Origin of the sequence: Methylomonas sp. ZR1, from assembly GCF_013141865.1 — a bacterium.
Lineage (GTDB): Bacteria > Pseudomonadota > Gammaproteobacteria > Methylococcales > Methylomonadaceae > Methylomonas.
In genome coordinates this window covers 1,896,494-2,011,836 of record NZ_RCST01000001.1, presented here as the reverse complement: position 1 = coordinate 2,011,836, position 115,343 = coordinate 1,896,494, and the positions used below count along the sequence as shown (strand labels likewise).

At 51.9% G+C, this 115,343-nt stretch carries 86 protein-coding genes and 1 riboswitch (2 of these 87 running past the window's edge); of the genes, 43 read left to right on the top strand and 43 right to left on the bottom strand.

Annotated features, from left to right (window positions below):
• The 15 genes from DDY07_RS09105 to DDY07_RS09035 form a co-directional block, all read left to right on the top strand.
• Nucleotides 1–72, top strand: the 3' end of a protein-coding gene (locus tag DDY07_RS09105; RefSeq protein ID WP_171695669.1) for a peroxiredoxin. The gene continues 402 nt to the left of window position 1, outside the view; 72 of the gene's 474 nt are visible here — the last part of the coding sequence; its start codon lies off the left edge, out of view; the stop codon is at nt 70–72.
• 188 nt (nt 73–260) lie between these two features.
• Nucleotides 261–500: an OadG family protein gene (locus tag DDY07_RS09100; RefSeq protein ID WP_036274151.1), complete on the top strand. Its 240-nt coding sequence runs from the start codon at nt 261–263 to the stop codon at nt 498–500.
• A gap of 53 nt (nt 501–553) precedes the next feature.
• Nucleotides 554–2,359 (top strand): sodium-extruding oxaloacetate decarboxylase subunit alpha, encoded by a 1,806-nt coding sequence (gene oadA, locus DDY07_RS09095; protein ID WP_171695668.1) that lies wholly within the window; start codon nt 554–556, stop codon nt 2,357–2,359.
• 142 nt (nt 2,360–2,501) lie between these two features.
• On the top strand, nt 2,502–3,629 hold the full coding sequence (locus DDY07_RS09090) for a sodium ion-translocating decarboxylase subunit beta (RefSeq protein ID WP_064038326.1): 1,128 nt from the start codon (nt 2,502–2,504) through the stop codon (nt 3,627–3,629).
• A 14-nt stretch (nt 3,630–3,643) separates the two neighbouring features.
• Entirely contained in the window at nt 3,644–4,870 is a 1,227-nt protein-coding gene (locus DDY07_RS09085) for a glycosyltransferase (RefSeq protein WP_171695667.1), read from the top strand.
• Nucleotides 4,871–4,885: 15 nt separating this feature from the next.
• On the top strand, nt 4,886–5,956 hold the full coding sequence (locus tag DDY07_RS09080; protein ID WP_171695666.1) for a glycosyltransferase: 1,071 nt from the start codon (nt 4,886–4,888) through the stop codon (nt 5,954–5,956).
• Complete coding sequence (locus DDY07_RS09075) at nt 5,956–6,834, top strand: glycosyltransferase (protein ID WP_171695665.1); 879 nt, start codon at nt 5,956–5,958, stop codon at nt 6,832–6,834. Before DDY07_RS09080 ends, DDY07_RS09075 begins: the two co-directional genes overlap by 1 nt.
• An 87-nt stretch (nt 6,835–6,921) precedes the next feature.
• Nucleotides 6,922–8,211 carry a lipopolysaccharide biosynthesis protein gene (locus DDY07_RS09070; protein ID WP_171695664.1) on the top strand — a complete coding sequence of 430 codons (1,290 nt, stop codon included), beginning with the start codon at nt 6,922–6,924 and terminating at the stop codon, nt 8,209–8,211.
• Between the two features lie 175 nt (nt 8,212–8,386).
• Nucleotides 8,387–9,253 carry an FkbM family methyltransferase gene (locus tag DDY07_RS09065; RefSeq protein WP_171695663.1) on the top strand — a complete coding sequence of 289 codons (867 nt, stop codon included), beginning with the start codon at nt 8,387–8,389 and terminating at the stop codon, nt 9,251–9,253.
• Nucleotides 9,254–9,269: 16 nt separating this feature from the next.
• Nucleotides 9,270–10,469, top strand: a complete 1,200-nt coding sequence (locus tag DDY07_RS09060) for a glycosyltransferase family 4 protein (RefSeq protein WP_171695662.1) — start codon at nt 9,270–9,272, stop codon at nt 10,467–10,469.
• The gene (locus tag DDY07_RS09055) at nt 10,466–11,293 is read left to right on the top strand and encodes a methyltransferase, TIGR04325 family (RefSeq protein ID WP_171695661.1); all 828 of its coding nucleotides are present in this window, start codon (nt 10,466–10,468) and stop codon (nt 11,291–11,293) included. The genes DDY07_RS09060 and DDY07_RS09055 overlap by 4 nt, the downstream gene beginning before the upstream one ends.
• The gene (locus DDY07_RS09050) at nt 11,290–12,009 is read left to right on the top strand and encodes a class I SAM-dependent methyltransferase (RefSeq protein WP_216614730.1); all 720 of its coding nucleotides are present in this window, start codon (nt 11,290–11,292) and stop codon (nt 12,007–12,009) included. The genes DDY07_RS09055 and DDY07_RS09050 overlap by 4 nt, the downstream gene beginning before the upstream one ends.
• Nucleotides 12,006–13,001 (top strand): NAD-dependent epimerase/dehydratase family protein, encoded by a 996-nt coding sequence (locus DDY07_RS09045; RefSeq protein WP_171695660.1) that lies wholly within the window; start codon nt 12,006–12,008, stop codon nt 12,999–13,001. Before DDY07_RS09050 ends, DDY07_RS09045 begins: the two co-directional genes overlap by 4 nt.
• A complete protein-coding gene (locus DDY07_RS09040) occupies nt 12,998–14,101 on the top strand; it encodes a DegT/DnrJ/EryC1/StrS aminotransferase family protein (RefSeq protein WP_171695659.1) in 1,104 nt (367 codons plus the stop codon). The genes DDY07_RS09045 and DDY07_RS09040 overlap by 4 nt, the downstream gene beginning before the upstream one ends.
• Entirely contained in the window at nt 14,098–15,048 is a 951-nt protein-coding gene (locus DDY07_RS09035; protein WP_171695658.1) for a glycosyl transferase, read from the top strand. The genes DDY07_RS09040 and DDY07_RS09035 overlap by 4 nt, the downstream gene beginning before the upstream one ends.
• Nucleotides 15,049–15,064: 16 nt before the next feature.
• Here the strand turns inward: DDY07_RS09035 and DDY07_RS09030 are convergent, their stop codons facing one another.
• The 6 genes from DDY07_RS09030 to DDY07_RS09005 all read right to left on the bottom strand — a co-directional run bounded on the left by DDY07_RS09030 (nt 15,065) and on the right by DDY07_RS09005 (nt 21,393).
• The gene (locus DDY07_RS09030) at nt 15,065–17,236 is read right to left on the bottom strand and encodes a YgiQ family radical SAM protein (RefSeq protein ID WP_171695657.1); all 2,172 of its coding nucleotides are present in this window, start codon (nt 17,234–17,236) and stop codon (nt 15,065–15,067) included.
• Nucleotides 17,233–18,036: a spermine synthase gene (locus DDY07_RS09025; protein ID WP_171695656.1), complete on the bottom strand. Its 804-nt coding sequence runs from the start codon at nt 18,034–18,036 to the stop codon at nt 17,233–17,235. The genes DDY07_RS09030 and DDY07_RS09025 overlap by 4 nt, the downstream gene beginning before the upstream one ends.
• A 209-nt stretch (nt 18,037–18,245) precedes the next feature.
• Complete coding sequence (locus DDY07_RS09020; RefSeq protein WP_033156504.1) at nt 18,246–18,866, bottom strand: glutathione S-transferase family protein; 621 nt, start codon at nt 18,864–18,866, stop codon at nt 18,246–18,248.
• Nucleotides 18,867–18,892: 26 nt separating this feature from the next.
• Nucleotides 18,893–19,354 (bottom strand): amine oxidase, encoded by a 462-nt coding sequence (locus DDY07_RS09015; RefSeq protein WP_171695655.1) that lies wholly within the window; start codon nt 19,352–19,354, stop codon nt 18,893–18,895.
• A gap of 15 nt (nt 19,355–19,369) precedes the next feature.
• Nucleotides 19,370–20,458 carry an FAD-dependent oxidoreductase gene (locus tag DDY07_RS09010; RefSeq protein ID WP_253734670.1) on the bottom strand — a complete coding sequence of 363 codons (1,089 nt, stop codon included), beginning with the start codon at nt 20,456–20,458 and terminating at the stop codon, nt 19,370–19,372.
• Nucleotides 20,458–21,393 (bottom strand): hypothetical protein, encoded by a 936-nt coding sequence (locus DDY07_RS09005; protein WP_033156724.1) that lies wholly within the window; start codon nt 21,391–21,393, stop codon nt 20,458–20,460. The genes DDY07_RS09010 and DDY07_RS09005 overlap by 1 nt, the downstream gene beginning before the upstream one ends.
• A 255-nt stretch (nt 21,394–21,648) precedes the next feature.
• On the opposite strand from DDY07_RS09005, the gene DDY07_RS09000 reads away from it, so the two are divergent.
• A complete protein-coding gene (locus DDY07_RS09000; protein WP_171695653.1) occupies nt 21,649–22,047 on the top strand; it encodes a hypothetical protein in 399 nt (132 codons plus the stop codon).
• Between the two features lie 3 nt (nt 22,048–22,050).
• Here the strand turns inward: DDY07_RS09000 and DDY07_RS08995 are convergent, their stop codons facing one another.
• A complete protein-coding gene (locus DDY07_RS08995; RefSeq protein ID WP_171695652.1) occupies nt 22,051–22,362 on the bottom strand; it encodes a hypothetical protein in 312 nt (103 codons plus the stop codon).
• On the opposite strand from DDY07_RS08995, the gene DDY07_RS08990 reads away from it, so the two are divergent.
• From DDY07_RS08990 to DDY07_RS08980, 3 genes are all read left to right on the top strand, one after another.
• Nucleotides 22,356–22,742, top strand: a complete 387-nt coding sequence (locus DDY07_RS08990) for a hypothetical protein (protein WP_033156500.1) — start codon at nt 22,356–22,358, stop codon at nt 22,740–22,742. The two genes, DDY07_RS08995 and DDY07_RS08990, sit on opposite strands and share 7 nt — an antisense overlap.
• A 113-nt stretch (nt 22,743–22,855) precedes the next feature.
• Nucleotides 22,856–23,506, top strand: coding sequence for a DUF2760 domain-containing protein (locus DDY07_RS08985; protein WP_033156499.1), 651 nt, complete (start codon nt 22,856–22,858; stop codon nt 23,504–23,506).
• Entirely contained in the window at nt 23,503–25,338 is a 1,836-nt protein-coding gene (locus DDY07_RS08980) for an Hsp70 family protein (RefSeq protein ID WP_171695651.1), read from the top strand. The genes DDY07_RS08985 and DDY07_RS08980 overlap by 4 nt, the downstream gene beginning before the upstream one ends.
• 115 nt (nt 25,339–25,453) lie before the next feature.
• Here the strand turns inward: DDY07_RS08980 and DDY07_RS08975 are convergent, their stop codons facing one another.
• The 9 genes from DDY07_RS08975 to DDY07_RS08935 form a co-directional block, all read right to left on the bottom strand.
• On the bottom strand, nt 25,454–26,404 hold the full coding sequence (locus DDY07_RS08975) for an OmpA family protein (RefSeq protein WP_171695650.1): 951 nt from the start codon (nt 26,402–26,404) through the stop codon (nt 25,454–25,456).
• 266 nt (nt 26,405–26,670) lie between these two features.
• Nucleotides 26,671–27,984 carry a PepSY domain-containing protein gene (locus DDY07_RS08970; RefSeq protein ID WP_171695649.1) on the bottom strand — a complete coding sequence of 438 codons (1,314 nt, stop codon included), beginning with the start codon at nt 27,982–27,984 and terminating at the stop codon, nt 26,671–26,673.
• A gap of 264 nt (nt 27,985–28,248) precedes the next feature.
• Nucleotides 28,249–30,642 carry a TonB-dependent receptor gene (locus DDY07_RS08965; RefSeq protein ID WP_171695648.1) on the bottom strand — a complete coding sequence of 798 codons (2,394 nt, stop codon included), beginning with the start codon at nt 30,640–30,642 and terminating at the stop codon, nt 28,249–28,251.
• Between the two features lie 280 nt (nt 30,643–30,922).
• Nucleotides 30,923–31,900 (bottom strand): FecR family protein, encoded by a 978-nt coding sequence (locus DDY07_RS08960; RefSeq protein WP_171695647.1) that lies wholly within the window; start codon nt 31,898–31,900, stop codon nt 30,923–30,925.
• 58 nt (nt 31,901–31,958) lie between these two features.
• Nucleotides 31,959–32,471 (bottom strand): RNA polymerase sigma factor, encoded by a 513-nt coding sequence (locus tag DDY07_RS08955; RefSeq protein WP_171695646.1) that lies wholly within the window; start codon nt 32,469–32,471, stop codon nt 31,959–31,961.
• Between the two features lie 234 nt (nt 32,472–32,705).
• A complete protein-coding gene (locus tag DDY07_RS08950; protein ID WP_253734446.1) occupies nt 32,706–33,905 on the bottom strand; it encodes a PepSY domain-containing protein in 1,200 nt (399 codons plus the stop codon).
• Between the two features lie 73 nt (nt 33,906–33,978).
• Nucleotides 33,979–36,405 carry a TonB-dependent receptor gene (locus tag DDY07_RS08945; RefSeq protein WP_171695645.1) on the bottom strand — a complete coding sequence of 809 codons (2,427 nt, stop codon included), beginning with the start codon at nt 36,403–36,405 and terminating at the stop codon, nt 33,979–33,981.
• Nucleotides 36,406–36,594: 189 nt separating this feature from the next.
• Nucleotides 36,595–37,557: a FecR family protein gene (locus DDY07_RS08940; protein ID WP_171695644.1), complete on the bottom strand. Its 963-nt coding sequence runs from the start codon at nt 37,555–37,557 to the stop codon at nt 36,595–36,597.
• Nucleotides 37,558–37,641: 84 nt separating this feature from the next.
• Nucleotides 37,642–38,169 (bottom strand): RNA polymerase sigma factor, encoded by a 528-nt coding sequence (locus DDY07_RS08935; RefSeq protein ID WP_171695643.1) that lies wholly within the window; start codon nt 38,167–38,169, stop codon nt 37,642–37,644.
• Between the two features lie 255 nt (nt 38,170–38,424).
• On the opposite strand from DDY07_RS08935, the gene DDY07_RS08930 reads away from it, so the two are divergent.
• Entirely contained in the window at nt 38,425–39,558 is a 1,134-nt protein-coding gene (locus tag DDY07_RS08930) for a DUF484 family protein (RefSeq protein ID WP_367650865.1), read from the top strand.
• Here the strand turns inward: DDY07_RS08930 and galE are convergent.
• The 5 genes from galE to DDY07_RS08905 form a co-directional block, all read right to left on the bottom strand.
• Nucleotides 39,555–40,601 (bottom strand): UDP-glucose 4-epimerase GalE, encoded by a 1,047-nt coding sequence (gene galE / locus DDY07_RS08925; protein WP_171695642.1) that lies wholly within the window; start codon nt 40,599–40,601, stop codon nt 39,555–39,557. The genes DDY07_RS08930 and galE overlap by 4 nt on opposite strands.
• Nucleotides 40,602–40,615: 14 nt before the next feature.
• Nucleotides 40,616–41,473, bottom strand: coding sequence for a tRNA 2-thiocytidine(32) synthetase TtcA (gene ttcA / locus DDY07_RS08920; RefSeq protein ID WP_033156422.1), 858 nt, complete (start codon nt 41,471–41,473; stop codon nt 40,616–40,618).
• A 46-nt stretch (nt 41,474–41,519) separates the two neighbouring features.
• Complete coding sequence (gene fabB, locus DDY07_RS08915) at nt 41,520–42,740, bottom strand: beta-ketoacyl-ACP synthase I (RefSeq protein WP_171695641.1); 1,221 nt, start codon at nt 42,738–42,740, stop codon at nt 41,520–41,522.
• Nucleotides 42,741–42,750: 10 nt separating this feature from the next.
• Entirely contained in the window at nt 42,751–43,266 is a 516-nt protein-coding gene (fabA, locus tag DDY07_RS08910; protein ID WP_033156420.1) for a 3-hydroxyacyl-[acyl-carrier-protein] dehydratase FabA, read from the bottom strand.
• A gap of 76 nt (nt 43,267–43,342) precedes the next feature.
• Nucleotides 43,343–45,259 carry a transglycosylase SLT domain-containing protein gene (locus tag DDY07_RS08905; protein WP_171695640.1) on the bottom strand — a complete coding sequence of 639 codons (1,917 nt, stop codon included), beginning with the start codon at nt 45,257–45,259 and terminating at the stop codon, nt 43,343–43,345.
• 103 nt (nt 45,260–45,362) lie between these two features.
• Here DDY07_RS08905 and DDY07_RS08900 point away from each other — a divergent pair, with 103 nt between their 5' ends.
• Nucleotides 45,363–47,159 (top strand): ABC transporter ATP-binding protein, encoded by a 1,797-nt coding sequence (locus DDY07_RS08900; protein WP_216614729.1) that lies wholly within the window; start codon nt 45,363–45,365, stop codon nt 47,157–47,159.
• Nucleotides 47,159–47,989 carry a PHP domain-containing protein gene (locus DDY07_RS08895; RefSeq protein WP_171695639.1) on the top strand — a complete coding sequence of 277 codons (831 nt, stop codon included), beginning with the start codon at nt 47,159–47,161 and terminating at the stop codon, nt 47,987–47,989. Before DDY07_RS08900 ends, DDY07_RS08895 begins: the two co-directional genes overlap by 1 nt.
• On the opposite strand, the gene DDY07_RS08890 is transcribed toward DDY07_RS08895, so the two are convergent.
• The 8 genes from DDY07_RS08890 to leuA form a co-directional block, all read right to left on the bottom strand.
• Nucleotides 47,986–50,826: an EAL domain-containing protein gene (locus DDY07_RS08890; protein ID WP_171695638.1), complete on the bottom strand. Its 2,841-nt coding sequence runs from the start codon at nt 50,824–50,826 to the stop codon at nt 47,986–47,988. The two genes, DDY07_RS08895 and DDY07_RS08890, sit on opposite strands and share 4 nt — an antisense overlap.
• Before the next feature lies 1 nt (nt 50,827).
• Nucleotides 50,828–52,975 carry an EAL domain-containing protein gene (locus DDY07_RS08885; protein WP_253734445.1) on the bottom strand — a complete coding sequence of 716 codons (2,148 nt, stop codon included), beginning with the start codon at nt 52,973–52,975 and terminating at the stop codon, nt 50,828–50,830.
• Complete coding sequence (locus tag DDY07_RS08880; protein ID WP_171695637.1) at nt 52,972–55,716, bottom strand: response regulator; 2,745 nt, start codon at nt 55,714–55,716, stop codon at nt 52,972–52,974. The genes DDY07_RS08885 and DDY07_RS08880 overlap by 4 nt, the downstream gene beginning before the upstream one ends.
• Nucleotides 55,717–55,748: 32 nt before the next feature.
• Nucleotides 55,749–56,369, bottom strand: a complete 621-nt coding sequence (locus tag DDY07_RS08875; protein ID WP_253734444.1) for a YfiR family protein — start codon at nt 56,367–56,369, stop codon at nt 55,749–55,751.
• A 42-nt stretch (nt 56,370–56,411) separates the two neighbouring features.
• Complete coding sequence (locus DDY07_RS08870) at nt 56,412–58,481, bottom strand: TonB-dependent siderophore receptor (RefSeq protein ID WP_171695636.1); 2,070 nt, start codon at nt 58,479–58,481, stop codon at nt 56,412–56,414.
• Nucleotides 58,482–58,496: 15 nt separating this feature from the next.
• Nucleotides 58,497–60,464, bottom strand: coding sequence for a TonB-dependent siderophore receptor (locus DDY07_RS08865; RefSeq protein ID WP_171695635.1), 1,968 nt, complete (start codon nt 60,462–60,464; stop codon nt 58,497–58,499).
• A gap of 455 nt (nt 60,465–60,919) precedes the next feature.
• Nucleotides 60,920–61,180 (bottom strand): DUF2024 family protein, encoded by a 261-nt coding sequence (locus DDY07_RS08860; RefSeq protein WP_033156411.1) that lies wholly within the window; start codon nt 61,178–61,180, stop codon nt 60,920–60,922.
• A 728-nt stretch (nt 61,181–61,908) separates the two neighbouring features.
• Complete coding sequence (gene leuA / locus DDY07_RS08855) at nt 61,909–63,630, bottom strand: 2-isopropylmalate synthase (RefSeq protein WP_216614857.1); 1,722 nt, start codon at nt 63,628–63,630, stop codon at nt 61,909–61,911.
• Nucleotides 63,631–63,790: 160 nt separating this feature from the next.
• On the opposite strand from leuA, the gene DDY07_RS08850 reads away from it, so the two are divergent.
• The 4 genes from DDY07_RS08850 (at nt 63,791) to DDY07_RS08835 (ending at nt 67,391) form a co-directional block, all read left to right on the top strand.
• Nucleotides 63,791–64,264 carry an Lrp/AsnC family transcriptional regulator gene (locus DDY07_RS08850; protein ID WP_171697750.1) on the top strand — a complete coding sequence of 158 codons (474 nt, stop codon included), beginning with the start codon at nt 63,791–63,793 and terminating at the stop codon, nt 64,262–64,264.
• Nucleotides 64,265–64,587: 323 nt separating this feature from the next.
• Entirely contained in the window at nt 64,588–65,508 is a 921-nt protein-coding gene (locus DDY07_RS08845) for an EamA family transporter (protein ID WP_171695634.1), read from the top strand.
• Nucleotides 65,509–65,784: 276 nt separating this feature from the next.
• Nucleotides 65,785–66,894 (top strand): NAD(P)H-dependent oxidoreductase, encoded by a 1,110-nt coding sequence (locus DDY07_RS08840; RefSeq protein ID WP_171695633.1) that lies wholly within the window; start codon nt 65,785–65,787, stop codon nt 66,892–66,894.
• Nucleotides 66,891–67,391 carry a GNAT family N-acetyltransferase gene (locus DDY07_RS08835; RefSeq protein ID WP_171695632.1) on the top strand — a complete coding sequence of 167 codons (501 nt, stop codon included), beginning with the start codon at nt 66,891–66,893 and terminating at the stop codon, nt 67,389–67,391. Before DDY07_RS08840 ends, DDY07_RS08835 begins: the two co-directional genes overlap by 4 nt.
• Nucleotides 67,392–67,442: 51 nt before the next feature.
• Here the strand turns inward: DDY07_RS08835 and DDY07_RS08830 are convergent, their stop codons facing one another.
• From DDY07_RS08830 to tatA, 3 genes are all read right to left on the bottom strand, one after another.
• Nucleotides 67,443–68,660: an efflux RND transporter periplasmic adaptor subunit gene (locus tag DDY07_RS08830; protein ID WP_033156408.1), complete on the bottom strand. Its 1,218-nt coding sequence runs from the start codon at nt 68,658–68,660 to the stop codon at nt 67,443–67,445.
• Between the two features lie 6 nt (nt 68,661–68,666).
• Nucleotides 68,667–71,843 (bottom strand): efflux RND transporter permease subunit, encoded by a 3,177-nt coding sequence (locus DDY07_RS08825; RefSeq protein ID WP_171695631.1) that lies wholly within the window; start codon nt 71,841–71,843, stop codon nt 68,667–68,669.
• 298 nt (nt 71,844–72,141) lie between these two features.
• Complete coding sequence (gene tatA / locus DDY07_RS08820) at nt 72,142–72,369, bottom strand: twin-arginine translocase TatA/TatE family subunit (protein WP_033156406.1); 228 nt, start codon at nt 72,367–72,369, stop codon at nt 72,142–72,144.
• 820 nt (nt 72,370–73,189) lie between these two features.
• Here tatA and DDY07_RS08815 point away from each other — a divergent pair.
• On the top strand, nt 73,190–74,266 hold the full coding sequence (locus DDY07_RS08815; RefSeq protein ID WP_171695630.1) for a sigma-54-dependent Fis family transcriptional regulator: 1,077 nt from the start codon (nt 73,190–73,192) through the stop codon (nt 74,264–74,266).
• A gap of 32 nt (nt 74,267–74,298) precedes the next feature.
• Here DDY07_RS08815 and DDY07_RS08810 read toward each other — a convergent pair whose 3' ends face one another.
• The 3 genes from DDY07_RS08810 to DDY07_RS08800 form a co-directional block, all read right to left on the bottom strand.
• A complete protein-coding gene (locus tag DDY07_RS08810) occupies nt 74,299–74,766 on the bottom strand; it encodes a cupin domain-containing protein (RefSeq protein WP_171695629.1) in 468 nt (155 codons plus the stop codon).
• Between the two features lie 176 nt (nt 74,767–74,942).
• On the bottom strand, nt 74,943–76,382 hold the full coding sequence (locus DDY07_RS08805; protein WP_216614728.1) for an aryl-sulfate sulfotransferase: 1,440 nt from the start codon (nt 76,380–76,382) through the stop codon (nt 74,943–74,945).
• Nucleotides 76,383–76,393: 11 nt separating this feature from the next.
• Nucleotides 76,394–76,657: a hypothetical protein gene (locus DDY07_RS08800; protein WP_171695628.1), complete on the bottom strand. Its 264-nt coding sequence runs from the start codon at nt 76,655–76,657 to the stop codon at nt 76,394–76,396.
• Nucleotides 76,658–77,100: 443 nt separating this feature from the next.
• Between DDY07_RS08800 and DDY07_RS08795 the strand changes: the two genes are divergently transcribed.
• The 11 genes from DDY07_RS08795 (at nt 77,101) to DDY07_RS08745 (ending at nt 93,799) form a co-directional block, all read left to right on the top strand.
• Nucleotides 77,101–80,124, top strand: a complete 3,024-nt coding sequence (locus DDY07_RS08795; protein WP_171695627.1) for a TonB-dependent receptor — start codon at nt 77,101–77,103, stop codon at nt 80,122–80,124.
• 330 nt (nt 80,125–80,454) lie between these two features.
• On the top strand, nt 80,455–83,211 hold the full coding sequence (locus tag DDY07_RS08790; protein WP_367650864.1) for a TonB-dependent receptor: 2,757 nt from the start codon (nt 80,455–80,457) through the stop codon (nt 83,209–83,211).
• A 74-nt stretch (nt 83,212–83,285) separates the two neighbouring features.
• A complete protein-coding gene (locus DDY07_RS08785) occupies nt 83,286–84,245 on the top strand; it encodes an SMP-30/gluconolactonase/LRE family protein (RefSeq protein WP_171695626.1) in 960 nt (319 codons plus the stop codon).
• A 635-nt stretch (nt 84,246–84,880) separates the two neighbouring features.
• Nucleotides 84,881–85,387: a rhodanese-like domain-containing protein gene (locus DDY07_RS08780; protein ID WP_171695625.1), complete on the top strand. Its 507-nt coding sequence runs from the start codon at nt 84,881–84,883 to the stop codon at nt 85,385–85,387.
• A gap of 66 nt (nt 85,388–85,453) precedes the next feature.
• Nucleotides 85,454–87,790 (top strand): DUF1549 and DUF1553 domain-containing protein, encoded by a 2,337-nt coding sequence (locus DDY07_RS08775; protein WP_171695624.1) that lies wholly within the window; start codon nt 85,454–85,456, stop codon nt 87,788–87,790.
• Between the two features lie 104 nt (nt 87,791–87,894).
• Nucleotides 87,895–89,358 (top strand): DUF1501 domain-containing protein, encoded by a 1,464-nt coding sequence (locus DDY07_RS08770; RefSeq protein WP_033156402.1) that lies wholly within the window; start codon nt 87,895–87,897, stop codon nt 89,356–89,358.
• 353 nt (nt 89,359–89,711) lie between these two features.
• A complete protein-coding gene (locus DDY07_RS08765; RefSeq protein WP_033156401.1) occupies nt 89,712–90,098 on the top strand; it encodes a hypothetical protein in 387 nt (128 codons plus the stop codon).
• 7 nt (nt 90,099–90,105) lie between these two features.
• Entirely contained in the window at nt 90,106–90,699 is a 594-nt protein-coding gene (locus DDY07_RS08760; RefSeq protein ID WP_253734443.1) for a peroxiredoxin, read from the top strand.
• Between the two features lie 29 nt (nt 90,700–90,728).
• Nucleotides 90,729–91,424, top strand: coding sequence for a cytochrome c (locus DDY07_RS08755; RefSeq protein ID WP_367650863.1), 696 nt, complete (start codon nt 90,729–90,731; stop codon nt 91,422–91,424).
• 53 nt (nt 91,425–91,477) lie between these two features.
• Nucleotides 91,478–92,068 carry a peroxiredoxin gene (locus DDY07_RS08750; protein ID WP_171695622.1) on the top strand — a complete coding sequence of 197 codons (591 nt, stop codon included), beginning with the start codon at nt 91,478–91,480 and terminating at the stop codon, nt 92,066–92,068.
• 90 nt (nt 92,069–92,158) lie between these two features.
• Nucleotides 92,159–93,799, top strand: coding sequence for a PepSY domain-containing protein (locus DDY07_RS08745; RefSeq protein WP_171695621.1), 1,641 nt, complete (start codon nt 92,159–92,161; stop codon nt 93,797–93,799).
• Nucleotides 93,800–93,983: 184 nt separating this feature from the next.
• Here the strand turns inward: DDY07_RS08745 and DDY07_RS08740 are convergent, their stop codons facing one another.
• From DDY07_RS08740 to cysT, 8 genes are all read right to left on the bottom strand, one after another.
• A complete protein-coding gene (locus tag DDY07_RS08740) occupies nt 93,984–95,627 on the bottom strand; it encodes a family 2A encapsulin nanocompartment cargo protein cysteine desulfurase (protein WP_171695620.1) in 1,644 nt (547 codons plus the stop codon).
• Nucleotides 95,614–96,531 carry a family 2A encapsulin nanocompartment shell protein gene (locus tag DDY07_RS08735; protein WP_020481377.1) on the bottom strand — a complete coding sequence of 306 codons (918 nt, stop codon included), beginning with the start codon at nt 96,529–96,531 and terminating at the stop codon, nt 95,614–95,616. Before DDY07_RS08735 ends, DDY07_RS08740 begins: the two co-directional genes overlap by 14 nt.
• Nucleotides 96,532–96,629: 98 nt before the next feature.
• Nucleotides 96,630–97,559, bottom strand: a complete 930-nt coding sequence (gene epsC, locus DDY07_RS08730) for a serine O-acetyltransferase EpsC (protein ID WP_171695619.1) — start codon at nt 97,557–97,559, stop codon at nt 96,630–96,632.
• The gene (gene cysK / locus DDY07_RS08725; RefSeq protein ID WP_171695618.1) at nt 97,556–98,533 is read right to left on the bottom strand and encodes a cysteine synthase A; all 978 of its coding nucleotides are present in this window, start codon (nt 98,531–98,533) and stop codon (nt 97,556–97,558) included. Before cysK ends, epsC begins: the two co-directional genes overlap by 4 nt.
• A 341-nt stretch (nt 98,534–98,874) precedes the next feature.
• Complete coding sequence (locus DDY07_RS08720; protein WP_171695617.1) at nt 98,875–99,777, bottom strand: LysR substrate-binding domain-containing protein; 903 nt, start codon at nt 99,775–99,777, stop codon at nt 98,875–98,877.
• Between the two features lie 107 nt (nt 99,778–99,884).
• On the bottom strand, nt 99,885–100,928 hold the full coding sequence (locus DDY07_RS08715) for a sulfate/molybdate ABC transporter ATP-binding protein (RefSeq protein WP_033156394.1): 1,044 nt from the start codon (nt 100,926–100,928) through the stop codon (nt 99,885–99,887).
• A gap of 56 nt (nt 100,929–100,984) precedes the next feature.
• Nucleotides 100,985–101,848: a sulfate ABC transporter permease subunit CysW gene (gene cysW / locus DDY07_RS08710; RefSeq protein WP_033156393.1), complete on the bottom strand. Its 864-nt coding sequence runs from the start codon at nt 101,846–101,848 to the stop codon at nt 100,985–100,987.
• An 8-nt stretch (nt 101,849–101,856) separates the two neighbouring features.
• Nucleotides 101,857–102,684, bottom strand: coding sequence for a sulfate ABC transporter permease subunit CysT (gene cysT / locus DDY07_RS08705; RefSeq protein WP_171695616.1), 828 nt, complete (start codon nt 102,682–102,684; stop codon nt 101,857–101,859).
• Nucleotides 102,685–102,994: 310 nt separating this feature from the next.
• Here cysT and DDY07_RS08700 point away from each other — a divergent pair, with 310 nt between their 5' ends.
• From DDY07_RS08700 to DDY07_RS08680, 5 genes are all read left to right on the top strand, one after another.
• On the top strand, nt 102,995–103,195 hold the full coding sequence (locus DDY07_RS08700) for a YezD family protein (RefSeq protein ID WP_171695615.1): 201 nt from the start codon (nt 102,995–102,997) through the stop codon (nt 103,193–103,195).
• 119 nt (nt 103,196–103,314) lie between these two features.
• Entirely contained in the window at nt 103,315–104,823 is a 1,509-nt protein-coding gene (locus DDY07_RS08695) for an alginate export family protein (RefSeq protein ID WP_171695614.1), read from the top strand.
• 115 nt (nt 104,824–104,938) lie between these two features.
• Entirely contained in the window at nt 104,939–110,020 is a 5,082-nt protein-coding gene (locus DDY07_RS08690) for a PAS domain S-box protein (protein WP_171695613.1), read from the top strand.
• 7 nt (nt 110,021–110,027) lie between these two features.
• Nucleotides 110,028–114,299 carry an EAL domain-containing protein gene (locus DDY07_RS08685; protein WP_171695612.1) on the top strand — a complete coding sequence of 1,424 codons (4,272 nt, stop codon included), beginning with the start codon at nt 110,028–110,030 and terminating at the stop codon, nt 114,297–114,299.
• 306 nt (nt 114,300–114,605) lie between these two features.
• A riboswitch (guanidine-I (ykkC/yxkD leader) is annotated at nt 114,606–114,706 on the top strand.
• Nucleotides 114,707–114,768: 62 nt separating this feature from the next.
• Nucleotides 114,769–115,343, top strand: partial view of an ABC transporter substrate-binding protein gene (locus DDY07_RS08680; RefSeq protein ID WP_171695611.1) — the 5' portion only. It continues 421 nt past the right edge of the window; only the first 575 of its 996 coding nucleotides appear in the window; its start codon is at nt 114,769–114,771; the stop codon falls past the right edge of the window.

The window sequence follows — 115,343 nt, the reverse complement described above, 5'->3', positions numbered from 1 at the left end:
GAGTGGCGCAAGGCGCAGGTCAAAACCCACATTGCCGAAGTGTTGGATTATTTGCAATCGGCTGCCGAATAAATCGGCGCCAATCCACCCTTATTGATGAGGCTATTCAGTTAGCGTCAGACTACTTAAGACGACAGTCTAATAATCTTGTTTTGCCTTACACCGGCTAGGGCACTTAAACCCTGCGCCCCGCTCAGGATTGTTTAATCCGGCGGTTTTGGCGATAATGAACACAGTTTTTAATCATTTGGACGAAACACATGAACGAAATGCTGTCCTCAGGGATTGAGCTGATGTTGATAGGCATGGGTATGGTCTACGCATTTTTGGCTATGTTGATCGTGGCTATCAATGTGATGTCCCAACTGGTACGCCGCTATTTTCCGGAAATGCCTGCCAAGTTTTCGGACCAACCTGTCGTGGCAGGAAACGATAAGGCTGTTATCGCCGCTATTACCGCCGCTGTTCATCAGTACCGCAAAAAACATAAACACGGATAATCATACCCACAAGGTAACAGTGCTCGGCCCAAAAACGTCATTAGGAGAAAAGAGTGGAAAAGGTAAATAAGCCCCTGGGAATTACTGAGGTGGTATTACGTGACGCCCATCAGTCAATTCTGGCGACCCGGCTACGTATCGAAGACATGCTGCCGATTTGCGAGCAGCTTGATCAAATCGGTTACTGGTCTATCGAATCCTGGGGGGGCGCCACCTTTGATGCGTGTATTCGCTATTTGGGCGAAGATCCTTGGGAGCGTTTACGGCTGTTAAAAAAAGCCATGCCCAATACCCCGCAACAAATGCTGTTCCGCGGGCAAAATATTTTGGGCTACCGGCACTATGCCGACGATGTGGTCGATAAATTTGTCGAGCGTTGCGTGGTCAACGGTATAGACGTATTTCGGATTTTCGATGCGATGAACGATATGCGCAATATCGACCGCGCCATCAAAGCCGTGCTACATACCGATGCCCATGCCCAAGGCACTATTTCCTACACCACCAGTCCGGTACATACGATCAAGAAGTGGGTCGAGCAAGGCAAGCAAATTGAGGACATGGGTGCGCACTCTATCTGTATCAAGGACATGGCCGGTTTGTTAACGCCTTACGATGCTTACGAGCTGATCAGCAAACTAAAAAACGCCGTGGCGATTCCAATCCATATGCAATGCCACGCTACCACCGGTTTAAGTGTCGGTACATACATCAAGGCTGTTGAGGCCGGCGTCGACAATGTCGATACCGCCATCTCGTCGTTGAGCATGACCTACGGTCACAGCCCCACCGAAACCATAGTGGCGGCCATGGCCGGCCAAAAGCGCGAAACCGGTCTGGATCTAGCCAAGCTGGAAAAGATCGCCGCCTATTTTCGAGAAGTACGCAAAAAATATGCGCAATTCGAAGGCAGCCTGAAAGGCGTGGATGGCCGGATTTTAGTATCGCAAGTGCCGGGCGGTATGTTAACCAATATGGAAAGCCAATTGCGGGAGCAGGGCGCTGCGGATCGTTTTGACGCGGTGCTGCAGGAAATTCCGTTAGTGCGTAAAGACCTCGGTTACATCCCGCTGGTCACGCCCACTTCGCAAATTGTCGGTACTCAGGCCGTGTTGAATGTGCTAGCCGGCGAGCGCTACAAAACGATCAGCAAGGAAACCGCCGGTGTATTGAAAGGCGAATACGGCGCAACGCCAGCCCCAGTCGATAAAGAATTGCAGGCGCGCGTGCTGAACGGCGCCGAACCGATCACATGCCGACCGGCGGATTTGCTGGAAGCCGAGATGGACAAACTGGTCGCCGAAGTAAAAGCCAAAGCCGCGGCAGAAGGTGTGAAACTGGCCGATAGCGTTGAAGAAGATGCGCTTATTGATGGCTTGTTTGCGCAAGTCGGCTGGAAATTCATTCAAAACCGCGGTAACCCGGAGGCTTTTGAACCTAAACCGGGAGCAGAGAGCGCGACAGCGTCAGTGCCCGCCGTTACCCAGAAAGCCGTGGTCGCAGAGACCTACATTGTTAACGTCGACGGCAAAAACTATCACGTAGCGGTGGCTTCCGGCGGTGCCGACTTAGTCGTTAAACCGGTTACAGTACAGTCCGTTTTGGACAGCGGCCCCATGTTGGCAGCCACTGCGCCTATCGTTAGCGGCAGTGGTGTTGTGGAATCCCCGCTGGCTGGCGTGGTGCTTAAAGTCAATGTCAATGTAGGCTCTCATCTCTCCGAAGGTGATGTCGTTTTGATTATGGAAGCGATGAAAATGGAAACTGAGATCCGCGCCAAAGTAGCCGGTATCGTCAGCGCGGTAAACGTTCGTCAGGGGGATTCCGTGGCGGTTGGCGATGTATTGGTCACCTTGTAATATTTCTTATCGTTTAATGTGGTCTCGGGCCGTTAGCTTAGGCCCGGGATCTAAGTAATTCGCTGATCAGCGATTCGCGCCACGCTGCTGGCGGGTGCGATGGCGGCGATTCTGATCAAACAACCGATTGAATACATAATCCATGGAAAATCTTAGACTGTTGTGGGAAAGCACGGGTATCTATAACGTTACCGGGCCGCAAGTCATTATGATGGCGGTGGGGTTTTTGCTGTTGTATCTGGCTATCAAAAAAGGCTTTGAACCTTTGCTGCTGTTACCGATAGGATTTGGCGCAGTGCTGAGCAACATTCCGGTGGCCGGCATGATAGACGAAGGCGGCATCCTTTATTACCTATATGGTGGTATCAAGGCAGGCATCTTTCCGCTACTGATTTTTATGGGCGTCGGGGCGATGACCGATTTCGGCCCGATGTTGGCTAACCCTAAAACTTTGTTTTTAGGGGCTGCCGCCCAATTCGGGATATTCGCGACTCTATTCGGCGCGTTGGCGTTGAATGCCGTTCCAGGTATGGATTTTACGCTTAAGCAGGCGGCGGCGATTGCCATCATCGGCGGCGCCGACGGCCCGACCGCGATCTATGTGGCGTCCAAATTGGCGCCTGAGTTATTGGGGGCGATTGCGGTGGCCGCGTATTCTTACATGGCATTAGTACCCTTGATTCAACCGCCTATCATGCGCGCCTTGACTAGCGAGCAAGAGCGGCGGATAGAAATGCAACAGCTTAGAGTGGTTAGCAAGGCCGAAAAAATCGTATTTCCTTTGATGTTGCTGGTATTGACCGCCATGTTGCTGCCTTCGGCGGCACCGCTGGTCGGTATGTTTTGTCTGGGTAATCTGATGAACGCCAGTGGTGTTGTGGATAGGCTGAGCAAAACCGCGCAAAACGAATTGATCAATATAGTCACGATATTCCTGGGTTTGTCGGTCGGCTCCAAACTGAGCGCCGAGGCGTTTTTAAAAATGGAAACGCTAGGTATTTTAGGCTTGGGCGCAGTCGCTTTTTCTATCGGTACTGCAAGCGGTGTGCTGATGGCCAAAGTCATGAACCGTTTCAGCAGTACGCCAATTAATCCGCTGATCGGCGCTGCCGGTGTTTCTGCCGTACCGATGGCAGCGCGGGTGGCTAATAAAATTGGTTTGGAAAGTAACCCGCACAACTTTTTGTTAATGCACGCGATGGGACCGAATGTGGCTGGTGTGATCGGCTCAGCAGTCGCGGCGGGCGTGTTGTTGAGTTTGGTTCGTTAGCGCCAAAATTCTGTATGAGTGTCCAGTCAGCCAAGGACCAGCCGATTAAGGTGCTCTGGCTGACATCAAGTTATCCTCGCAATAAAGATGACAGTGCTTCGGTTTTCTTACGCTATTTGGCGGAAGCTCTGGCAAGCCAGAAAGTTAATCTTTATATCCTCGCACCGGATCATCCGGAAGTACACGCAACTAAGCAGCCTGACGGTATAGTTTGTCGCCATTTTCGTTATTTTTGGCCGCGTAAGTGGCAAATGTTAGCTTACCGCTCCGGGATTTTACCCAACTTGCGAGCCGCTCCTTGGTTGTTGCTGCAGGTGCCTTTTTTCATTCTGTCTATGTTTATTACTGCGGCCTGGATAGTGGTTGTCCAGCGGCCGTCGTTGATACACGCCCACTGGATTTTCCCGCAAGGCACGGTAGCGGTATTGTTAGGCAAGCTGTTCAAGATCCCGGTGTTGGTGACCGCGCACGGTGGTGACGCTTTTGCGTTGCGAGGTAGCGTTTTAGGAGCTATCAAACGCTGGACCATAAAGCATTGCGCAGCTTGGACCAGCAACACCGAAGCCACTGCCGATGCCGTAGGCCCGGATTTGCCCAAGCCGCAGATTATTCCCATGGGCATAGACTATGAAAAATTTGCGGCCGGCAATGCTCAAGCGGTACTCAAGCCAAGCAATACGCAAAAAATTATTCTGTTATTTGTCGGGCGCTTGGTTGAAAAAAAAGGCGTGGCCGATCTGATAGTGGCGGTTGCTGATTTGCCTAAAAACCTACTTGATCGCATTGAATTATGGATTATTGGCGATGGCGTCGAGCGTGAACGTTTAAAAATGTTAGCGGTTGATTTAAAGATTGAAGATAAGGTGGTTTTTTACGGCAGATTTCCGAACGCCATCTTACCGGACTACTATGCGGCAGCTGATATTTTCATCGCTCCATCAATTGTCGACAGCAATGGCGATACGGAAGGCCAAGGTGTAATTTTATTGGAAGCGATGGCTAGCGGTACTGCTGTGATAAGTACGCGCACTGGTGGCGTTGCCGAAATAATTGAGCATGGAAAAACGGGGTTGTTAGTTGATCCTAAGCAAACAAAATCGCTTTCAAAGGCGATTGAGCAGCTATTGGTGGATGAAACTTTAAGAAAAGGACTGTGCGCATTTGGGAGGCTGGCTGCCGAACCTTATGATTGGAAAGAGATCGCCAGTAAGTTTGTCGCAATTTATAGCCGACAGTCATAGAGTAGTTAAGCGGTAATGAACATCTACTTCCTGTGTAAGCGGTATTACACCAACAAAGATCTAATTCATGATCGCTTTGGGCGGCTTTACCATTTGCCGAAACAATGGGTGACCCATGGTAGCGATGTTTTTGTTGATGCCATTGACTATCGAAATAACACAGAAATAAGCGTTAACGAAGCGGGTGTTTCTTTTCATACCATTCCAGCAACGGCAAGCAAGATACCTCGATTTCTTCTGGATGCCTATCGCAATGCTTGTATTGCCAAACCGGATGTTCTCATCGCAAGTGGCGACATTTACATTGGTTACCTAGGGCTTTGGATAGCAAGAAGACTTGGAGTGCCATTTGTCTACGATGTGTATGATTATTACCCGTCTTTTCGGATCAACCGATTTAAAGGACTCGCTTTGCTGTTTGATCATACGGTTAAGAAAGCCGATTTGGTTTTATGTGCAAGCCAACCTCTGTTACAAAAAGTCCTTACCCAACTTAACCAAAATGCCCTATTAATCGAAAATGGAGTTGATACGGCCTTATTCAATAAAGTTGATCATTTACGGGCCAGACTGGCGATGAAACTGGTGACCGATATTCCATTGGTTGGTTATTTCGGTTCCATTACGCCGTCCCGAGGACCGCTTCTGATCGAAGCCTGTCGACGAGCCAGATCGGCTCTGCCGAATTTGCGACTTGTATTGGCCGGACGAGTAACGGATGTATGCTTTGACGAGCCGTGGATAGACTATTTTGGTGAGTTGGAACAATCAGACATACCAAAACTTATACAGGCTTGTGACGTGGTATGCGTGCCGTATGCCGATGACACATTTAATAGTATGTCAGGCGCATGCAAGATTGCGGAATACCTGGCTTGCGGAAAACCAGTTATAGCTACACGGGTTTCCAATCACGAACAGATCTTTAAAGATGCACCATCATCTATTTGTGATCCTGATCCTAACGATATGGCTAAAGCAATCCTCTCACAGCTTCAAAACCCGGAAATAGCTTTATTTCCAGAAGAGTTGGCTTGGCAATCAATAGGCCAAAAACTTTATGAAGCTTTGACTAAGCTTGTCTGATGAAAAATCTTTATATCGTCATTACCGACTTCAATGGCTACACGCAGACTCTACATTGTCTAGAGGCATTAGCGGTTAGCCAATTTCAGGAATTCACTATATTGCTAGTCGATCACGGTACTACTGACACGACAAAAATCGGACTGGCCCAGGATTTTCCGCACGTAATTCGCTTGGAAGGCTCATCCGAGCTTTGGTGGACTGGCGCAACCAATCTGGGTATCCGTACAGCTATAGAGCGTGGGGCGGACTATGTCATGTTGTTAAACAACGATTGCTATGTGACGCCTAATACCGTGGGTCACTTGGTAAAATTGACCGAAGCGCATCCTGACGCCATCATCGCCCCAGTCCAGCGCGATTGGCAAAGCGGACAAATTACTTCAATCAGTCCAAGTACTTGCTTTTTGTTGGGGTTTTCTACGATAGCTGGCCCCAAGCAACTCAGCGCAAAGATGCTTTCCCAAGATGTTATCCCAGTCAAACTAATCGTTGGTGGCAGGGGAGCGCTAGTTCCCGTTGCGGTATTTAATAAAATAGGCTTGTTCGACGAAAAACGCTTGCCGCATTATGGTGCCGACCATGATTTTTATTTACGTGCCAGAAAGCAGCAAATTTCGCTTAATGTAGCGCCTCATTTATTCGTGGATATTGATGCGCATAGCACCAGTCAGGCTAGTAATCCAGCTACGCTTAGATTTTTTGGATTTATGCATTCTTTGACCAGCACTAGATCCCATCGCAATCTGCGAGATGTTATTACTTTATTCAAGTTTCACTATCCTGTTTCATGGCTATGCCAGCTAGGAGTAGCGCTATATTTTGTCCGCTATTTTCTTGTATATTTATTTAATCGAGCGAGGTATGTTGTTTGGTAATTAAAAGCAATTAATTAATGTATTAAATATTATTTTCTTTAATTTATTTTTGTGTAAACCGGTGTTAGAGTAATAGCTGGCGGCAAATTGAGAATTCTTAACAAATTTGTATTTGAGTATAAAGAAAGCATTGTTCTAAGGCGTTTTATAAAGCTATTTAGTGTTGATAGCTTTGTTAAAGTTTCAGGGATAATTTTTCTGCCGGTATATCTGCATTTGATGACGCAAGATGAATATGCTGTATTCAATTATGTGTTGTCAGTTATAGGCACTTTTGGGCTAGTTATTAATTTTGGATTATATGTTTCCCAGATAAAGCTATATCATAGTTTGTGTAGCGAAGAAAAGTCGTCTTTGCTATACACAATTAATATTATTTTATTTGTTTTATTAATAATATTTGTTACCCCGTTATACTTTTTTGGTTGGGATGAAGTTCTTGTTAAGAGTTTATTTTCTAAATCTATTGCTTATCATCATTATAGATGGTTGATATTAATTGGCATGATAAGCTCAGTTTACTCATGTATGTTATTGTATTTTTTTATGGCGGAGGAGTTTGTTACTAAGCAACAATCATACAATATAACTCGGTTTATAATTGGTACTGGTGTTGGGGTCTCTGCAATGTACTGGTTGTCAGGGGATAATGCCGATATACGCACTAAAGCATACTTATTTAGTGAAATATTCGCACTTACAGTTTTTTTTCGGTCTTATGTTGCTGCTATGCGTCCTAAGGTAAATTGGGGGGTGGCAATGAAGGCTTTGAAAATTGGGTTACCAATAATGGGCTCAGCTATATTGGGAATTTTTGTTAATTTTTCTGATAAATATTTTATTGAGAAATATTGCTCGTTAGCTGATTTGTCGGTTTACTATTTGTCATTCACTTTAGCGAATATAATTACTATTGTTTTTTCGGCATTCCAAAATGTTTGGCTTCCTTTGTTCTTAAAGGAAAAAGATGTGTCTCTGAATCTTGCTAAAACAAAAAAAACATTTCTAGTTTTAGGTGGAGTGTTTGTTGCTATTGCGCTTTTTATATGGTTTGGTTTTTTTATGGCGATATTCTTTGAAATAATAGATGAAAAATACTCAGGTGTCTTGCGGATTCTACCTTATGCAATGATTACATGTATTATTTCAGGGCTTACCGGTTTATTAAGTAATTATGTTATATACTGGAATATGACTTTTCTGACTGTTTTATTCGGTGTGTTTGTTGCGTGCATCAGTTTGCCGCTAAATTATTTTGGATCAAAGCTCTATGGTATTCTAGGAGTTTCAGTTGTTGGTGTACTTGTAAGCGCAGTGCAGTTTAATTTATATTATATTTTTATTCTAATCAAAAAGAAACAGTGCGTGAATATTTGAATATTCGGCTTCGTATTTTCGGTCGGCGTGTTAGTTTTATATAATGGAAAGTGACTTAAAAATTATGGTATGCTTTTCGTTATTTTTATTGTGACTAGTCGATAAGCATTTGTTGCTGGGGTATTACCATATAGCTTACATTTTACTGAGGCAACTTTTTTAAGAAAAAATAAACATGATTAAAAGTTTTATAAAAGTAATGCTATCAATTTTTTTTAAGAAATATCGTGAGCCAGAAAAAGAAAGATTTATAAAGTTGTATGATCATGGTTCTGGTAAGTGTATTGAAATGTTTTGGAGAAAAGATAGCTTTATAGAATCTGAATTATATAAGTATGGTCTTTATGGTCGATGGGAAAGGCAGTCGCTTAAGATTTGGGCTGCTTTGTCAAAACGAGCTCATTTAATATTAGATGTCGGAGCGAATACTGGTGTATTTAGTCTAATTTCTCAAAGTAATAACAGTTCGGCGAAAATTATAGCGGTCGAGCCAATACAGATTAATTATGAGTTATTGGAATTAAATATAAAAAAAAATAATTTTCCTGTGAGTGTTGAACGGATAGCGTTGTCAAATTATGATGGAAACGCATCAATGTTTATGCTGAAAGATAGACTAAATTATATGACATCTATTAACGATAATAGATATAAACTACACCCTGAGGTTGCTCGAGATACAAGGATTATTGAAGTTGTTGTTGATGTTAAGCCCTATCAATATTTACAAAATAAGTATTCGCTAAAAAATGTTGATTTAATTAAGATCGATGTTGAGGGGCATGAATTTTCAGTTCTGGAGTCGATGTATCCTGAATTAAAAGCGAGCTTGCCGTCAATCGTGGTGGAAATAATTAGTGATGATAGTGCAAATAAAATTAATAAGTTGCTTGAAGGTTTAAGTTATAGATATTTTTCTATAGATGAAGTTAAAAATAGTTTAACTTTGGTGTCTGGCCTTTGGAATAACGATCATCAGAACTTTTTAATATGCACTCAGGGTGTTGCGGATTATTTAAATAGTGTGGGACTGATGAGGTAATAGGCATTCTTTAGGTATGAAAATTTTAATAGTATCAGATTGGTATTCTGAGAGCATGGGCTATTCAGAAAATTTCTTGCCTATGGCTTTTGGGAAGCTAAATCAAGAAGTGCATTTGGTTACTTCTAATTTGCAAGTATATGCTACCTCGACTGACTACGATAAGGTATATAAAAATAAGCTCGGAAATTCTCAAACAAAAACAGGTGTATTCAAAAATTTATATTTCACGTTACATAGAAATTATTCTGAGGTTTCTCGCTACGGAATAAATATAATTGGTTTGGAAGAAAAAATAAAGAAGTTAAATCCAGATGTTATATACTGCTTTGAGATAAACCTGTTAACAACTGCGTTACTAGCAAAGTTAAAGCCAAAATACAATTTCTGTTTATTTTGTGAAAGCCGAATGCATTCTTCGGTTTTTTCCCCGCCGACTAATTTGATTAGTAAGGTTAAGTTCTGGATAAGCAATAGGCATTTTTGGCTGGAAGATGTTATAAATAATGTTGATATATTTTACCCTATAGCGCCTGACGTTTATTTTAATATTACAAATTATTTTTGTATACCTAGTGAAAAGTGTAAGTTAGCTAGTCTTTCTGTCGAAACTGGTATTTTCAATTCTGAACGAAACGAAGTCTCAGTAACAAGGTTTAGAGAAAAGCTAGGGTTTGGTGATGCCGATATTGTTTGTGTTTATACGGGGCGCTTTACGGCAGATAAAGGACCACTCATACTGGGACAAGCAATAGATTATTTACACGAAATTGGTTACGTATTTATTAAAGGATTATTTATAGGCTGCGGTGATGCTGATTATCAGAGTCAGCTTCAGAATTGCAAAGGATGCACTACACTGCCGTTTGTAGAGCCAAAAGATTTACCAAATATTTATCATAGCTCAGATATAGGTGTGTGGCCGTTGCAAGAATCTACTAGCCAGTTAGATGCTATGGCGTGCGGCCTGCCTATTATTGTGAACGACACGGTAGAAGATGTGGATAGATTTGAAGGGAATGGTGTGAGATTCAAGAAGAACGACTTTAAGGATTTAGCAAAAAAAATATTGCTTTTAGTTGAAACGGAACAAAGAGTCAATATGGGTGCTATCGGCGCGAACAGAATAAAACAGAAGTATTCTTGGGAAGTTTTTGCTCAACAAAGATTAGTGGAATTTTTCTATTTTGTTAATAAAAAATGTACGTTGTTGTGAAAAATTTTAATTTTTTTTTAAAAAAAATCTTGCCTCTGATTCTAATTCGTAAATTTAACCGATATTTTGGTGGTGGTATAGTTTTTGATGATGCTGGTAGTACCTGGGATGAATCCGCTTTGTTGTGCATTGGTTACTCTGCGGACGATATACTTAAAAGAGTACTGGATGCCACACTAACAGTTAAGTGTGGCGATGCGCTTTTCGAGCGTGATTCCGTGCTCTTTTATAACGTTGATTTCGTTTGGCCAGGTTTGTCGGGATTGATGTGGGCAGCGGCTCTAGCTGGAGGCAGGTTAAATGTGCTGGATTTTGGCGGTGCTTTGGGGAGTAGCTATTTTCAGCACCGGATTATCCTCAGTACATTGTCCAATGTTCGATGGAATGTAGTCGAGCAAGCCCATTATGTAGAAGCCGGAAGAACTCATATTCAGGACGACGTGTTGCGATTTTATTATTCGATTGATGAATGTTTAGCTGAGAATAAGCCAAATGTAATTCTTTTATCTAGCGTGTTACAGTATCTGGAATCCCCGTTTGACGTTATCAAAAAATTGCCGTTTATAGGGGCGTCAATTTTAATTATTGATCGTACGCCTTTTTCAAAACTTGCGCAAGATAAACTGTTAATCCAGCGTGTGCCACCTTCTATTTACAAGGCTAGTTACCCGATGTGGGTTTTTTCTGAGTCTGCATTTCTAAATAAAATAAATCAAGATTGGTGCTCGATAGGCAACATAAATTGTCCAGAAGGGACGGTTTATTCCAATAAAGGCTTTGAATTCTCTTTTCAAGGTATGTTATTGCAGCGGCGTGAATCGTGATTCTTTTTAAATCATATTATTTTAAAGAAATGTACACCCCCGGATGGCTAGGTGTTTTTGTAAATCCTTTTTATTTTTCACGTTTAGGTTTATACCGCGCTATGACAGAATTCGCTCCTAAATTGAGAGGAGTTTTACTTGATGTAGGTTGTGGTACTAAGCCCTATAAACAGCTTTTTAATGTTAGTACCTACATCGGTTTAGAGATTGATAGTGTCTTTTCCAGGCAGAGGGATATTGCGGATTATTTTTATGATGGTAAAAAATTCCCATTTGATGATGCATCGTTCGACTCAGTCCTTTGTAATCAAGTTCTCGAGCACGTATTTAATCCTGATGAGTTTCTAGAGCAACTCAATCGGGTGCTAAAGCCTAATGGTAGCTTACTGCTTACGGTTCCATTTGTTTGGGACGAGCATGAGCAGCCTTACGATTTCGCGCGATATTCCAGTTTTGGATTACGCGCCCTGTTGGAAAAACATGGGTTTAGAATCATCGAGCATAGAAAAACTTGTGCCGATGCGTCTGTTTTGTTTCAACTGACAAACGCTTTCATTTTTAAGATTATCCAATCTTTTCCAAAAATCTGTAAGCTACTTTTAACGGTTTCCGTGATGGCTACAATTAATTTATGCGGTATTTTTTTTAGTCGAGTGTTGCCTGTAAACGCGGATCTATTTCTTGATAATATTGTGTTGGCGGAAAAAATTTCTTGAATACATATGAAGGTAAACAAATATTAATTACGGGGGGGCTGGGTTTCATTGGCTCCAATCTTGCCCGGGTTTTAGTTGCGCTTGGTGCGAACGTTACGCTTGTAGATAGCCTCATACCACAATATGGCGGCAATCCATTTAACATTGTAGATATCCGTGACCGAGTTTCCGTAAATGTTTGTGACGTACGCGATTCATTTGCGCTTGCCTATTTGCTGCAAAATCAGGATTACCTTTTCAATTTGGCTGGGCAAACAAGTCATCTTGATTCTATGGTCGATCCACGCACAGACCTGGAAATCAATGCCACCGCGCAGCTTTCCATATTAGAGGCTTGCCGCAAAGTTAATCCCGGTGTCAAGATTGTTTTTGCCAGTACTCGACAACTTTATGGAAAGCCGGATTATCTGCCGGTGGATGAGAAACATCCAATTCGTCCAGTGGATGTCAATGGCATTAACAAATTAGCTGGTGAGTGGTATCACCTTCTCTATAACAATGTTTATGGGATTCAAGCATGCGCTTTGCGTCTTACCAATACTTATGGCCCTGGAATGCGCGTCAAGGATGCGCGTCAAACCTTTCTAGGTATCTGGGTGAGGCTATTGATTGAAGGTAATCCGATAAAGGTTTTTGGAGACGGGCTGCAACTAAGAGATTTTAATTACGTGGATGATTGCGTGAGCGCCCTATTACTGGCTGGTGCAAGCGAGCAAGCCAACGGCAAGGTATACAATTTGGGCAGTAAAGAAGTCATTGGCTTAAAAGACTTGGCGCAGATGATGATTGAACTTGGCTATGGTGGTGCTTTTGAATTGATACCTTTTCCGCCAGAGCGAAAAGCGATTGATATAGGCGATTACTACAGTGATTTTTCGTTAATTACTTCTGAGTTGGGTTGGAAACCGGAAATTGGTTTACGCGAAGGGTTAGCAAACACCCTGGCTTATTATGCGGAACACCACCGACACTATTGGGACGCGAACGCATGATTTTGATGAATGACTTTAAGGCCGAGCCGCCGGAGCTACAACAGGCTATGCTTGAAGCTGCGAAGCGCGTCATCGAGTCGGGTTGGTTTGTTTTGGGCAAGGAGGTTTCTGCGTTTGAGCAGCAGTGGGCTTTAGCCTGTGGCCTAGCTTTTGGTGTGGGAGTTGGCAATGGAATGGATGCCATAGAGATTGCATTGCGAGCGCTCGATGTGGGACCAGGCGATGAGGTTATCACCACGCCGATGACAGCATTCGCTACAGTGCTCGCAATAATAAGGGCCGGCGCCATACCGGTCTTGGCAGATATCGATCCACAAACCGCTTTGCTGTCTTTGGAAAGTGCCAGCCGTTGTGTCACGTCCAATACCAAAGCCGTAGTCTTGGTTCACCTGTACGGGCAAATTCGTGCGATGGATTTGTGGGCGGCGTTTTGTGCAAATTATGAAATTGCGCTTATTGAGGATTGCGCCCAAGCGCACTTGGCGTCATTAGGTGGTAAAGCAGCCGGTAGCTTTGGGATTATGGGAGCATATAGTTTTTATCCTACCAAAAACCTCGGAGCAGTCGGCGACGCCGGCATGGTTGTAACAAATAATGAAAAATTGGCTGTAAGGGCGAGCCAATTGCGTAACTATGGACAAAGTGTGCGCTATCGGCATCCTGAATTTGGCTTGAATAGCCGGTTGGACGAAATTCAGGCGGCTATTTTATCGGAGCGACTCAAGTGGTTGCCTGACTTTACCGAGCGTCGACGGCAAATTGCGACAGCTTATTTTGACGGTATTAAGAATTCGAATGTTACTTGCTTGGCATTGCCTGAATCCAGGTCCGGCCACGTCTATCATTTATTTGTCGTCATTTGCCCTTTCCGCGACGCACTCCAAGCACATTTGCAACAAAAGCAGATACAAACATTTATTCATTACCCGATTCCCATTCATATGCAAGAACCTTGTCGTAATCTCGGCTGTGATCGGTACGGCTTGGTCCACAGCGAACGGCACGCCGACACCTGTCTTTCTTTACCGTGTCATCCGCAAATGTCGGATGAGGACGTAGCGCTTGTGATAGCGGCTGTCAATTCTTTTCAGGGCAAATGAACGAACATTACGTCACCTTATTTGATAGTCTGTTTTTGCCGCAGGGGCTTGCTCTGTATGCGTCCATGCAGAGACATGCGGGAGCTTATACCCTGTGGATTTTGTGCATGGATGATGAGGTATTCGAAAAGTTGGGGCGCCTTGATCTGCCAAACGTACGATTACTGCAACTAAGCATACTTGAGACAGATGAATTGATTAACGTTAAGCGGCAACGCACAATAGCGGAATATTGCTGGACCCTAACACCATTTACCCCACGTTTTGTTTTTGCTTCCGATCCATCTGTTCAGCGCGTAACTTATCTGGATGCAGATTTATGGTTTCGTAAAAACCCAAAGCAGATTTTTTGGGAGTTTGAAGAATCCGGCAAACAGTTATTGATAACGGATCATGCGTACGCTCCGGAATATGACCGGTCGGCAACCTCAGGCCAATATTGCGTGCAGTTTATGATTTTCCAAAGAGAGGGTGGAGAAGAAGTTCGACGTTGGTGGGAAGCCCGCTGCCTAGAGTGGTGCCATGCGCGCGCGGAAGACGGTAAGTTTGGGGACCAAAAATATCTGGACGATTGGACCGAGCGATTTTCCGAACAAGTTCATGTTTTGGCCGACAAAGAGCTTTTACAGGCTCCCTGGAACGCCACCCGCTTTCCTCATGGCCGAGCGGTTTGTTGGCACTTTCACGAATTACGCATTTTAAAAGGCTTGTCGGCGGCCCGGTACACTGTTGATTGCGGTTCTTACCCATTGCCTTCGGTAACGAGGCGCCATATTTATCGCGAATATTTAATCGATTTACGCCGAGCAATTGACACCATAAAGACTTTTGGCTGGGAAGTGAAAGCGCAACGCAAGCTGACTCTGAGCGACAAGTTTTTTGGATTTTTTCTTGGCTTCTGGCGGCAAGTTTGGCGAACGACCATACATTGGCAGCAGTCTTTATAAGCGGAAAAATGCAATTTTATCTTTGTTTCCGCTTCCTGGGCGTATCAGAAAATAAGGTATGTTTGGTTCTGAACGTCTGAGTTTTACCCGTCTTTGCCGAGGGCTGATCATCGGTTTTCGGCTGAAAACTCGGCACCAAATGCTGCTTACCGTTGCCAATTAAATCGGCGCGGCCCATATCTTTTAAGGCTTCTCGCAACAAAGGCCAGTTTTTCGGGTCGTGGTAGCGCAGAAATGCCTTGTGCAAGCGCCGTTGCTTGATGCTTTTCGGAATTGCTATGTCCGGGCTGTTTCGGGCGACTTTGTGCAAGGTATCTTTCCCCGAATGATACATCGCCGTAGCAATCGACATCGGCGAGGGTAAAAAGGCCTGGACTTGGTCGGCTCGGAAGCCGTTACGTTTTAGCCATAGAGCCAGATTCAGCATGTCTTTATCTTCAGTGCCGGGGTGGGCGGCTATGAAGTAGGGGATTAGATACTGCTCCTTGCCGGCTTCCTTGGAGTACTTATCAAACATCGCTTTGAAGCGGTCGTAAGTGCTCATGCCTGGTTTCATCATCTTCGACAGCGGGCCTTGCTCGGTGTGTTCCGGGGCGATTTTTAGGTAACCGCCGACATGGTGGGTCACCAGTTCTTTTACATATTCCGGGGTTTCCACGGCGATGTCGTAGCGCAAGCCGGAGGCAATAAAGATCTTCTTGATGCCGGGTAAGGTACGGGCACGCCGATACAGTTTGACCAGCGGGGTCTGATCCGTATTCAGGTTCTGGCAAATCCCCGGATAGACGCAGGAGGGTTTGCGGCACGATTCTTCAATCTTCGGGTCCTTGCACGCCAGCCGCCACATGTTGGCGGTCGGGCCGCCCAAGTCGGAAATGTGGCCGGTAAAATTCGGCGAAGTATCGCGGATGGCTTCAATCTCACGAATGATGGAATCTTCCGAACGGTTTTGAATGATGCGGCCTTCGTGTTCGGTAATCGAACAAAAGCTGCAGCCACCGAAACAGCCGCGCATGATCAACACTGAATGCTGAATCATTTCAAATGCCGGTATATTGGCCTTGCCGTAAGCAGTATGGGGTAAACGCGAGTAGGGCAGGTCGAACACGCCGTCCATTTCAGGTGTGGTCAGCGGCAAAGGCGGCGGATTGATCCACACTTCGCGGTTGCCGTGGCGCTGGATCAAGGCGCGGGCGTTGCCGGGGTTGGTTTCGCCGTGCATCACTCGGGAAGCGTGTGCGTATAAAATCGGATCGTCTTTTACGGCTTCGTAATCCGGCAGGCGGATCACGGTTTGCGTGCGCTGCTTGTTGGCGATGGGTTTGAATTGGATCACCTGCTCGTTTTTAGCCAGTGCCGGTTTATCCTCCGCGGCACGGGTTCCCGACCCGTCGCCGCACTCTGATCGTCCCTGATCGTCGCACGCCGGTTGTTCTTGATAGGGGTTCACGTGGGAAATCACCGCGCCCGGCTTGTCGATGTCGGTCGAGTCTTTCTCCATCCAGCCCTGCGGAACCTGTTTGACAAAATGCACAGTGCCTCGTATGCCTTTCAAATCGGCGATGGTTTCGCCTTTTGCCAAGCGTTGGGCGATTTCCACCACTTGCCGCTCGGCGTTGCCGTAGACCAATAGGTCGGCTTTGGAGTCCAGCAGGATGGATTTACGCACTTTATCGGACCAATAGTCGTAATGCGCGATCCGACGCAGGCTAGCTTCAATACCGCCGATAATAATCGGCACATTTTTGTAGGCTTCCCGGCAGCGGTGTGAATAGACATTCACGGCGCGGTCCGGGCGTTTGCCGGCCGCCCCATCGGCGGTATAAGCGTCGTTGGAGCGGATTTTCTTGTCAGAGGTATAGCGATTGACCATCGAATCCATGTTGCCGCCGGTGACCCCAAAAAACAGTTTGGGTTGGCCCAGTCGTCTAAAGTCCTCGGCACTATGCCAATCCGGTTGCGAGATGATGCCGACCCGGAAGCCCTGCGCTTCCAACACTCGGCCAATTACGGCCATACCAAAACTGGGATGATCGACATAGGCATCGCCGGTCACCAAGATGACGTCGCAGGCGTCCCAGCCCAGCGCTTCCATTTCTGCGCGGCTCATCGGCAATTCCGGCGCCGGCCCGAAGCGGTGCGCCCAGTATTTTTTATAGCCGAAGATGTTGGGAGCGTTGTGTATCACGATTTTATAATCCGGTTGAAGACGTTGGGGTTGTGGCGTTTTAAATCCAACAAATAGATGGGGAATTCCAGTTGGTACATCTGTTCCAGCCGCTTGGCCTTGTCGATCAATTGTTTGATGCCTGGCTTTGCCATGTTTTCGCCGAAGGCAAAGCCGATGACATTACCGCGATTGCGTACCGGCAAAAACAGCATGCGCCTTTCAAACACGCGGCCCAGATTCCAGGCCACTTGCTGGAACATGTCCTTATCGGTGCCCCACAAATTGATCACCAGCAGACCGTTCTTGGTCAGTAAGGTTCGGCAATTGTCGAAGAAAGTTTCGCTACTCACTTCCGGGGCCATGCCGTCGTGGTCGTAAGCGTCTATGACGATCAAGTCGTGCTGTTCGCTCTGCACCTGGCTGGCTTGGCGTACATGTTGCGCGCCGCAGCCAATCTTGATTTTCAGGCGCGGATCGAATGGCAGGCCAAAATGGCTGCGTGCGACTTTTAACACACTGCTACGAAATTCCACGACCTTGAGCCGGCAATCGGCAAACTGGCGCAGCATGAATTTGGCGATAGTGCCGCCGCCCAAACCTATCATCAGGATTTCGTTGGGAGTGTCGTGGAACAGCAGGCCGGCCATCATTGCCCTGGCATACAACGAATGTAGCCGGTCGGGTTCCATCAGTAGCATACTGCTTTGCCGAGCATGCGAGCCAAAGTGCAAGGCCCTGACGCCCTCCTTATCAACGATTTCTATGATGCCTTCGTCGTCGTGGCTTTGGTGTACCACCAGGCCTTCATATTTGTACATGCGCTGTAGCGAATGGTAAAGAGGACGCTATTTTCCTTGAAAATCCAGCGCTTGTCTTGTGAATAGTGTGTGGATGACGATTTAGTCACCTTGTAAATGTGAAGGGATATTGGCTTAACTCGGGTGATTGATGGATATGAGTGTGAATGGCTTCACATCGCGAATCTCCGGACAGGAGAAGGCAACAACAGATAGTGCGGCGATAAAAGTCACTCCACGCGATAACCTTCCTCCCTCAGTACCCGTTTAACAACCGGCCGCGACAGCATCAAACGATAGTGTTTCAAGCAGTTTTCCGGGAGCGTAATGCCGATCTTATCCGCCCAAAATTCCACGTAAAACAAAGCGGCATCGGCGATGCTGAATGCGCTCAATGCATAGCCTTCGGCTGGTAGCAACTCGTTCAAGATTGCAAAAGCTTTATTGACTATATCCAAGCCTTGGGCCTTAACTGCGTCGTGATCGGCGGGATTGGGCGCGAATTTCTCCGTGGTAAAAATGCGGGCAAAGCCTTGACCATGCAGCGTGCCGACCGCATAGTCCATCAACTCGATAGCTTTCGCATCGCCATCTGCGTCTCCTGGCAATAGTTTTGCTTTGGGGTAGCTGCGCGCCAGCCAGTAGGCGATAGCTTGGAATTCGGTCAGGGCAGTACCGTCGTTACGGACCAGGGTAGGGATGCTGGCTTTGGGGTTGATTGCCAGATAATCGGCTTGATGTTGATCGCCGGCCATTAAATTGACCAGATGCGCTTCAAAAATCAGATCCAGCTCTTCCAGTAAAATATGGATACCGGTCGTGCAGGAGCCGGGTGTCATGTAGAGTTTCATAAATTATCCTATCGGAAAAGTTTTGTTTAGCGGCATTCCAGAAGGTAAGCATTAATGTCCAGCGCAAAATTCCGCCACAGTAAGGCGATATCGCTACGCACCGCGCTCAGGTAAACCTGATCGGGTTTATGCTCGTCTGGGAAATTGGATAAGGCGCAGGAAGTGCGATGTTTATCCACTACCATCAACAAAAACTCGTCGATAAAGCCATCAAATACCGCCAATACTGATTTGGTAAGATCCGCCAAGCCCTGATTGACGGTGCTGCCGGTGTGATCAAACGGCAAGGTCTTTAATTGAGCCAGGGCGTCTTGATAGGTTTTTTCCAAGACGATCAAGATATTGCGCTGAAAACAACCATCCCATTGTTGGTGTGATAGGTCATGGGCCAGTAATTGATCGTACTGCTTCTTCATATTGGCTTTCTGCTCGATTATGAATCGACTAAATTCGCCGATGCTGTTCGCGTTAAGCGTTGGATTGTTCATGTCAAAGTCCTTTAGTTAGAGTGTTAATGCGCTAAAAACCCGGTCGCTGGCTGCCAATGCGCCTTCCAAATAGCCGCCGGACCTACTGGCTGTTTCGGTTCCGCAGAAATACAGTTTGTCTTGCCAATGGTCCAATTGCAGCGCGCGATGGCCGTAGGCGGGATGTTCGAACATCGGTATGCGATCTACAGAAGTCGCGGTAAATGGTTCCCGGCTCCAATCCTGAATCATCACACTTAGTGGATTGGCGGCGGCAGGACCGAATAAGCCGACCATTTGCCGCACGATCAGGGCCGGCAGACGGTCTTGATACTGTTCGCGAATCTGGGCTGGCAAACCAAAGAAACCAAACAGGGCAGATGTTCCAGCATCGTCGGAGCAGGCGTCATAGACTTCGGCCAAAACCGCGCCGGGGTAGGATGAAATGGCGTTGCCGGAATAGCCTTGTTGGCGCCAGAAAGCCTGTTCGTAAACCAGAACCGCCTTGGCGTGCCCGGCCATCCAGGTGGGCGTGTCTTGCATCAGTGATAGCAAACCGGGTGCTAGAGCCGGTTGAAAGGTAATGCTGTTAGCCAGTAATCGCGGCGGAGCAGCCAGCACAACTTGGCGAGCCTGTATGGTACTGACGATGCCATCGCATGCGAATGTTAAATCGACATAACTACCGTGATCGCTAAGTGATAGCAAATTGTATCCAAGGCGCAACACCCGTCCCGGTATCCGTTGCAATAAACGGTCAATTAATTGCTGGCAACCGCCGGCAATCCGTCTGGCTTCAGCGTGAGTCTGAGTATCGATGTAAGTCACCGGCCGGGAGTCTGCTTGCACGTGATATAAGCTTTGGCCGCAGTCCCATTGCGGAAATAGCGTCAATCCCAAGCGCTTTACTAATGCCGAAATACGCGGTTGCTCCGTAGGCCACAGCCAAGTGGGGCCCAAGTCTGCGGTAAAACCCAGGGTAGGGTCAGCTGCGGATAGAATCCTGCCGCCACAGCGTTCGCGGGCTTCAAATACGCCAATGTTAGGTTTGTATGTCAGCAGTTTTTCTGCCAAGGACAAACCGGACAGTCCGGCGCCAACAATCGCCACGTCCAGCATGGTCATCACGCCATCTGCATCGTTTGGCGTAGCAAGGAGTTACTCTGCCATAGGGGTAATTTCGGCGCTTCGGTCGACGCGCTGGGCATGATCAATTTCTTGCGAAAAATATCCCAAACGCCGTCATAGCGTTGTTGTACCCGGATGCTCCATCCCCAAACGATAGGTAAATGTACGGGCACCCAAATATAAAGATCCGGCCTATCCGGTCCGGCGTTTTGCATGAAGTACACGGTATATTTTTCCAAAACGCTCATCGACGCAACGGTATTGCCGGCGATTTCGGACGGAATGGCTTGCGTCACGGCCTGACTGAACAGCAGTTTTTGCTGCTGGCCTTGCTGTTGAAACCCGCCAAGCGGTATGACCGGCAAAGGCCTGTCTTTCTCAGATAGATACAAAACCGGGTCGCCTTCTTCACTTTCGGTATCCAATAAAGTCATCGTTTTGCCGTCGGCGAAGTGTGCTGTTCGAGTAGACTCCAGCAACTGCAAGACGCCCAATTGGCTGCAAAAACCGGCGGTGTCCCATGCCAGTTCAAAATGAGGTGAGATACTTAGGGATGGCATACCGTCCGCCAAGCTTACGGTGGGCGCGGCCATGCCGGCGTCAAGCAAGGTCAAACGATTCTGCTTGGGTTGCTGCGGGTGGGCTGTGGTAAGGGCTAAGCAGTTTTTGAGCAGTGGGCTTAGTAAATCGCTGTTCCACACGAATGCGTGTATGGGTGTATGTTTCGTATCCACGGGCACTACCGCAGCCCGTTCGATGCTTAACGAGTAATCGCCGAGTAAGCCGTTTTGCAGATCATGCTCTACATCACCGAGTGGGTTATCCGCTAATTTTTGGGTGTCGATGCTGTAGCGATGGCCTGCTTGCAGCACTGGATGCTTGGGTTTGGGCGGTGCAAGCATCGGGCGGGGCAGAGGGAAAATGTGTTCCATCGTTGGGCTGCTGATGACGAAAGCCATCAAGCAATCAAGAATGATGCCAATTGAGCAAATCACCGCATGCGTGTGTAGGTTGTAGATTGATAGGGATTATCGCTTTGAGGCAGCTTAGCAAACGATGTCGTGGATGCGACAAAATCGGACGATCCTGTCTGACAACACCATTAAGTCGGCGTTATTGCCAGCGCTTGCTATCCACGTAGAACACTTCTACAGTTCCCAGGTATGTTCATTATTTTGAGGAAAGTCATGCGAAATTTATTGATAACCCTGCTGTTACTACTCCCCATCGCCGCTGCCGCTGAAAACGATGCGTTTAAAAATATGGATAAAGCGCAAATGCAGCAAGTGATGCAGAAAATGAAAGCCATGCAAGACTGCGTGAAGCACATCGATAAGACCGACATGCAGGCCTTTCAAGCGCAGGCCAAACAAATGAGTGCCGAGGTGGAGCGCTTATGCGCGGCGGGAAAACGCGATGAAGCGATGGTCAGAGCGATGGAGTTTGGTAAGGACGTATCGGCCAATAAAGCCATGCAGCAAATGAAACAATGCGGCGACGGAATAACGGAAGCCCTGCCTTTATTGCCTGATACCACTCAAGGCCAAAATCAGGCCGGTTCGTCTCGGCATGTTTGCGATCACTAAGCTTTAGATCACCAATTCGGTTGGTTTTTTCGATACGGTCATTTCCAAGAGACCCGCGCCAGCCCTTTTATGAGCAGCGCGTTCCTGCCGCCTTGGCGTCGCTTTTAGCTCACTGCCTGGTATCTTAGTGATCTGGCGTTGAAACGCGAGTTTGTCCTGAGCCTGGGTGAGTTTACAGCTGGCCGCGTTGAGCTGGCTGATCAGGCTAGGCCTGTTCTGATCGCCTGCCGCTGCCGACTGATTGTTCATTTCAGCTAGCATCGCGTAAAATCGCCAGCCATTATCACGCCCCCATTGGAGAGCAAAACATGACATACCGTTTAGTAGTTGCATTGATGATGGTCGCAGGTTTGGCCTGTGCCGAGGAAGCCAAGGAAGAATGGAACGAAACCACTCTGAAAGATGAAACCATCCAGAAGATTCAGCAAGCTCAGTACACCTATAAAAAATGTGTAGTGGATACTATGCAAAAACCCGAGTTTGCCAAGATGGAAAGCCGCAACGCCACCGATGTGATTATTAAGTCTTGTGAGCCGACCTTGGCCGAAATGCGCAAAGTTTATACCGACGCCGAAGTGCCGGGCGTGGTGGCTGACCGGCATTTGAAGAAAATGCGTATCCAGGTAACGCGCAATTTGCTGCAGCAATTAATGTACGCGGAAGCCGCGAAGAAAGCCGGCATGCCTGGTAACTGACTCCCACTGTCCGCAATGGCATTGGCGTAAAAATTTAGCGTTATCTGTTGCGGCATGCTTGAAGATTAGACGCTATAGCCCTTGTTTCAATTAACAACCATCACTCGTTTTTCATGAATACCTACACCATCGATTTATCCTTGCGCCCGACCACCTTCGATTTGTGGCACGTGTGTTTGGCCGGTACCGCCGCACTGTTGGCTTTGATTCTGATTGTGGTTTTAGTCTCGGTATTGCTGGGCATGCGCCGCTGCAAATCCGCAGCTCCGGCAGTAGTCGCTCCCACTCCTGCGCCGCAACCGGAAGTCAAAATCGTCGAGAAGATCGTCGAAGTGGAAAAAATCGTCCAGGCCCCGGCGCCTGAGCCCGTGGTATTAAAGGAAGCGACTCCGGATGCCGCCTTGCAGTTATTAAGTTTGCTGCAAAAAGAAGCTCGGTTTATCGACTTCATCAAGGAAGATGTCAGCGCCTTTTCTGATGCCGAAATCGGTGCGGCGGCGCGCGTGGTGCATCAAGGTTGCAGCAAAGCGGTCAGCGAGCATTTCACCCTGGCCCCTGTCAGCAAAGATCCCGAAGGCAACCGGGTGACTCTAAACAAAGGCTTCGATGCCGCGTCATTTCGTTTGACCGGCAATATCGTCGGCGAGGCGCCGTTTACCGGCACTTTGGTGCATAAAGGTTGGCAAGTCACCGATCTGCGTTTGCCGAAATTGACCGAAGGCCATAACGCCAAAATCGTCGCGCCGGCCGAGGTGGAATTATGACCGCGCGTTATTCGGTCGGTATCGATTTGGGTACCACGCATTGCGTATTGTCTTATGTCGATCTGGAAGCCGGCGAGGATCAAGTGGTCCTGGATGTGTTGGCGATTCCGCAGTTGACCGGCCCCGGCACGATAGAAGACAAGGCGCAATTGCCGTCCTTCACCTATTTGGCTCATCCGGCCGAGATTGCCGAAGGCGCCACTGCGTTGCCGTGGACAGCTAAACCGGAATATCTGGTCGGCGAAATCGCCCGTAATCTGGGCAGCAAAACCCCCATCAGATTAGTGTCCAGCGCCAAGAGCTGGTTGTGCCATGCCGGTGTCGATTGCAAACAAGCGATTTTGCCGGTCGAGGCGCCGGAGGATGTGGAGCGGATTTCCCCGTTTGCCGCCAGCAAGGCCTATCTGCAACATTTGCGCGATGCCTGGAATCACCGATTCCCGGAGCATAATTTACAAGATCAAGATGTCACTATCACAGTGCCGGCGTCGTTTGACCCGGCCGCGCGTGAATTGACGGTCGAAGCGGCCCGCGCGGTGGGATTAGGGCAGGCCGTATTGCTGGAAGAACCGCAAGCTGCTTTGTACAGCTGGATCGAAAACAGCGAAGGCGATTGGCGCAATCATGTGCAAATCGGCGACGTGATTTTGGTCGCCGACATCGGCGGTGGCACCACCGACTTATCCTTGATTGCGGTGACCGAACAAGACGGCAACCTGCAATTGACCCGGGTGGCGGTCGGCGATCATATCTTGTTGGGCGGCGATAACATGGACTTGGCCTTGGCCTATACCGTTAGAGCCAAACTGGAGCAAGACAGCGGCAAGCGTCTGGAATCCTGGCAACTACAAGCTTTGACCCACGCCTGTCGGGAAGCCAAAGAAAAACTGTTCAACCAGCCCGAGTTGGGCAGCATGCCTTTAGTCGTAGCGAGTCGCGGCTCATCCCTGATCGGCGGCACCTTGCGCACCGAACTGACTCGCGACGAACTGAACCGCGTCTTGGTCGAAGGCTTTTTGCCGTGGGTACCGATCGAAGAAAGACCGGTGGTCAGACCGCGCAGTGGTTTGCGTACCGCCGGTTTGCCTTATGCGCAGGATGCCGGCATTACTCGCCATCTGGCTGCATTTTTGTCGCGGCAAAAAGAAGCGACCGGCGAGCTAGCCGATCATGTCTTGCCCGAACACGCCAGTTTCTTGCATCCGACCGCGGTATTGTTCAACGGCGGGGTGTTAAAAGCCGGCGTGATGGCCGAGCGCTTGATGCAGATATTAAATAGCTGGTTGCAGGCCGAACAAGCCGCGCCGGCCAGACTGTTACAAGGCGCCGACTTGGATTTGGCGGTCGCGCGTGGCGCTGCCTATTACGGATTTGTCCGCAAAGGCAAGGGCGTCAGAATCAAAGGCGGCACGGCGGCGGCTTATTACGTCGGTATTGAGAGCGCCATGCCGGCGGTTCCCGGATTGCCGGCGGAGATCGAAGCCTTGTGCATCGCGCCGTTTGGGATGGAAGAGGGCAGCGAACAGGAATTGCCTAATGACGAATTCGGTTTGATCATCGGCGAACCGGTACGCTTCCGCTTTTTCGGTTCGAAAACCCGCCGCGACGATGCGGTAGGGGTAAGGCTGGAATATTGGCAGGACGACGAATTGGAAGAACTGGACGAAATTGAGATCACTTTGCCGGAAGAAGGTCGCCATGCCGGCGACATCGTCCCGGTGCATTTGTCTGTGGCAGTGACCGAAGTGGGGACTTTAGAGTTAAAAGCGGTTTCCAAACGCGATCAACAGCGCTGGAAAATTGAGTTTGATGTCAGGGCTGGCGACGCTTGATATTAACAATAGCTAGTGGCTAAACCAGAGCCGAATTTCCAAGGGCTTAACTGAAACCCGCTTCTTTCCCGTAAAGAAGCGGGTTTTTTATGATGGCTGGCTTGTATCTAAAGCTTTATTGTTGTTGGTAATAAGGCTGTGGATACTGCTGCTGGTATTGCTGGTTCTGTTGTGGGTAACCCTGGCGCGGATAAGTTTGCTGTGGATACCCCTGTTGCTGTGGGTAACCTTGGTATTGCTGATTCTGCTGAGGGTAACTTTGCTGTTGCGGGTAACCCTGCTGATACGGTTGGTTTTGCTGCGGATAACCTTGCTGCGGGTAGTTCTGCTGCGGATAACCGCCTTGTTGCTGATAAGGCTGGGTTTGCTGTTGCGGGTAGCCTTGCTGCGGTTGTTGCGCAGCACCGGCGTTTTGATTGGCGTTGATCGCCAGTTCCACCCGGCGATTGATTGCCCGATTGGCATCGCTACTGTTCGGTACTTTCGGCGAACTTTCGCCCATGCCCTGTTGGGAGATACGCATCCGGTTCACACCGCGTTGCGCCAAGAAGTTGGCCACGCTGGTAGCCCGTGCTTCAGATAAACGTTGATTGTCGGCATCGGAACCCACGTCATCGGTGTGGCCGGTGACGGAAATCGTCGACTCCGGGTAATTGGTCAACACTCTGGCGATGGGGTCCAGCGCGTGCTGGGCTTCCGGCGTCAAGTCGGCTTTGCCAAACGCAAACGTCACATCACTGGTGCTGGGCATGTTCAAGGTCAGCTGGTTTTGCGCGGTGCGCTGGACTTCAATCCCTGTGCCTTGCAGCGACTGCTGCATCTCTTCCTGTTGTTTGTCCATGTAATAACCGACCCCGGCGCCAACCGCGGCACCGGCTAATGCGCCCAGACCGGCGTTTTTCCAGTCGTTTCCGCCGAATAAAGTACCGGCGCCTGCGCCCACTGCCGCGCCGACACCGGCGCCCTTGCCTAGGTTGCTCATGCTGGACTGGCCGGTATAGGGGTTAGTGGTACAGGCTGTTAACAAGCTGGTACCGATGGCGATAGCAAGTAATTTTTTAGTCATTATTTTTCATCCTGGATGCTGTTCATAAGTACGTTGAGTCGGGAGGCGTATAAATTCTATGGGTATTGCCAATAGAAGCCGGTCCCGGACCGCGTGGCGATTAAAACCTTAAAGGCTTAACTCGCACTTAAAATGGACCGGCAGGCGGGGGAATGGTTTCCTGTATGGCTTATTAACCCGACCCTATTTATCCCGGATATGCCGCGGGTTAAGCGCATCGCAGCCCAAACGAGCGTGCCCTTCGACAGACCAAGCGCGAACGGGATTTAAGGGCGGGGGCGATAAATTGATTCAGCGGCCTGCGGCGGTTGTTTTTGGCTAAGTGACTTTAGAGGTTGTTTCGCCCGCCGTTTTTGCAGCCAACGCACGACGCCGGTGATATACAACACCGGGCAAGCCAAACCCGCCAGCAACACCAGAATCCGCCCCGGCCAACCGAATGCATGGCCACTATGCAAAGGCCATTGCCAATCGTAAAAGACATCGGCGTTCGAGCCGGTGCCGGAATCGTAGACCTTGATAATTTCGCCGCTGTATTGATCGACGGCAATATCCCGGTAGCCGACGAAGCGGCTTAATTCTGCGACGTCTCGTTTCATCACCCTAAACACATCCAGCCGGTCCTTCGGTGCGTTCAGCATCCATAGTCGGCCGGCAGGGTAGCTTTGCTGCACTATTGTTTCCACTTGCGCTAAGCTAATCGTCTGTTGTCCCGCTTTGGGTGGGGCGCTATCAATCGTTTCCGGAATGCCGTTGTACGCATTCGGGCGGGTGATAGTCGAGAACGGCTTGACTAGTACGTCTATTCGCTCCGGCTGCGTCATATAAATACCGGAAAACAATACCGGTATTAACACGATGCCGGAATAGAAACCGACTATTTTATGCAGATCGAAGTTGAATCTGACTGATCCCGAACGGCGCTTGAAGGTCAGCGCCTGCCTAAATTTACCGGTCAACGGCCACCAGACGATTAAGCCAGTCAATACCGATAAAATGGAAAAGGCGCCGAGAATCGAGACGATAGTGGCGCCAGTCTTGCCCAGCAGCAAACACCAATGTAACTGCATGATGAAACTGACCAAAGGCCGGCCCCAATATCGATCTTTGGGATGCCAAAGCTGTAAACCCTTGACTTGCGCGGTATAAGGGTCGACGAAGATATAGTAGCCGTCGCCACTGTTCGTTTTACTGTCGTCCCTGACAAAATACAAAAATTTGTAAGCCACTTCGGCGTTTCGTGGGTAGTACACCTTAAAAAACAGACTATCTGGCGGTTTGGCGTTTTCCGCTGCGGCGACGATGTCGTCTAACGACCGCAAGTGTCGTTGTTCTGCGGCGGGTAAGGAAACGACGGACAACTCAGGGTTCAGTATTTCCTGCATTTCCAGATAAAACACCAGTATGCCGCCGGTCAGACCGACGACCGCCAACAGCAATCCGGCACTCAAACCTAAATAAAGGTGAACAGCCAGCCACCTTTTACGACGGGATTTAAGCTTCGTTAACCGTCGAGCACTGGTATTGGGTGCGGGAGGCTTTGCGCTGCAGGACGTTAAATTCTCAAGAGCTGGTTTCATAACGATTTTTAAAAACGGCTTCAGTTAAGGAACTCAGGCGGTTCCCGATTGAACGGCGGCTTCAGCACTAACGTCATTCCGGCAGGGATTACCGGAATCCAGGCGACATGCATGTATCAGACACTTGCCGTCCTTGGATCTTGGATCTCGGCAATCCCTGCCGAGATGACGATACTTAACAGAGCTGGCGCAGCTTTACGATCAGGGGGCGGTTCGATCGCAAGGAACGGGAGAGGCTCCTGCTTTCTGCGGCGACTTACCCGGTCAAAATTCAACCTTGACCGAACCCAAGAACGAACGGGGCGTACCCCAGGTAGCGCGGGTTTGAAACGGCATCGCAAAGCCGTCGTGGGTATATTCCTTATCCAACAGATTGGTGACGTTTAGCTGTAACGTCACATTAGTTTTTGCCACTTTCCGCGTGTAGGCCGCCAATAGATCGATGACGCCGTAGCCGGCAAAACTAAAGTCGTGATTGTCGAAAGTAGCTTTCTTATCGCTGACCAACTCCAGACCCGCCCCAACCTTGAATCCGCGCAGATAATCCTGCTGGAAATCATATGTCGTCCATAACGTGGAGGTGTGTTTGGGAACGCCGCGAAAGCCGCCGCCAACCCTTATGTTATTTGGGTTGTTTTCTTTAAGAACCTCGGTTTCGGTATAAGCGTACGTGGCTATGGTGTTCCAGCCCGGCAGAATTTCGCCTTTGATATCGACCTCGACGCCCCGGCTTTGCGCTTCGCCAGCCGCTACGGAAAAGTTTGGATTGATCAAGTCGGTGGTTGCAATGTTCTGCTTTGTCAATTGGTAATAAGCGACGGTGCTGGTTAACCTGTCGTCGAAAAATGCGGTTTTAAATCCCACTTCCCATTGCTGTGCTGTTTCCGGCGGTAAAAATGATCTATCACTCGTAAGATTTCCGTTGGTAACGCCAAAATTTTCGACGTAGTTGCCGTATAGACTCAACCAATTCATTGGCTGCCAAAGAACACCAACCTGTGGCGTCACCGCATCGGCTTTCTGACCGATTTGTCCGGCAAGTACATCGTATTGCTCGACATTTTGATAGCGAAAGCCACCCATGACGTGTACGTTATAAGGCAGCTTGATTTGGTCCTGCAGATAAATGCCGTAAAAATCAGTTTTTGTATGAAACGACTGGCTGGCGCGCGTCGTTGGATCTATGGGCGGATTGCCGGTATGAACGGGGTTGTAAATGTCGATGGTGCTCGCGGCCGTGCTGCTGTAACCGACGGAATTCATATCCTGCAGGTAATAATCGCCGCCTATCAACAAGGTGTGTTTCAAAAATCCGGTGTCGAAGTGCCCGGTCAAATTGGTGGTCGTGAAATAACTGTCGTTTGTGAAAAAGTCGCTGGTGAGTATGCGTCTGTTCAGCGTGCGCTGGTCGGCTTGCAGCGTGCCGGGCAACATCACCAAGCGGTCCCGGTCCAACAGCTGGATATTCAACTGTTCGGTCAATACCCAATCGTCGTTAAACTTGTGGGTAAGATTCAAGCCGATCAGCTTGTCTTCGACGTGATTACGGTTGTCTTCCATTAAATTCCGTTCGCGAGGAATATCCGCCAGGCGCGGATTGATCCAGGAGCCGTCCGCCCTGGTGCCGTCGATAATTAACGGTCGGGCGTGCAGATCGTAGACATTGTTTTCCTTGCGGTACTCCAGCTCTAATAGCGCGGTGGTAGCTGGACTGATATTCCATTGCAGCACCGGCGCGACGAACAGTTTGTCGTAATCCACGTTTTCCCGGAATGAACCGCTTTTTTCGAAGGCAAGATTCATTCGGTACAGCAAATCCTTGTTGTCGGTCAGCGGCCCGGTCGCATCAATGCTGGAGCGGAACAAATCAAACGAACCGAATTGCTGCTGCAAAGCATAATACGCGGTATCCAGCGGCTTTTTAGTGACGATATTAAGCATGCCGCCGGGCTCGACGCGGCCGTACAACATTGCGGCGGGGCCTTTCAGTACTTCCAGGCTTTGCACGTTCGCCATGTTCCGGGTGCCTTCCGGGCCGGATGCGTCGATACGAAAGCCGTTGCGAAACAAGTTGTAGTTATAGAAGCCGCGTATGGTCACTTGGTCCGTCAAACCGCCCGCCGCCTGGCCGGTCGTCACGCCGCTGACATATTTGACGGCCTGATCGATTTTTATGGCTTGATTGTCGTCCAACACCGCCTTCGGAATAACCTGGACGTTGAGCGGCGTCTCCATGATCGGCGTATCGGTTTTGGTGGCGAAACGGGTATTGGGTACTGAGTAGTCCTTGTTATAGGGGTCGGTGAGATCGTAAGTGCGTTGTCCGGAGACGGTGACCGCCGGCAAACTGTTCACTTCTAGCGGCTTAATCGATACGGCATTGTCGGCGGTAAAGGTGTAACTCAGACTGGCGCCGCCGACCAGAATTGCTATCGCCTGCTTGGCGCTGTAAGTGCCCTGCAGCGCGGTACTGGTTTTACCGGCTAGGGTTTGCTCCGCGTAGAACAGATGCAGGCCAGTCTGCTGTTTGAGCGTTTCCAGCGCGCTGGACAGGGCTTGCGCCGGAATGTTCAATTGATAGCTTTGTTCCTGAGCCGCGGCAACCAGCGCGGTGCCGGTCAGCAGACCGCCGACTAGCGTTCTAGAAAGTGAATACATTTGCCCTCCCGTGGTGTGTGGTGATTTCACTACCCAGTAAGAGCGGTTTTTTATGGCGAAGGCGCCACTTTTTTTTCGATGGGTTAAAAATATTTTCGGTAACGATTTCGCGCGCAGCGTAAATTCACTTATTTCCGTAAGGCGTAAATCGCCGGCGGTATGCGGGAATGTTGCCATGGCCAGCGGGAAGCCAAGGGCTTGCGACGAACCGGCGTCCGGCCTGAGCCCGCCGAGCGTTTTATGCGTTTTTCGACGTGTGGCTGAACTGGCCCTCTCTCGCTTAGCGTTCGAATTCGATCAGTCGCTCGTTTTTTCGAACCGCCTTGATCGGCAGCGCGGCGCCGATGGCATTGAGGGCAAGGTTTAAGTCGTCGGTGGGAAAGTCGCCGCTGACTTTAAGGTTTTGCAATTGCGGGTCGGCGACGCGGAGTTCGATGTCGTGATAGCGGCTTAGTTGTGCCAGAACCTCGGCCAGCGCGGTCTTTTTAAATACCAGCATGCCTTCCCGCCAAGCGGCGACAGTAGTGGCGTCGAAACGGGTCGGCGCGGACGCCAGGCCCTGTGCATCGTATCTAATTTGCTGGCCCGCCAACAGAGTTTGCGGGTCGGGCCGCCGCTCAGTGGCAACGGCGACTTCGCCTTCCAGGACGCTGACCGTGGCGGCGTTATTCAGCATGCACACGTTGAAGCGGGTGCCAACGTCGTGGATCTTGCCGTGGCCGGCGACGACGTCGAAGGGTTTGGTTTCATCGTGCGCCACGCTGAATAACGCTTCGCCTCTATCCAGCACGGCTTCGCGGCCGCGCCAGCCGTAGTGGACTCGCACCTGGCTGTTGCTGTTGAGTTCTATCGTCGAGCCATCGCGGAGCGCGATGTGTTGCCGCTGGCCTTTTAGTGTCAAGTAACAGTCGGTGTTTATCCAGTCCCAGGCTAGCGGCATGCCTATTGCCGCAATCAGTAACGAGGCGGCTATCGACAACCGTAGGCCGCGGCGTGCCCGGCGGCGCGCCATTTGCGCGCGGCGTAAACCGTCCCTGGCCACCACCAGCCGCGGGTCGGGTTGTGCGTCGATGCTACTAAAATCTCGCCAAATCGCTTCGGCGTTTTGATAGCTCTGGCGATGGCGAGGGCTTAACGCCAGCCAATCCTGAAACGCCCGGCGTTCGCTAGCCGAACAATCGGGCGCGCTCAGTCTGACCACCCAATGACTGGCTTGTTCGTGCAACGACGGTGAAATTGGCGGGGTAGTTCGGTTCATGGTGTTAGTGTATCGTATCCACAACCGGCTACGCTGGCCGGCGGAGAATTTGGCGGTATTAATCGATGTCCTGGCTGACGGATTTGCTACAGTGGGCCAACGCCTTGATGCAATAGCGCTCGACGGTGCGCGGCGGGATAGCGAAAGCCTTGGCGATTTCGGGATAGGTCAGACCGTCGACGCGGTGTAGCAGAAACACGGTACGAACAATTTCCGGCAGGCTGTCCAGCGCGTGCAGGCAAATTCGCAGGCGTTCCCGGCTTTCGGCGACGGCATCGGGTTGCGGCATCGGGCAGGCTACAGCGTCCGTTTCCGATTCTTCGTCGTTGACGAAAGGGACGATTTGCTCGCGTCTGTGTAGGTCGCCGCTCAGGTTGGCGGTGATGCGATACAGGTAGGCGCGGTGATTGTCGATGGCGTCGGTGTTGCCGTGCTGCAAGAGCCTGAGATAAGCATCCTGAACCAGATCCTCGGCATGTTGGCGGCCGGCCCGTTGTTCGGCGAACACCAGCAGTTCCTTGTTGTGTCTTTGGAATAGAAAGTCCAATAGGCGAATATGGCGATTGGGCATGTCGGCGTGAAGTTTAATGGTGCGCAATGGCAAGCCGGAATCATGCCCGATTTTCGGCTGCTATGATTATTCAATGGCTTAAGCGGTTTGATGAAGGGTGGAAAGCGGTCGATTAAATTAAACTATGTTATATAGCTTTGGCTGCCATCGGGAAATCGCTGACATTACAGGGCGGCGGCAAGACGATGGGAATACCGCTGTCGGTGCGCGAGTATCGGTCGTTTAGCAGCGGACTTAGTCGGGATTTTTCTTGGCCTGAATAACGGCGGCGGCTAATTTTGCCCGGCGTTTTTGCAGCCAACGAATAAAACCAGTTAAATAAAGCACTAACGGCACAAATCCAGAAATTAAAATAATAAGCTGTCCAAGCAAACCAAGTGCTTCGCCACTGTGTAACGGATAGAGCCAATCAACAAAAGCATCTCCGGCACTGCGTGTGGTTCTATCCTGAATATGAATAATTTCTCCGCTGTATTGATCGATCCAAAGGCGTCGAAACGAATGCTTTTGATTGGGTTCATCAAATTCTCGCTTACTTACCAGATACACACCTTGCTTATCTTGCGGAAAATCAATTCGCCGATATTCCCCATCAGGGTAGCGCATGTCGGTGATCTCTAAAACTCGAGAAAAACTGATTGGTACTTGATTATGCTCTTGCAAAACACTCTTAATGTTGGGCCACGCTGGAGAAACCGGAGAAAATACGCTTATTAAGCCGCGACCGTATTCCGGAAAAATTAAATACACACCCGATAAAATCAAAAATAGAAGAACAATTGCGCTATAAAAACCAAAAGTCTTATGCAAATCGAAAGTTAATCGTTCAACGCTCGCGTTTTTCTTGATTGTCAGTGAGTTTCTAAATTTACCGGGGGTTGGCCACCACAAAATTAAGCCTGTCAAAACAGAAAACAATAAACCCAAGCCTATAAAACCCACGATATTCATCCCTGCTTTCGCCAGACCCAATGAATAATGCAAGCGCAAAATAAAATCCTTAAACGGATCGCGCCATATCCGTTCAAAATCGATTAATAACCGCTGCCCAGTTACTTCTGCTGTATAGGGATTGATAAAAATTTGATGTCTTTCCAGATAGCTCGCATCGGGTGATGGCTGTTCAAACCACAGAGCAAACGCAAGTCCGTCGCGTCGTGGGAAATCAAGGCTGATCGCTTTGCCAATGATCGGCAAGGCACCAATACCGGATGCTACAATCTTATCGATTGGCTGGTAACTTTCATGCCCGGTTTCAACGGAAACTATCATAAGGTTAGAATTTAGCCACTCGTCTAATGGAAGTTCAAATGCTAACAAACTCCCAGTTAAGCCAATAATTACGAAGATCGCCCCTGCAACTATACCAAGATACAAATGTACTTTTAGCCAGAATTTGCGGCGATTTTTTCGTGTCAGTTCCATTGCAGCCATTTAACTAAATTCACAGATTAAGCTTGAAAATTTTCCTTCTATTTAAGGCTCGATTGTATGGGAAATTGGTTGTTTAAAACTCTACTCGAACCGATCCCATAAAAGTTCGGGGTGTTCCGATGGTGATAAAACTTCCACTATTAGTGCCTGCGTAGTAGTTTTTATCCAGCAAGTTATCAACATTGAATTGGGTCGTTACTTTTGTACTCCCAACTTTCATTTGGTAGCTTGCCATTAGGTTTGCTGTAACAAAGCCAGGCAACTCATAAGTATTTCCTGCGTTGCCTTCTTTTTGACCCTGCGCGATGGCTCCCGCACCGAACTTAAGTCCTCGCAAATCACTGGTTTGAAATTCGTAAGTACTCCAGAAGCTTCCGGAATGTTTTGGGGCTAAAAATAATCTATTTCCCTGGTTACCAATTCCCCCAGTAGGATCAACATCTTTAGTTATTTTTGCAAAAGGTGTGTAAGCGTAAGTTGCGATAACATTCCAACCGGGAATGATTTCTCCCGTAGTATCAAACTCTATCCCCTTGCTTATAGCTTCGCCAATTGCACGGCCATTTCCATTGGGGTCTCCTGGAATTGCAGTAAAAAGATTCTGTTTAGTTAATTCGAAATAAGATACTGTCGTTCTTAACCTCCCACCCCAAAATTCGGTTTTAAAACCTGTTTCCCATTGTTGAGCGCTTTCTGGTGGGAGTGAAGTTCCATCCGTATTAAATAAACTATTGGTGCCACCAAAATTTTCGGTGTAGCTTCCATAAAGTGAAAGCCAATTGACTGGCTGCCATAATAAACCACCACGAGGACTAATATGATCAACTGATTCGGTGACACGTCCAAGAATATTGTTTATCCCTTCGGCATTGTCGTAACGAAGTCCACCAAGTGCATGAAAATGGTAGGGAAGCTCAATTTGGTCTTGAAAATACAAACCGTGCCAGGACTGGGTATATCCTTGATCATCCCGTTTCGTTAAAGCAGGGGATGCTGTTAAATAGACCGGGTTGAAAATATTAAATCCCGAAACCGATCCACCATATCTATTCGTTATCTGGTCATCGATAACAAAATAATCGTAGCCCCACAATAATTTATGCTTAAGCGCACCGGTTGAAATGTTTCCTATCAAATTAAGCGACGTAAAATATCGTTGCGATGCAGGTGTTGCATTGTTGAAATTGCGAGTAAGCAAACCATTAGCATTGGCTGCGCCAAAGTTTAAAGTTTTGCTTTCTTTTTCCATGAATTCGGATGTAAACCGATGAGTTAATTTCCAGCTATCATTGAACTCATGTGACCAATTAAATCCAACCAGAACTCTATCGCCGACATTCTTATTGTTTAATGGCTCGTGTAGCGCCGTATCTAATGGAACATTCGCAGGACGATTACCTATTCGAGTGATACCCGGATCAGGCTGATCGTTGTAGTGTTGATATTCAAGTTCAAGGGTCGCTTGTGTTCTCTCGCTGATATTCCATCTCACAACTGGGGCCACAAAAACCCGCTCCCCTTCAATAAAATCTCGGAAAGAGCCTGCGTTTTCATAGGACATATTAAGTCTATAGAGCAGCTTGTCGTCCTTTGTGATTGGTGCAGTCGCATCCAAGGTGGTTCGGTAGAAATCATATGACCCAAACTGTTGCTGTAGGGCATAGTACGGAGTTGTGAGAGGCTGTTTAGTGACGATATTTACAATCCCCCCCGGCTCTGCTCGACCAAACAATATAGATCCCGGCCCTTTGAGAACTTCCACTCGCTCTATATTGGTTGTGTCTCGCTTAGTTCCGGCGCTACCGCCGACAATGGTAGGAATTAAAACTCCGTCCCGGTAAGTAATATTATTTTGGAAACCTCTGATTTGGTAACCATCTGTCGCGCCTTGATTAATTGCTCCAAGTGTTACCCCGCTAACGTTTTGTACCGCTTTGTCGATACGTGTCACTTGTTGGTCTTGCAGCACTTGCTTGGTCACTACCTGCACCGAGAACGGCGTTTCCATGATCGGCGTATCTGTCTTGGTGCCTGTAGTGGCGTTGGGCAAACGGTAATCCGAATTATAAGGATCCGTTGAATCATAAACCCCCTTACCAGTCACCGTTACCGCTGGCATAGTCGTTGCCGATTGCGGTTCACTAACGGCTACTTTTTCCAGCGTAGCTTTGTTTTCACCAGTCATGCGGTAGTTGAGGCCGGTGCCTTGCAGCAAGATGTGTAGGGCTTGCTGCGGTGTGTAGTTGCCGTTAATGTTGCTGGATAGGCAGTTTTTGGCCAGCTCTGCGGGAAAGCCCACTTGCCAGTCGCTGCTGCTGATAAAGGCGTTAATGGCGTCAGCCAGCGGTTGGGCGGGGATGTTAAAACGTTGACTGGCTGGTTGGCTAGTGGCGGTTTCTGCGGCTTGGGCGGGAACGCTTATCAAGCCCGGTAAACTCAGTGCTATGGCAATGCTGAGTTTGCGTAATGCACAAGGCGGGGACAGGTGTGGGGGCTTCATATGTACTCCTTGTCTGGGTTGTTGTCGGTTAGCGCGTTGCAACGCACATGGCTACCGAGACGTTTCAGAAAAAGGAATACACAGTTGGCGAGAAAATTATTTTTTGATTGGCGAGTAGGGCGTCGGCCGGAGATTGTGGCATCGGGCGAATGATTGTCCCAATCAATACCTAATTGGTCGGGGGGCGATTTAGTTTTTCAGTATCGTCAGGTAAGTGGAAATATTCACGATTTTGGCGCCGGTTATGTTCGCCAAGGTTCGCAGCAGGCTATCGGTATCTTCCAGTTTGTAATTTCCGGTTATCCGGGTGTGTGCCAATTTGGCGTCGGCGATGACGATGGCGCCGGGATGGTAGCGGTCCAATTCGGTTATCACTTCTGCCAAGGTTCGATCTTGAAAGATCAAGCGGCCTTTTAGCCAAGCAAAGGTTTTACCGGTATCTATGTTGCTGATTTCCGCAACGCTGTGGGTATCGATCTCGGTATGTTGGCCGACGCTTAATTGTCGGTTTTGGCCTTGTTCGGCGCTACAAATCACTAGGCCGCTTTCGACATTCACTTGGGTAGTATCGCCGGTTTTGACGCTGAAGCGGGTGCCCACCACGCGCACTGTTCCCTGTTCTGTCGTCACAATAAACGGCCGGCTTTTGTCGGCTTGCACCTCAAAATAGGCTTCGCCGCTTAATAAGGTTACGCCGCGCTGTTGACCGGCGTAATCCAGTTTTACCGCACTATCGGTATTTAGAACCAGCGCGGAACCGTCTGCCAGTATTACTCGGCGCTGTTCGCCCGTGGCGGTGGCGATGTCAGCTTGCCAGCGTTGCAAGCAGCCGGTTGAAGCCAGGAACCAGCCGCTAATCAAGGTAATGCTGGCGGCTGCAGCCCAGCGCCGCATTGTCGATTGAGGCTGTGCGGGCGGCCGAAGTGGGATGCTGGCGTATTGGCTTAGGGCGGCGTTCAATGCTGGCGATTGCCAGAGTTGCACCACTTTGTCGTAAGCGGTTTGATGCGTGGGGTCGGCGGCTAACCAGCAGGCAAACTCGGCTTGATCGGCCGCACCGCTTTTATGGTCTTGTAAGCGGGCAAACCAGGCAAGTGCTTGATCTTGGACATTACCCTGCGATGGAACTTCCTGATCAAAACGTAAAGGCATGGCGGTTGACGGGTTAGGCAATGGGGCGAATTTTATCAGTATTGGTGCTGTGTTCAGGAAAATCAGTATGGCCTAAGGTTACGGCTAGTCTTGCCGGCTGGCTAATAAATGAGTCAGAGCTGCCTGTACATTCTTCTCTACCGCGCTACGCGATATGCCGTAATAGGCGGCGATCCGCTCGTAATTCCAATGGTGAAATTTGTGCAACACCAGAATTTGCCTGCGCCGTTCGGGTAATTGCTCAAGCGCTGCCAGCATCAATGCCAGTTCTTGTTGATCGGACGCTTGCTGTTCGGGCGTCGGGGTATCGTCCGGCAAATTGTCCAGCAGCGATATATCTTCGTCCGTATCGGCCGTTTTTGAGTCGTCGGCGCGTTGGCGAATACGTTCTTTACGCAGATGATCCAGTGCCAGGTTTTTTGCGATTTGGTATAGAAACGGCCGCGGGTAACTGATGTCTTGGATTTCCAGGGCGTGCAGCATTTTTATGTAAGCTTCATGCGCCAAGTCTTCCGCGGTTTGCGGGCAGCCGACGATGCCGAAAATAGTGTGAATCAACGAATCGCGATGGCTCAAAAATAAATCGTCGATGTTGAAGGTGAGGCTGTTCATGGCGAAGACGTGTTTGGCGTGCTTGGAACCCGATAGAGCCGATTTACAGCAATATTTGAACCAATAAACAAGTGTGTTGATTTTGAAAGACAAAATCACATGGCACCCGGTGGCAGGGTATGGCATATGCCGTTTTAATAGGTGAAATGCCTGATTTATTTGCAATCAGAGTGGACGGGAGATGTGTGCTGGAAGTGCCCACAACTACACACTTTTTCTGCGAAAACTGCTAGTCTTATCACCTCGATTAAGCGGGTGGGGCCGAGCTTGGAACAGGATATAACAACAGATCTGCGGGTTTTGGAAAGTCATTTGGACGGTATGCTCAACCGCGTCCAACACAACAGCTTGACCTTGAAGCGATTGCAAAGCTTTGAAATGCGTTTACTGGGGCTTAGTTCGTTGGCGGAGATGATCGAGTTCATTCTCGGTGAAGCCAAGGCACTGTTCCAATTGGACGTAATCAGCTTGTGTTTGATCGACCCTAAAAACGAAATCGCCGGTTACCTGGAAGTGGATAATTATAATTATCGGGACCGGGAAGGGCTGTTTTTAGCGAGTAGCGAATGGCAATTGCGGCATAGTTTTGGTCTGTCCGACCAGCCGTTTCTGGGGAGCTATCAAACCACGATTTGCGAGAAGTTTTTCTCCGAATCGAATCAACAAAAACCGGCGTCGGTGGTGATTGCGCCGCTGATTCGCCGGGATCGGTATTTGGGCTCGTTGAATCTGGGCAGTTATCACAACGAGCGTTTCATGCAAGGTATGGCGACCGATTTTGTCGAGCACATCGCCTCGGTCATCAGTATTTGCCTGGAAAACAATCTTAATGTCGAAACCATGCGGCGCACCAGTTTGGTCGATCCCTTGACCGGCGTGAACAATCGGCGGTTTTTGGAGCAGCGTATAGAGGAAGAGCTGGATCGCAGCCAACGCAATCGCGAACCTTTGTCCTGCCTATTTCTGGATATTGATTTTTTCAAGCGCATCAACGACGGTTTTGGACACCAGGCTGGCGATCATGTACTGGCTGTCGTGGCCGGCATCATCAAGAAATTGCTGCGCAATAACGATGTGCTGGCGCGTTACGGCGGCGAGGAGTTTGTGGCTTTGCTGTCGCAATCCGATGAAAGTACGGCCTCGGAAATTGCCGAGCGGATTCGTTTGAGTATTGCTAATTTACGGGTGGAGTATGGCGATCAAGCCATCCCGGTGACTATTTCGATTGGTGTGGCGACTTACCAGCCTAGCCGGGCGCAGAAAAAGCTTGTCGCCGAGATTGCCTTGCAATTGGTGCAAACCGCCGATGCTGCTTTGTACGAAGCCAAACGTAAAGGCAGAAATCGTATTGAGAATGGCGGGCTGGTGTTAGTAACCGAGCCTGCTTAGTGGTAACCGTTGGGATTGTTTTTCTGCCAGCGCCAGGTGTCGGTCATCATTTGTTTTAAATCCCGCTCGGCTTTCCAACCTATTTTTGCTTCGGCCAGGCTGGGATCAGCGTAACAGGCCGCGACATCGCCGGCTCTGCGTGGTGCGATTTTGTAGGGTACCGCTTGGCCCGTCACCTCAATGAAGGTATTGACCATTTCCAATACGCTGTAGCCGTTGCCGGTTCCTAAATTAACCGCATCGCAAATAGCGGTATCGGCGGATTTACCGAGCAGGTATTGCAAGGCTTTGATATGGCCTTGCGCCAGATCGACGACGTGGATGTAATCGCGCACGCCGGTGCCGTCCTTGGTGGGGTAGTCGTTGCCGAATACCGACAGGACCGGCAGCTTACCGATGGCGACTTGCGATAAAAACGGCATCAGATTATTGGGTATGCCGTTGGGATCTTCACCGATCAAACCGCTGCTGTGCGCGCCGATGGGGTTGAAATAGCGCAGTATTGCAAATTGCCAGGGCTGGCCGTTGCCGTTCAGGCTGTCGGCATTGCTGACATCGCGCAGGATTTCCTCGATAAACAGTTTGGTACGGCCGTAAGGATTGGTGGCTTGCAGCGGAAAGCTTTCCAGAATCGGTACGGCGTGTGGATCGCCGTAAACGGTCGCCGACGAGCTGAATACCAATCTTTTCACTGCAAACTCATCCATCGTTTCCAGTAACACTTGGGTGCCGTAGATGTTGTTGCGGTAATAGCTCAGGGGTTGCTGGCAGGATTCGCCGACGGCTTTCAGGCCGGCGAAATGAACCACCGCATCGATTTTATGTGCTTTAAAAATCTCGCGTAGCGCGGCTTGGTCGGTAATGTCGGCTTGATAGAAACCGGGTTTATGTCCGGTAATGGTTTCGATACGTTTCAGCGATTCGATTTTGCTGTTACTTAGGTTGTCGACAACGATGACCTCGAAACCGTTATTCAGCAGTTCTACGCAGGTATGGCTGCCGATATAGCCGGCGCCGCCCGTCACTAAGATGGTGTGTTTCATCGTTGCATTCCCTATTAGCGTTCTAGGATGTCCAGTCCGGCTTCATCGGATACGACGCGCGGAATAGTGGATTCGGGGTCGCGGCGCAGGCCGGCAAAATCGAACAAGCTGGTATCGGCCATTTGCGACGGCGCGATATTTTGCAAACTGGCGAAAATCGTCTCGATGCGGCCGGGGAATTGTTTATCCCAAGCGTTGAGCATTTGTTTCATGGCCTTGCGTTGCAGGTTTTCTTGCGAACCGCACAGATTGCAGGGAATGATCGGAAACTGTTTGAAAGCCGCGAAGCGGTTGATGTCTTTTTCCCGGCAATATGCTAACGGACGTATGACGATGTTTTGCTTATCGTCACTCAGCAGCTTCGGCGGCATGGCTTTCAGTTTGCCAGCGTAGAACATGTTTAAAAAGAAGGTTTCGATAATGTCGTCGCGGTGATGGCCCAGGGCGATCTTGGTGATCTTATGTTCCTTGGCAAATCCGTACAACGTGCCACGACGTAGCCGAGAACATAGGCTGCAAGTGGTTTGGCCTTCCGGGATGATGCGTTTGACGATGCTGTAAGTGTCGTGCTCGATGATGTGGTAGGGCACGCCTATCGATTGTAGATATTCCGGCAGCACATGTTCCGGAAAGCCTGGCTGCTTCTGATCCAGATTGACGGCAATAATCTCAAAATTGATTGGCGCGGTTTTCTGCAAGTTCAGCAGAATGTCCAACATGGTGTAAGAATCTTTGCCGCCGGACAGACACACCATGACCTTATCATCGGGCTCTATCATGTTGAAATCGGCGATGGCTTCGCCAACGCAACGTCTCAGGCGTTTTTGCAGCTTGTTAAACTGGGTACGGGATTTGTGTTCTGGATCGGACATGGGTGCAGGGAAGGGCGGCTGAACCAAAGTTGCAGCCGCGCCAAAGTTAGCCGTTGTAGCGTTGGAAAATCAGCGTGGCGTTGGTGCCGCCAAAGCCGAAGCTGTTGGACATAATGGTGTTCAGCGTGACGTTATCCCGATATTCTCTAACGATAGGAATGCCGGCCGCACCTGGATCGAGTTGGTTGATATTGGCGGAGGCACTCAAGAAGTTTTCCTGCATCATCAGCAAGGAATAAATGGCTTCGTTGACGCCGGCCGCACCCAAGGCATGTCCGGTTAAAGATTTGGTTGAGCTGACTGCCGGTACGCCGTCAACACCAAACACTTCGCGCATCGCTTCTAGTTCGCGGGTATCGCCTACCGGGGTGCTGGTGCCGTGCGCGTTGATATAGTCAATTTTTTCATTAACGGTAGCCAAGGCTTGTTGCATGCAGCGCACTGCGCCTTCGCCGGACGGTTGCACCATGTCGTAGCCATCGGAAGTTGCACCGTAGCCGACCAGTTCGGCATAGATTTTAGCGCCGCGTGCTTTGGCATGTTCCAGTTCCTCAATCACCAAAACACCGCCGCCGCCCGAGATGACGAAGCCGTCGCGGGTTTCGTCGTAAGGCCGGGAGGCCGTCTCTGGCGTGTCGTTATATTTTGAAGACAGTGCGCCCATCGCGTCGAACATCACCGACATAGTCCAGTGCAGTTCTTCACCGCCGCCGGCGAACACAACGTCTTGTTTGCCTAATTGAATCAATTCCATGGCGTGGCCGATGCAGTGGGCGCTGGTGGCGCAAGCGGAGCTGATGGAGTAATTGACGCCTTTGATTTTAAAGGGCGTGGCCAAGCAGGCCGTGTTGGTGCTGGACATGGCGCGCGTCACCATGTAGGGTCCGACCTTTTTTACACCTTTGGAACGCAGAATGTCGGCGGAATCGACCAGATTGGACGTTGACGGCCCGCCGGAGCCCATCACTAAGCCGGTGCGGATATTGGACACTTGCGACTCTTCCAGGCCGGAGTCGGCAATAGCCTGTTCCATAGCCAGGTAGTTGTATGCGGCACCGTCGCCCATAAAGCGTTTAACTTTACGGTCGATCGCTTCATCCAGATCAATATTAACCGGGCCGTGTACATGGCTGCGAAAGCCCATCTCGGCATAGACCGGTGCGTGAACGATACCGGAACGGCCAGCGCGTAAAGAATCAACCACTTCGTCCCGGTTGTTGCCGATGCTGGAAACTATCCCTAAACCTGTTACAACGACGCGCTTCATGATGGTTTCCTTAGAAATCTTGGGTGGAAGTGAATAAACCGACTCGTAAATCGGTCGCCTCGTAGATTTGTTTGCCATCGACTTCCATCGTCGCATCGGCGATGCCCATGACCAATTTGCGTAGAATCACGCGCTTCAAGTCGATTTTATAAGTCACTTTTTTGGCTGTCGGCAGTACTTGGCCGGTGAATTTAACTTCGCCGCAACCCAGCGCGCGGCCTTTGCCGGGGCCGCCCAGCCAGCATAAATAAAAACCGACCAATTGCCACATCGCGTCCAAACCCAGACAGCCCGGCATGACCGGATCACCTTGAAAGTGGCAATCAAAAAACCATAATTCGGGGGTAATATCCAACTCGGCGATGATTTCGCCTTTGCCGTATTTGCCGCCTTCATCGGAAATATGGACGATGCGGTCCATCATCAGCATATTGGGAAGCGGTAGCTGCGCGTTGGTCGGACCGTATAATTCACCTCGGCCGGACATTAATAATTCTTCGCGCGTGAAACTGTGCTGCTTCTCCATCTTGATTTTTACCTGGTTGGTGGGTTCAAAAACTGCGGCATTATCTAATAATCGGCTTAAAAAATCAGCTCAATTTTTAGTCGGGCATGACCTCGCGCATTAGATCGTCGATCTTTAAGCTGTCGCGTTGCAGGCGCTGCTGGTAGATCAAGCTATACATTAACACCGATGCAACATACCCCCGAGTCTCCTTGTAAGGGATGTTTTCAATCCAGATGTCGGCCGGCAAAGCCCGGTTTTCCGGTAGCCAGCGCTTCACTTTATTGGCGCCGGCGTTATAGGCGGCCGTGGCCAGTGCGACGTGGCCATTGAATTGGCGCAAGAGTTTTTTGAAATAAAACGTCCCGTATTTGACATTGAGTTCCGGTTTAAACAGGCTGTAATCGCTATCCCAACTATCGCGCAATTCGGCGGCAATTTGCCGGCCGGTGTTTGGCATGATCTGCATCAAACCTTTAGCGCCAGCCGGCGAGTCGGCCAATTCATCGAACGCGCTCTCCTGGCGGATCAATCCCAAAATTAAACCCGGATCCAATTGTTGTGCGGCGGCGTTACTTTGGATGGGCTGGATATAGGTCAGCGGAAAGCGTAGATTGACGTCGTCCCATTGATTAGCCTTGGCTATAGTGGTAATCGCCAAAGCCGGACAATTGGCTTGTTGTGCCAGTTTTGCAGCGACGGGTAGCTGGTGACTATCGAGTTTGGCTATTGCGTACCACCATTGGCGTTTGGCTTCCGGTTTTCTGTCGATAGCGAGTAGCTCGGAAAATACCTGGAAATCCGCTCGATTTTGTAAAGTCTCGAGGTCGCTGCTTGATACCGTCAAAGGTCTGTCCACCAGTTCAATGGCTTGCCTTAATCTGCCGGCAGCCAGAAAACCGTAGAAACTGCGATTTTTTGCCAACTGTAGAAACAAGGCATTGGCGGCTGCGCTCTGGCCGGTTTCCGCCAAGCCGCGAGCTTGCCAGTACTGCCATTTTTCCTGAGATTTTTCGTCGTCGTTAAGGCCGGTAATCGCCACAGCGACGTCTTGCCAGTTCTGTATATTCAATGCGGCTCTGACTCGCCATTCCCGGGCCGATTCGTCGCTGTTTTCCAGTTGCGACAAGCGGGCGTAAGCGCGGCTGTCGTGTTTTAAGGCCAAGGCGATAGCGATGCGTTTTTCGATAAAAGCGGCGGTCGCCGGCGCAATGGCGATTTGCGATTTATTGCTGTCCCAAGTCGCCATGGCCGTATCGACATTGGTTTCCAGCCAGCGGTCAATCGCATGGGCAAACAACTCGCCTGCTTGGTCGGGGTAGTCGCGCCAGCTTGTATCAGCAATAACGGTTTCTGGCTGTCGGTGCAGTTTTAACCAGGTATTGGCCTGCTTGAGTTCCGCGTCGCTGAAAAATCGGGTCAAGTAGCTGGCCAGGCTTTGGTTGTCACGTTTGAGTGCGGCGTGAAATCGTTGGTTGATCAGTTCCTTATTAAAGTACGGCGATGATTTATAAGCTTCGAACAGGACATCGCAATTATCCGGTTGCGATTTACCGCTTAACCATAAAGTGCGGGCTTGATTGATGGCTTCCAAGGCTTGGCCGGTTTGCAATTGAGCCAGGCCGGCGTAGCATTGCAGCTCGGGATCGTCACTGCCTTGATAATTATTCAGCAGCACTAGCCACTGCTGCTTTTTACCCAAAGCCAGCAACCACTTTTGCCGCAGCGCGGCCGCGTAACGGCTGGCGGCGTGCTCGTTTAAAAACTGTTTGATGTCGGCGTCGGCGTCCAAATGATTTTTTAACCATTGGTATTGCAGATAAGGATATAGCGGGTAGCCTCTTAGGTTTGAAGCCATCGCGAAATATTCGGCATCGCGATTCTGGTCAAGTGCTTGCTCGGCACGCAAAAATAGCTGACGTTGGCTGGCCAAAGAGATTTCATCCGCCTGGACACTGTTCGGTAAAACGCCGGTCAGAGCGGCAAGCAGTAAAAAACACGGGATAACATGCATATCAATTTCCACGACAGCCGAGACTAAACCCTATGCAAGAAGTTTTTGCAAAGTGGGTCGGACCATTATAATCGTTAAACTTCATCGAATTTGTTTCATTACCTTGAAAACCTTACAGCGCGCGGCGAAAGCCGAATATTCCTGGCAGTACATCTACAGCATCGCTAAGCAGCATAAAAAACAACTGATCAACGGGCATTTGGTCGCCATCTTGGCAACGGTTGCCAGCGTGCCGGTACCGTTATTGATGCCATTATTGGTGGACGAAGTCCTGCTTAACCATCCGGGTGTGGTGCTGAATAGCCTCAATCCATGGCTGCCCGGCGAGTGGCAGCAACCTGCCATTTACATTGCCATTATTTTGCTGCTGAGCTTGCTGTTGCGCTTGTTTGCCTTGGTGCTAAACATTATGCAGACTCGGCAGTTTTCCAATATTGCCAAGGATGTGATTTTTCGCATTCGCGAAAGTTTGGTGAAACATTTGCAACACATCTCGATGTCCGAGTATGAAAGCCTGGGCAGCGGTACGGTCAGTTCGCACATGGTGACCGACCTCGATACGCTGGATAATTTTATCGGCACCACGATCAGTAAATTATTGGTGGCAGTTCTGACCGTGTTCGGTACCGCTTTAATTCTGCTGTGGATGCACTGGCAATTGGGTTTATTTATTATCTTTTTGAACCCGTTGGTGATTTATTTGGCCCGGGCTGTTGGTTCCAGGGTGAAGGAACTGAAGGCTAACGAAAACAAAGCCTACGCAATATTCCAGCAAGCTTTGAGCGAAACGCTGGAGGCGATTCATCAAATCCGCGCCAGCAACCGCGAGGAGCACTATTGCCGGCAGTTGATCGGCAGCGCACTGGCGGTTAAAAACCACTCGACCATCTATGCCTGGAAAAGCGATGCGACGGTGCGTTTGAGCTTTTTGACCTTTCTATTTGGCTTCGATATTTTCCGCGCAACAGCGATGCTGATGGTGCTGTATTCCAATCTGACCATAGGCGAAATGTTGGCGGTATTCGGTTATCTGTGGTTCATGATGGCGCCGGTGCAGGAGATATTAAGCATTCAGCAGTCTTTTTATGCCGCCAAAGCCGCGTTGGCCCGCGTCAATCAGCTGACCCTGTTGCAGCGCGAACCGTATTATCCGCATTTGCAAAACCCGTTTATCGGGCGTAAAACCGTGTCGGTCAGCGTCAAGAATCTGCATTTTAGTTACAAGGACGAACCGGTACTGAACGGTATTAATTTGACTATACCGGCCGGTGAGAAAATTGCCCTGGTCGGCGCCAGCGGCGGTGGCAAGTCGACGCTGGCGCAAACTTTGATCGGTTTATATCCGCCGGGCAGCGGCATGATTTATTTCGACGGCGTGCCGCTGAACCGGATAGGCTTGGATGTGGTGCGCGAACATGTCGCGACCGTTTTACAGCATCCCGCTTTGCTAAACGATACGATACGCGCCAATCTGACCTTGGGCCGGGAGATTGCCGATGCTGAATTGTGGCGAGCTTTGGAGATTGCGCAAATGAAGTCCACCGTTGAAGAACAGCCGCAGGGTTTGGACACCGTGGTGGGCAGGCAGGGTATGCGCTTATCCGGCGGCCAACGGCAACGGCTAGCCATCGCCCGGATGATAGTCAGCCAGCCCGCTGTGGTGATTCTCGACGAAGCGACGTCGGCACTGGATAGCGAAACCGAGTATAAACTGCACCAAGCCTTGAGCACCTTTCTGGAAGGCCGTACTACCATCATCATCGCGCATAGGCTCAGTGCGGTGAAACAGGCTGATCATGTGTATGTCTTTGAACAAGGCCAGATTTGCGAACAAGGCAAACACGATTCCTTGATTCAACAAAACGGCTTGTACGCCAAACTTTACGGTGATTATCAATAGTGTCGGAATTATACGATTTACACAGTCATTCCACCGCGTCCGACGGCGCTTTGTCGCCCACCGAACTGGTGCTGCGTGCTCAACAGCAGGGCGTCACCGCGCTGGCTTTGACCGACCACGATACAACTGCCGGCTTACAAGAAGCGACCGAAGCCGCCGCGCAAGCTGGCATCCGCTTGATTCCCGGCATCGAACTGTCGGCCAGTTTTGAAAGCCATTGTCTGCACATCGTCGGTTTAAATATCGATCCACAGCATCCGGGTTTACTCGACGGTATTGCTAAGCAACAATTAATTCGCGACCAACGCGCGCAAAAAATTGCCGAAAAACTGGCGAAGAAGGGCATAGCCGATGCCTATCCCACGTTAAGGCAAATCGCCGGTAACGGCGAAATCACCCGCCTGCATTTTGCCGATTTTCTGGTTAATCAAGGTGTGGTCGAAACCCCGCAGGACGCATTTGATCGTTATTTGAGCAAGGGCAAGCCGGCTTATGTACCAACGGTTTGGGCCGGTCTGGCCGATTGTGTCGGCTGGATTCGGGCCGCCGGCGGTGTGGCGGTGTTGGCGCATCCCTTGCGTTACAAACTCAGTAGCAAATGGATTAACAAAGCATTGGTGGCATTCAAGGCGGCAGGCGGGCAGGGCATCGAAGTGGTGACCGGCCGGGCCAGCGTCGACGATATTCGCTTAAGTTATCTGCATGCCAGCAAACATCAATTGCATGCGTCGATGGGTTCGGATTTTCATGCGCCGGGCAACCCATGGCTGGAGCTGGGGCGTCTGGCGGCCTTGCCGGACGGCGCGGCGCCGGTTTGGCAGTTATTTTAACCAGGCGTAAACAACCGGGCGAATTCGTCGGGGGGCAAGGGTTGATTCCAATAAAAACCCTGCGCTTTGCGGCAGCCGAGTTGATGCAGTTGCTCGGCTTGCTCCTTGGTTTCCACGCCTTCGGCTAAGGTCAGCAGGCCCAGCGTATCACCCAATTGCAAGATGGCTTTGACGATAGCGGTGTCTTCGGCTTTGCCTGAGGTTAAATCCCGGATAAACGATTGATCGATTTTTAGTTTGTTCACCGCAAAGCGCTTCAAATAACTCAGTGAGGAATAACCGGTACCGAAATCGTCGATGGCAAAGCTGACGCCCAAGGCGCGCAACTGGGCAATCGTATTGATGACGGCATTGGTGTCGAACATCAGGACCGATTCGGTTAACTCCAGCTCTAAATAATGCGGTTCCAGCCCGGATTCCGCCAATGCGCTTTGCACCGATTCCAGTAAGTTGCCGCGCTTGAACTGTAGGGCCGAGATGTTGACGGTAACCAGCAGTTTCATACCGGCGTCGTGCCAAAGCTTGTTTTGCTTACAGGCTTCGCGTAACACCCAGTCGCCTATCGGGACGATCATGCCGTTGTCCTCGGCGATAGGAATGAACTTGGCCGGCGGGATCATCGGGCTGTTTTCCGGTTGCCAGCGCAGCAAGGCTTCCGCACCGATCACCGTGTTGCTGTGTATGGAATATTGCGGCTGATAATGCAAGCGAAGTTCTTTGCGCTTCAAAGCCATGCGCAGACCGTTCTCGATATTCATCCGCTCGATAGACGCCAGGTTCATATCGTTGGAAAAGAAGCGGAAGGTATTGCGGCCTTCGTTTTTCGCCGAATACATTGCCGTGTCGGCTTTGTTGAGTAAACCGTGAAAATTCAGGCCGTCATTGGGATACAAACTGACGCCTATGCTGAAGGAGGTGCAAAGCGTGACGCCTTCGATGACAAAGGGTTGTGTCAGTTGATCGAGAATTTTCAGCACAATTTGCGTGATTGCGTCGATGTCGGGAATGTCGGTGAGGATAATGATGAATTCATCGCCGCCTTGCCGGCAAACCGTATCCACCTCGCGCACGCATTGCACCAGACGCTCCGCGATGCCTTGCAGTAAGCGGTCGCCGACGTCGTGCCCCATTGTGTCGTTAATATTTTTAAAATGATCCAGGTCCAGAAACAGTAAGCCGACCAGCGTGTTGTTACGCACGGCATGGGCCATGGCCTGGTCGAAGCGGTCGCGCAACAAGGTGCGATTGGGCAAATTGGTGAGTGGATCGTGACGTGCCAGATATTCGATTTGGGCTTCGGCGGCCTTGCGCTCGGTAATGTCCGAAAAAATGCCGATGTAATGGCTGATGGCGCCATGGGTGTTATACATCGCGGAAATACCCAGCCATGCGGGATAGGTCTCGCCGTTCTTGCGGGTATCCCAAATTTCGCCTTGCCAGTAGCCGTTTTCGCGCAAGGCCTGCCAGATACGTTGATAGTGGTTGAGGTCAAGATGACGCGCATCGAGAATGGAGGGCGTTTGCTGTAGCACCTCTTCGGCTCTGTAACCGGTAATCGTCGTGTAGGCCTGATTGCTGGACACGATGCGGGTATCCGGATCGCACAGGAAAATGGCCTCGCCGCTGTTTTCGAACACTTTGGCCAGCAAATTCAGACGTTCGGCTGCCGTCTTACTGTCGGTGATGTCGGTGTGGGTGCCCAGCATGCGCACCGGCTGATGATTGGCATCACGTTCGACGATACTGCCTATCGATAATATCCATTTCCAGCTATCGTCGGCGCAACGCTGCCGATATTCCAGGCGATATTCTGCCAGTTCCCCGGCGATGTACTGCCGGTAGGCGTCGGAAACGCGCTGCCGGTCATCGGGATGCAAGCGCATGATCCAGCTGTCGATATTGGCGTCGAAATCGGCTGGGTTGTATCCGAGCATGCTGGCATATTCGGCGTTGATGATCATGGCCCCGGTTTGCGGATTGATGTCATAAAAACCTTGTTTGGCTGCCTGCATGGACAGCCGCAAGCGTTCCTCGCTATCGGCAAGGGCTTGCTGTGTGCTGCGCATTTCGGTGATGTCGTGCGCCAGGCCGTTCACCGCAACCACTCGGCCATGGTCGTCGAACATGGGCGACTCATTGAGGCTGAGTACACGCAGACCGCCATCCTTGCTGCGTACTTCCACTTCGTAGTTGGGTGGTTTGATGCCCACCAGACATTGCTCGGTGTAGGCCCTGGCAAGCCGATTGATCGGGTTGTTGGTCGTTATATCGAAGCAGTCGCAATGTAGTTCGTCGGGTTTGTAGCCGAGGATATGCTCCACCGAAGGACCTAGATAAGTAAAAATACGCTCGGTATTGTGAGAATACAGGAAGTATTCGTTACCGATACTTTCCACCAAGTCTCGAAAGCGTTGCTCGCTTTGCTTGAGTAGCGTTTGTTGCTCTATAAGACGTTGAGTAGTGCGGTGCGAGCGCAGCACATAGCTGATGCGATGCGGCAACAGCGGCCATTGGATGGGTTTGCCGATAAAGTCGGTAGCCCCCAGCCGAAAGGCGTCTTCCACCGCTTGCGTATCCTCGATAGCCGTCATCATGACAATCGGCACCGATTTGTCGCTGGCGGCACGCATGCCTTGTAAACAACTGAAACCATCCATCTCCGGCATCATCACGTCCAGCAGCACCAAATCCGGCTCGGTGGCGATAAATTGTTCCAATCCGGTTCGGCCGTTGTCGGTTTCGATCAGTTCGTAGCCGTCGGCTTGCAAGATTTGCCTGACCAGCAGACGGACCATCGGATCGTCGTCGACTAACAGGATGCGCGGCTTGGCGGACATGTCAGACTTTGTCGGCTAACAAGCGTTGCGCATTGAATGCACGGACAAATGCGGCAAATTCATTGGCGGGCATGGGCTTGTTGTACAAAAAGCCTTGCACTACCTCGCAACCGCTATCCAGCAGGAAGTTGGCTTGATCTTCATTCTCCACGCCCTCCGCGACCACTTCCAGCGACAGCGCGTCGGCCAAAGCCAATATTGCCGCGGTAATCGCCATGTCGTCTTCATTGTGCGGAAGATCGCGGACAAAGCAATGATCGACTTTCAATTCCGAGATAGGCAGTTTTTTCAAATAAGACAAGGATGAATAACCGGTGCCGAAATCGTCGATACTGATTTTGACGCCCAGGGCTTGTAATTCCCGCAAGGTTATTAAAGCGTCGTCGATATGGTCGAGCAAGATGGTTTCGGTCAGTTCCAGCTTAAGGTAGCGAGGTTCCAGGCCGATGCCGGTCAATACGTCGCGGACGTGATTACCAAAGCCGTATTGTCGGAATTGAGTCGCCGATACATTCACCGCCATGATCAGCCCTTGGCTCAGTCCCGATTGTTGCCAATCCAAAGTTTGCCGGCTGGCATTTTCGAGCACCCAATCGCTGATTTGGGCAATCAAGCCGGAATCTTCGGCAATTGGAATAAATTGCGACGGGCCGATCAAACCCAGTTCCGGGTGCTGCCAGCGAATCAAGGCTTCGCAGCCGACGACTTGCTGGCGGCGGATATTAATTTTGGCTTGATAGTAAAGCTGCAATTCATGGCGTTCTATGGCGCGGCGCAGGCTGTTTTCCATCGCCAGCTTATGAAACGCGGCAACATTCAGCGATTTACTGAAAAACTGATAATTGTTATGGCCGTGTTCGCTGGCATGGTTCATCGCAAACTCGCCGTTTTTGATGAAGCTGTCTTCATCCTGACCGTCGCCCGGATAGACGGCGATGCCGATATTGATACCCAGAAACAGTTCGGTGTTCTCCACCGTAAAAGCGTGCTGCATCGCCTGAAAAATCCGCTTAGCCACTTTGACGCTATCGCGCGTGTCCTCGATACGATTCAGCAACACGGTAAATTCGTTACCGCCCAGCCGGGAGACCGTCATGTCCGCCAAATCGTAATCGGCGTTGATGGAAATGTAGTCGCAATCCCGCACTTCGGCCAGCAAGCGCTCGGCGAACAATTTCAACACCTGGTCGCCGATTTTGGGGCCCAGGGTTTCGTTGATGCGTTTGAAACGATCAATACTGATAAATAAAGTGGAAATGACCGTACCGTAGCGTGTGCAATAGGCCATTGCTTGCGCCAGAACTTCCTTGAACAGCGTCCGGTTGGGCAGGCCGGTTAGCGGGTCGTAGTAAGATAAAAGCCTTACCCGTTCTTCTATGTGCCGGCGTTCGGTAATATCTTGCAGCGTACCGTGAATATGGCTTACCTGCCCATCGGCGATCACGGGTTTGCCTTGAATATGAATCACTTGGTTGGCGCCATCGCGACGAGTAATCGATAATTCCAGGCGAAAACTGCGTCGGTTTTTGACGCAAAGATCAAGGGCTTGTTGCAGTTTGCCGACTTCCGATGGCTGCATGGATTTGTATAAGTCGCGGCATTTATGTTCGAACGATGAGCGATTCGTGCCGAGGATATTAAAGACTTCTTCCGACCATTGCATGTTGTCGTCGGCAATAGACCAGTACCAACTGCCCAGTTGCGCGATTTTTTGCGCTTGGCGCAGTGCCGCTTCGCTTCGTGCCAGTTCTTCTAACGTGGCGACCGAGCGCAGCAAGTAACGTAAGCGGTGCGGTAAGGTCGGCCAATTGAGCGGTTTGGAGATAAAGTCGGTCGCGCCCAATTGAAAGGCGCGATTGACCGATTCCAGGTCGTCCATGCCGGTCAGCATCACGACGGGCAGCAGGCTGTTGCCGGGCATGTTTTTGATGGCTTGCAGGCAGTCGAAGCCGTTGAGGTCCGGCAACATGACATCCAGCAATACCAGATTGGGCCGTTCGCTGGCTGCCAATGCCAAGCCTTGCTTGCCGCTAGCCGCGCAAATGACATCAAACGCTTCTCTTTGCAGAATTTCTTGCAACATCAGACGCACCATATCGTCGTCGTCTATCGCTAAAATCAGGCTGCGGGCAGGTAATCGTTCCATCATGAGGGTTTGAGTTGCGAAAGCCGCTGGAGAATTTCTTTATATTCTGTTTGCAGGCTTTCGGCAACCCGGCTATCGAATTGCAAAGTGTTGTGCCGCGCTGCATGTTCAAGCGCACGGGCCAGTTCCGACAGGTTTAGTGCGCCGATGTTGGCCGCGGCCGATTTTAGACTATGCGCGGCATGCCGCACTGTTTCCGTATTGCGTTCCAACAGGCCGGAGCGGAGTGTGGCGATATGTTGCTCGGCATTTGTCCTAAACAAGGCCAAGACGTCGTCGACCAGCGCGCTGCCGCCAATTTCCCGCAAGGTATTCAGCGCGGCCGGGTCTAGGGTGGCGGCAATCGATTTGATCTCGGGAGCGGCTGTATTGAGGGCCGTTGTGGGCAGCGGGGCTGCCAACGCCTGGATTTTGTCTTGCAAGGTTTTTTGTAAAAACGGTTTACTGAGATAATCATCCATACCGGCCTGCAAACAGCGTTCGCGATCACCTTCCATGGCGTTGGCGGTGAGGGCGATAATGGGGATTCGAGGCAAATTGCGGCTGCTTTCCCGATTGCGGATGTATTGGGTTGCCGTGTAACCGTCCATGACCGGCATCATGCAATCCATCAGGATGAGATCGACCGGCTCACGGTCGATAATATCGAGCACTTCCCGGCCGTTATTCGCCAGCGACAGGGTGTAGCCCAACTGGCGCAACATAGCGCTGCAAACTTTCTGGTTGACCGGATTGTCTTCGGCCAACAGGATTCGAATGGCGCCGGCAGCAGAAGCCGGCGCACTGAACGATTGCGGTTTTTGCGACATCAGCCCGAGCAGCGCATCGTGCAGGGTGCGTCTGTGCAGGGGCTTGTGAAGGTACAGATCGCAGGCGCTGCCGCGAATTTTGGCTAATACGTCCTCATCGTTGCTGGACGTAATGATGACGATGCGGATATTGGCAAATCGCCGGTCTATACGAATCCGTTGGGTTAATTCGACGCCGTTCATGCCCAGCATTTTCATGTCCAGCACGGCAATATCGAAGAACAGGCCCAAGTGTGCCGACTGATCGAGAATTTCCAAGGCGTGCGCGCCATTTTTGGCGACGCGGGTAAACATGCCAAAAACAGTCAAATGATTTTCCAGGATTTTTGCATTGGTGGCATTATCTTCCACCAATAAGACTTGCTTGCCTTGCAGATCGTTGCCCGGCAAGCTTGCAGGCAGGGCTTGGCTAGCTTGGCGGAGCGGGATATGCAGGGTAAATACCGAGCCGCTGTTCGCACGGCTTTGCACTTGGATATTGCCGCCCATCAATTCGCTTAGTTCCTTGCTGATGGCCAATCCCAGACCGGTGCCGCCGTATTTGCGGGTGGTGGAGCCGTCGGCTTGACTAAAAGATTTGAATAGCCTGGCTTGAGTGTCCGGGCCGATGCCAATGCCGGTGTCGCTAATACAAAACTCCAGGCACATGCCATCAGCGGATGGGCAGAGATCCGATTCGGCCACATTCACTTGCATTTTCACCGAGCCGGCTTCGGTAAATTTGATGGCGTTGGATAACAAGTTGGTGAGTATTTGCCGTAAGCGATAAGGATCGCCTCTGACGTCGCGTGGCACCCGTTTATCGACGGTGCACACCAGTTCGATGTTTTTGCTGCTGGCGCGTTCGAAGAACAAGGCAGCGAGTTGGTCGGTAAGATTGATCAAATTAAAATCGATTTCTTCCAATTCCAGCTTGCCCGCTTCGATTTTGGAAAAGTCCAGAATATCGTTAATCACGGTCAACAGTGAATCGGCGGAGCTGAACACGGTTTCGGCGTATTGGCGTTGCGTGGTGTCGAGGTCGGTGCCCAACAGCAATTCGGTCATGCCCAGCACCCCGTTCATGGGGGTGCGGATTTCGTGGCTCATGGTTGCCAGGAATTGCGACTTGGCGATATTGGCGGCTTGGGCATCGACGACGGCCTGCCGCAGGTCGGCGGTGCGCAGATCGACTTGTTTTTCCAGGTTGCCGCGCTGATTTTCCAGTTCGGCATCGCGTTGTTGTACCCGCTCTATCATCTGGTTGAAGCTTCTTACCAGTTGGCCGATTTCATCTTCGCCTTCACCTTGGGCGCGCACCATGTAGTTGTTGTCCCTGGATACCTGTTTGGCCAGTGAAGACAAACGGATCAGCGGTGCGGCGATCGATTCCGCCAAGCGCCGGCCGAAAAAAACCGCCAGAATAAACGACACCACCATCACCAAAAAAATTTGGCCCAGACTGATAATCACCATACGCCACATGGGCTTTAAGTCGAGCTGCAAGCGTAAGGTGCCGATCACGTCGCCGTTATCGTCGGGTAAGGGGTTTAAAATGACTTGGCTCAATATCCGCAAACCCTGGTTGCGTTGTTGTTGTTCCGCATCGCTCAAGGTGGCGGGGAAACTGTCCGGTGCAGCCTTGGCCGGGTAATGGGCGAAAATTTCGCCGTCATTTTTGTAGAGTTGCGCGGAGATGACTTCAGATTTGCCGCGTAAGGTGGCTAGAATCTCGGTGCCGGTTTTGGTGTCGCCAAACAGCAGCGCAGCGTTAGCGTTAAAACCGATCATTTTGCCGAGCGAACGCACCTCCATTGACAGTTCGCGCCGCTCTTGCCAGATATGCGTCATGCTGGTAATTAATAAGGTAAACAGCAGAGCCAATGCCAAAGTGATGGCTTGCAAGCGTTGCAGCTTGTAGGTCATCGGCAGATTGGCCAGTTTGTCGCGAATCATGGGTGGCGTCGAGATGTCATCTGCATGTGGGCTTATTTACCGGCCAAAATGTTTTTAGCCAGTTTCAGCAGCTGGGCGCTGATGCGCGTGTTACCGGCGTTGGCGGTTTCCAAGTTAATTTCGAAGCTGAGCCGGTTGCCGTCCTGGATCAAACCTATGGTGCCGCCCTGGTTGATAAACCCGGCTTTGTCGCTGACGCTGACTACCGGCGAGCCTTTTAATTCGCGGGCGTAATCGCCCGGATTATCGGCGGTATCGATAAAGATCAAATGGCAGGATTTTATATCTTTGGCTGATATATTGCGGGCGATATCCAAGGGCTTGCCGTTCACCGTTTTGCCTTCCAACATCAATAAATGGTCGCCGAAATCGGTATGACTGCTCAGGCACAAGGTATAACGATTCGGTGTGGTTGCCGACTCCGGCCATTCGATAAACTTAAAGAAATTGTATAAAAATGCCACTTTTACCGCTGCTTCGCTGGCCGCTTCGGCGTGGCATAGATGGCCGCTAAACAGCAAAGGCAGCAACAGCATTTTGCTGACTAGCGTGATGGCTGCGAATCTTGGTTTTTCCGGGGCGCACAGGCACGACGCATCGCAACTGCGATTTCGGCACAATCTTGCATAGCGATGGCGCAAGATTCGACTCATGTTCGACACCGGTTCTTCGCTGTATGCATAGTGTCGGGCCGCTTAGAAGTCCCAGCGCAAGGTGCCGTATACCTCGCGTTGCACGGCTGTGGCGGTGGAAAACATATCCGAGCCGTATTCGAAATGACTGCTGTTCAGCAAATTCCGGCCCACCAACGCCAGTTCCACGCCCGCGCCCAAGTCCCATCCCAAACGTGCATCCAGGTCTTGATAGGCTCTGGATTGCGCGCCGTTAAGGCCGGTTGCATCCGAATAACGCCAGTTCAGATCCAGCTTGAGTTGCGGGGAGAATTGGTACATAGACCAGAGCATGGCTTTATGGGCCGGGTAGCTATCTCCGGAGATCAGCGTGGTGTTGGCAGGTGCCAGCGGAGACAGGCGGAAGCGTTCTTCTTCGTGGCTATAAGTGGCCCGCAATTTCCAATTTTCAGTCGCTTGCCAATCGACACTGATTTCCCCGCCGTAGACTTGTACATGCCCGTAGTTGTTGTAATCCAGCGTCTGCAACATATAGCCGGCGAAGCGTTGGGTATTGGGGGTCAAGCTGGCGTAATCGTCGTAACTGTAATGATACAAGGCTACATCAGTACTGAGTTGGCGACTGAGTTGGCCGCGCCAGCCCAGTTCGAAGCCGAGCATTTTTTCGGCGGTCAAGTCGGGGTTGCCGGTTAGGTTGCGCAGCACGGGCACGGTATTGCCGCGTATCGTGTATGGCTGGGTCTGCAAGCCGTAGGAAATATTTTGCTCGACCCAATTGGGCGTGCGCACCGAGCGGGATACCGAGCCCCAAAACGAATGTTGGTCGTCGGGCGTCCACAGCAAGCGTGCGTTGGGTTGCACTTCGAATTGCGTGACCGGGTTGTGCTCCAGCTTGCTGCCCAAGGTCAAATGCCAACGATCAGGCACCAAGGTAATATCGTCCTGTCCGAACAGGCTGTAGATACGGTCGGTACGATTGCTGGCGCTCATGGAGATTTGCGCGCTGTCCTCAAAATTATTCAGATTGAAACGCACGCCGCTGCCCCACACCAACATGTGGCTATCGTTCAGCTTGTAGTTATGCTGAAAATCGACATCGATATTGTCGATTTGATATTCCGAATTCAAGTAAGGCGATTTCCGGCTGTGCCTGTCCCAATACATGCGCAGTACGGTATTCGAGTCCGAGCTTTGATGTTGTTCCCAGCGTGCTTGGATGTAATGGCCGGAGAACAATTGGTCCGTCGGTAATTCCCGAGAAAAGGGCGGCGCCAGCACCGGCGTCTGTTGGGATGTTAATGATGGGAAGTGTTGCAGTGCGCCATTGCTCTCGCCGAGGAATGCATCGCCTTGCAAACTGAGTTTGTTGGTAAAGTCGATGGCTTTGTCGTAACGAAAACCGATTTTGCTCATCTCGCCTTCATCGCCGGCCTTAGCGCTGCTGCCTAGGGTTTTTGAGTCGCCGTAGTTAGTGTGGCGGCCGTACACTTTTAGATAGGCGTCGCCGCCCAAATCGGCGCCATAGCGCAGACCGCCGCCGTAGCGTTGGCTGCCGACATGACTGGATAGCAAACCGCCTTGCGTGTCTTTGGCTGATTTAGTGATGATGTTGATGACGCCGTTGACCGCATTGGCGCCCCACAAGCTGGCGCCGGGGCCGCGGATGACCTCAATGCGTTCGATGTCTTCCATCATCACATCTTGTTGATCCCACCATACTCCAGAAAACAGCGGGTTATAGACGCTACGGCCGTCCACTAACACCAACAATTTATTGACAAACTGGCTGCTGAAGCCGCGCATCGATACGGCCCATTTGTTGCCGTCCACTTTAGCCACGTGCATGCCCGGCACCACCCGCAAGGCTTCCGGGATGGTTGTAGCCCCGGTTCGGCGGATTTCTTCGTTGCTCAATACAAACAGGGCGGCGGGAACGTGTTTAATGTCTGTGGGCACCTTCATAACCGAGGTCACATCGAGATTCATCAATTGCTCGACGCTGAGGCCGGTCAAATCCGGTAAATTGTCACGTTCAGGCTCTTGATTGGCGGCGTGTGAGGAGGTTTGTCCCAAACACAAAAGCGCTCCCAGGCCGATAGCCCAAGATTTCCGTCGATGAAACGCCTTTTTCATATGATCGGCCCTTTTTTAAAACGTCAACTGTAGTTTCAAACGAAATTCCCTGCCGTTCATCTGTAACAGGTCGAAGCGGTCGCTGTTGATCAGCATTTCATAATGGCTGTCGAACAGGTTATAAACCCCGAAGGATACATCCAGGCCACGCATCAAGCGATCCGTGCTCAGATTCAGATTGACCAGATTGTAGGCATCGGCTTTGCCGCTCTGAAATGTCTTGCGGTCGCCGATGTAAATATTTTCGATGCCGAGCCGGACAAAATCGTCGAACAAAGGCTCAGCATAGTGTAATTTGAAAATATTTTGCGGCGAACCGTAAGCCCACACTCCTTGTCTGGCTTCGTTGGTAAACAAGCTGTAGGTGTAAGATGCCTTGAACATTCTGCCGCTGTCCCAGCGTTTTTCCGCTTCCCATTCCGCACCGTAGGCGTGGTATTTTCCAACATTGTCCAGCAGCGCCGTATCGGGGTTGGCTTTCAGTAACTCGGTGATGTCGTTGTAAAACAAGGAAACCAGCAGTTTCAGCCCGGCATTGGAATGCCATTCGGCAATCGCTTCGTAGCTTCTGATTTGCTCTTCTCTAAGCTCGGGGCTGACGCCGTAATAGTAGTTGTTGTAATCCAGGTTCCAGGCATGCGGGGCGCGAAATGTCGAGCTGTACAGCAGCTTGAAGGTGGTATTCTCCAAAGGGTTCCATATTAAGCCCAGACGCGGATTGAGTTGCAGGCGCTTGAGCATGTGGGTCTGATCTAGGCGCAGGCCGGCGCTGAAAACCAGATTGTCCAGTAACTGGATGTCGTCTTGAGCGTAGAGTTCGACGCGGTGGCCGCTGAGGTCGCTATCCTGATAAATCTGATAAGGGTCGGTAACATAGCCGAATTGGCGCTGGGTTTGGTCGTATTGATATTCCAAGCCGAAAAGTAGTCTATGTCCGTCGAATACGCTAGTCGTGAGTTGCGCTTCGCCGCCCCACCAGCGGCCGCTGGTTTGGTCGTGATAAACGTAATTACCTGCGTCATTAAACGGGTCCTCGGCCATGTAATCGTAGCCTTGATAAAATCCTTTAGCCATGAACGAGGTTTTCGCACTCAGAGCTTTTTGATATTTCAGATTGGTGAAAAATTGTCTGTCGTAAGTATGCGAGGTGGGATCGTTGAAAACGGCACCGAAAGCCGCGGTCGGCACCCGCTTGTAACGATCAACAAAACCGCCGCTGAGGGTGAATTCTTCGAATTGCATGCGCCCGAACAAGCGGTCCGCGCGTTCGGTATCCATGTTATGCGCGATACCGTTGTTGGTGCTGGGATCATCGAAAGCCGGGAAATATAAATTTTCCATGCCCTGGGTATCGAAATGCGATGCCGACACCAGCACATCGGCGCCGTTGTCGAATTGCTTGCCGTAGCTGACGCGGCCTTTGTAGGTGTCAAAACTACCTACTTCACCGGCTATTTGCGCCCCGTTCAAGGCTTTGCCTTTTTTGGTGACCACGTTAATCAGCCCCAAAAACGCATTGGCGCCGTAAATGGTGGAGCCGGAACCGGGAATAAATTCGATACGTTCCACCAAGTCCATGTCCAGCATGAATTCCTGGCCGATATTGCCGGAGTCGAAGATGTTTTCGTTCATGCGCTGGCCGTCGATCATGAACAGCACTCGGGAATTGTAGTCGCCGGACTGAATAAAGCCGCGCACGCCGACAAAGCTATAGTTGCGATCATTGCTGGTGAACAAACCGCGCATGCTGTTCAGCGCGTCCGCCAGCGTGCGCCAGCCAAAAGTGCGTATGTCGTTTGCCGTTAAAATCGAAACCGAGCTGGGGGCTTGACTGGCTTTTTGACCCAGCCTGGAAGCGCTGATGATTTCCACATTCAGCAATTGCTCAATGGACAGTTCAGTTAAATCTTCGGATGCCTTGCCGGCCGCTTGCGCGGTAGCCAAAGGTATCAACAGCATACCTAGGACGATCAGCGCGCGCATTGAAAGTCTTGTCTAGTGGGGAGCGGGGACATGGATAATGATAAGACTCGGCTTAGTGCGTACAAACTGTCGATTAACGCGATATACAAAAATGATTATTTTACAATAGATTATTGTCGTTCAAGCTAGTTAGATTTTAATTCTGGTGTTTGTAGGTAGGGATTGGTTGGAGATGCTGGAAAAGGCCGACGTATCGTTTTGAGATAGTCTGATTGGTTTTGTTTGGGTGAACGCCATCGTTCTCCCGGGGCCGCATGGCACGACAACCCGATTAGCTGAGGTCAGATCACCCTTTCGGCGCGTGTAATTTCGATGTTGGTAGCCATGTCACTGTTGACGAGGATGCCGGTGAGGTCGTTACTGACGCTTTTCGGAAAACAGGTGTTTCCTCCTACTTACGTTAAGGCCTTGCAAGGCAAGGCCTGGAATTCCTTGGCTTGATAGCAATATTGCTATCAAGCCGGACAACCTTCCATTTTGTATATGAAGTAACCTTGGCGATTGATCGTGTCAATCACATTAGCCGGTGCTTGTTGAGTATGGCAAAACCGACATTCTTTGCTGGAGACTACCGCATCGCTTTCCCCGATTGAAGATAGCCATTGTTTGGCATACTGAATGGCTTGCTCACTGTCTTTGCTGGCGGTAAATACATCAAAGTGCATGACGTGGTTGTCGTGTGCTTTTACATAGGTATCGTAAACGTGGATTTCCATCAAAAACTCCCGGATGAATAAAGTAAAAATTGCTCGATGCCATTAACGAAATGGTCAGATAAAAAACGTCCAATGCGGTTTTTCGGTTCGGCGTTGGTCAGGCATTCCCTGAAAGTTTGGTGTTCGGAATTCTTTGACAACGTCATGAGAAAGATGCCGAGATGACGGATTTACATCCGTCATCGGCAGAGATCCGCAAAAACGTTCCCCTTGGGGTGAAAACACTTCAACGGATTCGCTAAAATTCTATAACAATATCGAATCGATATAAAAGGTTTTTCAATATCCCGATTTCAGGCATGCATTCATACCATCGCGAATGCGGTAACTGTCCATGCTCGCTGATGATATGCCTCAATATCGCCAATAATTGCGGAACTGGATGACCTATACATGCGGCTCGTATGGTCGTCGAATGACTAGCGGTTTTACTTGAACTGAAACTGTAACCTTATTGCGCGCAGCCTGCTAATGGCAAAGGCAGCGCGACTTGAAACCGACTAATTGACGTTAAGCAGCTGTTCGACAGCTAACGATGTTGGGTTTTTAAAACAGTCCCCAATCCCTGTCCGCCCAAATTAATTCATTCCGGCTCGTCATAAATCTCCGATATTTTACGGGGCGGAGCGTCATAGTGCGCCGCGCTTCGATACCGGCCGTTTAGTAATCGGTTGCGCCGATTAGCAGCTAACGCGAGGAAATTGGCTTTGACGACCTGGAACGACAGTTTAGGATGTGGCGTTTGCGGGTATCGTCGCTGGGGACGTGTTCAATTTTGTTAAATTGCATAAGCCCATATCGTCGGCCAAGCGATTGCAGCCGCTGATCAGCGCCTTGATTGATGCGCTGACGATGTTGGCGTCCATGCCGACGCCATAAGTCGTAGTCCCGTTCGCTGTTGCCAGTTCGACAAAGGCGCAGGCTTGGGCATCGCCGCCGCTGCCGACCGAGCGTTCCTCGTAACTGCGTACCGACACTGCGCCGCCGAGCGAATTTAAGGCCTGGACCGCGGCAGCTATCGGGCCGTTACCGACGCCGGTTAATGTGTGCGGTTCGCCGTCCGATTCGATTTGCAGTTGTATGCCTTGGCCTTGCGCGTGCTCGAACAATTGATGGCCCCGGTAACGCAAAGGCTTTGCTGCATCCAGATAGCTCCGGGCAAATAAATTCCACAACGCTTCCGCGCCGATTTCGCCGCCGTGGCGGTCGGCGTGCTGTTGGACCTCCCGCGAAAATTCGATCTGCAAACGGCGCGGCAGCACCACGCCGTAATGGCTTTCCAGCAAATGGGCGATGCCGCCCTTGCCGGATTGGCTGTTGATGCGGATCACCGCGTCGTAACCGCGGCCGACGTCGGCCGGATCGAACGGCAGATACGGCACGTTCCAGGTGCTACCGGGCTGCAGGGCGGCAAAGCCTTTCTTGATGGCGTCCTGGTGCGAGCCGGAAAATGCGGTGAACACCAACTCGCCGGCATAGGGTTGGCGCGGCGGCACGCTCAAGCCGGTGCAAGCCTCGAAATCGCCCACCACCTTGTCGATGTCTGAAAAATCCAGGCCCGGCGCCACGCCCTGGGTGTACAGATTCAAGGCCAGTGTCACCAAATCCACGTTGCCGGTGCGTTCGCCATTGCCGAACAAACAACCCTCGACGCGCTCGGCGCCGGCCATCAACGCCAGTTCGGCGGCGGCTACCGCGGTGCCGCGGTCGTTGTGCGGATGCACGCTGAGGATGACGCTGTCGCGGCGGGCGATATGGCGGTGCATCCATTCGATCTGGTCGGCGTAGACGTTCGGCGTCGCCGTTTCCACCGACGACGGTAAATTCAGAATGATCTTGTTGTCCGGCGTCGCGCCCCAGGCGGCGCTGACCGCATCGCAAAACTCGACGGCGAAATACGGCTCGGTGGCGGTGAAGGTTTCCAGGCTGTATTGCAAGCGCCACTGGGTTTGCGGCCGGTCGGCGGTCAATTGCTTGACCAATCGCACCGCATCGACGGCCATGGCCAATACCTCGGCCCGGCTCATGCCCAACACCAGTTCACGAAACGCTTGGGAGGTGGCGTTGACGATATGGACGATGACCGAGCGCGCGCCCTGCAAGGCTTCTACGGTCCGGCGCAATAACGGTTCGCGGGCGTGGCTGAGCACTTCGATGGTGACGTCGTCGGGGATCAACGCTTCGTTTATCAAGCGGCGCACGAAATCAAAATCGGTATGCGAGGCCGACGGAAACGCCACTTCGATTTCCTTGAAACCGATGCCGCACAAGGTCCGGAACAGGCGCAGCTTGCGTTCGGCGTTCATTGGCTCGAACAAGGCTTGGTTGCCGTCGCGCAAGTCGGTGCTCATCCAGATCGGCGCTTGGCTGATCGTGCGGTTGGGCCATTGGCGGTCAGCCAATGCCGGTGGCGGGAAAGGGCGGTATTTGTGGGAAGGGTCGGTCAACATGGCTTTTAACTCCTCAAAACGGTAGCCGATAGGATAAGCTAAATCTTCCGCCACTCGATTGCGTTTATGCGATGTAAAAGGCTGAATATTGATAGAATATTGCTGTGTATATCGATAATGTTTTATTTTATTGTTTTGTTAAATGAATAGCGGGCATTTTATGGAACTGGATAGATACGACAAGCAAATCTTGAACATCCTGCAAACCGATGGCCGCATCAGCAATCAGGAACTGGCCGACCGCATCGGCCTGTCGCCGTCGCCGTGCTTGCGGCGGGTACGGGCCTTGGAGGAGGGTGGCCTGATCGTCGGCTACCGGGCGCTGCTGGATGCCAAAGCCTTGGGTTTGACGCTGATGGCCTTGATTCACATCTCGATGGACCAACACACGCCGGAACGTTTCAGCACCTTCGAAGCAGCGGTCGCCGGCATTCCGGAAGTCCTGGAATGCCTGCTGATCACCGGCCAAACCGCCGACTACCAGCTCAAGGTAGTGGTCAAAGACTTGGACGCCTACCAGGAGTTACTGCTGAAGCGCATCACCGGCATTGCCGGTGTCAGCGGGGTACATACCAGCTTTGTGTTGCGGCGGGTGGTGGATAAGACGGGGTTTTCGGTTGAGGAAGGGCTTTGACTATTCAGAACGGGTAGGCCGCTTCGTATAAACTGCGCCTAAACACGGCGACTGACAGCGGACCAGCCGTCTACACTTCGATAACTTTCGAGCAATTTTCCTACCGTTAGGCTTTCGCATGGTACAAACCTCAATCAGCGGCAACAAAAAGTATTCGCCCTGGCCGTTACGCCCGCGGGTGGCAGGGGCGCAAGTAGCAGCCGAAATTATGAATCCGGCCGTATTTAATATGGGTACACCGTTCGGGCTGAGCCTGTCGAAGCCCTATTTGGCGCGTCCTTCGACAACTCCAGGGCGAATGGTAATAGCCAGGCGTTTTAAGAATGAAAGCTAAGGTCTGGGCCGCGTTGTTGGCCGTTTATCTGGTGTGGGGATCAACTTATTTGATGATCCGCTTTGTCGTCGAAACATTGCCGCCATTTTTGTCGGCCGGATTGCGTTTTTTGGTTTCCGGCTTCATTTTGCTGGCCTGGCGGCGTCTGGCCGGCGATGCCGCACCGACTTTTCGGCAGTGGCGTTCGGCTGCTGTTGTCGGTATTTTGTTATTGCTCGGCGGCAACGGCTTGGTTTGTTGGGCAGAACAAACCGTCCCATCCGGCGTCGCCGCGCTGATCATCGGCGCGGTGCCGATGTTTCTGGTAATGGCCGACGCACTCCGGCCTAACGGCAACAGACCAACGCTGCGTGTACTGGTTGGCTTGGTCATCGGCTTCATGGGGATTTACTTGCTGGTCGGTCCTACGGCGTTTTCAGACGGTATCCCGGTAAATCTGCCCGGTGTGGCGGCGCTATTGCTCGCCAGTTTGCTTTGGGCCTTAGGTTCAATCTACAGCAAAACTGCGGATTTGCCGAAGACGGCATTGATGACAACCGGCGCGGAAATGCTGACCGGCGGCTTTGCCTTGTTGCTGGTCAGTGCGCTAAGCGAACAATGGGGTGTTTTCAACCTGGCTCAGGTATCGGTTAACTCCTGGCTGGCCTTGGCGTATCTGATAGTGTTTGGCTCGATGATCGGTTTCGCCTCCTACGCCTGGTTGCTGCAAAACGCGCCGATTCCGCTGGTAGCGACCTACGCCTACGTCAATCCGCTGGTGGCAGTGTTTTTAGGCAACTGGTTCGCGCAAGAACCGCTCACGCCGCGCGTCCTGAGTGGGGCGGCGATCATCATCGGGGCTATCGTATTCATGAACAGCGCGCGCGGCTCACGTACAAAGCGTGCAGCGGGGCGAGGAGCGAGCAAATGACGGATCTCACTTTTTAAGTCCTGGAGCGGAAGCAAACGCCGAAATGCATCGAGGCTGTTTTCCGATAAACCAATAGTATTCCGGGCATGCTTGGGTTTTGCTTTATAACGGTTTGGATTTGGCTAAGCTTGCAAGTAATCCAAGCAGGTCGATGATTTTTAGAAATGGCCCCGCCCCTTTATGGCATGCGAAAATCAACGTCATTATCAAGCTGGGCCAAGCGGTCTATTATTGCTTGCCATTACTTTTCCCTGACATTCCACATCTCGCTTTGCCATGAAAATACTGGCTTTATCCGGCAGCTTACGAGCTGTGTCCATCAATTCCGCCGTGCTGCGCACTGTGAGGCATTTGGCGCCGGCCTCTGTCGAAGTCTATTTGTTTTCCGGGCTTGGCGACTTGCCTTTATACAATCCGGATTTGGAAAACGCGCCGCCGGCCGCCGCACTGCAATTGCGCGACGAAGTGGCCTCGGCGGATGCCTTGCTAATCGCCAGCCCGGAATATGCGCATGGCGTTACCGGCACCATCAAAAATACGCTGGATTGGTTGGTGGCCTTCGACGGCTTTGCCGACAAGCCGGTGGCGGTATTGAATGCCACGCCGCGCGCCCATCATGCCGATGCCGCGCTCAAAGAAACCTTGCTTACTATGTCAGCCACGCTGATAGAAGCTGCCTCGATCACCTTGCCGCTGCCGAGCGCGAATATCGGCGAAGCGGAGCTGTTGGCCGTGCCGGAAATCGTTTCATTACTGACCGGCGTGTTAACCAAAATCCAACGCGCGGTAAAGCGCTTGCCGGACATGAAGCCTTACCTCAGCAGCAGTCTTTATATCGATAGCCAACATCCGGCCATCGTCGCCCAAGCCGCCAAGTTGGCGGAGGGCTGCGCCGATGAGGAAGAAATCGCCAAACGCTGTTTCGAATTCGTGCGCGACGAAATTAAGCATAGTTGGGACTACCGGCTGAACCCAGTGACCTGTAAAGCATCCGAGGTGTTAATCCACGGCACCGGCTACTGCTACGCCAAAAGCCATTTATTGGCGGCACTGTTGCGCGCCAACGGCATTCCCGCCGGTCTGTGTTACCAGCGCTTGACGCTAGACGGCGACCAGCCTCCTTATTGTCTGCATGGTTTGAATGCGGTTTACCTGCCGCAACACGGTTGGTACCGTATTGATGCGCGCGGCAATAAGCCCGGTGTGGAGGCGGACTTTTGCCCGCCGCTGGAGAAATTGGCGTTTTCGATTGTGAATCCCTTGGAACAAGACTTGCCCGGCATCCATGCGGAACCCATACCGGCCGTCGTCAAAGCCTTAACCGAATACCAAACCGTCGAGCAGGTTTATCACAACTTGCCGGACCTTGCCGTTACTGAACCATGACGACAAACTCGCCGTTGATCATTCGTCCCGCTGTAGCGACCGATGCCGAGTGCGTCAGCCAACTGATTGGCAGCGTTGCCAACCGTTGTACGATTTCCCCAACTGGCGACGGTGCCGAGTTGTTTTATTCGAGTATCAGCCCGCAAGCGATTGGCAGCTACATCGCTGACGCTAATTTCCTTTATCTCGTCGGTTTGCTAAACGGTAAGCTGGCCGGCGTCGTTGCCGTCCGCAACGCCCGGCATCTGTTTCATCTGTTTGTGGCGCCTGCCTGTCAATACCAAGGCATCGGCACGGCGTTGGCCTTGCGAGCCATCGAGTTATCATTGGCGGCAAGCCAGTCGGAAATCTTCACAGTGAATGCCTCGCTACCCTCAGTGCCGTTTTATGCTCGGCTGGGATTTCAGCCGCTGGGGCCTAAGATAGAGGACAAAGGCGTGGCATTTGTGCCCATGCAATTGCCAAGCTCAGCGCTAAACGCCGCATCGTGGCGATGATAGCCATTTCTCTACCGGATGGCCCGTCCTGCCGCGGACTGCTGGAATATTTCATGATTTGCCGGCGGTTTTGTCCTTGGCTTTCTCCGCCTGTTTTTGTTGGGCTTCCACCACGCCCACGGTTTCGCCTTCCACTAACAGATCCGAGGGGCTGGCGACCAAGGTATCGCTGGCCGAGATGCCTTCCAATATTTCCAGCTCGCGGCCAAAATCGCGGCCCAATTTTACCGGACGAAACGCCACACGATGTTCCGCATCGACCACTACCACATGCGAGCCGGCTTGATCGATCACCAATACATTAGCCGGCACCACCAAGGGGCTGGATTTGCCGGCAACGTTGATGGAGATTTCCACGTAGGAACCGGGCAGTAACTTACCGTCCTTGTTGGGCAGAGTAATGTCCACCTGCCGGGAACGATTGACCGGGTCCAGAGCGCCGGCGACATGATCCACATGGGCGCTCACCGGCTTGCCTTGGGAATCCAGGACTCTTACCGAGACTTCCTGACCGGCCTTGATGTCGTCCGCGTAGACTTGCGGCACCCAAACCGTCAAGCGCAACGGGTCCGTTTGCGTCAAGGCAAATAACTCCTGACTGCCTGCGACGATCAAGCTGCCGACATCCACCCCCCGACGGGTAATCACGCCGGAAAACGGGGCAACGATGCGCCGGTAGCCTTCGATATTTTCCAGGCGCTTGACATTGGCTTGCGCGGCGGAGAAATCGGCTTCGGCTTGCAGGAACGCGCTGCGTTTTTCGTCAAATTCCTGTTGGGTGCCGCTGTCGGTGCCGTTCAATTGCGTCCAGCGTTGCAGGGTGGTGCGGGTCAGTTCCAATCGGGCTTTAACTTGAGCCAGCGCGGCGCGCGATTGTGCTAATTCCTGTTCCAGTTCGGGCACGTCGATGACCGCCAACAAGTCACCTTTCTTAACCTGATCGCCTATGGTCTTGTGCCAGACGCTTAAGTAGCCGTTGCTGCGCGCATAGAGTTGGGTTTCGGTGTTGCCACGCAAACTGGCAGGCAATACCAATTTGCGGGTCGCCTCGCCCGGCCTTGAATGAGCGGCGATGACGCTGCGCTGCTGACTCGCCGCTGTTTGCGCCTGCAAGGTTTCCGCTTGCTGCAGGTTTTGCGCCAGGCGCCAGGTGCCGGCCAGCAGGAGCAATAACAATAGCCCCAAACCCAGCCGTTTTACTACCAGCAGGGTGCGGTGCGTATGGTCGGTGGATGGTCGCGCAAAGGGTGATGAAGGGATGCTATTCATATGATTTTAGGGAGTTACAAAGGTTGTGCGATGCGAAAGTCGGTGCGCCAGCCAGCGATGAGTGCCGGCAAACACCAGCGGCACGAACAGTAAAGTAGACACGGTGGCAAAGGCCAGGCCGCCTATCACCGCGCGGCCCAGCGGTGCGTTTTGTTCGGCGCCTTCGCCCCAGCCGACGGCCATCGGCAACATGCCGACGATCATCGCAAAGGCGGTCATCAGCACCGGTCTGAGCCGGGTAGCCGCTGCTTCCAACGCTGCCGTCACCGGCGGTACACCTTCTGCCAGACGGGTGCGGGCAAACGACACCAATAAAATGCTATTGGCGGTGACCACGCCCATGGCCATGATGCTGCCGGTCAAGGCCGGGATACTCAAAGTGGTGCCGGTCAAAAACAAGGTCCAGGCGATGCCGGCCAGCGCGGCGGGCAGGGCGCTGACGATAATCAGCGGGTCCAGCCAGGATTGGAAATTGACTACCAGCAACAGATACAGCATCACAATTGCTACGGCCAAGCCGGCGCCCAAACCGGTAAACGAACTTTTCAGAGTTTCGATCTGGCCGCGCACGCTCAAATCGACGCCGCGCGGCAAATGGCTGCGGCTGTCGGCTACCAGCGTCTCGATTTTCCGGCTTACGGAACCCAGATCGCAGCCTTCAACGCTGGCGTAAATATCGAACACATTATTGGCGTTGTAATGCGTTACCGCGACCGGTAATACGGTGCGTTTCAATTTGACCAGATTGCCCAGTAATTGCGGTTGGCCGTTACCGCCGCCCACCGGCGTGCGCATCAAGGCGTCCAGATTGTCCAAGTCCAGCGGATTACCCATCACGCCGATATTAACCGAGTTACCGTTGGCCGGATTTAGCCAGAACGACGGCGCGGTCTGCATGCTGCCGCTCAGGGTCAGCAACAGGTTTTGCGCCAGATCGCGGGCCGACAAACCCAGTTGCTGTAATTGCTGGCGATTCATTTCCAAGTCCAATGCCGGCCGGTTCATTCGCTGGTAAATATGTGCATCGACGATGCCGGGAATTTGCCGCAAGCGATTTTGCAAGGCGATGACCTGCGGCATCACCTCGTCCGGCTTGCCGCCGATGAACTGGATGTCGATAGGCGCCGGTACACCGAAGTTCAGGGTCTGGCTAACCTGGTCGGCAGGTTGGAAGAAAAATTCCAGGCCGGGAAATTGTCCGGGCAGTTCTGCGCGCAGGCGCTTGATATAGTCGGCGCTGGGCGCGTGGTCGCCCGGACGCAGTGAAATCATGATCTCGGTGTCGGCGGTTTCCACGGTGCCGGAATTGCCGAACAAGGTGTTACGGGTGCTGTAGGGGCCGCCGATGATGTCGAGCAGATCGGCGATTTCTTCGGCGGGAATGATGCCGCGAATGACTTTTTCCACCGCATCGATGTGTTGCGGCATCTCCTCAATGCGGGTGCCGGAAGGCGCACGGACATGCAGGCGAATCTGCCCGGCGTCCACCGCCGGAAACAAATCTTCTCCCAATAGCGGCACTAAACCCAGCGATGCCAGGCAAAAGCCTAAAATCGCCGAGCTGTAACGCAAACGGTGTTTCAGCAAGTGGCTGGCCAGGATCAGATAGTGGCCGCGAAACTGTTCGAAGCCGCGCTCGAAGGCGTGATGCAGACGTTGAAAGCCCCGTGCTAGCGCGTTGGTCGGCGGTGCATCGGTATGGCCGTGATGGCCGGACATGACATACATCGCCAGCGTCGGCACCAAGGTCCGCGATAACACATAAGAGGCCAACATCGCGAACACCACCGCTTCCGCCATCGGCACAAACAGGCTACGGGCCACGCCGGACAGGAAAAACATCGGTACGAACACGATGCAGATGCAAAGCGTGGAGACCAGCGCCGGCATCGCGATTTCCGCGGCTCCGTCCAGGATGGCTTGATGGGGGTTCTTGCCCAGCAGCATTTGCCGCTCGATGTTTTCGATTTCCACGGTGGCGTCGTCCACCAAAATCCCCACCGCCAAGGCCAGGCCACCCATCGTCATTAGATTGATGGTTTCGCCGACAAGATACAAGGCAATTAGCGAGCACATGATAGACAACGGTATCGATACCGCGATGATGCAGGTGGTGCGCCAGTTGCCCAGAAACAGCAAGATCATTGCGGCGGTTAAGCCGGCGGCGATCAATGCTTCGTGCAGCACGTTGCCGATGGCGGCTTTCACGAACAGCGATTGGTCGAACATTAGCCGCATGTTGATGCCTTCCGGCATTAGGTCGAGCATTTTCGGAATGGTTTGCCGGACGTGTTCAACCACTTCCAGCGTCGAGGTGCGACCGACCTTGAAGATCGAAGTCAATATGCCACGCTCGCCGTTTTGCCGGGCAATGGTCGTAACCGGTGCGGCGCCGTCGCGCACCGTTGCCACGTCGCGGACCAGCGTTGTTACGCCGTTCACGGTGCGGACCGGCAGGTCGGCGAGCCGGGGTATCGCCGCCACCGCGCCATTCAGGCTGACGTCGTATTCGTTGGTGCCGATTTTTACGGTGCCGGTGGGCAGGATCAGGTTTTGCGCGGCCAGGGTATCGTTTAAATCGGCGGGCGACAGGCCGCGCGCCAACAGGGCCGCGGCGTCGACATCCAGCGTAATCTGCCGGCTTTTCGCGCCGAACGGATTCGTCATCGCTACGCCGGGTTTGGATTGCAATGCGGTTCTGGCGATATTATTCACCAGATCGTTGACATCGGTTTCCGGGACGACGCTACTGGAAATGCCCAACTGCACCAACGGCAGATCGGCCGCCGAATATTGAATGACTTGCGGCGGTGCCACATTGGTCGGCAGCGAGCGGTAAACCGAGTTGCTGCTGGACATCACCTGGGCGATGGCGGTGCGGATGTCCGTGCCGGGGTGGAAAAATACTTTAACCACCGCCGCCCCGCCGTAAGACAAAGATTCACTGTGTTCAATGCCGTCGATCAAGGCCATGGAGCGCTCGACCGTGGTGGTTAAGCGGTCGGCTATTTCCTTGGCGGTCATCCCGTTGTATTGCCAGAGCATCGCTACCACCGGAATATCGATGGTTGGGAAAATATCGGTGGGCATTTTCCGCAACACATAGGGTGTAGACAATAGAATCAACAGCGCCGCCACAATAAAGGTATAGGGGCGGCGTAAAGCAATATTAACGATCCACATGGATTTCTCGGGAGATCCGATTGGTTAGCGAGGTCTGGCCGGTTTTAAAACTAGCGTTTATCCGGCAAAGGCAATTTAGTGCTTGTCCTAAGCAAGTGCTGTTCCAAACAATCTCCACCGGTTTTTCCAAGCATAGTGTCCTGCATGGGCTTGAGCTTACGTGAGAATCAGCAGCATAATTTTTGCCGGGCAAATGTTCCAAGCTGTTGGTGTGCAAACAGGCGGCGATCAATAGCTGTTGCTATGGCAGCAGGGCGCGGGTCTAAGCGCGTTCGCCTGAGAACAGCAAGCCGGCGTATCAGGCTTTGGTGCGGTCAGCTTTGCCTATCAAATCACCGGATAATTCTTCCTGATAGAGTTGGGTAATCGCCTTGGCCTCTTCAGCTTCTTCACTTTCCTTTACCGCTGTACGAAATCCCTTGATCGCATCGCCCAAGTCGGCGCCGACATTCTTCAAGCGCTTGGTGCCGAACACCAAGACCACAATCGCTAAAACTACTAATAGGTGGGGAATGCTCAAGCCCATGTTTTGCTCCAAAGTTGAAAGTTGCGGATATTAGATTAAGTCGCTTAATGAGTTTGACTTAGCCTTCTCACGGCGGTCTTCAGCAAGATAAGGGCCAATCTGCCGAGTGAGCACTGGAATAAGCCTAAGTGCCGCTGTGTTCCTGGCATATCAACAACACTGGTTTTAGTTACCGAGTATGGAGGCAGGCGGGTCAACGGCAACTATCCCAAAAAATGCTGATCTACCAGCATTGAATCAGCAAATGCTGCTGGTATACGAACAGGCTGCAACATAGTGGGCATGTTTAAGCAGCGATTTTGGCTGACCGGGCTTGTTGAAAAAGCCCAAGTTCATTGGATTAGCGCGAAAAAACGCAATGTCCGGCCAGTAAAATGCAGGCCTATGAAAATATGTTGAAATATCAACACTAAATCAGCAGATTATGTTGCTGTGGCAACATTTGGGTTTCGCAAAAACCTGTAATCCTTTATGATGTGCTGAAAACACGAAGTGGCATGAACCATGCTTAGAGCCTGGTATCTCGCTGTTATTTTCCGAGCATTTTGTCTCCATAACATCCACTTCTGCTGACCGGATCGCCGGAAGCCAGTGTGTCCCCAAAGGACTGCTGGCTTTTTTTTGGTCTGTGCTCGGCGCTGGTGCCGATGTGTAGGCTGACTTTCGGCACGGTAAGGCTGATTTTTGTTTGGCGTTGGCGTATCGGCAGTTGATTTGCGATGCCGCTGACGAATCACTATTTTTGACATCTTAGGAAAAGAGTTTTCATGGAACAATTTTTGAGTGGCGGCATCGTTGCTCGCAGTAAAGGGGAAACCGTATGACATTATTGGCATTTGACGAATTGCAATTACGACAGCTGTCGCACACGGTGCGAGCCACAGCGATGGTGTTCGAGGATCCGGTTTCACGAAAACTGTTGGAGCACATCGAGCGGATCGCGCCTAGCGATGCGACAGTGCTGATCATCGGTGAGACCGGCACCGGCAAGGAATTGGTCGCCAGACATGTGCATGCACTGAGCAAGCGCGCCAAAGGACCGTTCGGGGCTCTGAATTGCGCGGCACTCAGTGAAAACCTGATCGAAAGCGAATTGTTCGGCCACGAAAAAGGCGCTTTCACCGGCGCTTTAAATACCAAAGAAGGTTGGTTCGAAACCGCCAATAAAGGCAGTTTGTTTTTGGACGAAGTCGGCGATTTACCGCTGGGCTTGCAAGCGAAATTATTGCGGGTATTGCAGGAAAGGGAAGTGGTCAAGGTGGGTTCGCGCACGCCGTCGCCGGTGGATGTTCGAGTCATCGCCGCTACCAATGTTAATTTGGAAGAAGCGGTGGCGGCGTCGCATTTTCGCGCCGATCTGTATTACCGTTTTAATGTGGCGGCGATTCATTTGGCACCGTTGCGGGAACGTCCGGGCGACATTTTGCCTTTGGCCAGGCACTTTCTGAAAGTCTACGGCGACCGCCTGGGCTACGGCGAAATCAAATTATCGCCATCCACCGAGTTGGCCTTGTTAAATTACGATTGGCCCGGCAACATTCGTGAGTTGGAAAATGCCGTGCATAGAGCATTGTTGGTCTGCCCCGGCAATCGCTTGCGTCCGGAGGACTTTAAGTTATCCGGTGTGCGAGCTTCGCAGACCGGACCGACAGTTTCCACTTCGTCGCTGGAGAGTTCGCTACTACGTTTGTGCGAACAAGCGCCGCCTAAGTTATTCGATATTATCGAAGAAACCGTGATTCGTACGGCGTTCGAGTTTTGCGAAGAAAACCAGGTGCAAACCGCGCGCTTGCTGGATATAAGCCGCAATGTCCTACGGCACAAACTAGGCTTGTATGGCATGTTGGCCAATGGTCAGAGAAAATTGGCCGTCGCCTACGAAGAAAGCGAAGAGTAATCTTAGACAGCTCGCCGATGGCGAGCTGCCTGCTATTTTGCAGGGGCCGGGGTAGACGTAGCCGGGCCTATGCCGACAATCTGCAGAATCGTGTCTTCGTCTTTGGCACCGTCATAATGGATTTCGTTGCCGTAGTGGGTGACGAAGCTGCCCGCCGGCACCGCTTGCAAATGCGTCGGATCATAATCCGTGCCGGTGCCTACCCACCATGTTCCTGAAATCACGGTTATGAAACGGTCGTTCGGGTGTGAATGCGGCTTGCTATTGTGATGAGCCTTCCACTTGTTCAGTACGACATACAGGCCTGGCTTGCTGGGATCGCCTACCAATACCGCGCTCTCCGAGCCGCTGGGGTTTGCCACCCAATTAATCTGCTCGGGCAGTTTGATGTTGATGGCTTTGGGGTCGAGTTCCAAAGCTGCCGCCGAGCTATACGCGCAGCATAGCGCGACCGTCAAGATCGGTAGCGATAACGTTGGTCGAATAGGTTTACCTAACATCTTAGTCTCCAAATTATAGGGTGTTCGTGCCATGGGTTTCGGGGTATCCGGTTGTGGAGTGTCCGTTCCGTTAAACTTAATGGTAGTAACCCGTCTACCAAACATCACGACCGGATACCCCGAAACCCATGGTTTTAAAATTGCATACCGCGTACCTGGGTTTTTACCAAGTTGTTTTAGGGTTTGTTACTGGCTATCGGTAGTCGAAATTTGCTCAAATCAGGCGCACTGACCGGATTTTCACTATGCGGTGTGCCGGCCGGTACCCAATCGTAAGGCACCGGTTGGCCGCGATATACCGAGTTGTTGGCGGTGGCCCGGCCGGTCAAAGCATCCTTACCGGTACGAAAATACGGATTGATATATTCCCAGACTATGTCGCCGTCGGTTGTCACTTGAAATAAGCGTCCACTCTGGCCCTCGTCTATAAAAGTATTCCCGTTAGGCAAGCGGCGGGCAGCGCTGATATGGGTGCTACGAAACGACCAACTGGGGCCGCCCGAGCTCTCGCCTGTGTACTGCCAGACAATTTCTTTCTTGATCGGATCTATCTCCAATACGCGCGAACCACCGGTACGCGGCACGGGAGCGGGCGGATAACCGGCGATGCCTTGATTGTCGAACACTAATAAATTCCCGGCGCCGGGTAAGCCTTCCGGAATGATATGCGCATCGTGCTGGGCACTGATTTGATCGACCGGGCGCGGCACCTTGCGGGCTTGTTGTTCTTCAATGGACGCGGCTGGGTAGTGCGGCCCCAGGTTCCAGACCACTTTGCCGGTCTTTCTATCAATGATGATGATGAAATTGGCGTTACGCGCGTCGATCAACAAATTATCCGGATGAAAGCGCTGGTCGCCGGCGGCATACCAATGATTTGGGCCAACTACTTTCAGATTGTTGACATGCAGGTAATCGGCAATCTCGGCATTGCGGACCAATTTAAGTTCGGCGGGCGTGAAGCCGAACTCCTGCAAATGCTCCGAGGCAATCCATTTCCAAACCACTTCGCCCGCCGGATTGACTTCGTAAATCACGTCGTCCAACACTTGCGGCTGCTTAAAGCCTTTCACCGGATGCACGAGGTTAGCCAATACCACGGTATTGCCGTTGGGTAATCTGGCCCAGTCATGATGTTGTTGCGCGGCACCGCCAGGCGCTTTGTCGCCGAAGCTCCAGACGGTTTTGCCGTCCCAGTCCAGTTCGGCGATGGTTTTGGTGATCTTTTTGCTGATTTGGCCAGGCACTAGATCCGTACCTTTACCCTCAGTGGTTTCCTGCGTGATAAATACATGTCCAAGCTTGCCGCCGTTCACGGCTGGATTAATCAACGTGCTGTGGCTGGCGGCATCCGGCCATTCGTGAACGGAATTGCGGTTTAAGTCGATCAAATGTGCCAGGTTATCGCCACCGCTGAACAAAACAAATGAGTTGTAGGCTTTGCTGGGATCGTAGCGCGTGGTACCAGTGGGAAAAACACTCGGTCCGGATAATGCCGAGACGCTGAGGGCCGTGCCTAACGCAATCAACGTGGCTTGTTGCCAAGCCTGGTTTTTGCGCGATGCCCGGTTCTTTTTGCCTCCCTGCGCGCTTGCGGAGGGTCTGATTTGTGTCATTTTTTATTCCTTTATATAGGGGTGTTTGCTATTGCTTTTGGTGTTAAGCAATGATCAAGCCAATATGTTGTTTTATCCGGGTTGCTCCCCAAATATCTGACCGCAAAAAGCCATAAGCTATACAAGGGCCGGTATTTCAAGGCTTTGTCATTAGCACGCCAGTGCTCACGCGCGGTATTTTTCCAGTAAGCCTTAGGGTAAACGGCAGAGGGGGTCGATGGATTTGGCCAAACTTGTTGAGCCAAGTGCAGGCCATCAGCAAAAAGTATTTCCAATTCAGCAGACGTCTTTCAGTCGATCAGCAATGCTCGTTCAGCCTAACAGCAAAGGCCGTTCATGTCGCCAGCAGTAATTGTTTGAGTTTCAGCAGCGTTTGATAAAAACAGCGCGTGAATTGGCTGTTAATATTTCCGGTTGATCACGAGTAATTAATTTAAATGTTCATATAAAACAGTATTTTATAAATATATTTTCCGGGATTATTTCCCTTCAATGCGCATTTAATATTGCTGGCATGCCTATTGCAAAAACGATGTTAAAGCCGGATATGGTTTTAGACGGCACAGTATTAGCGTTAGTTTTTATCGATTTTTTTAACATTCGTTTAGGTGACACAGTGAGCGATAAATTAACAAGTGCTTTTTCAATAAGCGCTACTCGACAGGATGGGGTTCCTCAAGCAATCAGTGCGCGACGTAGATTATCGACCTGCGTCGCAATGGCTATCGCCGGTGTGTCCATGGCGTCTGCAGTCGATGTGGAAGCCGCACCGAAAAAAAACAGCAAAACCAAAACCGTCAACAGCAAAGCGGTCAGCGATTTGGAAGCGGAAAATCAAGCTTTGCGTCAGCAGCTTGCCGCCGCCAAACAACGAGAATTGGAGTTTATCAAGAAAGGCGCAGCGGGCACCGCAGCTGCCGGAACTACTAATGCCGGTGCACCAATCGCGGAAACAGTTGCCGCGCCGAACGAAGCGCAGGCAACCGAGTTAGCCCAGAACGATGACGATCAAAAAGCGGATTTGGGCGAAGTGGTAGTAAAGGCCAAACCCAAATTGGCGAAATTACACGAAGTCGCGCAATCGGTATCGGTAGTATCCGGCACCGAACTTAATCGGGAACTGTCCAGGGACTTGGGCGACATCACCCGCCGCGCGTCCAACGTGCAATTCAATCAAAACAATACCCGCGGCGCCTCGCTATCGGTGCGCGGTTTGGGGAAAAGAAGTTTTACGGAAACCCAGGATCCCAGCGTCGGCGTGACGGTGGACGGTGTACCGTATGCCTTGACGCAGTTGGCTAACTTCAGTTTTTACGACGTGGAAGCGGTGGAAGTCACGCGCGGGCCGCGCGGTACCGAGGGCGGCTTGGCCGCAAGCTCGGGTAAAGTGAACGTCACCTCCAAATTGCCGACATTCGCGCCGACAGCGGAATTGTCCGCCGCTTATGGGCAACGGGAGTCCTTGATATTGCAAGGTGCTTTGGGCGGGACGGTGATCGATAATTTTCTGGCCTGGCGTGGATCATTCATCGTCGATAAGGCGCGGGGTTTTTATGAAAACGAATACGACAGAAACTACACACTATATAACCGCGATCGCCTGAGCGGGCGCGCGCAGTTGCTGTTTACCCCAACCTCAAACTTAACGGCACGCTTTATCGCCGACTTCGAGCCGAAGCAACCACAGGTACAAAACGGTTTGACCTTCTATCATGATCAGCCTTTTCGGTTTGCCGACGGTAGTCTCACGGATAGAAACGGCACATCCGCCTACTCCAAACTCAATGGCTATTTCAGTCATAGCAACCAATTTGCGCTGACCGATACCACCAGTCCGGGGGCGATCAGCGCCGTCGGTTCAAGAGCGGCGGCCGGCCAGTACTTTGCCAACAGAGGGTTTACCTATAACGATTATATCGGCGGCGAACAACGCGGCACCGTCTGGTTCGATCAAAACAAAGGCCAAACCGTCAATAACCAGGGCGCAGCGGCGTTAATCGACTGGGAAGTCGGCAATCATGTGTTGAGCTCCAGAACCGGGGTGCGCGAATATCGCTTTGATGCGCACAACGACGAAGGTACGCCGTTTGACATCAGCGTCGATGGCGGCGGCGGGGTTAAATACAATCAATGGACGCAGGAATTTAAAATCGTCAACAAACCGGGCGGCTTTTTGGATTACAAGGCCGGCGTGATCGGTTTGTGGACCAAGGATAATGTGGACTCGAAAGCCGGCTGGGGCGCCGACGCCGGGGCCTGGTTTGCCACCAACGGCCAGTACAATGCTTTATATAGAAACGCCGGCACCAATCGCGGCGCCGGCGAGGCTATCCTGAAAGACCTGTTGCAGGATGCGCGCACCTTCGAGTCTACCGAGATTCGTACCCAATCCGGTGCCATATACGGCGAATCGGATTTGCACTTTACCGACAATTTCACCCTTACCGCCGGGGTACGCGCCACGCATGAAGACCGTACGTCGCGCAACTTTAAGAACATTGCCAGAAATGGCGTTGGTGGCGCCTTTAATCCAGTGGCGGTGCGTGATGTGGCCACCGGCGGTTTTAATTCCGATACGGCGCAGTCGTTTACCGTCGATCAGGATGGCGACGGGGTGATCGACAAAAATCCCGATGGGTCCAATAAAACAGTGACCAACACCTTCTACGGATCGACAAGCAATTACGGAAAACTCAACGCTGCGCAAACCGGCGTGGTAGCCGGCGATACTGTGGTGAACAGCGCCGAGCAAACCGCGCTGGCCGACTCCTTGGCGGCTCGATACTTTGGCGGCTCCAGCTATTCGGCGTTGACCGCCGCGCAAAAAACCATGGTCGCCAATGCCAAAACCTTGCGTGCCTCGCAAATCGGCCGTTTGAATCAAACCGTCGAGGATAACTACCGGGATGTACTGTATACCGCGCAATTGACGCCCAGCTACAAAATCAATGAAGACCTGACGACGTATTTGTCCTGGCAATACGGCGAGAAATCGGGATCGATTGCGCCGGTCAACGGTCTGCCGTTCACCGTCAAACCGGAAGAAACTCATGCCCTAGAGCTCGGTTTTAAATCCTTTTGGCTGGATAAGTCGGTGGTGCTTAATGTCGATGCGTTTGTCATGGATATTAAGAACTACCAGCAAGCGGTTCAGGTGGTGGACCAATTCCAAACCGAAGTCAACCTGGCGCCCGGTGGTTCCGGCCTGACAGCCTACGCCACGACGCAAGGCAACGTCGGTCGGGTGCGGGTGCACGGCGTGGAGTTGGACAGCGTGATCAACACCATTCCCGATTTGTCGATCCGTTTCAACGGCGCCTATAACGTTGCCGAATATCTGGATTACAAAAATGCACCTAAACCCGATGAGCTGGGTTATCTGACCGGGGATTACGTCGATATGACCGGCCAGTATCTACCCGGTGCTTCCAAATGGAACTTTAACGTCGGTGCCGAATATTCCAAGCCGATTTTCGAGAGCAAATACATAGCGCACACCAGCTTTAATACCAACTACCAAACCGAGTTCAATAATAGCGATACCTTATCGGCCTACGGTTGGGTAGAGGATAGAGCCAGAACGGACGCGGCGATCGGTATCGGTACCCGCGACAAGCACTGGGACTTGAGCCTGATCGGTAAAAACATCTTCAACGATAGAAATCACGAAATTGGCTGGAATTCCTATGCGCCGGATCCTTATCCGCGTTGGTTCGGTATTCAGCTAAGCGGGAAAATTTAAGATGGTAGGTTGACCAAAAAACACGCTTGACACCAGTTCGTAACCTGGAAATGAAACTGTTGATTGGCGGGCAGTTAGTCAGCAAAGGCTGATGACCTTTCAACAGTTTTTCAGCTGGCGGCGTTCTCATGATGTTAGCAAGATAGATAAATTGGGTCTTAAAGTTAGTTATTAAATTCAATTGTTTAAATCTAATTAATGGATGGCTAGGCGGATGTTTATCATCCTGTGGCACGGTCGTTGCGTTGAGCGTTACAGAAAGTTCGAATCGCGGGCGTCGTCGTGGCGTTGGCTCGAATTGGTTTTTGTAACATTCGCATAGGTGAGATCGTGAAGGAAAATTTAATTGGGAGTCTGTCGGCAGACAACATTGAATCGGTGAAAGTGCCGCTGCACATTAGCAATCGGCGCGGTTTGTCGGTATGTGTGGCAATGGCTATTGCGGGTGGTTCAATGCTGATTGCTAGCGATGCGACCGCCCAAACGGCGCCGGTTAAAAAAAGCGCGAAAAAGACCGGTAATAAAGCGGTTGCCGATACCAAAGTGAACGATTTACAAGCACAGGTTGAACGCTTGAGCCGGGAATTGGAAGCCTCAAAACGGCGTGAGCAGGATTTACTTAAAAGAGGCGTGGCGGCCGCGCCGGCGCCTGCTGTTAACGATCCGGCTGCGCAAGCCAGCCAGGAGCCGGACAATGTCGTAGCCGCCGCTGAGCCGGAGCCGGAAGAAAAGGCCGACGAGCCGCAAAACCTGTCGGAAGTGGTCGTAACGTCTCGGCGTAAGGAAGAGAAGTTGCAGGAGGTACCGATTCCGGTGGCGGTAATCAATCGGGAAACGCTGGAGAGGGATAACGTGGTGTCGGTACAAGATTTTTCCCGGCGTGCGCCTAACTTGGGTGTGACCTCGGCCAACGCCCGGCAAACCAGTATTGCTTTGCGGGGTTTGGGCAAAAACAGCGGTAACGAATCCATGGAGCCCAGTGTTGGCGTGATGGTGGATAACGTCTGGCGGGCATGGGCAGGGGCGGCGTGGGCCAACTTTGCCGATTTGGATCAAGTGGAAGTGTTGCGTGGTCCGCAAGGTACGCTGCAAGGTAAAAACAGCAACCTGGGTTTGCTGAACATTACCACTAAAGCGCCTTCATTCAAGAACAGTTATTACGTGGATGGCTTCGCGGGGGATAGGGATACCCTGCAAGGCAAATTCGGCGCTACCGGTACCATCTTGCCGGGTTTGTTGGCGTATCGCGCTTCCGGGTTTATCGATAAGCGCGACGGCTTTGTGAAAAATTTGGATGTGCATCGCAGTGAGGGGGATTTAGGCGAAACCAATGCGTTGGGTGGGCGTTTACAGTTTCTGTTTACGCCGAGCGAAGATTTGAGCGCGCGGGTGATTGTCGATAAAACTGCCTCGACTCAAACCATGAGCGTGCAACCCCTCATCGCCGATCCTACGCGCTTTGACGATGGCACCCTGCGAACCACGACCTTCAGTTCGCGGTTGGCCAGGGATTGGTTCAATACACTGCGAACCAATGGCCAACCGGTGACCGTGATTGGTGATCCCAGAGCGATGGCGAACAACGAAAGGCGCCAATCGCGCGGCGATGGTTCCGGGGTGTCGGCGGAAATCAACTGGGATGTGGCAGGACATCGGTTGACCTCGATTTCCGCTTATCGGGATGCGTTGTTTGAACCTAATCATGATGGCGAGTCAAGTACCGCAGACGTTGAACGGATTTCCGGTTGGACTGTTAAAAATGAGCAATGGTCGCAGGAGCTCAGATTGGCGTCTAAAGACCCTGGACCCATCGATTACCAGTTCGGGGTGTTTGCGATGCGTGCTATCGCCAATACCTTTAATCAACGCCTTTTTGGGGTGGATGCCGGCGCGTTCCATGCCAGCAATAGCCAGTACGCGCTGTTGAATGCCAGCCCGGCGTCCCGGCAATTATTGGCGGCGTCCATGCGCGATACCATGTTGACGCAAAACGTGGTGCCTGCCACCGATAGCTATGCCGGCTACGGTCAGATCAACTGGCATGTCACCGATGATGCGACCTTGACCTTAGGCTTGCGCAATACCTTTGAACGTCGGGAAAACACCGGTTATAGCCGGAATTTGGGCGGTGTGGATTTAGATGCTTTGGGTGCCTCCGTGGGTGCCAATGCCGCGCAGATTGCTGCGGCCAAGGCTATTCGCAGTAACCGTCTGGGTCCGGAATGGGATGCTCCGCGGCAAGGTTTCGATCAGAATTCGCAAAACTGGTTGATTAACCCCAGTTACAAAGTGAATAAAGATTTGATGGTCTACGGTTCAGTGGCCGGCGGTCAAAAATCCGGGGCGGCGCAGTTCAACTTTAACACTGGGGCTACGGAAAACGTCAAACCGGAAGACGTGATGGACTACGAATTTGGTTTCAAGAGCACTTTGCTGGATCGCAAGCTGGTATTCAACGTCAACTTGTACCAAACCGATATTCAAAGTTATCAATCGCAGCTGGTGGCGGCTGACCCATTGCGGGCCGGTCAATTCTTGACGCAACTGGGCAATATCGGCGGTATTCAATTACGCGGTATCGAATTGGAAACCAATTGGGATATTACCCAAGGTTTGAATGTGTTCCTGAACGGCTCGTATAACAAAGCCATTTACACCGACTTTGCCAACGCGCCTTGCCCACCAGAAGCGAATAACACCGGATATTGCGATCAAACCGGCAAAACCATCCCGAACGCGCCGGCGTTTACTGCTAACTACGGGATAGATTACCGGGCGCCTTTAACCTTTGGTTACGGTAACGACTACGGTTTGCAATGGCATGCGTATTTGATCGACAGCTTTAAATCCGCAGCTAACTATAACGCCAGTTTGTCGCGCTATGGCAAGCAGGACGCCTATCACGTCACCGATGGCGGGATTGGATTGGGTACTAAAAATGGCAAGTACAACCTGGACTTGGTGGGTAGAAACATTTTCGACACGATCTACTTTACCAATGCCAGTAACTTTTCCGGTACCGGCGCGGCGAGTGCTTCATTCGGCGATGCGCGTTACTACGGGGTGCACTTTAGAGCCAAGTTCTAATTGTTACACGCGCCGGACGGCCAGAATGCCGTCCGGCAAACTGATTTATCGAAACATTTGCAAAGGAAATACTGATGTTATCTAAACACTTCTATTTACTGGGATTTAGCGCGTTGATTTATGCGGCGGCGGCCAGCGCCGACGACCCGGTTACCCCGGCAATTCCCGGCGTCGCCGCCGGCGGTGTGGTAGCCGAGCTGATCAAAGACGGCTTTAACGGGACCGAGGGACCTATTGGTTATAGTGACGGCAGTTTATTGTTCACCGAAACCCAAGCCAACAAAATCATACGGATCGGCACGGACGATAAAGTCTCGACGTTTCTGGAAAATTCCAACGGCGCCAACGGCCTGGCGTTAACGCCCGACGGTGACATCGTCGCGGTACAAACCGTCAAAACCAAGGTCGGCGTAGTCTATCCGGCCAACAAGAAAAATACCTTGGCCGAAAACTATCAAGGCACCGCATTTCAACGTCCTAACGATTTAGTGCGCGCCAGCAATGGCGGTATCTACTTTACCGATAGCGGCACCCGGCCGAGCAAGGACAATCCCAATCCGCCGCCGTCGCATCCCGGCGTGTTTTATATTTCACCCGGCGGCGAGCTTAAACAATTGGCGACCGACATTGAACGGCCCAACGGTATTCAATTAAGCAAGGACGAAAAAGTCTTGTACGTCGCCAATACCCAAGGCGAACACATCCTGGCTTACGATATTGCTGCGGACGGTTCGATTCAGAATCGGCGCAATTTCGCCAAACTGGAGGGTTGGAAAAAAGGCGAAGACGGCACGTGGTCCAGCGGTGCCGACGGTATTGCATTGGACGATGAAGGCCGGTTGTATGTTGCTTCCAACGCCGGTGTAGAAATCATCAGCGCTAAAGGTGAGAGCCTGGGCGTGATTCCATTACCCAAAAAGCCGCAGAACCTGGCCTTTGCGGGTGTGGACAAGAAAACCCTGTATGTCGTCGGTCGCGGCGCGGCTTACAAAATTCCGCTGCTCTCGGCAGGTATTAGCAGTCGGCCGAAATAGCCGATTTGACGGAGTATCTCAAACAGCCCTTAAAACGGGACTTAAGGGCCCCAAGCATTTCATCAAGCTCTCGTGGTGAGAACCTCTAACGGGCAAGGATTGATCCTTAGCCCGTTTTTTTTTGTCCGGCGTATTGGCTCGGCTCTTAGTGCCGAAGGTCGTGAAGTTACAGCGTTCCTGCTTGGCCTATCTGTACGTCTCCTTTCTTATAGACCCAAGCAACTTTATTAACGTCAACCGTAAATACCGCTCGTTTTTCCGCCGTTGACAGTATTGTCGAAGCGCCAAGCGCTTCAGGCTGCGACGAGCTCAGCCCGAACGGCGCGCCAAGGATCAATCCGGCCGGATCATTCAACGGTTGGTGTGGTGCTAGCCCAGCAACAGGGCATGTTGCGACCCTGCTGAATTTCCACCAGTTGCTTGGGCTGTGCTTGGGTGTTCAGGGATTTATCAAGCATTATCGAGAGTGGTTTGAAATAAATATCACGTGTTAAATCAATGATTAACAAGCTGGTGATGGTTTTTTATGGCGGATATTTTTCGAGTGGCATGCTAGTTGCTTTTTACCAAATGAGGAACCTTATTCAAGCGCGATAAACCGTGCAGTTAGCAACTAATAACAGGAAGACATAGCAATGAAAAACACGACCACAGCGGCTCTTTTGGCTCTGATCTTGGCGGCTCCGGTAGCGTTTGCCGCTGACGCGGACGCCGGTAAAAAAACCGAGGCGCCGGCCGCGCGGCCTTATACCTATAAAACCCCAAAATTGAATCGCGCGGAAATCGATGCCTTACTCGCCAAGCCTGAGCAAGTATTGTTTATCGATGTACGCCGTCCTGATGAGATCAGCAAGATCGGTACCTTTCCCGTCTATTTGAACGTACAGATCGATGAACTGGATAAGGCTTTGCCGTTTATCCCTAAAGAACGCTCCATAGTCACCGTGTCCAATCACGCCGGCCGTGCCGGTAAGTCTGCCGATTTGCTGGCTGAAAAGGGTTTCAAAGTAGTAGGCGCGATAGGTTCGCAAAACTATGAAGAAGAGGGCGGCAAGATTACCAAAATCGTCCCGCCTGCGCCTAAGCCCGAAGAGCATGCCAAAGAGCAAGAGCACAGAAAAGGCCATAAGCATAAAGGTTAATTTCCGAATGAGGTTGGGTTTAAGCCCCGGCTTCGTTCCATCAAGCTGTCATTTTGGAGGAATTCAATGAAAATAAAACTATATTGCGCGGTGGTCTGGGGGCTGGCACTTGCGCTCTCCGACGCTGCTCAGGCCGCCGAAGAAAAACCGGCCACCGAAGCCGCTGCTCCAGCCGGACAGTCCAAATCCAAACTCTGGTCATATCAACCGGTTAAGGCGCCTGCCGTGCCTGAGGTACAGCAGAAAGATTGGGTCAGAACCCCTATTGATGCGTTTGTGTTGGCACCGCTGGAAGCGAAAGGTATCAAGCCCTCACAGGATACCGACCGGGCGTCGTTCATCCGCCGGGCTACGCTGGATGTGTGGGGTGTCATTCCCACCCCGGAAGAAGTCGATTCGTTTGTTAATGATAAATCGCCTGATGCCTACGAAAAATTGGCGGACCGTTTGTTGGCTTCGCCGAAATACGGCGAGCGCCAAGGGCGTAAATGGCTGGATTTGGCGCGTTATGCCGACAGTACCGGTTTTCAAAACGATAACGACCGCTTGAACATGTGGCGTTACCGCGATTACGTGATCAATTCATTTAATCAGGACAAGCCATACAGCAGATTTATTCAGGAACAATTGGCCGGCGACGAATTGTGGCCGGGCGACGAACAAGCCTTGGTGGCCACCGGCTTCATGGCGCAATTCCCGGACAACAGCAACTCCCGCGACTTGGTGCAACGCAAATACCAAATCACCACGGATATTACCGATACCGTGGGCAAGGTAGTGCTGGGTCAAACCGTGGAGTGCGCGCGGTGCCATAACCACAAGTTCGACAAGATCAGTCAGAAAGATTATTTCTCGCTACAGTCGTTCTTTGCCAACATCGCGCCGGTAGACAATATCCCTGCGAAGAAAGGTGAGGTGGAAAAAGCCTACGAACAACAGTACGCCAAATGGGAAGAGGCGACTAAAGAGATTCGCGCTAAGAAAAAAGCCATTATCGATACGCATAGGGAAGAGGCACTTAAATATCACAAGGAACGTTATTTGACCGACTCGCGGGAAGCGATCTTCAAGCCTAAAGAGCAATGGAACGCTCGCGACCGTTGGGTTAACCATCGTTTGGCTAATGTGACCGACGAAGGCAGTTTGGAATCGTATTTCCGGGAAAAAGGCGAAAGTACCGATGCTAAAACGCGCGATCCAAAGATTGCCGAGCAATGGGCCGAGTTGGAAAAACTGGATAAAGAACTTAAAAAATTCAACGATCTGAAACCTACCACGTCTTCCAATACCATTTCGGCGATGACCGAACTGGGCCATCCGGATGCGCCGCCTAGCTATGTGTTTGCGGTGGGCGATCACGAAAAACCATTGGAAGAAGTGCAACCGGCTTTCCCGGAAGCGATTACCGACGAAAAACCGGACATCAAACCGTTGCCGTTTTCATCCGGTCGCCGTTCAGCGCTGGCTAAATGGATTACCAGCCCGACCAATCCTTTGACCGCTCGGGTATTTACCAACCGGATTTGGGATCAATATTTCGGTAAAGGTATCGTGACCACCGTCAGCGATTTCGGTAAAGCCGGTCAAAAACCGACGCATCCCGAGTTGCTGGATTACCTGGCCTCTAAATTCGTCAACGACGGCTGGAGCGTGAAAAAACTGCACCGCGAGATACTGTTGTCCAGCGTTTATCGCCAATCCTCGGATTACCGCGAAGATGTGGCCAAAGCCGACGGCGAAAACCAATGGCTGGCAGTGTTTCCGCGCCAACGTTTGGAAGCGGAGCAGGTCAGGGATTCCTTGTTAGCCGCTGCTGGCAAATTGGAAGAAAAAGTAGGTGGACCTAGCGTGTACCCGCCGTTGCCCAAAGCGATTAACACCGCCAGCGGTAACTTCCAAGGCGATCCGGCCTGGAAAACCTCCAAGGATGTGCACGATCAGAACCGTCGCAGTTTGTACATCTTTACCCGGCGCAGTATTCCGTATCCGATCCTGGACTCCTTCAACATGGCGTCGCCGCAGGAAGCGCACAGCAAACGCGAGGTTACCACCACGCCGTTGCAAGCCCTGACTCTGTACAACAGCGAGCTGATATTCGACTGGTCTAAATCCTTGGCTGGTCGGGTGATCAACGAAGCGGGTGAAGACGAAGAAGATCGCATCAGCAGACTGTATCAAATCTTGTTTGCACGGCAACCGAAGGACGATGAGAAAGAGTCGTTGCAGGCCTTCTTGAATGAACAGGAAGCCATCATTCGCGCTAAGGCGGCGGATGGCAAATTTGAAGTGAACGTACCGGCCGGCGTTAAGGACAAGCCGCTGGGTGACCCTGTGAGAGCCGCTGCATTCGTGGATTTGGTCCACGTGGTAGCCAACTCCAACGAGTTCATCTACCGGTTTTAACGATACATACGACTCGGTTTAAGTGGGCGTTTGCCAAATCGGTAGGCGCCTTACCGGACCCGAAGCAGTTGCCGACACAAAATACTATTCAAGAGGTTTAGATAATGAACAACAAATCACGTCGCGATTTTTTAATAAAAACCGGCTATGGCTTAGGTGGCTTGGCCGTCAGCGGCTTTCTGCCCGGTGGTGGCGTCATTGCCACTGCTCTGGCGGACGACCCAGCCCTGCAAGCCTTGGCCGGCGCCAATCCTTTAGCGCCGAAAGCGCCGCATTTTGCGCCTAAAGCCAAAACCGTCATCTGGCTGCACATGTCCGGTGCCCCCAGCACGCTGGATTTGTACGACTACAAACCGCAGTTGGTCAAACAAGCCGGTACCGGTATTCCCGCTTCGTTTTTGCAAGGCATCAAAACCAGTACTCAAGGCGGTATCACTAAATTGATCGCCACCAAACGCGACTGGAAACAGCACGGTCAAAGCGGCGCCTGGTTTTCTGACTGGCTGCCCAATCTGGCGGAACATGCCGACGACCTGGCATTTATTAAATCCAGTGTGACTGTTGGTGCGACCCACGATATTTCCATCATGAAGTTGAACACCGGCGGCTTGAACCCCGGCCGGCCAACACTGGGCGCTTGGGTGCAATATGCTTTGGGTTCGGCGAACCCGAATCTGCCGGCCTACGTGGTGTTGTATAACGACAAACGCGAACCGCGCGGCGGTGTGACCAACTGGGAATCCGGCTTTTTACCCGCGGTTTATCAAGGTACGCCGTTCCGTCCCGGTAATTCGCCGATTCTGCATTTGAACAACCCGGAATATCTGGCTAACGCGGAAAAACGCCATGCGCTGGACTTGTTGAAACAGATTAATCAACAACATGCGGCCAACTATCCAACCGATAGCGAACTGCAAGCCCGCACCGAATCTTACGAGCTGGCTTACCGCATGCAGGAAACCGCACCGGAAGCGGTTGACTTTAGTAAGGAATCCGACGCGACTAAAGCGCTGTATGGCTTGAACGATGAAATCACCCGCCCATACGGCGAGTTGTTGTTGCGTGCCAGACGCTTGACCGAACGCGGTGTGCGTTTCGTGCAAGTCGTATCCGGCCCGACCGACATCAAAGGCGACAGCCGCGATTGGGACGCGCACCAAAACATCGAAGACAACCACAGCAAGCATTCAAAAATTATCGACAAACCGATCGCCGGCTTGTTGAAAGATTTGAAAGCCAAAGGTTTGCTGGATGAAACCCTGGTGGTCTGGACTTCCGAGTTTGGTCGTACCCCTTGGAGCGAATCCGGCGACGGCCGCGACCACAATCCTTGGGGCTATACCCAATGGATGGCAGGCGGCGGCGTCAAAGCCGGTTATACCCATGGCGGCACCGACGAGCTGGGCGTACAAGCTATCAAAGGTACCGAAGTCGATACCTACGACTTGCACGCCACGGTGTTGAACCAGTTGGGTCTGGATCACTTGAAGCTGATTTACAAGTATCAAGGCCGTTCGGAACGTCCAACCGTGGTGTACGGCAAAGTGATCAAGGAACTGATTGCTTAAGGTTGAGCTTTAACAGCCTACCCGAAGGCTTGGCGCTTTCGGGTAAGCGATTCGCCGAGCCGGCTATTGGCCGAGGTAAGGCGAATTTGAACCAATGTGGACATCTCTGAAATTCCTTCTTTATCAAACAGGGGGTTAGGACGACGCTGTCAGGTGAGCGTTTATCCCGGCAAGGAGGCTGGGGCCAATGGACGGCAGGCCGGTTATCTCCCGGTAATACGCGCAGCCGGGCCTTTGTGGGGGCCTTGGGTGACAGTGGGTCGTTTGAGTCCTGTTTGGCGAAGAGGGAATTTTAGAGATGTTCCGAGAACATTATTTAATAAGGCGGGTAATGCCGCGACAGGGTTAACGATATGCGAAAGACGATTTATCTTTTCGGAATTGGGTTGGTTCTCAGCAGCAGCGCGGTGATTGCCGAAAGCGAATTTGATTTCGAAGAGTTAATGAATGATGTGGAAACCAAAATTCAGGAAGTGCAAAACAATATTGCCGCCAAGGACGCCAACACCGCGGTAACCCAAGCCAAGCAATTACAGGACGAATTCAAACTGGTCGAAGGATTTTTTGCCAAGCGTGGCAACGCTGACGACGCCACGCATAACGCCAAGGAATATCAGGACAAGGCGGCGAATATTCAGAATGCACTGACGGCTGGCGATTTCGATACGGCTGCTGTGGCCGCCAACGACTTTTCCAAACAATGCCGCGGCGCCTGCCACGACAAATACAAACCCCTCTAATTGAAAAATGATGAAAAACTTATTTTTGAAAAGCCTGCTGCCTGCCGTCTTTGCTTTGCCGGTGATGGCCGCGCTGCCGGAAGGCCATCCAGCCCCGGATTTTCAAGCGCAAGCTTCCCTGGCCGGCAAGGCTTTTAATTACACGCTTGAGGATGCTTTGAAAAACGGTCCGGTTGTCGTGTATTTCTATCCGTCCGCTTATACCGGCGGCTGCAATTTGCAGGCGCATAGCTTTGCGGTCAATCACGAAAAATTTGCCGCCGCCGGTGCCAGTATCGTCGGGGTATCGCTGGACAGCATCGAGCGCCTGAACGACTTTTCCGCCGATCCTAATTACTGCGCCAGCAAGTTTCCGGTGGCATCCGATGCCGACGGCAAAATCTCCGGCAATTACGATATTGCCGTGAAAGCCGCCGCGCCGGGTAAAACCGATAGTAGGGGCGTGGAAATCAACCACGGCTTTGCGGAGCGCACCACCTTCGTGATCACGCCGAACGGCAAAATCGCTGCGACCTTGGGCGGCTTGAAGCCGGAAGAAAATGTCGCCAAAGCACTGGAAGTCGTGGAAAAGCTCGCCGCTGATCGACCGAAGGCGAACTAGGCATGGGGTTTTGCCGTTGGCTATGCGCTGTGGCGCCCGACACCAAACCCCGTGGAGGAAGGCATCATTGGCGCCGCCGCAGCCCGTGGCTGGCCGTTAGTACCTTTGCCTTATTGGCCTCGGCGAAAACCGTATTAGCGGAGCAGGGCGATGAACTTTCTTTGCAACGCATCGGCAACGGCAACCCGGTCGTGGGTAAACAAAAGTCGGCTGACGAACGTTGCCAGGAGTGTCATGGCGAGGACGGCAACAGCGGCGATGTCAGAATTCCCAGCCACGCCGGTCAATACGCCGGCTATCTGGTTAAACAGCTCAGCGATTTTAAATCCGGCGCTCGCAATCACGAAATCATGAATGTGATGGCCGCCGATCTGACACAAGAAGACATGGCCGACATCGCCGCATATTTTGCCAGCCAAAAAGTCATGCGAGGCGAGCGGATCGCCGACAATCCGCTCGCTAAAAATTTGTTTGTAAACGGCGATGCGGCGCGGGATTTGCCTGCTTGTGCCAGTTGTCACGGTGAGAACGGCAAAGGCAAGATTGCGGATAACGTCATTTATCCGGTGATTGTCGGACAACGCCGGGTTTATCTGCGCAGTCAATTGACCAATTGGAAACTGGGCGAGCGCAAGAACAGTCCGGAAGCGGTGATGAACAAAATTGCCAAGTCCCTGAACGACGATGAGCTGAATGCCTTAGTGGAATACCTGTCGGGCTTGTAGCGAGCTTAGGAGTTCGACTGAAACGTATTCCCTATCTTTTTTACGGAGTTGAGATGAAACGATTTTTTCTGGGAAGCGCATTATCGCTGTTAGTGGCATTTTCGGTGCTGGCCGGCTTGCAAGAAGGCGATGTCGCGCCGGATTTCGAGACCCAAGCCTCGTTTGCCGGCAAACCGTTTGCCTATTCCTTGAAGGAAGCGCGCGGCAAAGGTCCGGTGGTGGTGTATTTCTATCCGACCGCTTATGGGCGCGGCTGCAATATTCAAGCGAGAACCTTTGCGATCAATCACGACAAATTCGCCGCCGCCGGTGCGACGATCGTGGGCGTGTCCTTGGATAGTATCGAGCGGTTGAACGAGTTCTCGGCCGATCCTGATTATTGCGCCAGCAAATTTCCGGTGGCCTCGGATACGGACGGCAAGATTGCCAATGCTTATGGCTTGAGCGTGGACGAATCAAAAACCGGGCGCTTGGATAGTCGCGGTGTACAGGTCAATCACGGTGCCATAGCCCGGACCACGTTTGTGGTAGCGGCGGACGGCAAAATCGTCGCTAGCGTCGGCGACTTGCAACCCGCCGAAAATGTCGAAAAGGCCCTGGAGATTGTGCAAGGTTTAGGCAAGTCCGCGCAGGCTGGTCAATAAGAGTTTAAGGAAGTGTGTATAGGGGCGGAGAAGTGCAAAGTAATTTTCAACGGATAGTGTCATCAACAAAGGGCGTTTAGGAGGGCGGCAATGAAAAAGTCTTTGAATTGGTTGTTATATGAAACCCACCGCTGGCTGGGGGTGGTGTTGGCTTTGTTCATGTTTTTCTGGTTTTTTACCGGCATTGCGATTATCTATTCGACGCCGACCACGCAAAGCCGCAGCCAGCAATTGGCGCACGCGGAAAGCCTGGCGCCCGAAGTAGGCTGGTTGAGCTTGGGCGAAGCCTGGGACCGCAGTGCCGAGCAACGTAAGCTTTTTGCCGCGCAACATCAATCCAAGCCGGCAAACATGGGTGAACATGGCGCGCAAGCTAAAACCGAATCGGGCAATTGGGCCGAAGCGTCTGTCGGTATAGCCGATGCCCGCTTGGTAAGACGTAACGACGAGCCGTTTTGGCTGGTGGAAGATACCAAAGGCGCGCGCTTTGCGCTGTCCGCACTGGACGGCAGCTTGCGCGAAACTTCGGTGGAGCAGGCGCTACGCATCGCTGACGACTGGTTCAAACGCGAGGGTATTAACCATAATTTGCAAGTAGTGGAAACGGTGGAAGCCCCGATTATTCTGCGTAATCAGGAGGCTTTGCGGCCGTTTCATCGGGTAGCTAGCGACGACGGTGACGAGTTGTTGATTTCGGCGCGTACCGGCGAAGTCCTGCATGCCTCGACCCGCGTCGATAGGGCGTTTTACTATGCCGGCAATTGGCTGCATTTATTCAAACCTCTGGAGGCCATTGGTTTGGGGCAATATCGCCACGACGTGCAATTGTGGTCCGGCTTGGGCGCGACTATCGCGTGCATCACCGGTTTGATTATCGGCTGGTTGCGCTGGCGGCCGGGATTTAACGGCAAGCCCACCTATTCGCAAGGCCGTACGCAACCGTACCGGGAGTTTTGGTTTAAATGGCATTTCTGGAGCGGTTTGATCGGCGGGACCGTGGCGCTGTCTTGGGCGCTGAGCGGATTTATCGACACCAATCCCGGCAAATTATTTTCCGAAGCCAATCTCACACGGCAAGAACTGAACAGATATTTGGGCAAGGTGTTACCCGATGCAATGCGCAATTGGCAACCCGGCCCGCTTAGCAACGCGGATGGCAAGGATGTTGTCGAGTTGAGTTGGCGGCGTTTGGGTGGCGAAGCAGTGTTATTGGCTTATGGCCGCGATGGTCAGCGATTACCGCAAGCGGTGGATGGGGCGGTTCAGCAATTCAATAAAATCTCGGTAACCGACGCGATCTTGCGTGTGTCGCAAGATACGCCCATCGCCAGCCAGGAACTCTTGGAAGACTACGACAGCTATTATTACCCGCGGCATCATCAAAGCTTGGTGGAAAAACCGTTGCCGGTGGTCGTGGTAGAGCTGGCAGACGCAGCCGGCACCCGGTTTTATCTGGACCCGCAAGACGGTAGCTTGCTAGCCAAGCTGGATCGCAGTCGCCGGGTGTTTCGCTGGTTATATTCGGGTTTGCATCATTGGGATTTCGGTTGGCTGTATCACCGGCCGATCTGGGATGCCTGGATGTTGACCTGGGTGGGTTTCGGTTTGGTACTGGGCGCCAGTTCGCTGGTGGTGGGATGGAAAAGGCTGGTCAAAACCTTTAAGCCGAAAAAACGCAAGGCAGCCGTACCACAGTCGGCGCTGGAGCTGGCTACGGAAACCCGTAGTTAAGATAATAAATGTTCGGTAACGCCAGGATAATTGGCGTTACCGATACGTTTAGATATAAGGCCTAGAACCCTAGAACCAAGATTTTTTATAGCGGCTTTTTCGCACATCCTCACGTTGAAAATGTTTTTCCAGCGCGAGTATTTGAGGTCAAGACTGTATGCCGCCTTGACCTCAGAATGTTAGGCTAAAACCGCCGAGAAGTGCACTGCAACCGTTTTAGGGTTGCCGTTAACCTATCGATTTCCTCGTAAGTGTTATAAAACGCCAACGAGGGTCTTACGGTACTTTCCAAACCAAAGCGTCGCAAAATGGGCTGTGCGCAATGATGGCCGGAGCGCACGGCGATGCCGGCCTCATTCAAGGCTTTACCAATATCTTGAGTGCTATGACCGTCTATCACGAACGACGCCACGCTGGTTTTTTCCGGCGCGGTGCCGATCAAACGCAGACCCGGTATGGCTTGCAAGGCATGCATCGCATAAACCAGCAATTCATGCTCGTAACGGGCTACATTTTCGATACCGATTTTGTTCAGATATTCCAGCGCCGCACCCAAACCCACCGCGTCGGCAATATTGCCGGTGCCGGCTTCGAATTTGGCGGGTGCGGGTTGGTAGACGGTTTTCTCGAAGGTGACGTCTTCGATCATATTCCCGCCGCCTTGCCAAGGCTGGGTAGCCTCCAGAACTTCCGCTTTGCCGTACAGCACGCCGATACCAGTCGGACCGAAGATTTTGTGGCCGGAAAACGCCAACCAATCGCAATCCAAAGCCTGTACATCAACCTTTAAATGCGACACCGATTGCGCGCCGTCCAGCAACACTTTAGCGCCGGCCCGGTGGGCTAGTTCGATCATTTCCTGCGCCGGCGTGACGGTGCCTAAAGCATTCGAGACCTGCGTAAACGACACTAGCTTGGTTTTGGCATTCAGCAGTTTTTGATACTCGGCCAAAATCACTTGGCCGTTATCATCGACCGGGATCACTCTAAGTACCGCACCGGTTTCCGCGCACAGTTGCTGCCAGGGCACGATGTTGGCGTGGTGTTCCAGCCAGCTGATGACGATTTCGTCGCCCGCGCCAATGTTTTGCTTACCCCAACTTTTGGCTACAAGATTGATGGCTTCGGTAGCACCACGCACGAACACTACTTCATCGGCGGACGAGGCATTGATAAAACGCGCGACGATTTGTCGTGCGCCTTCATAGGCATCGGTAGCACGTGCAGCCAATTCATGCGCGGCCCGGTGGATGTTGGAGTTTTCGTGCTGATAAAACTCGGAAATCCGATCAATCACCACCTGCGGCTTTTGCGTGGTAGCGGCGTTATCCAGCCAAGCTAGTGGATAACCGTTTACACGCTCTTGCAAAATTGGAAAGTCTCGCCGCACCGCATGGACATCAAACGGCGGATGCGCGGAACCCAAACCCGGTACTTGCGCCGCACGTGCCAACGCGGATACCTCGGTTATAAAATAAAACGATGACGTACTAGGCGTGGTGGGCTGAGTTTTACCAAACGGTGTGGCAAGGGCGGTTTGCAAATCCGCTGTGCCGGGCAAAGCAAAACTGCGTTGCACCAAGGCTGAGATAGCCGTGTCGTCGATGCCAGGCCGGGAGTCGAAACCGGAACTGACGTTATTAAACGGTACGGCAGTTGCCGCCGAGACCGGTACGGTATCGATGGCTTCGCCAGCATTAGGCACTTCCAGGAAAATCTGATTGGCCAAGCGCGTCAATTCGGCGGCATCCGGCAAGCCCGCGGGCACGGTGCCGCCGCTCAGCGCTTGTTGCGCCAGGCCAGCCAGGTCAACGTTATTGGTAGTCATAGTAGTTGCCTATTTCGACATTCTCCAATACGCCGATGGCGTCCTCGGTCAACACCGCCAGCGAGCAATACAGGGAGACCAGATAGGAGGCGATAGCTTTGTGGTTGATGCCCATGAAACGCACGGACAGGCCCATGCTCAGTTCGTCGGTCAGATTGGGTTGATACAAACCGACTACGCCTTGACGGCTTTCGCCGGTGCGCAACAGCAGGATATTGGTTTTGCCGTTGGTGATTTTTAGCTTGTCGGTCGGAATCAAAGGCAGGCCGCGCCAAGTTAAAAATTGCGAACCGAACATGGAAATGGTTGGTGGCGGTGTGCCGCGGCGAGTCGCTTCGCGGCCGAAGGCGGCGATGGCGCGTGGGTGGGCCAGGAAGAAGGCGGGTTCTTTCCAGACTCGGGCAATCAATTCGTCCAGGTCGTCAGGAGTTGGCGAGCCTTTGCGGGTTTGCACTTTTTGCGCGGGCGCGACGTTGTTCAACAAGCCGTATTCGGCATTGTTGATCAGCTCGCTTTCTTGACGCTCTTTGACGGTTTCGATGGTCAAGCGCAGCTGTTCGTGGATTTGGTTGTAAGGGCTGCTGTACAAATCGGCCACGCGGGTGTGAACGTCTAGCACGGTGTTGACGGCGTTCAAGCGATATTCGCGACCCCATTCTTCGTAATCCACATAGGTTTGCGGCAACACTTTTTCGTCCAGGCTGGAGCAGTCGACGGCGATGCTGGTTTCGCTTTTCACTTTGTTGACCCGGTAAATACCCGCTTCGACTGGTACCCAGTGCATTAAATGCACCAGCCAGCGAGGCGTGATCGTACCCATCATGGGCACGGTTTTGGTGGCGTTGGATAAGGTGCGCGCAGCGACGTCGCCTAACGCGGTATGGGCTTGATGAATGTCTGACATGGTGATTTTCCTTTCTTAGTGGGTGGTGGTTGGTTAAAGTGTTTTTAGTGACTGATTAATCAATGTTGGTTTGAAAAAGCGCCGATTGGCCGTTGAGATTAAATCCCGCCGCCGCCGGCAAATACTTCCGTGCGATTCTGGCCCTGGCTGACCAGGCTGTCCGGCGGCACGCTGTGGGTGAGCCAGACGTTGCCGCCTATCGTCGAGCCGCGGCCAATGGTGATACGTCCCAGGATCGTGGCACCGGCATAAATCACCACATCGTCTTCAACGATGGGGTGGCGGGCGTTACCCTTGACCAGAATGCCGTTGTCGTCCTTGTCAAAGCGTTTGGCGCCCAGCGTCACCGCTTGATATAAGCGCACTCGGCGGCCGATGACTGCCGTTTCGCCGATTACCACACCGGTGCCGTGATCGATAAAAAAGCTTTCGCCGATTTGCGCGCCCGGATGGATGTCGATCCCAGTGGCGGAATGCGCAACTTCGCTGATCACGCGCGCCACCAACGGCAGACCCAATTGGTACAGCACATGCGCTAGTCGGTGATGAATCACCGCGGTGATGCCTGGATAGCAAACCAACACTTCATCGGCGCAACGCGCGGCGGGGTCGCCCTCGTAGGCAGCTTGAATATCTGTGTCGATCAATTGCCGCACAGCAGGCAACTGGGCCGCAAACTGCCGGGTGATGTCTGTCGCTTGGCTGCGAGTATCCACGGATAGGCCTTGCTGTTCGGCGACAAATTGCAATTCCAGGCCGATTTGCCGTTGCAATTGCCGTAGCAGACTATCCAGCGTGTGGCCGACGAAATAATCGATGCCTTCGTCAGTCAGGTCGGGCATTCCCAGCCGGTTTGGGAACAGCGCCGCGCCCAAGTTGTCGACGATTTGGCTCAAAATCTTACGGGAAGGCAATTTGGGCGGATGTTCACGGCGATGCCGGTTTTCCAGAGATTGCAGGCGCAGTTCGCGCAGTTCTGCAACCAGAGCATCGATTTCCCAGCGTTGGCCGTGTTCGCTTAAGGTCATAGCGCTACACCTTGCGGATCGAACAGGCCTTCGAACAAGGCCGAGCTCAAGTAGCGCTCGCCGGAATCCGGCAAGATGACCACAATGGTTTTGCCTTCGTGTTCCGGACGCTTGGCCACCCGCACCGCGGCGGCCACTGCCGCACCGCAGGAAATGCCGGCCAAGATGCCTTCCTCGCGCGCCAGGCGGCGGGCATAGGCTATGGCATCGTCGTTACTGACCAAGGCAATTTCGTCAACCAAGGATAAATCCAGTACATCCGGCACGAAACCGGCACCGATGCCCTGGATCTTATGGGGCGCCGGCTGTAGCGGTTCGCCAGCCCGGAACTGTGTTAACACTGGGCTAGTTTCCGGTTCTACCGCAATAGAAATGATAGGTTTGCGTTGTTTGAATTTGATATAGCGCGAAACCCCGGTAATCGTGCCGCCGGTACCGACGCCGGAGACTAAAATGTCGATGGCACCGTCGCTGTCGGTCCAGATTTCCGGGCCAGTCGTTAGTTCGTGGATGCTGGGGTTGGCGGGGTTTTTAAACTGTTGCAGCAGTACATAGCGGTCCGGATCGGAGGCCGCAATTTCTTCGGCTTTGGCTATCGCGCCTTTCATGCCCTTGGCGCCTTCGGTGAGGACCAGTTTGGCGCCATAAGCCACCAATAATTTGCGCCGTTCCAGACTCATGGTTTCCGGCATGGTCAGGGTCAGTGGAATGCCGCGCGCGGCGGCTACGAAGGCTAGGGCGATGCCGGTATTGCCGCTGGTGGGTTCTATCAGTTCTTTGCCGGCGGTCAGCAAGCCGCGTTGCTGGGCGTCGTTAATCATCGCCGCGCCGATGCGGCATTTCACGGAATAAGCCGGATTGCGGCCTTCGATTTTAGCCAGCAAAGTCACCGGCGCGCCGTCGGTAATGCGGTTTAGCCGGACTAATGGGGTTTTGCCTATTGATTGCGAGTTATCTGGATACCAATGCGTCATGACGGTATTACTCCCTGTCGGTTTTCTGCGGGCCAAAAAAAAGCCAGCAGCCTGCTTATCAATTCAGGCGTACTGGCTTCCGGTGGTCCGGTCAGCGATTTTTTTTAAAGTACTTGGTTTAAACGAAGGCTGTCAATACAGGTTCGATTGGTTCGGTTATCTGTAATGCCTATTTGAGATATATAAATCTAAAAATATGATTTACCTCGGTGCAAGGAGCTTGCGGCGGTGGTTGGGCGGTTTGTAAGTCTTTGTTTTTGCGTGAAGGATCGCAAAGTCGAATTTTTTACGGCGGTTCTTATGATAAATAGCGAAATCAAAACCGAAATTCGTGCCGGATTTTAATATTCATGCTCCTTGGCGGCTTTGGCAAGCAGCTCGTTAATGAAATATTGCAAATAAGTGGGTAGATATAATTGCTTCAAATAGGCGATTTTCGTCATCGAGCGTGGGATCAGGTGCGATAAATCCCTGGCGACCAAATCATTGTCGTTGCGCGCTTCGTAAGACGTACCGGCGATAATCCCCACGCCCAAACCCAATCTGACATAGGTTTTGATGATGTCGGAATCGGCGGCGGACAGGGTGATGTCCAGTTCCTTACCCGCGTTCTTAAAGGCTTTTTCGATGGTCGAACGGCCGGTATAGCCTTGCGAGTAAGTCAAAATCGGAAATGCGGCCAGCCGGCCCAGCGTCACATCGCCTTGCGCCAAGGGGTGATGGCGCGGCACCACGGCGATGTGTTGCCATTCATAGCAGGATTTGACGACCAGCTTCTCGTCCTCGTCCAGCTTTTCGGTGCAGATGGCAATATCGGCCCGATGCTGATGGAGCTGCTCTATTAATTCTTGTGGTGACGATTGCACCATGTAAATGGTGATGCCCGGATATTTCTCCCGGAATTTTTGCACCGGTTCCGGTAGCAAGTACTTGGCTTGAGTATGGGTGGTGGCGATATGCAAGGCGCCGTTGCGATTTTCGCGAAAGTCGTCGGCTATCGACAGGATGTTCTTTTTGGCTTGATTGATCCTGTCTACCTGTTCCATCACCTGCTCGCCCAGCGGTGTCAGGCCCAGCAGTTTTTTGCCGTGGCGTTCGTAGAGCGGCGAGCCCAATTCCTCCTCCAATAATTGTAACTGTCGGCTGGCGGCCGACTGCACGACATGCATGATTTCCGCGGCTTTGGATTGGTTGAACTGGGTGTCCTTCAGGACGCGCAATAATTCAAGCTGATTTAGATTCATATCGGTCTTTCCATGGGGTGATTTGAGCGATGGGCAACAATCGCGAACCGGGTACAAATGCCGGTACCGGGCTATGTTTGGCATAGCCCGAACTATGAGGGGTGCTGTCAATTAAACCAATGCGCTTGTTTGATATGCACCGCCACGCGGTCGCCCTTGTTTAAATTCAGTTGTTTGAAGCGTTCGTTGGGCATCTCCGCAAACAGCGTCGCACCGGAACCGTTATGTTGCGGATTGAACAGTTCGATGCGTATCGTCGCGCCCAGATGTTGCCAGTCTTTCAAAGTTACCGGCGAACCGGAGGCTTCTTCGGCTTTGACGATGTCGATATGATGCGGGCGGACGTGTGCGAAGATGCCTTGCGGTTTTTCCGCCAGAATCCCTGCGCGTTGCAGCCAGTTGCTTTCGGTTTCCGATAGATCGAAGACGTTGGTTTGCCCGATGAATTTGGAAACAAAGGCATTGGCCGGATGATCGTAAATATCGGCCGGGGCGCCTTGTTGCTCGATGCGGCCTTGATTCAATACGACGACTTGGCTGGCGACTTCCATGGCTTCTTCCTGATCGTGGGTCACAAAAATACTGGTGACATGCAATTCCTGATGCAGATTGCGCAGCCATTGCCGCAGATCTTTGCGCACGCTGGCGTCCAACGCGCCGAACGGTTCGTCCAGCAACAATACGCTGGGTTCTACGGCCAGGGCTCTAGCTAAAGCTATCCGCTGCCTTTGGCCGCCTGATAATTGATCCGGGAAGCGGTCGGCCAGCCAATCCAGTTGTACCAACTCCAACAAAGAGTGCACTTTTTTGCTGATAAAGGCTTCGGTAGGCCGTTCCTTGCGCGGCTTGACCCGCAAACCGAAGGCGATGTTGTCGAACACCGTCATATGCCGGAACAAGGCGTAATGTTGAAACACAAAACCAATCCCGCGCCGGCTGACATGTTGCTCGGTCTTGTCTTCGCCGCTGAGCAGTACCCGGCCGAAATCCGGGGTTTCCAGGCCGGCGATGATTCTGAGCAGGGTGGTCTTGCCGCAACCGGAGGGGCCCAGCAGAGCTACCAGCTCGCCTTCCGGAATTTCCAGGTTGACGTCGTACAAGGCGGCAAATTTGCCGAAGTTTTTGCTGATGTTGTTTAGCAGAATACTCATGTTTTTATCTCAATACCGGATGTTAAACGCCTCAGAATGTCGGCGTATTTTCGTCTTTAGGCTCTGGCCTGCTTCCATTCCAAAACGCTTTTCAAAACCAGCGTAACGATGGCCAGACAGGCTAATATCGAGGCGCTGGAAAAAGCGCCGATCACGTCGTAATCGTTGTAACTGACTTCCACATGCAAGGGCAGGGTATTGGTCACGCCGCGAATATGTCCGGATACCACGGACACCGCGCCGAATTCGCCCATCGCCCGGGCGTTGCACAGCAACACGCCGTACAGCAAAGCCCATTTGATATTGGGTAAAGTCACTTTAAAAAATGTCTGCCAGCCGCTGGCACCTAGCGATAGCGCCGCTTCTTCCTCCTCGTTGCCCATTTCCTGCATCAGCGGAATCAGTTCGCGCGCCACAAAAGGAAAGGTGATAAAGATGGTTGCGAGCACGATGCCGGGTACCGCGAATATCACTTTAATGTCATGCTCGGAAAACCAATGTCCGAACCAGCCTTGAGCGCCGAACATCAGAACAAAAATCAGGCCCGAAATAACCGGCGATACCGAGAATGGCAAATCGATCAAGGTGGTCAATAAGCTTTTGCCCCAAAACTCAAAACGGGTGATGGCCCAGGCGGCGGCGACGCCGAATACGGTATTCAGCGGAACCGTTATCAATGCCACCAGCAAGGTCAGTTGCATCGCGGCGATGGCATCCGGTTGCGCCAGCGCTGTCCAATAGGCTTGCCAACCTTTGGAGAAGGCCTGATACAACACCAAACCCAGCGGGACGCAGAGAAACAACACAATAAAACCTACCGCGATGCCGACCAGGCCCCAGCGCACCCAAAACGGGTCGTGTAGCGCTTTGAAGTGTGCTTGGCCGGTGGCGTCGCTAATCACATGAACATTGGCGTGCATGATGTCTCCTAAATTTGCCCGGAGCGGCGGCGCGCCCAGAGCTGCAATAAATTAACGATCAGTAGCAACAAAAACGACACTAGCAGCATCGTCAGTGCAATCGCCGTCGCCCCGGCATATTGGTACTGCTCCAGTTTGGTGATGATCAATAACGGGACGATTTCCGAGATATAAGGCAGATTGCCGGCGATAAAAATCACCGAACCGTACTCTCCCACCCCGCGGGCAAACGCCAGCGATACGCCGGTTAACAGTGCCGGAAAAATGTTGGGAAAGATCACCTGGGCAAACACTTGTAAGCGAGTAGCGCCCAGACTGGAGGCCGCTTCTTCCATCGTGGTATCAAATTCCTGCAATACCGGCTCGATGGTCCGCACCACAAAAGGAATGCCGATAAAAATCAATGCCACCACTATGCCCAGCGGCTTATAAGCTACTTGCACGCCCAATGAGCTCATCAACCATTTACCCAGCAGGCCGCTGGGCTGAAAAATGGTCGCTAATATGACGCCGGCCACCGCCGTCGGTAAGGCAAAGGGTAGATCGATTAAAGCGTCCAAGAAGCGTTTGCCGGGAAAGGGATAACGCACCAACACCCAGGCAATCACAAAACCAAACAGGCCGGCCACCAAGGCGGCTATCAGAGAGGTACCGAAACTGACCCGGAACGACGATACCACTCGATTATTGCTAATGATGTCCACATACTCGCCCCAACCCAGTTGCAAGCTCTTAAATACCAGGGTGCTCAAGGGGATCAGTACCACCAGTCCAAGGTAGAACAAGGTGTAGGCCAGTGCCGGTCGAAAGCCCGGCATGATGTTGCTTTGAGTCATGGTGTTTCTCTGGAAACAGTCAGTAGGTGCTGACAGGATAGAGAAACTTAAATGCCAACGGAAATGATATAAATTGAATTGATAATCTTTTATTTAGATAACAATCGGGCGAATTTTGGCTATTGCGGCCAGGATGGGAGGGTAAATATTCGCCATGTTATATATCCAATTAACAGATATATATTTCTGTTTATATCGTTTTCAATCGCTTTGTGGTTTTCTTACCATTTGTCCCACGGTCATTGGCGCTAATGCTGCCAAGACAAGGATTCATCAAACCACGATAACCCACCATACCTCAGGAGGCTATATGGCGATTGAACTTAACGGCCATGCATTGAAGCAAGGCGATAACAAGGAGATTGCATTGCAAATCGCGACGATTGTGCAGGATATTCGGTTTGGCTCGGTTGAAGTCGTGATTCACGACGGCCGCATCGTCCAGATCGACAAGCGCGAACGTTTTCGGCTGGGCCAGCAAAAAGATTCTGCATTAGCGGGTTCCAACTAGACTAAGGCTAACGCCGCTAAATAGTTGTTCGCTTGTTGCCACTCAGCCCAAGGACGGCGAGATGAGCAGAATCTTTTTGTGTACCGGCCATTAACTACTCTAAACCCACAGTTACCCACATGAAACGACCTTTAATTTATACAGTACGGGCAGCAGGTGCACTTGGCTTGTTGCTGGCTTGGCCGGCCCTGGTCAACGCCGAAGATTATTATGTCCCGACCAAAGGCTATCGCGTCGAACCTGCGCCAACCGATCCGCCTTTGTACGTGCGCAATTTGAGTAAAACCCAGTTCGAGCAATTTCGCGATGTGAAATGGCTGGATGTCGGGCTGGATTTTCGGACCCGCTACGAATACCGCGAAAACGACTTTAGGCCGCAACGCTCGGGCACCTCAGAGTGGCGGCCCGATGCCGATAACCTGTGGCTGCTCAGGACCCGCGCCTACGTCGGCATCAAAGAAATCCTCGATCCGTTACGCTTTGCAGTCGAAATGGAGGATGCGCGCAGTTATAACGGTTTGTACCCCAAAACCGATGCCGATGTGAACGAGTTTGAGATGATCCAGGGCTATGGTGAGTTGTATTTCGCCAATGCCTTAGGCCATAACCGGCCCCTCAGCATTCGTGCCGGCCGTATGCACTTGGAATTGCTGGATAGGCGTTTGATTGGTAACAACGAGTTCCGTAATACCACCAACAACTTCGAAGGTTATCGAGTACACTTCGGCAAGAAACAGAATGACTGGGATTTGGATACTTTTGCCTTGCAACCGGTGGAGCGCTACAAATACGAATTCGACCAACCGGATGAAGACACCTGGATCTACGGTGCCGTACTCAGCCTGAAACAATGGTCCGAGTTTGTCACCATCCAGCCTTATTTCCTGGGTCGCAAAACCGACGGTGATCCCGCCAACCGGGTGGCAGCCAATCGCAAGGCCAGTATGGATATTTATGCGCCGGGTCTTAGGGCTTATGGCTTTTTCGGCGGCGGCTTTGATTTCGATGCCGACATCAACAAGCAATTCGGACGCTTCGGTTCCTTGTCCGGGACGCGGGAGACCTTACGCCAGCACGACGCCTTGGCCTACTCTTTGGAATTAGGTTACAGCTTCGATCACGATTGGAAACCCCGCGCCAGTCTCTATTACGGCTACGGCACGGGCGATAAAAACGCCGGCGACAATATCAACCAACGCTTTGATGCCTTCTACGGCTTTAACCAACCCTGGTCGCGGAATGATTATTTCTCCTGGGACAATATCATCGCGCCGAAGGCCAGACTGGAGTTTTCGCCCTACAAAGACGTGCGTATCGATACCGGCTACAACGCTTACTGGGAGGAAAGTGCGGCCGGTGGCTGGAACCGGGCCGGCTTGCGCGACACCACGGGCCGCAGCGGGACTTTCCTGGGACACGAATTTGATATTCGCCTGCGCCATAAACTCAATGCCTATGTGGATTGGAGCATGAGCTATGCACGATTTACCCCTGGCGACTTCACCGAAGCCAGAGCCGTAGGCGTATCGCAAGGCGGGCAGGGCTCTTATACCAGCGAGCCGAGCAATTTCTTCTACTTTGAAGTGTCTTTAAACGCCTTTGGCGATGGTAAGCCTACTTATAAATAAACACTCCCGCCGGCGCGGGTGCGACGACATTTAAGAACCCCGCCAATAAGTAGCCGGGCTATTTAAATTAGAAATCCCCCAGGCAGTCGCTATACTCTCAGCACGAGGAGGGTTTATGCGTGAAGCAATGGCGCCTGCATGGCTGAGATGGATAGCTGCTGCCGGGCTTTATATCGTAACGGCCAGATTGGCTTTGTTGTATTTCGCGCCCAATGGCAGTGCCAGTGTGTTTTTTATTGCCAGCGGGCTGGCATTGGCGGCCATTTTGCTGGGCGGCCGCCACTATGTCTGGGCAATATTCATCGGGGCCTTGGCGCTTAATCTGTGGCAAGGCAAAGCGTTATTGAGCGCGACCAGCATATCAATCGGTAGTACCTTCGGCGCCTGGTCCGGCGCTTGGTTGCTGCTGCGCATCCGCGGTTTCGACCGTTCTCTGAAAACGCTGCGCGATTATCTGGTGCTGATAAGTGTAGGCGGCGTTATCGCTTGTTCGTTGACTGCGGCAATCGGCACGTTGACTTTGTTTGTTGGCGGATTTATCGGCGAGGAGGCTGTGCTTTCCTCGCTGCTACATTGGTGGATGGGCGATACGCTGGGCGTGATATTGGTTACGCCGCTGATTTTGGTCTGGACTAACAGTGCCTGCAAGCTGCAGGGGGCTAAAGCGTTCAGCGAAGCCATGATGATTATTGCGCTGAACTTTTTGGTGGGGCAGTTGGTGTTTCTCGACTGGTTTCACGACAGCCTCGGCGCTTACGCGAAAAGTTACTGGATATTTCTATTTGTCAGTTGGGCGGCTGTTCGGCTTGGTAGCCGCGCTACCACCCTGATTTTGGTCGTTACCGCCACACAGGCCATGTTCGGCTTGGTTTGGCGACGTTCCGGCCTGACCGATCCCAGCTTGGGCGATAATCACGAAATCAACTATTGGTTTTTCATGGTGGTGCTATCGGTAGTGGGCATGGCGCTGGCCTGCTATTTTTCCGAGCGGCAAAGGGCCTTGGAAACCTTGGCCGAAAAAGAAGATTTGCTACGCACCTTGTTAAAGGCCATGCCCGACAAAATATGGCTGAAAGATCCCGACGGCGTTTACCTGCTGTGTAACCCGAGCTTCGAACCCCTGTACGGCAAGCCTGAACAGCTTATCGTCGGCAAGACCGATTACGATTTTGTCAGCCACGAACAAGCCGATACATACCGCGAACAGGATGCTAAAGCCATGGCCGCCGGCGAGCCTATCCGCAATCAGGACTGGATAAGCTATGCCGACGGCAAGCATAAAGCACTCTACGAAACCATTAAAACCCCGGTTAATTCCTGTGACGGCAAATTGATCGGCGTGCTGGGCATGGCCCGAGACATTAGCCAACTGCATGCAACGCAGCTCGCCTTAAACGAGCGCATCAAGGAACAAAAATGTCTGCACGCGGTTTTTCGCGCCACCGAGGATTTAGAAAAGCCTTTGCCGGAGGTGCTACAGCGCGTTGTTGACTTGTTACCTGCCGGTTGGCTTTGTCCCGAAGCAACCGCAGCCCGCATGGAATGGGACGGCCAAAACTATTTCAGCGGCGATTTCAAAAATTCCAGCAGCTTACTGACCGTACCCATTCAAATCGATGGTATAGCGTCCGGCAGTATCTCGGTCGCTAATCTGCAACCGCAGCTCGAGCATCCGGACGATCAGTTTTTAGGCGAAGAACGACTCTTGCTCGACGCCGTGGCGGAACGGGTGAGTAGCTTTATAAAACGCCGGATCATCGAGGAAAAAGCCAGAAATCGCGAGCGGATTTTCAGCGCCATCGTCTCGCAGGCCACCGATGCGATTACGCTAATTGATGCCGAAACTTTCGAGTTCATCGAATTCAATGATGCTGCCTGCCAACACTTGGGGTATAGCCGCGAGGAATTCGCTGGCTTGCGCCTGCCGGATATTCAGGGAGAATTCGACGCTGCCCAGGTTCGCCAGATAGCGGATGATTTCATGCAAGCCGGCGGTGCACAATTCGATACCTTGCGCCGTCACAAGAACGGTACATTGTTGAATGTCCATGTCAGCATCAAAGTGATTGAAATCAGAGGCCGTAATTATTTGTCCCTGATTTGGTCGGACATTACGGAACGCAAGCAGATCGAGCAACAATTCCGCCACCTCTTTGATCATAATCCGGCGCCGATGTTGGTCTACGAGCGCGGCACGCTGGCCATGGTCGCGGTGAATGATGCGTTTATCCAGTTATATGGCTACAGCCAAGCGGAAATCGTCGCACTCAAACTCACCGATCTGTTCCCGGCACAACAGCGACAAGCCATTGCAAGCTTGGCGGCCAGTCTGCGCGGTTTTGCCTATATCGGCGAGTGGCAGCATCTTCTTAAAGACGGCCGGGTAATCGACATCATCGTTCGCTCGCACGACATCCATTTTTCCGAGCGTGACTGTCGGGTAGCGGTGATTACCGACATTACCGAACTGAAACAGGCGGAAGCGGAACTGCGGAAACTGTGGCTTGCGGTGGAGCAAAGCCCCAACAGCATCGTCATCACCAATCTGCAAGCGGAAATCGAGTACGTCAATCAGCACTTTACGGCGGTTACCGGCTATAGCCGTGAGGAAGCCATCCGCCAAAATCCGCGGATCCTGCAATCCGGGCACACCGGTCAGGCTACTTACGACGAGATGTGGCATACCCTGACCCAAGGTAAAAGCTGGTCCGGTGAATTGATTAACCGCCGTAAGGACGGCAGCGAATACGTCGAATGGGCACAGATCACGCCGGTAAGGCAAGCGGACGGTGCCGTCACTCACTATCTGGCCATTAAGGAGGACATTACAGAAAAAAAACGAGTAGAGAGCGAACTGGATTCTTATCGCCACCATCTGGAAGAGCTGGTGGCGGCGCGCACCGTAGAACTGGAACAAGCTCGGCAGGCTGCGGAAGCCGCTACGCTGGCGAAGAGCCAGTTCCTGGCCAATATGAGCCACGAAATCCGCACGCCGATGAATGCGATTTTGGGTATGTTGTATCTGGCGCTGAAGCAGGATTTACCCTCAACCTTGCATAACCATTTGACCAAGGCGCAGAGCGCCGCGCATTCGCTGTTGGGTATCATCAACGATATTCTGGACTTCTCTAAAATCGAAGCCGGTAAGCTGGAATTTGAGTCTACCGAGTTTGCGCTGGATAGAGTGCTGGAGCAACTCACCGACGCTATCGGCCTACAGGCTGAGCAAAAAGGCGTGGAGTTTTTAATTCGCTACGATGTGAATATCCCCGCCACCTTAAAAGGCGATCCGCTACGCTTAAAACAAGTGCTGCTCAACCTGTGCGGCAATGCCATCAAATTTACCGAACGCGGGGAAGTGGAATTGGCGTTCCGGATGCTCAGCAAAAAGGCTGACGCGGTGATTTTGCAGATTTCGGTTCGCGATACCGGCATCGGCATGGATCGTGAGTTGCAAGGACGTTTATTTCAGAAGTTTACCCAGGCCGACCAGTCCACTACCCGGAAGTTTGGCGGCACCGGCTTGGGATTGGCGATCAGTAAGCATCTGGTGGAACTGATGGGAGGCAGGATCTGGCTGGAAGATTCGCAACCCGGCCAGGGCACGACGATTTGTTGCACGGTGCAACTGCACATTGCCCAACAGGCCGAGGCGCGTCGCCGGGAATTGCTGGATCAGACCGGATCGTTACTGAAAGGCATCCGGGTGCTGGTGGTGGACGACAACGACATTTCCCGAGAAATACTCGCGGAAATGTTGCGATTTTTTCAGTTGGACGTCAGCGTGGCCGGGGATGGCGCTACTGCGATTCGTTTGCTGGAAACCGCTTCCGAGCATCCCTTCGATCTGGTGTTGATGGACTGGCGGATGCCCGGCATGAATGGCGACGAAGCGACCCGGCGGATTCATGCTGATGCGGCCATTGTGCTGCAACCTAAGGTGATCATGGTCACCGCATACGGCCGCGAAGACGTAATGTTGCTGGCTCACCAAGCCGGGGTGGACGGTTTTCTGATCAAGCCGGTTTCGCCGTCGTCACTGTTGGATAGCATGCTGTCGGCATTGGGGCGCAGCGACGTCCTCGACAGGCAGGAGTCTCCGTATGCCGCCGCTCAGACGCCGCCGAATTTGCTTGGCCGCCACGTTTTATTGGTAGAAGATAACGCCATCAACCGCGAATTTGCTGTCGAATTGTTGCGCAGTATGAATATCGCGGCGGATGAGGCGGTGAACGGTGAAGAAGCGTTGGCGATGGTGCAGCGGTATCAGTACGATTGCATATTGATGGACATCCAGATGCCGGTGATGGACGGTCTGGAGGCCACGCGGCGGATTCGCGCTTTGGCCGGGCAAGCGGGGGGAGAACGCTTCGCCAGTTTGCCGATTATCGCCATGACCGCGTTGGCAATGGCCCGCGATGCCGAGGAAAGCCGGGCGGCCGGCATGAACGACCACATTACCAAACCGGTGGAACCGCAAAGCTTGTTTTCCTGTTTGGCAAAATGGCTGCCTGACGCTTCTAGCGATACGCTGGCAGAGACCTATGCGGTCAATGAAGCGCCGGCACGGGTGGTTTGTTCTCCCGAGTTATTGGGCCTGCAAAGTTTGCAAGTCAGCGAGGGTATTCGCCGCATCGGCGGAAAGGAAGCGGCTTACCGTAAACAACTCAGACGGTTTCGCGAACATTACGCCAACGCAGTAGACGAATTACAGCGTATATTGCAAACCGATAATCTCACGGCCGCTGAAAATTATTGTCATTCCTTGAAAGGCGTAGCCGGCAATATCGGCGCCAATGCATTTTACGAGTGCATTGCCGGCATTGATGCCGGGCTTAAACAACAGCAACGGCCTGCCGCGGAACACATTGAGCAGCTGCGCGACTTATTGCAACAAGTGATGACAGACATCGATAGTCTTACCCCGCCGCCGACGCCGGCCGCATTGCCGGCACAACCGCTATCGGTCGAGGCCATAAGCGCTAAAATTACCCGCTTAATGGCTGTATTGGAAAGCGATTTAGGCGCAGCTGAAGCGTTAATCGGCGATTTACGCAAGGGTACGGCCGGAAGCGAGTTCGAAGCCGATTTCGAGGCGATTGCCGCCGAGGTCGATGCGTTTAACATAGATCAAGCCATCGCTCTGTTGGTGGCGGTGCAACAACGCCTGCTGGCTGGGCCATCATTAGAGCAGTGAGATTAACATGTCCCAGACGAATAACAGCAAACCGAGTATTTTGATCGTCGATGACGTCAACGAAAATCTGCATGCTTTATTGAGCATTCTGCGCGAAGACTACGCCATTCTCGCCGCGACCAACGGCGAAAAAGCCCTGGAACTGGCGATACGCACCCCAGGTCCGGACCTAGTATTGCTCGACATCAAAATGCCGGGCATGGACGGATACGAAGTGTTGCGGCGGCTGAAGACCGATCCTATGACGGCCGATATTCCGGTAATCTTCGTCACGGCCCTGTCGGAATCGGCCGACGAGGCCGCCGGCCTTAAATTGGGCGCCGCCGATTACATCACCAAACCGATCAATCCCGATCTACTGAAACAGCGGATACTGACGCAACTGGAATTGCGCCAATATCGCCGCAAGCCGCTAATTTCCTTGAACGAACAGATGTTGATCAGAGCGGAGCGGCCGGCACTGCTGCTGGTTGACGATATGCCGGAGAATATCCACGAATTGGCCGAGGCGCTAAAGGAGGAATACCGCATCCTGGTAGCCAACAACGGCCGCAAGGCGGTGGAAATAGTGCTGGGCTCCCATCCGCCCGACGTGGTGCTGCTGGACATTCTGATGCCGGAAATGGACGGGTATGAAGTGTGCCGACGTATCAAGGCCACAGCCGTAGGCACCCGGATTCCGGTGTTATTCGTCAGCGTGGTGGACAAAACGGTGGACAAAGTGCGCGGCTTCTCGATTGGTGCCGCCGACTACATCACCAAGCCCTTTGACATCGACGAAGTGCGGGCGCGGATACGCACGCATTTGGAACTTAGCCGCTTGAACCATCATTTCGAGCAGTTGATTGAGCTGCACACCGCTGAGTTACAACACTTGGATTCCATCGTCTGCCGGTCTCCGGTGGTCGCGATAACCTGGCGCAACGCCGAGGATTGGCCGGTGAGTTACGTCAGTGCCAATATCGCGGATTGGGGTTATCGTCCGGAGGATTTGCGCTTGGGCAAAGTGAAGTATCTGGATTTGCTTCCGCCCGAAGACCGGTTTCGGGTCGAAGCCGAAGTCGCTCAACACATTGCCCATGGTCCGGACGAATATCATCAGGAATACCGCTTATTGCACGGCGACGGCCATTGGATATGGATTGATGAATTTACCCGGCTAAGCCGCAACGAGCAGGGCGAAGTGGAGTCCTTCGACGGTTTGCTGAATAACATCACCGCCCGCGTCGAAGCCGAGCTGGCTTTGCGGGAGCGGGAACATCAATTGCGGGTGATGGGCGACAATCTGCCGGACGGCTATGTGTATCGTTACCGAATCTGGCAGGACGGGCGGACGGCTCTGCAATACATCAGCGCCGGAGTGGAGAAACTGCACGGGCTGAAGCCCGCGCAACTGATCGAAGACGTCAATCCGTTCTTTGCGCAAATGGCGCCCGAGTCGCTTCAGAAATACCGGGAAGAGGAAGCCGAATGCCTCAGGGAATTAAAAGTCTATAAAGGCAGCGTGTTATTCAATCCGCCCGGCGGCCGCCAGTGCTGGATTGCATTTCGGTCCAGCCCAAAACGGCAAGCCGATGGCAGCGTGGTTTGGGATGGTGTGGGCGTTGATGTCACTCAGCGCATAGAGAACGAACAAAAGCTGATTTTACAGGCCCGGCGTGCGCAAGCTTTGTTGGAACTGCCAAAGGCGTCGGAAGACTTGAACGAGGCGGAATTCATCCGGCGCGGCATGCTTCTGGCGGAAGAGCTGACCGCCAGTCAAGTGGCCTTTGTATACTTTATCAATCCTGACGAAGACTGCATGGAACCGGTGGCAGAGTCTCGAGCGCGGCAGGAACCAAGCGGGAAAACCGTCGCGGACAGCCGTATTCTTCTCAGCCAAGCCGGTATCTTGGGTGAGTCCGTCAAAAACCGCCAACCGGCGGTTTTCAATAATATCCCGGCCCATCTCCCTAAAGAGTTGGTGGTAACCGCCAATACAGAAGCCTTTCCCCGGCTTCCTGCTGCTGGTTTTTCCGATGCGCAGCCTGAATTGCGTCGGCTGATTTCCGTGCCGGTGATCGAGAACGGCAAAGTGGTCATGCTAACCGGTGTGGCGAACAAAGCGACCGACTATACCGAGCTGGATGTGGAAACCGTTCAGCTCATCTCGAACGCCCTGTGGCGCATTGTCCAACGCCAGCGCGTCGAAAAAAAAGCCGCCCGTTTCAGCCAGGTGTTGGCGCGTTCCACGAATGAAATCCATATTTTCGATAGCCAGACCCTGCGGTTTATTGATGTAAACCAGGGCGGGCGGGACAATCTGGGTTATTCAACGCAAGAGCTTGAACGGATGACGCCGTTGGATATTAACCCTGAGCTAAATGAGGAGGCCTTTGAACAGCTGTGCGCGCCTTTGCGGGCGGGTAGCAAGAGCCGTTGCGATTTCTCAACGATACACCGGCGTAAAGACGGTAGCGAGTACCCGGTTGAAGTTCATCTGGAATTAATCGATGACCAACCCCCGTTATTTGTGGCCATCATTAACGATATGACGGAAACTCGGCAAATGCAGGAGCGCATCGTGCAATTATCGCGGTACGATCCGGTTACCGGTTTGCCAAATCAATTTTTCTTCGAAGATTTGCTGGCCGCCGCCATCGCGCAAGCCGAGCATCAGCAGCACGATATTGCCGTATTGCGTTTGGATATTGAAAATTTCCATACGATTGATGACACCTACGGTTACGAAATCGGCGATCAAACGCTGAAAATCATTGCCAACCGCTTGGTCAAGGCTGCCGGCAGCGAGGGCCTCGTCACCCGGATGGCCAAGGACAATTTTAATATTGCCTGTTCGGATATCGATAGCCCATCGGCAGCCGAACAATTTGCTGAAGCCCTGCGGGCGGCTGTGACGGAATCGGTGGTGCTGGCCCAGCATGAAATTCATCTGGAAGCCAAGATCGGTATCAGTTTTTATCCTTCAGATGCGAAAACGGCCAGCGAGTTGGTGCAACGCGCCGGGATTGCTTTAAATCACGCCAAAGCCGACAAGGTGTCCAGTTTTCGTTTCTTCAAGCAAGACATGAATGAGCGGTTACTGGCCAGAATCGCACTAACCAACGACATGCGCCACGCTATCGAGCGTGAACAATTTGAGCTTCATTACCAGCCTCAGGTCGATCTTGCCAGCGGAAAAATCATTGGCCTGGAAGCCTTGGTACGCTGGAACCACCCAGTGCAAGGTTTTATGCCGCCGAATAAATTTATCCCTTTGGCGGAAGAATCCGGCTTGATCGTGCCTTTGGGGGATTGGATTCTCAAACGCGCCGTATCGCAAGCCAAGGAATGGCGAGATGCCGGGCTAATCCCTGAAGGCTTTACCGTTGCTGTGAACGTCTCTGCCATACAAATGCAGGCGGGTAGCTTGGTCGATTTGCTAAAGCAGTTATTTGCTGACACCGATTTGCCGGCCCGTTATATTGAATTGGAACTCACCGAAAGTTTGTTGATGACCAATGTAAGCGAGACCCTGACGCTGCTGAAACAGCTGAAGGACCTCAGCATTCAGCTGTCGATTGACGATTTCGGCACCGGCTATTCGTCGCTTTCCTACCTCAAACAATTCTCGGTGGACAAGCTCAAGATAGACAAAAGCTTTATCGACAATGTGGTCACCGATTCGAACGATGCGGTGATTGTGCAAGCCACTATCGCCATGGCGCACAGCTTGGGCCTAGCCGTCATCGCAGAAGGGGTGGAAAGCCAGGGGCAAACCAGTTACCTGAGAAGGCTGCGTTGCGATCAGATACAGGGTTATTATTTCAGTCGGCCGTTGCCCAGTGCTGAGATTCGGCAGTTGTTGCAGGCCGGAACCCTGCTGCGTTTACCTTCGGATGAACAAAAACCGCAGGTTCTTATTGTGGACGACGAACCGTATATCATGTCGGCGCTGAAGCGCTGCTTGTGGCGGGACGATTATGAAATTTTGACGGCCGGCAGTGGCCAAGAAGCACTGGAGTTGTTGGCCAATCATCCGGTTATGGTGATTATTTGCGATCAACGTATGCCGGAAATGACCGGTACGGAGTTTTTGTCGCGCGTTAAAATCATGCATCCGCGGACGGTGCGAATGATTATTTCCGGCTATGCCGATTTAAACACTATTACTGAGGCCGTTAACAAAGGCGAAATATACAAATTCCACAAAAAGCCTTGGGACGACGATGAATTACGCAACGACGTTCGGGAAGGCATCGCGCGTTATTACGCCTCTGAAAACATCAGGTCATTGTAGCGGCTTGCAATCGGCGATTTTGTGTCATCCGGCAAAGGGAAATATGACATCTTTGCTGGTCAAGATGTTGTTTAAAACAAGGCCTTTCGCAAACCGGCCAAAACGCCAATAAGCAAGCTTAATTAGAATTTTGTGCACCAAGTTGGATCTGATTTTATTTTTGCTTGCACCACTAAAACGCAAAACGCTGGATTTTGCAGGCGGTGTGATTTTATATATTATTGATTTATATATAAATTTATGTATGGCATACAGCTTGCTGTATAGAATTACAACACGTGAGGCGCGATCATAAAAGCGCCTTAACAAAATGGTGACTAGGGTTCCGGCTCAATTTTGAGCGTCAGCGACCGAGAGTTGCCGGCTTCTTTCGGGGAGCTACACGGCGGGATAAAAGCCCGGGAGGTCAGACGGTTTTATAAACCGGTCCGCCTCTACGTGTAGCTTTTCAACCCGACTGGAGCTACTCATGACATCTACTTTCTCCCACTGCCTGTCCCGATTAATTGCGCTTGTCCTTGCTGCGGCATTGTTTTGCTTGTCTAAACCGGCTGCCGCTGAGGTAAAGGTTGGAGTCAGCGATTGGCCCGGCTGGGTGGCCTGGTATGTCGCCGAACACAACGGCTACTTCAAAAAATACGGCGCCAAGGTCAAACTGGTCTGGTTTGCCAATTACACCGATTCCATCTCGGCCCTGTCGGCCGGCCAACTGGATGCCAATTGCCAGACCTGGTCCGACACCATGGCGCCGCTCAGCAAAAACATACCGGTCAAAGCCATCCTGGTTAACGACAACTCCGACGGCAACGACGCTTTGATGGTCAATCCTGCCATCAAAAGCTTCGCCGACCTGAAAGGCAAAACCATCGCCCTTGAACAATATTCGATTTCCCACTTCGTACTCGCCACCGCCTTGAGTAAAAACGGCCTGAGTTTCGACGACATCAAAACCGTAAACCTGTCGGCCGGCGACGCGGCGGCGGCGTTTCTAAGCGGCCGGGTCGACGCCACCGTGGTATGGAATCCCTGGGTTAACAACATCCA

Excerpts from the sequence above, each read along its gene's own strand:
- fabA (WP_033156420.1), bottom strand. The coding sequence starts at position 43,266 with ATGGAGAAGCAGCACAGTTTCACGCGCGAAGAATTATTAATGTCCGGC.
- DDY07_RS09015 (WP_171695655.1), bottom strand. The coding sequence starts at position 19,354 with ATGAACAATCCAACGCTTAACGCGAACAGCATCGGCGAATTTAGTCGA.
- DDY07_RS08685 (WP_171695612.1), top strand. The coding sequence starts at position 110,028 with ATGTCCCAGACGAATAACAGCAAACCGAGTATTTTGATCGTCGATGAC.
- DDY07_RS08935 (WP_171695643.1), bottom strand. The coding sequence starts at position 38,169 with ATGAACAGCCTCACCTTCAACATCGACGATTTATTTTTGAGCCATCGC.
- DDY07_RS08990 (WP_033156500.1), top strand. The coding sequence starts at position 22,356 with ATGACATACCGTTTAGTAGTTGCATTGATGATGGTCGCAGGTTTGGCC.
- cysT (WP_171695616.1), bottom strand. The coding sequence starts at position 102,684 with ATGACTCAAAGCAACATCATGCCGGGCTTTCGACCGGCACTGGCCTAC.
- DDY07_RS08720 (WP_171695617.1), bottom strand. The coding sequence starts at position 99,777 with ATGAATCTAAATCAGCTTGAATTATTGCGCGTCCTGAAGGACACCCAG.
- DDY07_RS09090 (WP_064038326.1), top strand. The coding sequence starts at position 2,502 with ATGGAAAATCTTAGACTGTTGTGGGAAAGCACGGGTATCTATAACGTT.
- ttcA (WP_033156422.1), bottom strand. The coding sequence starts at position 41,473 with ATGTCCGATCCAGAACACAAATCCCGTACCCAGTTTAACAAGCTGCAA.
- DDY07_RS08810 (WP_171695629.1), bottom strand. The coding sequence starts at position 74,766 with ATGTTAGGTAAACCTATTCGACCAACGTTATCGCTACCGATCTTGACG.
- DDY07_RS08945 (WP_171695645.1), bottom strand. The coding sequence starts at position 36,405 with ATGAAGCCCCCACACCTGTCCCCGCCTTGTGCATTACGCAAACTCAGC.
- tatA (WP_033156406.1), bottom strand. The coding sequence starts at position 72,369 with ATGGGCTTGAGCATTCCCCACCTATTAGTAGTTTTAGCGATTGTGGTC.
- DDY07_RS08805 (WP_216614728.1), bottom strand. The coding sequence starts at position 76,382 with ATGACACAAATCAGACCCTCCGCAAGCGCGCAGGGAGGCAAAAAGAAC.
- DDY07_RS08750 (WP_171695622.1), top strand. The coding sequence starts at position 91,478 with ATGAAACGATTTTTTCTGGGAAGCGCATTATCGCTGTTAGTGGCATTT.
- DDY07_RS08880 (WP_171695637.1), bottom strand. The coding sequence starts at position 55,716 with ATGATTCGCGACAAACTGGCCAATCTGCCGATGACCTACAAGCTGCAA.
- DDY07_RS09010 (WP_253734670.1), bottom strand. The coding sequence starts at position 20,458 with ATGACCATGCTGGACGTGGCGATTGTTGGCGCCGGACTGTCCGGTTTG.
- DDY07_RS08825 (WP_171695631.1), bottom strand. The coding sequence starts at position 71,843 with ATGTGGATCGTTAATATTGCTTTACGCCGCCCCTATACCTTTATTGTG.
- DDY07_RS08865 (WP_171695635.1), bottom strand. The coding sequence starts at position 60,464 with ATGCGCGCGCTGATCGTCCTAGGTATGCTGTTGATACCTTTGGCTACC.
- DDY07_RS09075 (WP_171695665.1), top strand. The coding sequence starts at position 5,956 with ATGAAAAATCTTTATATCGTCATTACCGACTTCAATGGCTACACGCAG.
- DDY07_RS08835 (WP_171695632.1), top strand. The coding sequence starts at position 66,891 with ATGACGACAAACTCGCCGTTGATCATTCGTCCCGCTGTAGCGACCGAT.
- fabB (WP_171695641.1), bottom strand. The coding sequence starts at position 42,740 with ATGAAGCGCGTCGTTGTAACAGGTTTAGGGATAGTTTCCAGCATCGGC.
- DDY07_RS08770 (WP_033156402.1), top strand. The coding sequence starts at position 87,895 with ATGAACAACAAATCACGTCGCGATTTTTTAATAAAAACCGGCTATGGC.
- DDY07_RS08830 (WP_033156408.1), bottom strand. The coding sequence starts at position 68,660 with ATGAATAGCATCCCTTCATCACCCTTTGCGCGACCATCCACCGACCAT.
- DDY07_RS08970 (WP_171695649.1), bottom strand. The coding sequence starts at position 27,984 with ATGAAACCAGCTCTTGAGAATTTAACGTCCTGCAGCGCAAAGCCTCCC.
- DDY07_RS08700 (WP_171695615.1), top strand. The coding sequence starts at position 102,995 with ATGGCGATTGAACTTAACGGCCATGCATTGAAGCAAGGCGATAACAAG.
- DDY07_RS08740 (WP_171695620.1), bottom strand. The coding sequence starts at position 95,627 with ATGACTACCAATAACGTTGACCTGGCTGGCCTGGCGCAACAAGCGCTG.
- galE (WP_171695642.1), bottom strand. The coding sequence starts at position 40,601 with ATGAAACACACCATCTTAGTGACGGGCGGCGCCGGCTATATCGGCAGC.
- DDY07_RS08795 (WP_171695627.1), top strand. The coding sequence starts at position 77,101 with ATGGCTATCGCCGGTGTGTCCATGGCGTCTGCAGTCGATGTGGAAGCC.
- DDY07_RS08965 (WP_171695648.1), bottom strand. The coding sequence starts at position 30,642 with ATGTATTCACTTTCTAGAACGCTAGTCGGCGGTCTGCTGACCGGCACC.
- DDY07_RS08890 (WP_171695638.1), bottom strand. The coding sequence starts at position 50,826 with ATGTCCGCCAAGCCGCGCATCCTGTTAGTCGACGACGATCCGATGGTC.
- DDY07_RS08980 (WP_171695651.1), top strand. The coding sequence starts at position 23,503 with ATGACCGCGCGTTATTCGGTCGGTATCGATTTGGGTACCACGCATTGC.
- DDY07_RS08715 (WP_033156394.1), bottom strand. The coding sequence starts at position 100,928 with ATGAGTATTCTGCTAAACAACATCAGCAAAAACTTCGGCAAATTTGCC.
- DDY07_RS08875 (WP_253734444.1), bottom strand. The coding sequence starts at position 56,369 with ATGAGTCGAATCTTGCGCCATCGCTATGCAAGATTGTGCCGAAATCGC.
- DDY07_RS09000 (WP_171695653.1), top strand. The coding sequence starts at position 21,649 with ATGCGAAATTTATTGATAACCCTGCTGTTACTACTCCCCATCGCCGCT.
- DDY07_RS08780 (WP_171695625.1), top strand. The coding sequence starts at position 84,881 with ATGAAAAACACGACCACAGCGGCTCTTTTGGCTCTGATCTTGGCGGCT.
- DDY07_RS08815 (WP_171695630.1), top strand. The coding sequence starts at position 73,190 with ATGACATTATTGGCATTTGACGAATTGCAATTACGACAGCTGTCGCAC.
- DDY07_RS09065 (WP_171695663.1), top strand. The coding sequence starts at position 8,387 with ATGATTAAAAGTTTTATAAAAGTAATGCTATCAATTTTTTTTAAGAAA.
- cysW (WP_033156393.1), bottom strand. The coding sequence starts at position 101,848 with ATGCACGCCAATGTTCATGTGATTAGCGACGCCACCGGCCAAGCACAC.
- DDY07_RS08985 (WP_033156499.1), top strand. The coding sequence starts at position 22,856 with ATGAATACCTACACCATCGATTTATCCTTGCGCCCGACCACCTTCGAT.
- DDY07_RS08870 (WP_171695636.1), bottom strand. The coding sequence starts at position 58,481 with ATGAAAAAGGCGTTTCATCGACGGAAATCTTGGGCTATCGGCCTGGGA.
- DDY07_RS09100 (WP_036274151.1), top strand. The coding sequence starts at position 261 with ATGAACGAAATGCTGTCCTCAGGGATTGAGCTGATGTTGATAGGCATG.
- DDY07_RS08850 (WP_171697750.1), top strand. The coding sequence starts at position 63,791 with ATGGAACTGGATAGATACGACAAGCAAATCTTGAACATCCTGCAAACC.
- DDY07_RS08975 (WP_171695650.1), bottom strand. The coding sequence starts at position 26,404 with ATGACTAAAAAATTACTTGCTATCGCCATCGGTACCAGCTTGTTAACA.
- DDY07_RS08840 (WP_171695633.1), top strand. The coding sequence starts at position 65,785 with ATGAAAATACTGGCTTTATCCGGCAGCTTACGAGCTGTGTCCATCAAT.
- DDY07_RS08955 (WP_171695646.1), bottom strand. The coding sequence starts at position 32,471 with ATGCCCAATCGCCATATTCGCCTATTGGACTTTCTATTCCAAAGACAC.
- DDY07_RS08785 (WP_171695626.1), top strand. The coding sequence starts at position 83,286 with ATGTTATCTAAACACTTCTATTTACTGGGATTTAGCGCGTTGATTTAT.
- DDY07_RS09040 (WP_171695659.1), top strand. The coding sequence starts at position 12,998 with ATGATTTTGATGAATGACTTTAAGGCCGAGCCGCCGGAGCTACAACAG.
- DDY07_RS08845 (WP_171695634.1), top strand. The coding sequence starts at position 64,588 with ATGAAAGCTAAGGTCTGGGCCGCGTTGTTGGCCGTTTATCTGGTGTGG.
- DDY07_RS08690 (WP_171695613.1), top strand. The coding sequence starts at position 104,939 with ATGCGTGAAGCAATGGCGCCTGCATGGCTGAGATGGATAGCTGCTGCC.
- DDY07_RS08735 (WP_020481377.1), bottom strand. The coding sequence starts at position 96,531 with ATGTCAGACATTCATCAAGCCCATACCGCGTTAGGCGACGTCGCTGCG.
- DDY07_RS09005 (WP_033156724.1), bottom strand. The coding sequence starts at position 21,393 with ATGGAACACATTTTCCCTCTGCCCCGCCCGATGCTTGCACCGCCCAAA.
- DDY07_RS08775 (WP_171695624.1), top strand. The coding sequence starts at position 85,454 with ATGAAAATAAAACTATATTGCGCGGTGGTCTGGGGGCTGGCACTTGCG.
- DDY07_RS08765 (WP_033156401.1), top strand. The coding sequence starts at position 89,712 with ATGCGAAAGACGATTTATCTTTTCGGAATTGGGTTGGTTCTCAGCAGC.
- DDY07_RS09060 (WP_171695662.1), top strand. The coding sequence starts at position 9,270 with ATGAAAATTTTAATAGTATCAGATTGGTATTCTGAGAGCATGGGCTAT.
- cysK (WP_171695618.1), bottom strand. The coding sequence starts at position 98,533 with ATGACGCATTGGTATCCAGATAACTCGCAATCAATAGGCAAAACCCCA.
- DDY07_RS08940 (WP_171695644.1), bottom strand. The coding sequence starts at position 37,557 with ATGCCTTTACGTTTTGATCAGGAAGTTCCATCGCAGGGTAATGTCCAA.
- DDY07_RS09080 (WP_171695666.1), top strand. The coding sequence starts at position 4,886 with ATGAACATCTACTTCCTGTGTAAGCGGTATTACACCAACAAAGATCTA.
- DDY07_RS09020 (WP_033156504.1), bottom strand. The coding sequence starts at position 18,866 with ATGAAACTCTACATGACACCCGGCTCCTGCACGACCGGTATCCATATT.
- DDY07_RS08860 (WP_033156411.1), bottom strand. The coding sequence starts at position 61,180 with ATGGAAATCCACGTTTACGATACCTATGTAAAAGCACACGACAACCAC.
- DDY07_RS08905 (WP_171695640.1), bottom strand. The coding sequence starts at position 45,259 with ATGCATGTTATCCCGTGTTTTTTACTGCTTGCCGCTCTGACCGGCGTT.
- DDY07_RS09025 (WP_171695656.1), bottom strand. The coding sequence starts at position 18,036 with ATGTACAAATATGAAGGCCTGGTGGTACACCAAAGCCACGACGACGAA.
- DDY07_RS08950 (WP_253734446.1), bottom strand. The coding sequence starts at position 33,905 with ATGGCTGCAATGGAACTGACACGAAAAAATCGCCGCAAATTCTGGCTA.
- DDY07_RS08960 (WP_171695647.1), bottom strand. The coding sequence starts at position 31,900 with ATGAACCGAACTACCCCGCCAATTTCACCGTCGTTGCACGAACAAGCC.
- DDY07_RS08885 (WP_253734445.1), bottom strand. The coding sequence starts at position 52,975 with ATGATGGAACGATTACCTGCCCGCAGCCTGATTTTAGCGATAGACGAC.
- DDY07_RS08695 (WP_171695614.1), top strand. The coding sequence starts at position 103,315 with ATGAAACGACCTTTAATTTATACAGTACGGGCAGCAGGTGCACTTGGC.
- leuA (WP_216614857.1), bottom strand. The coding sequence starts at position 63,630 with ATGTTGACCGACCCTTCCCACAAATACCGCCCTTTCCCGCCACCGGCA.
- DDY07_RS08760 (WP_253734443.1), top strand. The coding sequence starts at position 90,106 with ATGATGAAAAACTTATTTTTGAAAAGCCTGCTGCCTGCCGTCTTTGCT.
- epsC (WP_171695619.1), bottom strand. The coding sequence starts at position 97,559 with ATGACCTTAAGCGAACACGGCCAACGCTGGGAAATCGATGCTCTGGTT.
- DDY07_RS08745 (WP_171695621.1), top strand. The coding sequence starts at position 92,159 with ATGAAAAAGTCTTTGAATTGGTTGTTATATGAAACCCACCGCTGGCTG.
- DDY07_RS08995 (WP_171695652.1), bottom strand. The coding sequence starts at position 22,362 with ATGTCATGTTTTGCTCTCCAATGGGGGCGTGATAATGGCTGGCGATTT.
- DDY07_RS09085 (WP_171695667.1), top strand. The coding sequence starts at position 3,644 with ATGAGTGTCCAGTCAGCCAAGGACCAGCCGATTAAGGTGCTCTGGCTG.
- DDY07_RS09035 (WP_171695658.1), top strand. The coding sequence starts at position 14,098 with ATGAACGAACATTACGTCACCTTATTTGATAGTCTGTTTTTGCCGCAG.